Here is a 97,104-nt window from a genome sequence, read left to right as displayed (position 1 = left end):
GCGGCGCAGCTCCGCGAGCTCGGCGCGCAGCCCGCCGTCGCCGACCTCGCCCGCCGCGCGCAGCTCGGCGTCCTCGTCCTCGGCCAGCCGCACCCGGGTGCCCTGCTCCCGCAGCCGCGTCCGCAGCTTGGCCACCTCGTCGCGGCTCTGCTCCCCCGCCCGCTCGACGGCGGCGCGGGCCTCGTCCCGCTCACCGGTCAGGCGCCGGACGTCGGCCTCGAGACGCTCGACGCGGGCGAGCGCCGCGTCGCGCTCGGCGCGTGCCCGGGCCGCGTCCTGGCGCTCCCCCACGTCGCGGACCAGGCCGGACCCCTCCTCGCGGCCCTCGAGGACCGCGACGGCGGCCGCGTGCAACGGGTCCGGCGACGGGGGTCGCCAGCGGTCGGGGTGCTCCTCGGTCCACCACGCGACGACCCGCCCGGCGAAGCCCTCCGCGCCGCCGACCGCGGCGAGCAGCGGCCCCGCCCCGGCCCGGGCGCGCTTGGCGGGGGCGAACCGGGCGATCGCGCGCACCGGCGGCGGCAGCTCGGTCACCGGGATGGCCCCGACGGCGACGGACGCCAGCTCGGCCACCTTCGCGCGGACGGGCTCGGGCGCGCGCTCGAGGAGCCGGGCCCGGACGGCCGCGCGGGCCTCCTCGCCGGCCTCCCCGTCCTGGTCGTCGGTGAGCGCCGCGACCGGCGGTGCCGGGTCGTCGCCGCGCTCCTCCATGGCCGGTCAGGCTAGACCCGGGAGCCCGACCCGGCCGGGACTGTCGGGGGTCGCCCCTACCGTCCGCGGCGATGGACGCTCCCGCCCGTCCGGTCACCGGCCCGGACCCCCAGCTCTCGTTCGGCGAGCTCGGCACGCCGCTCTCGGCGGTCACGTTCGTGGTGCTCGACCTGGAGACCACGGGCGGCCCGCCGGACACCGACGCGATCACCGAGATCGGTGCGGTCAAGGTGCGCGGCGGCGAGGTGGTCGGCGAGTTCGCGACGCTGGTGGACCCGGGGACGTCGGTGCCCCCGCAGATCGTGTCGCTCACCGGCATCACGACGGCGATGGTCACCGGCGCGCCGCGGCTGCCCGCGGTGCTGGGCGCGCTGCTGGAGTTCTGCGCCGGCGCGGTGATCGTCGCCCACAACGCGCCGTTCGACGTCGGCCACCTGCGGGCGGCCTGCCGGCGCCACGGGCCGCCCTGGCCCCGACCGGCGGTGGTGTGCACCGCGCGGCTCGGGCGCCGCGTCCTGTCCCGCGAGGAGGCGCCCTCCTGCCGGCTCTCGGCCCTGGCCACGCTCTTCCGCGCGGGCACCCGGCCGGTCCACCGGGCCCTCGACGACGCCAAGGCCACCGTCGACGTGCTCCACGGCCTGATCGAGCGGGTCGGCGGGCGCGGGGTGTCGACGCTGGAGGACCTCCTGGCGCTGCAGGTCGAGGTCAGCCCGGCCCAGCGGGCCAAGCGCCACCTCGCGGACGCCGTGCCCGAGCAGCCCGGGGTCTACCTCTTCCGCGGCCCCGGCGACGAGGTGCTCTACGTCGGCACGAGCGGCGACCTGCGCCGCCGCGTGCGCTCCTACTTCACCGGCGGCGACAAGCGGGCGCGGATGAAGGAGATGATCGGGCTCGTCGAGCGGGTCGACTGGGTGGTCTGCGCCCACTCCCTCGAGGCCGAGGTGCGCGAGCTGCGCCTGCTCGCCGGGCACGCGCCGCGGTACAACCGCCGTTCCCGCTTCCCGCACCGCGGGTGGTGGGTCGCGCTGACCGACGAGCCGTTCCCGCGGCTGTCGGTGGTGCGCACGCCCCGCGCCGACGCGATCGGCCCGTTCACCCGGCGGCCCGACGCCGTCGACGCCGTCGCGGCGCTGCAGGACGCGGTGCCGCTGCGGCCGTGCACGCAGCGCATCCCCGCCCGGGGCGCGTCGGGCACGCCGTGTGCCCTGCACGAGATGGGCCGGTGCGCGGCCCCGTGCGCGGGCCACCTCGACGTCGAGACCTACCGGCCCGTCGTCGAGGACGCACGGGCCCTCGTGCGCGGCGCCGACGACGCCGGGCTGCGGCGCCTGTCCGCGACGGTGGGCGAGCTCGCCGCCGCGGAGCGGTTCGAGGACGCGGCCGCGCACCGCGACCGTCTCGCCGACCTGGCCGCGGCGCTCGGGCGGGTCCAGCGGCTCTCCGCCGTGGCCGCGGCGCCGGAGATGATCGCCGCCCGGCCGGACGGCGAGCGCGGCTGGGACCTCGCCGTGGTGCGCCACGGGCGGCTCGACGCCGACGGGCTCGCGCGCCGGGGCGTCGAGGCGATGCCCGTGGTCGAGGCGCTCGTCGCCTCCGCCGAGACCGTCCGGCCCGGCGAGGGGCCGCTGCGGGGCGCCCCGCCCGAGGAGGTCGCCGTCGTCACCCGCTGGCTCGAACGGCCGGGCACGCGGATGGTGCGCACCACCACGCCGTGGTCGATGCCCGCCGCCGGGGCCGGGGCGTGGGCAGGGTGGGTGGGCCGGGCACGGGAGGCGCGACGGGCGGATCCGCGCCCGGACGCCGCCGTCCCCGCCGTGCCCCGCGAGCCGCCCTAGACTCCCGGCCACCCGCCGATCGACCCGCCGAGCCGCGAGGAGGGCCCGTGATCACGGCCTTCGTGATGGTCCACGCCGACGCCGACCGCATCCCCGAGACCGCCCAGGCCATCGCGGACCTCGAGGGCGTCGCGGAGGTCTACTCCTGCGCCGGCGACGTCGACCTCGTCGCGATCGTCCGGGTGCGCGAGCACGACGAGCTCGCCGACGTCATCGCCGACCGGTTGAGCAAGGTGTCCGGCGTGCAGGACACCTCGACCCACATCGCGTTCCGCTCCTACTCATCGCGCGACGACGCGTCGGCGTTCTCGGTCGGGCTGGACTAGCCGCCGCGGACCTCGCGGGCCACCGCCGACCACCGGTCGAGCAGGGCGGCGGCCGCTCCGGAGTCCACGGCCTCGGTCGCGCGGCGCAGGCCGGCGTCGACGGCGGCGTGCAGGTCGGTCGCCGCGGTGCCGGTGACGGACTCGTCGTGGGCGGCGAGCGCGGCGCCGGCGTTGAGCAGCACGGCGTCGCGGACGGCGCCGGGCTCGCCGGCGAACACCGCCCGCGCCACGTCGGCGTTGTGCGCGGCGTCCCCGCCGCGCAGCGCGCCCGGGGCGGACACGGGCACGCCGAGCGCGGCCGGGTCGAGCGTCTCGACGCGGACGCCGGCCGGGCCCGCGTGCCAGACCGTCGTGGTCGTCGCGGTGGTGACCTCGTCCAGGCCGTCGTCGCCGCGGACCACCACGGCACGGTCGCCGCGGGCGGCGAGCACCTCGGCGAGGATCGGGGCGAAGCGGACGTCGGCGCACCCGATCAGCGCCGCGCCGGGGCGGGCGGGGTTGGTCAGCGGGCCGAGCAGGTTGAACGCCGTCGGCACCCCGAGCTGCCCGCGCACCGGGCCGGCGTGGCGCATCGCCGGGTGGAACACCTGGGCGAAGCAGAACCCGATGCCGACCTCGGCCACGCACCGGGCGACGGCCTCCGGACCGAGGTCGACCGGCACGCCGAGGGCCTCGAGGACGTCTACCGACCCGCTCTGCGACGACGCGGCCCGCCCGCCGTGCTTGACGACGCGCGCCCCGGCCGCGGCCATCACGACGGCCGCCATGGTGGAGATGTTGACCGTGTGCGCCTGGTCGCCCCCGGTGCCGACGATGTCGACGACCGGCCCCGGCACGTGCACCGGGCGGGCGTGGGCGAGCATCGCCGTGGCCAGCCCCGCGACCTCCGGCGCCGTCTCGCCCTTGGCCCGCAGCGCGACGACGAACCCGGCGACCTGGGCCGGCGACGCCTCCCCGGACATCACCTGGTCCATCGCCCACTCGGTGTCGTCCGCGGCGAGGTCCTGGCCGGCCAGCAGGCGCCCGATCAGGCCGGGCCAGCTCGGCGGGGTGCTCACCCGCGCACGGCGGGACGGGCCCGCTCGCGCAGCACCGACGCCACGGTCTCGGCCGCGGTCACCGGGTCCAGCGGCTGGACCAGCACGGCGTCGGCCTGCGACCACGTCGCGAGCCAGTGGTCGTCGCGCCGACGGACGGCGACGATCACCGGCGGTGGGTCGTCGCTCTCGTTCTTGAGCTGGCGGCACACGCCCATGCCGCCGGTGGGCTGCGCCTCGCCGTCGAGCACGGCGAGGTCGATCTCGCCCGCGTCCGCCGCGCCGAGGACCTCCCCCACGCTGGACGCCTCCACGAACCGCAGGCGCGGCAGGTCGGGCGCGGGACGGCGGCCCACGGCGGTGGCGATGGCCTCGCGCACCTCCGGGCGGTGGCTCATGACCACGACCGTCAGCGTCGGGCTCGGGGACGTCATGACCGCGGATGCTAGCGGTCACGCCCGACCGTCACGACCACCTGCCGTCCCGTCCCGACACGCCGTCGCGGACCGGTACGACGAGCCGACGTACGACGGTGGGTAGGAGAACCCGCAGGTGAGGGGCGGTGCAGGTCGGCACGGGTGCGGACCCCGTCCGCGGAGCCGGCCCGGCGGACGATCGCCACGCCTCGCCCCGACGGGCTGGTGTCGGCCGGAGGTGTCATCATGACGCCCGTGACGACCGCTCAGGGTGCGCCGGCGCCTTCCTTCAGCGCGAGGATTCACTCCCTCAACCGGCCGAACGTCGTGAGCGTGGGGACCATCATCTGGCTCTCCAGCGAGCTGATGTTCTTCGCCGGGCTGTTCGCCATGTACTTCGTCGCGCGCGCCAACGCCACGGAGTGGCCGCCGCCGCCCACCGAGCTCGACGTCCCGTACGCGCTGGTCAACACGATCATCCTGGTGGCCTCGTCGTTCACCTGCCAGTACGGCGTGTTCGCGGCCGAGCGCGGGGACGTCTTCGGCCTGCGCCGCTGGTACGCGGTCACGTTCGTCATGGGTCTGATCTTCGTGCTCGGCCAGGTGAACGAGTACCACACGCTGGTCACCGAGCACGCGACGACGATCTCGAGCAGCTCGTACGGCTCGGTCTTCTACATCACGACCGGGTTCCACGCGCTGCACGTCACCGGCGGCCTGATCGCGTTCGTCCTGCTGATAGCCCGGACGTTCCTGAGCCGGTTCACCCCGGCGCAGGCCACCGCGGCGATCGTCGTCTCGTACTACTGGCACTTCGTGGACGTGGTCTGGATCGGCCTGTTCGCCGTCATCTACTTCATCCGCTGACCCCGTGACCACCACACCGCAGGACCCGCTGGACCCCCGGCGAGGAGGAGAGCTCGAGGTTGGGCACCGCATGAGTGACGAGAAGCCCCGCACGCGCGCACGTCGCGGGTCGAAGATGCGCCGCCGCCTGTCGGGGCTGCTCGCCCTGGGCGTCGCCCTGGTCGCCGTGGGCGGTCTCTACACGGTGCTGACCCCGAAGCCGGACGTGGCGCAGGCCGCCGACCCCGCGATCGTGCGCGAGGGCCAGCAGCTCTACGACAATTCCTGCATCACCTGTCACGGCACGAACCTCCAGGGCGTCCAGGGACGTGGACCGAGTCTCATCGGTGTCGGGGAGGCGTCCGTGTACTACCAGGTGTCGACGGGCCGCATGCCCCTCGCCGCCCAGGGCGCGGCGGCCGAGCGCAAGCCCCCGCGCTTCGACGAGGCGCAGATCGACGCCCTCGGGGCGTTCGTCCAGTCCAACGGCGGTGGCCCGGTCGTCCCGGCCGTGGAGAACGGCGAGCAGCTGCGCGGCGAGGACGTCGGCCGCGGCGGCGAGCTGTTCCGCCTCAACTGCGCGTCGTGCCACAACTTCACCGGCCGCGGCGGCGCGCTCTCGCAGGGCAAGTTCGCCCCGGTGCTCGACCCCGCGTCCGAGACGCAGATCTACGCGGCGATGCTGTCCGGCCCGGCGAACATGCCCACGTTCGCGGACACGCAGCTCTCGCCCGAGGAGAAGCGGGACATCATCGGCTACATCAAGTCGGTGTCCAGCAACAACACCGGCGTCAACCCGGGCGGCAACGGCCTCGGCGGCTTCGGCCCGGTGCCCGAGGGCATCGTGGCGTTCTTCGTCGGCATCGCGGCCCTCATCGGTATCTCCCTCTGGATCGGATCCCGCCAGTGAGCACGCGCCCCGCTGACCACGGCGCCAACGCGCCCACCGAGCCCCACCCGTCCGACGCGACCCCGCGGATCCCGTCCGACGAGGAGCTCGCGCAGATGAGCACCGACGACCTCGTCGCCCTGGGCAACCGGATCGACGACATCGAGGTCGTGTCGGGCCGCGAGCGCTTCCCGGTGCCGGGCACCCGCGCCGAGAAGCGCGCGGTGCGCCAGGTCGCCGGCTGGTTCATCCTGGCCACGATCTCCGGCCTGCTGTTCCTCGTGGCCTTCATCTGGTGGCCGTGGGAGTACCGCTCGGCCACCGAGGAGGGCGCCTGGGTCTACGCGCTCTACACGCCGATCATCGGCGTGACCTTCGGGTTCGCCGTGTTCGCCGTCGGCATGGGCGTCATCGCCTACTCGAAGAAGCTCCTGCCCGAGGACCTGACGGTCCAGCAGCGCCACGACGGGCGCTCCTCGGAGGTCGACCGGCGCACGGCGGCGGCCCGGCTCATCCAGACCGGCCAGCAGTCGGGCATCGCGCGCCGCAAGCTCATCGTGCGCTCGGTGGGCGCCGCGGGCGGCGTCCTCGGCCTCGGTGTCCTCGTCGCCGCCTTCGGCGGGCTCGTCAAGAACCCGTGGAAGGAGGGCCCGGACTCGGCGCTGCTCAAGACCGAGTGGTTCTCCCCCGACGGCGAGCGGGTCTACCTGCGCAAGAACTCCGGGATCGTCGACGACGTCGTCCTGGTGCGCGCCGGCGACCTCGAGCCCGGCTCGATGGAGACGGTCTTCCCCTTCAAGGAGTCGCAGCGCTCGCACCCCGAGGAGCTGGCCGAGACCCTGCGGTCGTCGGACTCCCCCGTGATGCTGATCAACCTGCGCCCGAACGTCCCCGTCATCAAGCGGGCGGGCCAGGAGGACTTCAACTACGGCACGCTCTTCGCCTACAGCAAGATCTGCAGCCACATGGGCTGCCCGACCTCGCTGTACGAGGACCAGACGATGCGCATCCTCTGCCCGTGCCACCAGTCGCAGTTCCAGGCGAACGAGTTCGCCAAGCCGGTCTTCGGCCCGGCCGCCCGACCCCTGGCGCAACTGCCGATCGCGGCGGATGATCAGGGCTACCTGTACGCGCGCAGCGACTTCATCGAACCGGTGGGTCCGGCGTTCTGGGAGCGGAACTCATGAGTGCGATCACCACACCCACCCGCAAGGGCGGTGGCCTGGCGATGAAGCTCGCCGGCACCGCCGCCGACGAGGTCGACAGCCGCATCCACCCGGCAGGCGGCATCCGTCGGCAGATCAACAAGGTCTTCCCGACCCACTGGTCGTTCCTGCTCGGCGAGATCGCGATGTACAGCTTCATCGTGCTGCTGCTGTCGGGCACGTGGCTGGCGGTCTTCTACGACCCGTCGATGGCCGAGACCACCTACAACGGCACCTACCCGGGCCTGCAGGGCGTCACCGTCTCGAAGGCCTACGAGTCCACGGTCGCCATCTCGCTCGACGTGCGGGGCGGCCTGTTCATCCGCCAGGTGCACCACTGGGCGGCGCTGCTGTTCGTCGCGGCGATGATCGTCCACATGATGCGGACGTTCTTCACCGGAGCGTTCCGCCGCCCGCGTGAGACCAACTGGCTGCTCGGCGTCGTCCTGCTGCTCACGGGCATGATCGAGGGCTTCATCGGCTACTCGCTGCCCGACGACCTGCTATCCGGCACGGGCCTGCGCACCGGCCTCTCGGCGATCGTCCTGTCGATCCCCGTGATCGGCACCTGGCTGCACTGGGCGATCCTCGGCGGCGAATTCCCGGGCGACATCATCATCCCGCGCCTGTACATCGTCCACGTCTTCCTGCTGCCCGGGATCATCACCGCGGTGATCGCGATCCACGTGGCGCTGGTGTGGTTCCAGAAGCACACCCAGTTCCCCGGGCCGGGACGCACGGAGCGCAACGTCGTCGGCGTCCGCATCCTGCCGACGTTCGCGACGAAGGCCGGCGGCTTCACCGCCGTCGTCGTCGGCGCGACCGCGATCATGTCGGGCATGTTCCAGATCAACCCGATCTGGAAGCTCGGGCCCTACGACCCGACGCAGGTCTCCGCGGGCTCCCAGCCCGACTGGTACATGGCGGTGTTCGACGGCGCCGTGCGCCTGTGGCCGTCGTGGGAGATGTACCTGTTCGGCCGCTACACGATCCCGGCGATCTTCTTCCCGGCCGTGATCGGCATGGGCATCCTCACCACGCTGCTCGCGCTCTACCCGCTGATCGAGCGCAAGCTGACCGGCGACGAGGCCCACCACAACCTGCTGCAGCGCCCGCGCGACGTCCCCGTGCGCACCGCCACGGGCATGATGGCCATGGCGTTCTACTTCTGGCTGGTCCTGGCCTGCGGCAACGACATCTTCGCCTACACGTTCGACATCTCCCTGAACGTGATGACGTGGATCGGGCGCATCGGCCTGCTCGTCCTGCCGCCGCTCGTGTACTTCGCGACCTACCGCATCTGCCTGGGCCTCCAGCGCAGCGACCGCGAGGTGCTCGAGCACGGCATCGAGACCGGCCACATCAAGCGCCTGCCGCACGGCGAGTTCATCGAGGTCCACCAGCCGCTGGGCGGCATCGACGAGCACGGCCACCCCGTGCCGCTGGCCTACCAGGGCGCCAAGGTGCCCAAGCGCATGAACGATCTCGGCTCGGCGGGCAAGCCGGTCAAGGGCGGCTGGTTCCGTCCGGACCCGGCCGCGGAGCAGGAGGCCATCACCGGCGGCCCGCACGGCGGCGACCCGCTGGAGGTCGAGCCGGGCGAGCGCCGCGAGCTCGCCGGCCGTCCGGACGCCGGCCGTCCGCGCGACATCCAGGAGTAGGCACCAGCACGATCCGGCGACGGGCCGGGAGCGTCACCACGACGCTCCCGGCCCGTCGTCGTTCCTGCGTCCCTCAGGACCGGCACCGGTGGTGCGAGCAACGCGGCATTGCTGGCGTGTGGGGCCAGGATCGCCACATCCTCGGTGCGGCGACACGCCGGGGAAGGGTGCGGGAGCCGGCAGACGGGACGTGCGCGCGCGAGTGGAGATCACGAGCACGTGGTGCACCCTCGCCGCTCCCCCGACGTGGACGGCGTGCCCCTGATCTCCCGCAGCGCCCCCGAGGGTCGCGACTCCCGGCCCCGGCCCCCGGAGAACGAACGGCGCGTTCGCTGCATCGGAAGCAGCGAGAGCGCCGGTCGTTCGTCGGGACCGGGCAGGCGCCGCCGAGGGCCAGGGAGCCCGCCACCGCACGACGCGCGAACGGGGACTCCGGACGCGTAGACGCAGCGAACCGCCCGTTCGCTGCGTCAGACAGGGCCTGCGACGGGAGAAAAAACACCACGGCCCCGCTCCGGAGGCCGGAGCGGGGCCGTGAGGGCTCGGGACGGGCGGCTAGTGCGCCGAGGGGCCCGCGTGGTACTCGAACACGAGGCCGCAGATGGCGATCAGGAGCCCGATGCCGGCGAGGACGATCAGCCACCACTGCCACAGGGCGATGCCGAGGCCCGTCATGGCGGTGCCGCCGGCGACGGCGAGGGGCCAGTAGCTGCCCGGGCTGAAGAAGCCCAGGTCGCCGGCGCCGTCGGAGACCTCGGCCTCGGGGTTGTCCTCGGGACGCTCCTCGAGGCGCCGGGCCACGAAGCGGAAGTAGGTCCCGATGATGAGCGTGAGGCCGCCGGTCAGCGTCAGGGCGACGATGCCGACCTCCTCGCCGGAGAGGATGCCGTACACGATCGCGCAGACGAAGCAGAAGACCGTGAGGATCTCGAAGATGCGGGATTCGACTCTCACTGGGTCCTCGCTAGTTGAAGGCCTGGCGGGCCGTCGGGTTCGGGTCGAACACGCGCGTGGTGATCGACTGCGGGTTGCACAGCTCGCCGCAGTTCATCGCCGCCAGGGCGTCGTTGGTGGTGTAGCCCTGGCCGGTCTGCGGGTTGATCTGGGTCCGCAGCTGCAGGAACTGGTCGAACTGCGCCGGCGGCAGGGCACGGACCTCGAAGTTCATCATCGAGTGGTACGCGCCGCAGAACTCCGCGCAGCGGCCGACGAAGGCCCCGGGACGCTCGATGCGGTCGATGACCCAGGTGTTCTTCTGGTCGTTCGCCGCCGGGTCGGGGAAGACGTCGCGCTTGAACAGGAACTCCGGCACCCAGAACGAGTGGATGACGTCCTGCGACTGCTGCGTGAACGCGATCGGCCGGTCGGTGGGCAGCACCAGGATCGGCACCGACTGCGTGGTGCCGACGACGGAGGCGGGCAGGCCGTTCGGCCCCGGGGTCTGGGGGTAGGTGAACTCCCAGTTCCACTGGAACGCGGTGATGTTGACCTGCAGCTCGTTGCCGGCCGGGGCGCGGTCCACGACGTTCTGGACGACGACGGTGAAGTAGAAGAGGACCGCGACGATGATCAGCGGCAGCACCGTCAGGACCAGCTCGAGCGGCAGGTTGTACTGGAACTGCCGCGGCAGGTCCGAGGCGCCGGCCTTCTTGCGGTGGAACGCGACCGTCCAGGCGGTGGCCCCCCACACGAGCGCGCCGACGACGAGCGCGGCGACGGCGGCCCCGGTCCACAGGGTGCGCATCTGCGCAGCCTCGGGCGTGACCCCGACGGGCCAGCCGAAGCGCAGCACCTCGCCGACGGAGCAGCCGGAGGTGGTCACGGCGACGGCGGCGGTCGCGACGGCCAGGCCCACGACCCGCCGCACGCGACCGGTGCGGCTCCGGACCGGCGTCCCATCTCGGCGCACTGCTGGCTGCCTTCCTGCTCGGGCGGTGCTCACCGTCGGAGCAGGTCAACCGACCCGTCCGCCACGTGGTGAGCGGCCCGGCGGACCCGGGCCCCGACGTCGGTGCGGAGACTATCCGAGCGAGCCACTACGCGCTGTCGGAGGGGCGCGGCGGGTCGGCCGCGGGGCCCCCCGGGAGCGTCGGTCCGGGCCGTCATACTGGGTTCCCGGCGTGCCCGGCGCCGGACGAGCAGCGGAGGTGTCAGCGGACGCGTGTGCGGCCTGATGGGATTGATCACGCCCGGCGGTGAGGGCGCGTCGCGCGTCGACGCGGTGCGGGACAGCCTCGCCTGCATGCGCCACCGGGGGCCGGACGAGTCCGGCACGTGGCACGACGACGACGTGGTCCTCGGCTTCAACCGCCTCTCGATCATCGACGTCGAGGGGTCCCACCAGCCGCTGGACTACGCGAGCGACCGCTACCGCATCGTCTTCAACGGCGAGATCTACAACTACCTCGAGCTGCGCGAGGAGCTCGCGCGCGACCACGGGGCCGAGTTCGTCACCGACGGCGACACCGAGGCCATCGTCGCGGCGTACCACGTCTGGGGCGCCGACGCGGTCCGCCGGCTGCGCGGGATGTTCGCCTTCCTCATCTGGGACGCCCACGAGCGCGTGCTGTTCGGCGCCCGCGACCCGTTCGGCATCAAGCCGCTCTTCCTCGCCGCCGGCCCGCACGGGATCGCCTTCGCGAGCGAGAAGAAGAGCCTGCTCGAGCTCGCGACGGCCCTGGGCGAGCCCACCACCGCGCCCGACCCCACCGCGCTGCAGCACTACCTGCAGCTGCAGTACGTCCCGGAGCCGCTGACGCTGCACCGGTCGATCCGCCGCGTGGAGTCGGGCACGTGCTTCACCGTCTCGCCCGGCGAGCCCCTGGCCGCGGAGCGCTACTTCACCCCGCAGTTCGACGAGAAGCCGGTCGACGACGAGACGCGTCTCTACGGCGAGATCACCGAGGTGCTCCGCGACTCGGTGGCCAAGCACATGCGCGCCGACGTCACGGTCGGCGCGTTCCTGTCCGGCGGCATCGACTCGACGGTCATCGCGGCCCTCGCCCGCGAGCACAACCCGGACCTCATCACCTTCACCAGCGAGTTCGCCCGCGAGGGCTACTCCGAGGCCGACGTCGCCCGCGAGTCGGCCGAGGCCATCGGCGTGCGGCACGTCGTCCGCACCGTCGACGCGCAGGAGATGATGGACGTCCTGCCGCTGATCGTCTGGTACCTCGACGACCCGGTGGCCGACCCCGCCCTGGTACCGCTGTGGTTCGTGGCGCGGGAGGCGCGCAAGCACGTCAAGGTCGTGCTCTCCGGCGAGGGCGCCGACGAGCTCTTCGGCGGCTACACGATCTACAAGGAGCCGCTCTCCCTCGCGCCGTTCGAGAAGCTGCCCGGCGCCGTGCGCAAGCTCGCCGGGGTGCTCTCGACCCGGCTGCCCGACGGGGTGCGGGGCAAGGACCTGCTGCGCCGAGGCGCGCTGCCGCTCGAGGAGCGCTACTACGGCAACGCGCGGATCTTCCGCAACGACCAGCTCGCCGCCGTGCTGCGCGGCCACGACCCCGAGCTGTCGTACACCGACGTCACCGCCCCGATCTACGCGGACTCGGGCAGCTGGGACCCGGTGGCCCGCATGCAGCACGTCGACCTGTTCACGTGGCTGCGCGGCGACATCCTGGTGAAGGCCGACAAGATGACCATGGCCAACTCCCTCGAGCTGCGCGTGCCGTTCCTCGACCGCGAGGTCTTCGAGGTCGCGTCGCACCTGCCCACCGACCAGAAGGTCGCGCACGGCACCACCAAGTACGCGCTGCGCCGCGCCATCGAGGGCATCGTGCCGGCGCACGTGCTCCACCGCCGCAAGCTCGGCTTCCCGGTGCCGATCCGCTACTGGCTGGCCCACGACATGCTCGAGTGGGCCCGCGGGATCGTCCGCGACTCGCAGACCGACGCCATCATCGACAAGGCGGCGGTGCTGCGCCTCATCGACGAGCACCGCGTGGGTCCCGTCGACCACTCGCGGCGCATCTGGACGCTGCTGGTGTTCATGCTCTGGCACGGCATCTTCGTCGAGCAGCGCATCCGCCCGGAGATCCCGGAGCCGAACTACCCCGTCTACGCCTAGCGATGGATCTCGCTGCCCCGAGCGGTGCAGACTGACGCCTCCCGAGAGGGAGGGGTCCGGGTGTCGACGGCGGCGCTGCGCGAGGACCGCGTCCTCGTCGGACGCGACGACGAGACGGCGTGGCTGGCCCGCGGCTGGGCGCGCGCCCGGGACGGGCGGGCCACCCGCCTGCTGGTGACCGGTCCGGCGGGGATCGGCAAGTCGGCGCTGGTCGACGCGTTCGCCGACGGGCGGGACGGTGCCGTGGCGGCCCGCGTCGAGGCGGACGCCGACCCGGCGGCGGGCGCGTTCCTCGACCAGCTCGCCCGGGCGCTCGGGGCGGGCCCGGCCCCCTCCCCCGACGCGGCCCCGACACCGCTGCTCGAGGCCCTGGGGACCCTCCAGGACCGCGGGCCGGTCGTGCTCGTGCTGCACGACCTGCAGGACGTCGACGAGGCCTCGGCGGTCGTCCTCGCCCGCCTGGTGCGGCGGCTGCACCACGACCGGGTGCTCGTCGTCGCCACCGTGCGCGACACGCCGTCGGCGCGCTGGGCCCGGCTGTTCGCCGACGGGCCCGACGCCGGCACGCGCGAGCTGGGCGGCCTGGACGAGGCCGGCGTCCGCGCGCTCGTGCACGCCCGGCGTCCCGGGCGCTGGAGCGCCGCCGTCGTCGCGCGCCTCCACCGGGGCACCGCCGGGCACCCGCTGCACCTGGCGACGCTGCTGCAGGAGCTGCCCGAGGACGTCCTGCGCGGGACGAGCCCGCTGCCCGCCCCGCGTCGGCTGGTGGAGGAGGTCCGCGCGGTCGTCGCCGGGCTCGACGGCCCCGCCCGCGCCGTGCTGGCCGTCCTGGCCGTGCTCGACCAGGCGTCCGACGCGGCGCTCGTCGGGCGTCTGGCCGGGGTCGGCGTCGCGGAGCGGGACCGGGCCGTCGACGTCCTCGTGGCCGAAGGGCTCGTCGAGAGCCGCGCCGCCGGACCGCGCCCGCTGCTGCGGGTGCACCACCCGCTGGTGCGCGGCGCGGTCCACGACGGGCTATCCCCCGACGAGCGCCGCCGCCGGCACCTCGACGCCGCGGCGGCCCTGGGCGGCCGGGCGGCGCTGGAGCACCGGGTCGCCGCGGGTCATGGCGAGCCCGACGAGACGCTCGCGGCCGACCTGGAGACGTCGGCGGCCGCCGAGCCCACCGACCACCGCGACGCCGCCACCCGCCTGCTCGCGGCGGCGGACGTCAGCCCGACCGGGCCGGCGGCGGAACGGCGACTCCTCGCCGGGGCCCTGCGCCTCGTGGAGGCCTACGACACCGACCGGCTGGCCGCGCTCGCGCCGCGGATCCGCGAGGCCGGCCCCGGTCCGGAGCGGGCGGTCGTCCTCGGCTTCCTGCTCAGCGTCGAGAACCACCCGGATGCCGCCCTGCACCTGCAGCAGGCGCTCGACGACCCCGGCGCGCCGCCGGAGGTCCGCGCCCTGGCCGGGGTCCGGCTCGGGCTCGAGCACGTGTTCCGGGGCCGCGGCGCGGCCGCGGCGCGGGCGGCCGCGGCGGTCGACGACCTCACCACCAGCCCCACCCGCGCCGAGCAGGGCATCATGCTGCAGGCCCTGGGCCGGGCCCTCGAGCACGGTCCGGCGGCCGGCCTCGCGCTGCTCGACGACGTGGTCGCCCCGGCGCTGTCGGCGGAGCCGGTGGTGGCCGCGGGCATGCTGCACCTCGCCGCCGGCGACCCCGCCGCGGCGCGGGACAGCCTGACCGAGGGGATCGCCAGGGTCCGGCGCGGCGCGGCCTGCCTCGCGATCCACCGCGCCCACGTGCACCTCGCGGAGGCGTGCTTCCACACGGGCCGGTGGGACCGCGCCGAGGCCGAGGCCGAGATCGCGCTGGTCTGGTTCGCCGACGGGGACCGCACCTGGGCCGAGGCCACCGCCCACGCGGTGGCCGCCCTCGTGCCCGCCGCGCGCGGCGACGCCGACCGGGCCGGACGCCACCTCGCCGACGCACGCGCGGTCCTCGGGGTGACGTTCAGCCCCCAGGGCGCCGGCGCGGTCGCCCTGGCCGAGACGGTGCTCGCCCGCTCGCTCGGCGACCCGGCCCGGGCCCTGCGCGCGGTCGGCCGGCTCGCCGAGGCCGGCGGGCGCGGCGGCATGCTCTCCGGTCCCTGGGCCACGTGGCGCCTCCTGCACGTCGAGGCCCTGCTCGACACCGGGGACGAACGGGGCGCGCGGCGGCGGCTCCGGGACGCGCCCCGCACCGGCGCCCCGCTCGGGTTCGCCCTGGGCCGCCACCGCCTGCAGGGTCGCCTCGCCGAGGCCGCGGGCGACCCGGCCGGCGCCGCGTCGTCGTACCGCGCCGGTCTCGACCTCGCCGCCCGGCATCTCGACGACGTCGCGGACGCCTGCCCGCTCGCGCTCGCCGACCTGCACGCGGCGCTGGGCACGCTCCTCGGCGACACCGGCGACGGCCGGGCCCACCGGGACGCGGCACGCGGCACCTTCGTCGAGCTCGGGGCGCGGCCGCGGCTCGACCGTCTCGAGCTCGCCGGCGCCCGCGACGGCGGGCCGCCCGACCCGTCCCCGCTGACGCCCCGGGAACGGCAGGTCGCGGAGCTCGCCGCGCGGGGGCTGACCAGCCGGGAGGTCGCCGCGAGCCTGTGGGTCACCCCGAAGGCCGTCGACTTCCACCTCGGCAACGTCTACGCGAAGCTCGGCATCTCCTCCCGCCGCCAGCTGCGCGGCCGCACCTTCGCCTAGGCCACCCGGCGCAACCCTGGGAACTCCTACCAGGGTCCCGGGCCCTCCCCGCGGCGCACGGTGATCGACGTCGGAGACGCCGTCGGAGGAGGGACCGTGCGCAACAGCGTCGCCATGGGGTTCGCCCCGTGGATCGTCTTCTGGGTGGTCTCGTCGCCCAGCACCTGGAAGTGGGCGGCGCTCGCCGCGCTCGTCGTGGCGCTCGGTGTGGTGCTGCCCGACCTCGGCGCCCGCCGCGGCGTCTCGACGCTGGACGGCGCGAGCATCCTGTTCTTCTCGGTGATGTCGGTCCTCGCGCTCGTGCTCCCGCTCTCCGCGCTCGCCGGGCTCGAGCGCTACGCGCAGGCGATCTCGATGGCGCTGCTCGCCGTCGTGGCGGTGGGCGGCGTCCTGGTCGGCCGCCCGTTCACCGCGTACTACGCGCGCCGCGAGGTGCCGCGGGAGTACTGGGACACGCCGCGGTTCCGTCGGACCAACCTTGTGATCTCGCTCGTGTGGGGCGCCGCCTTCGCCGTGGTCGCGCTCGCCGGCGTCGCCGCCGTGCGGTTCGCCGTGGCGCCCGACCTGCTCCAGTGGATCGTCCCGATCGTCGCCCTCGTCGCGGCGCAGCGGTTCACCGAGGCCTACACCGCGTCCGGCGACGACGGCACCGACCCGGGCGCCGACCACAGCACCCCCACCGAGCACCCCGTCGAAAGGACCCCGTCGTGAACCCCGCCGCCCTCGGACCGCTGTTCCTGCCGCTGATCCTGCTGATCGCGTTCGCCGTCCACGTGGCCGTGATGCGCCGCCCGCGCACCCGGGAGCACGTGCTCACCGTCGCCTGCCTCTGGGGCCTGGGCCTGGGCGTGGGGGTCATGGAGCTGCTCGCCGGCCTGCCGCACCTGACGTCCCCGGCGTTCTCTGCGGTGCAGATCGGCTTCGCCCCGAGCGCCTTCCAGTGGGAGGTCGGCTGGGCCAACCTCACCTTCGCCGTACTGGGCTTCCTGAGCCTGCGCTTCCGCTCCACCGACTTCTGGCTCGCCACCGCGATCGGCTACCTCGTCTACTTCTGGGGCTGCGGCATCGGCCACATCCAGCAGTACGTCGTCGAGGGCAACACCGCGCCGTACAACTGGGGCCCGATCGTCCCCGTCGTCTTCCTCCTGCCGCTGGTGCTGCTGGTGCTGGTGGTCGCCCTGCGCCGGGCGCAGCGCCACGAGCACGGCGTCCACGAGCAGCCGCGGGAGACGGTGCCGGCGTGATCGCCCGCCCGGACGGACGTGCGCCGGGCAACGATCGGGCGCGGACGGCCGGTCCGATCGCCTAGGGTCGTGCGCTGGTCACGGGCCGTGCGGCACGCCGCCGCGCGGCCCGGCCGCACGCGTACCCGACGAGAGGCAGTCCATGGACGTACTGGGGATCGGCAACGCGATCGTCGACGTGCTCTTCCGTACCGACGACGACACCATCCGCGCGCACGAGCTGCCCAAGGGCGGCATGACGCTCATCGACGAGGCGCAGGCCGAGAAGCTCTACACCGAGGCCGGCGACACGACGGAGCGCTCGGGCGGCAGTGTCGCCAACGCGATCGCCATCGCCGCCGCCCTCGGGGCCGACGCCGGCTACGTCGGCAAGGTGTCCGACGACCGGCTCGGGACGGCGTTCACCGACTCGATCCGCTCGCACGGGGTGCACTTCACGACCCCGGCGCTCTCCGGCAGCCCCGCCACCGCGCGCTGCCTGGTGATGGTCACGCCCGACGGCGAGCGCACGATGTCGACGTTCCTCGGCGCGTGCACCGCGCTCGGGCCCGACGACATCGAGCAGGACGACGTCGCGGGCAGCAAGGTCAGCCTCATCGAGGGCTACCTCGCCGACACCGAGCACGCCCGCCGCACCATCGGCAAGATCGTCGACGCCGCGGCGAAGAGCGAGGCGCGCGTCGGGCTGACGCTCTCGGACGCCGGCTGCGTGGAGCGCCACCGCGAGTACTTCCGCGAGCTGGCCCGCGAGAACGTCGAGATCATCATCGCCGACGAGGACGAGGTCGCGGCGCTGGTGGGCGACGACGACGTCACCTCGCTGCTGCGCGGTCACGGCGGCAACTGCGAGCTCGTCGTCGTGACCCACGGGTCGCAGGGCTCGACGGTGTACGCGGCGGACGGGTCGACCGAGCAGGTGGGCATCCGCGAGGCCGACGAGCTGGTGGACACCACCGGCGCGGGCGACGCCTACGCCGGCGGCTTCCTCTACGGCTGGAGCCGCGGGCTCGACCACGCCACCTCCGGGCGCATCGGCGCGGTCGCGGCGTCGCACGTCGTGGCGCAGCTGGGCGCGCAGCCGCCGGACGGCCTGCGCGACAAGGTCGCGGCCGAGGTCCCGGGCCTTTAGCCGCAGCCTGCCGACGCACGACGGCCCCGGACCTCGACGAGGTCCGGGGCCGTGTGGTGTCAGCTCGGTGTCAGCTCGGTGTCAGCTCAGTTGAAGCTGTCGCCGCAGGCGCACGACCCGCCGGCGTTGGGGTTGTCGATCGTGAAGCCCTGCTTCTCGATGGTGTCGACGAAGTCGATCACGGCACCCTGGAGGTACGGGGCGCTCATGCGGTCGACCGCGACGGTGAGCCCGTTGAAGTCGCGCTCGAGGTCGCCGTCGAGGCTGCGGTCGTCGAAGAAGAGCTGGTAGCGCAGGCCCGCGCAGCCACCGGGCTGCACGGCGATGCGCAGGGACATGTCGTTGCGGCCCTCCTGGTCGAGCAGGGCCTTCGCCTTCCCGGCCGCCTGGTCGGTCAGCTCGACACCGTGCGGCTTGACCTCGGCCTCGGTCGGCGCGGCAGGGTTCTCGACGGTCATGGTTCTCCCTTGAGCTCCCGGGACGCTGTGCACTCACGCGGCACAACTCGTCGCGGTGCCGTGTATTCCCTCGGGACCGGTGTACCCGCTCCCGCGGCGTGACTCCATGCTCGCACATCGGGACCGGTGCCTCACGCGTGCGCGCGATCACCCCTGCCGGCGTGCTGCCCCTGATGCTCCGTCTCCCGGCGGGCGCGCCCCCCAGTGCTGCGCCACGCCCGCGGCCAGGTCGGCCAGGCGCGCCGCGGGCTCGGCCAGCGCCGCCTCGACCGACCCGGCGTCCGCCGCCACCGAGTACGTCCCCTCCAGCCCCGCCTCGAGCGCCTGGTTCCCGCCGAGGTGCACCTGCCCGGCCAGCGCGATGCACGGCACGCCGTGCTCCCGCGCGCGGGCGGCCACGACCGAGACGAGCTTGCCGTGCAGCGACTGCCCGTCGAGCGCGCCCTCCCCCGTGACGACCAGGTGCGCGCGCCCGATGGCCTCGTCCAGGCCGGCGATGTCGCGGACCAGCTCGCCGCCGGGCACCCGCCGCGCCCCGGGCGCCGCGATGGCCGCGCCCAGCCCGCCGGCGGCCCCGGCGCCGGGGCGCGACGCGAGGTCCGGCTGCCCGCACGCCTCCCCCAGCACCGCGCCCCACGTCGTGAGGGCGGTGTCGAGGGCCGCGACGGTCTCCTCGTCGGCGCCCTTCTGCGGGCCGAACACCGCCGCCGCGCCCTCCGGGCCGGTCAGGACGTGGTCCACGTCGGCCGCGACGACGAGCTCGACCCCGGCGAGTCGCGCCAGCACGTCGTCCAGGCCGTCGAGCCGGGCGACGGCGGCGAGCGGACCCCCGCCGTCCGCGAGCGCGGCGCCGTCGGCGTCCCGCGGGACGGCGCCGAGCGCGGCGAGCATCCCGGCGCCCCCGTCGGTGCAGGCCGACCCGCCCAGCCCGACGACGATCGAGCGCGGCCCCGCGGCGGCGGCCGCCGCGACCAGCTCCCCGACGCCCCGGCTGGTCGCCGTCGCGGCCGTCGCCGGGGTGCGCCCACCGACCAGGTGCAGCCCGCACGCCGACGCCGACTCGACGTACGCGGTGCTGGTGGTCGAGCTCCGCTCCCCTATCGGCGTGCTCCGTTGATCTCTGTCTCCCGGCCCGTCCAGCTCGAGCCACGTCGCCGTCGTCCGCTCCCCCAGCGGCCCGGTAACCTCGACGTCGTGGCGTGTGCCGCCGCGGGCTGTGTGCAGGACCTCGACGAAACCGGTCCCCCCGTCGGCCAGGGGCAGCAGCACCGTCGTGTCGTCGGGCACCGACCGCCGCCAGCCCTCGGCGATGGCGGTCGCGGCCTCGGCGGCGGTGAGGCTGCCGCCGAAGGAGTCGGGGGCGAGCAGGACGCGCATGCGGATCACCGTAGGGGCATGACGGCGTGTCCTATTCTGTCCTCGTGAACTTCCTGCGCCGTGGCTCCGCGTCCGCCCCCGAGCAGTCGAGCGAGGACGCCCCGGCCGAGGAGGTCCGCGAGACCGTGGTGGTCGGCGAGCACAAGACCGGCGGCAAGGGCCGACCGACGCCGTCGCGCCGCGACGCGCAGGGCAAGCGCCGGGGCCCGGTGGCCCCCGCGCCGAAGACGCAGCGCGAGGCCATGAAGCGCGCGAAGGCGCTCCGCGGCACCAAGGAGGACCGCCGCAAGGCCGCCGACGACCGCCGGCGCCGGATGGCGGCCGGCGACGACGCGGTGCTGCTGCCCCGCGACCGCGGCCCGGCCCGCGCCTACGCGCGCGACCTCGTCGACGCGCGGCGCAACCTCATGGGACTGTTCATGCCCCTGGCGATCCTGATCTTCATCACGGTGATCGTGCCGGTGCCGCAGGTGCAGACGTTCGGCAGCCTGATCTGCCTCGTCATGCTCGTGATGATGGCGCTGGAGGGCCTGCTGCTCGGGCGCTACGTCGTCACCCGCGTGCGGGCGAGGTTCCCGGACCAGCAGGTCGGCGCCCTGTCCTACGGCTGGTACGCGTTCACCCGCGCCACCCAGATCCGCCGCCTGCGCGTGCCCAAGCCGCGGGTCGCGCGCGGCACGCAGGTCGCCTGATCGCCCGCACGCTCGTCCTCGGCGGGACGCGCTCGGGCAAGTCCGCGTACGCCGAGGGGATGCTCGACGCCGCCGCCCCGGCGCTCTACGTGGCCACCGCCCGGGGCGTCGACCCGGCCGCCGACCCCGAGTGGGCCGATCGCGTCGCCGCCCACCGCGACCGCCGCCCCGCGGGCTGGCGCACGGTCGAGGACGCCGACCTGCCCGCGCTGCTCGCGTCGACGCCGGCCGAGCCGGTGCTGGTCGACGACCTCGCGACCTGGGTGACCGGCCTCCTCGACGACGCCGGCTGGGCCCGCGACGCCCCGTCGGTCGCGGCCGGGCGGGCGGCGCTGGTGGCGGCGGTCTCGGGGTTCGAGGGCACGCTCGTGCTCGTGTCGGCCGAGGTGGGCCTCGGCGTGGTGCCGTCGACGAGCGCGGGGCGCCGCTTCCGCGACGAGCTCGGTGCGCTGAACCAGGCGCTGGCGGCCGTGTGCGACGAGGTGTGGCTGCTGGTGGCCGGGCTGCCGCTGCGCCTGCGCTGAGCGTGCCCGGCTACCGTCACGGCAAGCGTTGATCGAGGAGGAGACCGTGCACCCCGTGGCCGAGGGCAGCGAGCGGGCCGGCGTCGCCCCGCCCGACGAGACGGCCCGGCGCGAGGCGCACGACGTGCTGCCCGGCGGCAGCTTCGGCCGTCTCGAGGAGGTCGCGGCCTGGCTCGCGGCCTGTCAGGGCCGCGCGCCGGCCCGGGCGCCGCGCCGGGTGCGGGCGGTACTGTTCGCCGCCGACCACGCGATCGCGGAGGCCGGCGTCTCGGCGCACGAGCCGGCGGAGACCGCGGCGCGCGTCGCCGCCGTGCGGGACGGCCGGGCGGCGGTGTGCCGGTTCGCCGAGGCGGCGGGCGCGGGGCTGCGGGTGGTCGACGTCGGGCTCGCCGCGCCCCTGCCGGGCGAGGCCCGCGACGACCGGGCCGTCGTCCGTACCGCCGGGCGCCTCGACGTGGCGGACGTCCTCACGGCCGACCAGGCCGCCGCCGCCCTGCGGGCCGGCCGGGAGGTCGCCGACGAGGAGGTCGACGAGGGGGCGGACCTGCTCGTCGTCGGCGAGGTGGGCGTCGGCGTCAGCACCCCGGCCGCGGTGCTCGCGGCGGCGATGACCGGACGCGAACCCGTCGCCGTGGTGGGCCGGGGCAGCGGGATCGACGACCGCCGCTGGATGGTCAAGGCCGCGGCGGTGCGCGACGCCCTGTGGCGCACCCGGTCGGCGGGGCGCGACCCGCAGGCCCTGCTGCGCATCGCGGGCGGTGCCGACCTCGCCGCGCTGACCGGCTTCCTTGCCCGGGCCGCGCGGCGCCGCACGCCCGTGGTGCTCGACGGTGCGGCCACCGCCGTGGCCGCGCTGCTCGCCGACACCGACGCCCCCGGCGCGCGGGCCTGGTGGGTCGCGGGCACCCGCTGCACCGAGCCGTCCCAGGCCCTGGCCCTCGACGTCCTCGGGCTCGAACCGCTGCTGGACCTGCAGATGCGGGCCGGTCAGGGCACCGGCGCGCTCGCCGCCGTCGGGCTGCTGCGGGCGGCGACGGCCGTCACGGGCTGAGCCGTGGCTCGGGAGGCCGGCCCGGTGCGCGGCGGCGCGGCGCTGGCCGTCGCGATGTTCACGGTCGTGCCGCTGCGGGCCCCGCGGATCGACCGGGCCGCCGCGGGCGTGGCGATCGCCGTGGTGCCGCTGGTCGGCGTGGTGCTGGGCGGCGTCCTCGGCGCCGCGGCCGCCGGGCTCGTCGCGCTCGGCGCACCCGGCCTGCTGGCGGGCCTCGTCGCCGTCGGTCTCGGCGCGGCGGCCACCCGCGGCCTGCACCTCGACGGCCTCGCCGACCTCGCCGACGGCCTGGGCAGCCACGGCGACCCCGCCCGCACGCTCGCGGTGATGCGCGACCCGGGCGTGGGCGCGTTCGCCGTGGTCTGGCTGGTCGTGGTGCTCGGGATCCAGGCCTCGGCGCTCGGGGCGCTGGCGGACCGGGGTGTCGTCCCGGCCGTGGCCGGCGGGGCGCTGGCCCTGGGGCTCGGGCGGGCGTCGTTCGCGTGGGTGGCCCGGCGCGGGGTGCCGGCGGCGTCGTCCGCGGGGCTCGGCGCGCTCGTCGCCGGCACCCAGGCGGCGTGGGTGGCGCCGGCCTGGTGCGTGGTGCTCGCCGCGGCGGCGTTCCCGCTGCTCGGGGTGGGTGCGCCCGTGGCGGCGGTCGTCGCCGCGGCCGTCGTGGTGCTCGTCGCCGCCCATGCCCGCCGGCGCCTGGGCGGCGTCTCGGGGGACGTGTTCGGCGCCTGCGCCGAGCTCGCGATCACCGTCGCCCTGGCCGCCCTCACCCTCGCTTAGCGGTTAGCGAGGTCAGTGCAGGCGGGTCATCCAACCGCGGGTGTCGGGCGCCGCGCCGCGCTGGATGGCCGTCAGGCGCTCGCGGAGGCGCTGGGTGACCGGGCCGGGCTTCCCGTCGCCGATGTCGTACGCGCCGCCCTCGTGCTTGACGGTGCCGACGGGCGTGATCACCGCCGCGGTGCCGCAGGCGAACACCTCGGTGAGGTGACCGGCCGCTACCTCCTTCTCCATCTCGTCGGTGGAGATGCGGCGCTCGGTGACGGTCGCACCGTCCTCGGCCGCGAGCTCGAGCAGCGACCGGCGGGTGACGCCGGGCAGCAGCGAGCCCGACAGCTCCGGGGTGACGACCTCGACGGCCCCCGAGGACTCGGTGAACACGAAGAAGAGGTTCATGCCCCCCATCTCCTCGATCCACCGGTGCTCGAGCGCGTCGAGCCACACCACCTGGTCGCAACCCTGGGCCGAGGCCTGGGCCTGCGCGGCCAGGGAGGCCGCGTAATTGCCGCCGCACTTGGCCTCGCCGGTGCCGCCGGGCACAGCGCGCACGTAGTCGGTGGACAGCCACACGGTCACCGGGGCCAGCCCGCGCGGGAAGTACGCGCCGGCCGGCGAGGCGATGAGCAGGTAGAGGTACTCCTCGCTGGGCCGCACGCCCAGCCCGGACGACGAGCCGATCATGAAGGGCCGCAGGTAGAGCGAGTCCTCGCCGCCGGCGGCCGGCACCCAGCGCTCGTCGACCGCCAGCAGCTCGCGCAGCGAGTCGATGAACAGCTCGCGCGGCAGCGGCGGCATGGCCAGGCGCTCGGCCGAGCGGCCCATGCGGTCGGCGTTGGCCTCGGGGCGGAAGGCGTGCACCGAGTCGTCGGCCCAGCGGTAGGCCTTGAGGCCCTCGAAGATCGTCTGGCTGTAGTGCAGGACGACGGCCGCCGGGTCCATCGAGAGCGGCGCGTAGGGCACCACCGCGGCGTCGTGCCAGCCCCGCGGGGCGTCCCAGGAGATCGACACCATGTGATCGGTGAAGTACTTCCCGAACCCGGGCGCGGCGAGTACCTCCGCCACACGCTCCGCGGTCGCCGGGGCGGGGTGCGGGGTGCGGGCGAAGGTCGTACTCATGCGGCCAGACTAGTCCGCCGGGGCAAGGCCCGACCCGGCCCGCACGACCTGGCCGACGACGCGGCCGTCCCGCACGACCCACGCCGCCGGCGCGTCGCCCAGGGCCTCGCGCGCGGCCGCCACGGTCTCCCCCGCGCCGACCACCGGGGGCCGCGGCCGGGCGTGGGCGCGGACCGGCGCGTCGTCGTGGGCGCCGTCGAGGTCGCCGGGGGCCAGCGACCCGAGGATCTCCGACGGCGCGGCCGTCGGGGCGTCGCGCACCGTGACCGGCACCGGCCCCGCGGCGCCCTCGACGACGCCGCGGGCCCGCCCGACCGTCCACGCGGCGGGGACCACCGGCAGCGGCTCCACCGGCAGCTCGTCGACCAGCGGCGCGGGGGCGTCGGGCCCCGGCTCGGTGAGGAACCCGAGGCGGCGCAGCCAGCCGTCGTCGAAGTACTTCGACAGGTACGCGCGGCCGGAGTCCGGCGCGATGACGACGACGACGTCGTCGGGCCCGAGGTCGCGGGACACGCGCAGGGCGCCGGCCACCGCCGTCGCCGACGACCCGCCGAGCAGCAGCCCCTCCTCGCGGGCCAGGCGGCGGGCGGTGAGCATCGTCGTGCGGTCGTCGACGCGCACGACCTCGTCGGCCACCGTGCGGTCCCAGTTCTCGGGCCAGGTGTCGGTGACGGTGTCGGGGTGGCGGTAGTGCCCGATGGCCTCGACGTAGTACGGGCTGCCGTCCCCGCCGCCGTAGGCCGAGTTCTCCGGGTCGACGCCGACCACCCGCACCGGGCCCTTCTCCTTGAGCGCCGCGCCGGTGCCCGAGAGCGTGCCGCCGGTGCCGATGCCGGCGACGAGGCACGTCACCGCGCCCGCGGTCTGCTCCCAGATCTCCGGCGCGGTGGTGTCGCGGTGGGCCCGGGGGTTGGCGGGGTTGCCGTACTGGTCGGCGAGCCAGCCGCCGGGGATCTCCGCGGCCACCCGGGCCGCGAGATTGATCACGTGACGGGGGTCGTCGCCCGGGATCCCGCCCGGCGTCAGGCGCACCTCGGCCCCGTACGCCCGCAGCGCGGCGATCTTCTCCGCCGCCGTGGTGTCCGGGACGACGATCACCGTGCGGTAACCCAGCACGCCGCCGACCAGGGCGAGGCCGATGCCGGTGTTGCCCGACGTCCCCTCGACGATGACGCCGCCGGGGCGCAGCGCACCGGAGCGCTCGGCGGCGCGGACCATCCACAGCGCCGCGCGGTCCTTGACGCTGCCGCCGGCGTTCTGCCACTCGGCCTTCACGTAGATCCGCGGCGCCAGACCCTCGGCGACCCGGCGCAGCCGGATCAGCGGGGTGGCGCCGACGGCGTCGAGCACCGACTCGTGCACGGGTCCGGACACCCCTGCTGTCTACCGCGTCCCACCGTCGGCCGCCTCCGGCCGGCGGGGACGACTCCCCCCGACGACCCAACGTGAGCATCGATCCGGCATCGGCGTGGTGTGGGTCACCCGGCCGGGGTTACCCGGCCCGTGGCGGCACCGTCCGGGCCGCCCGACCCCGAGAGAGAGGACCCGCCATGAAGGCCGTGGCCTACATCGAACCCATGAAGGTCGAGGTGCAGGACGTCGAGTACCCGGGGCTCGAGCTCAAGGACGGACCCGGGGTGAACCCCGCCAACGTCGGGCGCAAGACCCCGCACGGCGTGATCCTCAAGCTCGTCGCCACCAACATCTGCGGCTCCGACCAGCACATGGTGCGCGGACGCACCACCGCTCCCCCGGGCCTCATCCTCGGGCACGAGATCACCGGCGAGGTCGTCGAGGTCGGCCGTGACGTCGAGTTCATCAAGGAGGGCGACCTGGTGTCCGCGCCCTTCAACATCGCGTGCGGCCGCTGCCGCATGTGCAAGGAGGGCCACACCGGCGTCTGCCTCAACGTCAACCCGGACCGGCCCGGCTCGGCCTACGGCTACGTCGACATGGGCGGCTGGCAGGGCGGCCAGGCCGAGTACGTCATGGTCCCCTACGCGGACTGGAACCTGCTGAAGTTCCCGGACCGCGACCAGGCGATGGAGAAGATCCTCGACCTGACGATGCTCTCGGACATCTTCCCGACCGGCTACCACGGCTGCGTGACCGCCGGGGTCACCACGGGGTCGACGGTCTACGTCGCGGGTGCCGGCCCGGTGGGGCTCGCCGCCGCCGCATCGGCCCAGCTCCTCGGCGCGGCCGCGGTGATCGTCGGCGACATGAACGCCGAGCGGCTCCAGCACGCCCGCGACGCCATCGGCGCCGAGACGGTCGACCTCACCGAGGAGGGGTCGCTGCCCGACAAGATCGAGCAGATCGTCGGCGAGCCGGTGGTGGACGCGGCCGTCGACGCCGTGGGCTTCGAGGCCCGCGGGCACGGCAGGGACGCCGGCGAGGCGCCCGCCACCGTGCTCAACTCGATCATGGAGGTGACCCGGGCGGCCGGGAAGCTCGGCATCCCCGGCCTCTACGTGACCGGGGATCCGGGCGCGGCGGACGAGGCCGCCAAGGAGGGCAGCCTGTCGATCCGCATCGGACTGGGCTGGGCCAAGTCGCACTCGTTCACCACCGGCCAGTGCCCGGTCATGCGCTACCACCGGCAGCTGATGAACGCGATCCTGCGGGACAAGGTGCAGATCGCGAAGGCGGTCAACGCCTCCGTCATCTCCCTCGACGACGCGCCGCAGGGCTACGCCCAGTTCGACTCCGGCGTCGCCAAGAAGTTCGTCATCGACCCGCACGGCATGATCGCCGCCTGATCTCCCCGCGGGCACGCGTCCCGGCCGGGGCGCGTGCCCGCGCGCGGGCCGGGGCACGATGGGCCGGTGACGTTCCCGGGCTTCGGCGAGGCGGTCGTCGACTTCTACGAGGGCCTCGAGGCCGACAACTCGAAGGCCTACTGGACCGACAACAAGGCGGTCTACGAGGAGCAGGTGCGGGCGCCGATGCTCGCGCTGCTCGCCGACCTCGAGTCGGAGTTCGGCTCCGGCAAGGTCTTCCGCCCGTACCGCGACGTCCGCTTCTCGGCGGACAAGACGCCGTACAAGGTCCAGTGCGGCGCCACGGCGGGCGGCCGGTACGTGCAGGTGTCGGCCGACGGGCTCATGGTCGCCGGCGGCTACTACCGCATGACGTCGGCCCAGGTGGCCCGCTACCGCGCGGCGGTGGACGACGAGCGCCACGGCCCGCGGCTGGTGACGATCGTCGACGCGCTGCGCGCCGAGGGCTTCACGGTGAACGGGGAGCAGCTCAAGTCGCGGCCGCGGGGCGTCGACCCCGACCACCCGCGGCTGGACCTGCTGCGGCACAAGAGCCTGTTCGCGTCGTACCGCTGGCCCCCGTCCGAGGAGCTGCACACCCCGGCGCTCGCCGACCGCGTCGCCACCACCTGGCGGCGCCTCGACCCGCTCGGCGCCTGGCTCGACGAGCACGTGGGCGTCGACCTCGACGACAGCCCCGACCGCCCGGGCCGCCGCCGCTGACCCCGACGTGGGCGGAGGTCAGGGAGCCAGGTCGATCGCCGCGCGGAAGGAGCCGTCCATGTGGAAGGGCACCGACTCGTGCTGGTGGACGATCGCCCAGGTCGCCCCGGTGCGCCGCAGCGCGTAGGTCGAGCGGAACCAGAGCGTGAACGGCTCGGCGCCCGCCGGGGTGCCGGTCAGGCTCGTGAGCCCGTGGACGACGGCGAGGTCGCCGTCGACGAGCACGGCCGGGTCGCGGAAGGCCAGCGTCACCGGCCCGTCGAACGTCGCCAGCCACGCCCGCAGGCCGGCCGCCGCCTCCTCCACCGGCAGGTTCGGCCGCCGCAGCGGCGGCGCCAGGTCGTAGCGCGCCGCGTCCTCCCCGAACACGGCGATGGCGCGCTCCGCGTCACCGGCCCGCAGGGCGGCCTGGTGCTCGCGGAGCACGTCGAGGACCGCGGTCTCGTCGTTCGTCGTCGTCGTGGTGGTCATGGGTGCACTCCCGTCGGTGACCGGATCGGACACCGGGGTGTCGAGACCGGGCCGCCCGTCTCGACACCCGCACGGACGAGCCGTGACGATCCCTGCGGGAGGCCGCCGTGAAGTACCTGGTGATGATCCACAGCAACGCCCGGTTCCAGGAGCGCTGGGAGGGGCTCAGCGACGCCGAGCGCGCCGACTTCGGCCACGCGCACCTCCGGTTGCGCGACGAGCTGGCCGCGTCCGGCGAGCTGGTCGCCGCAGAGGCGCTCGCCGACCCCGGCCTGGCCCGCCGCGTGACCCGCACGGACGGGCGGACCGCACCGGTCGCGCCCGGCGGCGACGGCCCCTTCGCGGAGACGAAGGAGCACCTCGCGGGCTTCCTGCTGGTCGACGTCGTCGGCGAGGAGCGCGCGATCGAGATCGCCGGCCGGGTCCCGGACGCCGTGTGGGGCCTGGTGGAGGTGCGCCCGGTGCTCGACATGAGCCAGTGGGACGGATGAGCGGGGTCGAGCCCGTCGAGACGGCGCTGCGGGAGCTGGCGCCCGCGGTGCTCGGGGTGCTCGTCCGCCGCCACCGCGACTTCGACGCGTGCGAGGACGCGCTGCAGGACGCGCTGCTCGCCGCGTCCCGGTCGTGGCCGGTCGACGGCCGCCCCGCCAACCCGACCGGCTGGCTGGTGACGACGGCGACGCGGCGGTTGGTCGAGACGTGGCGCCGCGACGCCGCGCGGCGCCGCCGGGAGTCCGACGACGCGGCGCGGGCGGTCCCGCCCGGCGACCCGGCGCCGGGCCGCGACGACACGCTCGCCCTGCTCGTCCTGTGCTGCCACCCCGCGCTGACGCCGCCGGCCCAGGTCGCCCTGACGCTGCGCGCGGTCGGCGGCCTGACGACCGCGGAGATCGCCCGCGGGCTGCTCGTCCCCGAGGCGACGGTGGCCCAGCGGATCAGCCGGGCGAAGGCCCGGATCGCGGCCGCCGGGGCGCGGTTCGCCGAGCCCTCCCCCGCCGAGCGGGAGGCGCGCCTGCCGGCCGTCCTCGAGATCCTCTACCGGATCTACACGGAGGGCCACACGGCGAGCGCCGGCGAGGACCTGCAGCGCCCGGACCTCGGCGCGGAGGCGATCCGCCTGGCACGCCAGCTCCACGGCGGGTGGCCCGGCCACGGCGAGGTGACCGGGCTGCTCGCCCTCGTGCTCCTCACCGACGCCCGCCGCCCGGCGCGGGTCCGGGCCGACGGCGCGCTGGTCCCGCTCGCCGAGCAGGACCGGCGCCGGTGGGACCGGGCGGCGATCGCCGAGGGCGTCGCGCTGCTCGAGGGCGTGCTCCCCGTCGCCGAGCCCGGACCCTTCCAGGTGCAGGCCGCCATCGCCGCCGTGCACGACGAGGCCCCGACGGCCGAAGAGACCGACTGGCACCAGATCCTCGGGCTGTACGGGGTGCTGGAGGTGCTCGCGCCCTCGCCGGTGGTGACCCTCAACCGGATCGTCGCGCTGGCGATGGTCGAGGGCCCCCGGGCCGGCCTGGAGCGTCTCGACGACCTGGCGCCCCGGCTCGAGGGCCACCACCGCGTCGACGCCGTCCGCGCCCACCTGCTCGAGCGCGTCGGCGAGCGCGCGGCCGCCGTCGCGGCCTACCGGCGTGCCGCCCAGCGGACCCTCAGCGGCCCCGAGCAGCGCTACCTGGCCCGCCGCGCCGCCGCCCTGGCGTGATCCCACGCCTCACCGCCCCCTCGCGTCGCCGTCCCTACCGTGACCGCCGTGCGGACGGGGACGCGGGCCGCCGCGGGGGCGGTTGTGCTGCTGGTGGCGGCCCTGCTCGCCGGGCTCGTGTGGTGGGCGGTGGCGCAGCGGGTCCCCCGCGCGCTCTGGGACGCCGTCGACCCGCCGCCGCCGGAGGCGTGCTCGGTGGCCGACCCGACGACGTCGGGCTGCCTGACGCCCACCGCCCGGCGGCTGCACGACGCCGCCGTGGCCCGCTTCGGCGAGCCCGGCCGCGACGCGCCGGTCCGCGCGGTCACCTGCTGGTCGGAGCACGCCTGGAACCCGTCGAGCGACCACCCGCAGGGCCGGGCCTGCGACTTCTTCCCCGGCGCGTTCGGCGAGTTCGCGGCCGGTGACGACCTCGCCAACGGCTGGGCGGTGGCGCAGTGGCTGCGCGACGACGCCGCCGAGCTGGGCGTCCGCTACGTCATCTGGCAGGGCCGCATCTGGTACCGCGGCGGCGGCGACGCGGGCGACGGCTGGGGCCGGCCCTACGGCGGCGGCGGGGTCTACGACCCGCAGGACGCCACCGGCGGCCACTTCGACCACGTCCACGTCAGCGTCCTCCCCCGTTCGTGAGTAGTTGGGACCCGTATAGGGGCCCCAACTGCTCACGTGGGGATCGGCTCGTGGGGCCAGTCGCGGAGGTTGACCTGGTCGCAGGTGAGGGCGAAGGCATCGATCTCCTCGGGCGGGGCGCCCCGGGTGAAGAGATCGACCAGGCCCCGGAAGTAGTGCTCCCGCGGCGCCCCGGGCACGAAGAGGATGAGGAAGCGGGCGAGCTCGTCGCCCACGGCGTGGAAGCCGTGCACGCCGTTGACGGGCACGTGGGCGAAGTCGCCGCTGCCGAGCACCTGCCAGCCCGTGCCGCTCATCACCCCGAGCCGTCCCGAGATCACCCAGAACGCCTCGGTGAAGCCCGTGTGGTAGTGCGGGATCGCGCCCCAGCGCCCGGGCACGGCCGCGCTCTCGAACAGCCCGTAGCCGCCGCCCACGGCGTCCGACGGCGCGGTGAACACCGCCGGCCCGGCCTGCTCCACGTCGGCGCGGAAGCGGTAGGTGCCCGGGTCGGCGTCGGGGACCTCGGTGGGGAAGCTCATCGGACGTGCGACGGGACGAACGGCGGGCTGACGACCTCGCAGGCCAGGGCCCGCCCGCGGACGTCGATCGCGAGGACGTCGCCCTCCTCGACGCCGGCGGCGGTGTCGAGCAGGGCCAGGGCGATGCCGGTCCGCAGCGTCGGGGAGAAGGTCCCCGACGTGGTCTCGCCGACCGGCTCCTCACCCCGCCGGACAGTCATGTGCCCGCGCGGGACGCCGCGACCGGTGGCCTTCAGCCCCCACGACCGGCGCCGCGGCCCGGCCTCGCGCTCGGCGAGCAGGGCCTCGCGGCCCCAGAACCCCGGCTTCTTCCAGGCCACCGCGAACCCGCACCGCGCCTGCAGCGGGGTGATGTCCGGGCCCAGGTCCTGGCCGTGCAGCGGCAGCCCGGCCTCGGTGCGCAGGGTGTCCCGGGCGCCGAGCCCGGCCGGCAGCCCGCCCTGCTCGGCCACCACCGCGGCCAGCGCGTCCCACAGCTCGCCGGCGCCGTCGGCGGGCGCGATGAGCTCGTAGCCGCGCTCGCCGGTGTAGCCGGTGCGGCACACGCGCACGAACCGCCCCTGCCACTCCGCGTCGACGAAGGCCATGTAGTCGAGCGGGTCGGGGTCGGTGAGCAGCCCCAGCTCGGCCAGCACCGCCGGCGACGACGGGCCCTGCACGGCGAGCACCACGTGGGCGTCGTGCTCGTCGTCGACGGCGATCCCGTCCGGCGCGACCGCCGCGAGCCGCCGCCCGACGCCGGCGGAGTTCGCGGCGTTGGGGACGGCGAACACCTCGTCGGGGCCGACGAGGTAGAGGATCAGGTCGTCGACGACGCCGCCGTCCTCGGCGCAGCACAGCGTGTACTGCGCCTTGCCGGGCACGATGCGCTCGAGCGAGTTGGTCAGGCAGCGGTCGACGAACGCCGCCGCCCCCGGGCCGTGGACCCGCACCTTGCCCAGGTGGCTGACGTCGAACAGCCCGACGGCCTCGCGGGTCGCGGTGTGCTCGGCCACGGTCCCCGAGTACTGGACGGGCATCTCCCACCCGCCGAACGGCGCGAACGAGGCCCCGAGCGCGACGTGGTGGTCGTGCAGCGGGCTGCGTCTGGTCTCGCTGACGGTCATCGGATCACGCAGCGGAGCGGAGCTGGTTCAGTGGCTGCCACCCGCGGCACCGTAGTGGAGGGCCGCCGGTCCTAGCATGTGATCGACACCGTTGACAGGGAGAGGCACGACGTGACCAGCAGCCCCGACCTCGAGCTCCTCGGCGCCGAGCCGGGGCCCGACGCCCTCGCCGACGCCGACGCCCTCGTCGTCGGCGTCCGTCCCGGGGAGGACGGCGCGGACCCCGTCCTCGCCGGCGCCACCTCCCCGCTCGGCGACCTCGCCGCCGACCTGCCGGGCCTCGTCGCCCTGCTGGGCGGCACGGGCAAGGCCGAGGAGGTCACCCGGGTCCCGACGCGCGGCGGGCTGGGCACGCCGCTGGTGGTCGCGGTGGGGCTCGGGACGGAGCCGGCGGCCCCCGCCGGCGAGGCACCCGACGTCGCCGAGCAGGTGCGCCGCGCGGCCGGCGCCGCGGCGCGCGCCCTGCACGGCAAGGCCGCGCGCGTCGTCACCACGCTGTCGTCGCTCGACCTCGCGGCCGCGGTGGAGGGCACCCTGCTCGGGGACTACGCCTTCACCGAGTACAAGAAGGAGCCGGAGACCGCGCCGACCGAGCTGCGCCGCCTCGGGCTCGTCGCCGACGGCGACCGGGCGGCCGCCGACCGCGCGGCCACCGTCGCGCGGTGGGTCGCGGCGGCGCGCGACCTCGTCAACACCCCGCCCAACGACCTCTACCCCGACGCCTTCGCGCAGCGGGCGCGCGCGCTGGCCGAGGGCGCGGGCGTGGCGGTGGAGGTCCTCGACGAGCACCAGCTCGCCGAGGGCGGCTACGGCGGCGTGCTCGGCGTCGGCGGCGGGTCGTCCCGGCCGCCGCGGCTCGTGCGGCTGACCTACACGCCCGCGAACCCCGTCAAGAAGGTCGCGCTCGTCGGCAAGGGCATCACCTTCGACACCGGCGGCATCTCGATCAAGCCGGCCGCGAACATGGACCACATGACCTCGGACATGTCCGGGGCCGCGGGCGTCGTCGCCGCCACCTGCCTGGCCGCCGAGCTCGGGCTCGACGTCGAGGTCGTCGCCACCGTGCCGATGGCGGAGAACATGCCGTCGGGGACGGCGTACCGGCCCGGGGACGTCCTGGCGATGTACGGCGGCACGACGGTCGAGGTGCTCAACACCGACGCCGAGGGCCGGCTGGTGCTCGGCGACGCGATCGCCCGCGCCTGCGAGGACGCGCCGGACTACCTGCTCGAGACCTCCACCCTCACCGGCGCCCAGCTCGTCGCCCTGGGCTCCCGGACGCCGGGCGTCATGGGCGCCGACGAGTTCCGCGACCGGGTCGCGGCGCGGGCGGTGGCCGCCGGCGACGGCGGCTGGGCGATGCCGCTGCCCGAGGAGCTGCGCGCCGACCTCGACTCGCGCGTCGCCGACCTCGCCAACGTCACCAACCACCGTTTCGGCGGGATGCTCGTCGGCGGCATCTTCCTGCGGGAGTTCGTCGCCGACGACGTCCCGTGGGTGCACCTCGACATCGCCGGGCCCGCCTTCAACACCGGCGGCCCGCACGGCTACACCCCGAAGGGCGGCACCGGCGTCCCGGTGCGGACGATCGCGGCCGTGCTCGACGACATCGCCCGCCACGGCTGATCGACGGACACGCGGGATGGTCAGGGGTGGAAGGATGAACCCCGACATCGCCGGGAACGGGTCCACCGACCCGACCCCGGGCACCGCACGCCACACGCCGACGCGGGAGAAGCAGCAGTGAGCGACACGTACGACGTCATCATCCTCGGGGCCGGGTCGGGCGGTTACGCCTGTGCGTTCCGGGCCGCGGAGCTCGGCCTGTCGGTCGCGCTCGTGGAGAAGGACAAGGTCGGCGGCACCTGCCTGCACCGCGGCTGCATCCCGACCAAGGCGCTGCTGCACGCCGCCGAGGTGGCCGACTCGGCCCGCGAGGGCGAGCAGTTCGGCGTCAAGAGCTCGCTGTCGGGCATCGACATGAGCGGCGTCAACTCCTACAAGGACAACGTCGTCTCCCGCCTCTACAAGGGCCTGCAGGGCCTGGTGAAGGCGAACAAGGTCACGCTGATCGAGGGCGCCGGCAAGCTCGTCGGGCAGGACACCGTCGAGGTCGACGGCCAGCGCTACCAGGGCCGCAACATCGTGCTGGCGTCCGGCTCGTACTCCAAGACGCTGCCCGGCCTCGAGCTCGGCGGCCGCGTGCTCACCTCCACGGAGGCGATCAACCTCGACTACGTGCCCGAGCGCGTCGTCGTCCTCGGCGGTGGCGTCATCGGCGTCGAGTTCGCGAGCGTGTGGAAGAGCTTCGGCGCCGAGGTGACCATCGTCGAGGCGCTGCCCCACCTCGTGCCCAACGAGGACGAGTTCCTCTCCAAGCAGCTCGAGCGCCAGTTCCGCCGGCGCAAGATCGCGTTCAAGACCGGCACGAAGTTCACCGGTGTCTCCCAGAGCGCCGACGCCGTGACGATCTCGCTCGAGAACGGCGAGGAGATCGAGGCCGACCTCCTGCTCGTCGCCGTGGGCCGCGGCCCCAACACCGCCGACCTCGGCTACGAGGAGAACGGCGTGGCGCTGGACCGCGGCTTCGTGCCGACCAGCGAGCGCCTGCACACCGGCGTCGGCAACATCTACGCGGTCGGCGACATCGTGCCCGGCCTCCAGCTCGCCCACCGCGGCTTCCAGCAGGGCATCTTCGTCGCCGAGGAGATCGCCGGGCTGAACCCGCCGGTGATCGACGAGAAGGGCATCCCGCGCGTCACCTACTGCGAGCCCGAGGTCGCGTCGGTCGGTCTCACCGAGGCGCAGGCCAAGGAGGCGTACGGCGAGGTGCAGACCTTCACCTACGACCTCGCCGGCAACGGCAAGTCGCAGATCCTCAAGACCGCCGGCGCCATCAAGCTCGTCAAGGGCGGCACCGGGGACGACGCGCCCGTCGTCGGCGTCCACATGATCGGCTCGCGCATGGGCGAGCAGGTCGGCGAGGCGCAGCTGATCTACAACTGGGAGGCCCTGCCCGCCGAGGTGGCCAACCTGGTCCACGCCCACCCCACGCAGAACGAGGCCCTCGGGGAGGCGCACCTCGCGCTCGCCGGCAAGCCCCTGCACAGCCACAGCTGACCCGAGACAGAGCGACGAGGAGTACCAGCACGATGGCCTACACCGTCCAGATGCCTGCTCTCGGGGAGAGCGTCACCGAGGGCACGGTGACGCGGTGGCTCAAGCAGGAGGGCGACCACGTCGACGTGGACGAGCCCCTGCTCGAGGTCTCGACCGACAAGGTCGACACCGAGATCCCCTCGCCCCAGGCGGGCGTCCTGCAGCGGATCGTGGCGCAGGAGGACGACACCGTCGAGGTCGGCGGTGACCTCGCCGTCATCGGCGAGGAGGGCGAGTCCGCGGGCGGCGGCGGCGGTGAGGCCCAGGCCGAGCCCCAGCAGCAGGCGCCGGAGCCGGAGCCGTCGCAGCTCGAGCCCGAGCCGGAGCCGGAGCCGGAGCCGGAGCCGCAGCAGCCGGCGCAGCCCGCGGCGGCCTCCTCGGGTGGTTCGTCGGGCGGCGGGTCGGGCACGACCGTGGAGATGCCGGCGCTGGGCGAGTCGGTCACCGAGGGCACGGTGACGCGCTGGCTCAAGCAGGTCGGCGACACCGTCGAGGTCGACGAGCCGCTGCTCGAGGTGTCCACCGACAAGGTCGACACCGAGATCCCCTCGCCCGTCGCCGGCACGGTCCTCGAGCTCAAGGCCGGCGAGGACGACACCGTGGAGGTCGGGGGCGCGCTCGCCGTCATCGGCGACGCGTCGCAGGCGTCGGGCGGCGGGTCGGCGGCCCCGGCCCAGGAGCAGCCGGCCCAGCCGTCCCAGCCGTCCCAGCCGTCCCAGCCCCAGCAGGACCCGCGCCCGGAGCCGGAGCAGCCGAACGAGCCGGAGCCGGCGGCGGCCTCGAGCGGCGCACAGGCCGCGTCGGGCGCCGACGACTACGTCTCGCACGAGACCGAGCGGTCGACCGGCCCGTCGGGCCCCGCGAACGCCGGCGGGCTGCAGCCGCGGGAGCAGGCCTCGCAGTCCAACGGCTCCTCGGCGCCCTCCTCCGCGCCGTCCACCGAGGCCGGCTCGCCGTACGTCACGCCGCTGGTGCGCAAGCTCGCCGCCGAGCGCGGCGTCGACCTGTCGTCGCTGGCCGGCACCGGCGTCGGCGGGCGCATCCGCAAGCAGGACGTCGTCAAGGCGGCCGACGAGCAGGACGCCTCCGCGGCGTCCGCCGCGTCCGACGCCCCGACCCAGGCGGCTCCCGCCGGCGGCTCGGGCGGGGGCGCGGTGCACGGCGGCGAGGTGCAGAAGCCGGCCCAGCCGTCGGCGTCCGGGGCCCGCGGCTCGTCCGGCGCGCCGGCGCCGGACACCTCGGGGCTGCGCGGCACCACGCAGAAGCTCTCCCGGCGCCGGGCGACGATCGCCAAGCGCATGGTCGAGTCGCTGCAAATCTCCGCCCAGCTCACGACGGTGGTCGAGGCGGACGTCACGCGGATCGCGCGGCTGCGCGACCGCGCGAAGGCCGACTTCCAGGCGCGCGAGGGCGTCAAGCTCTCGTTCCTGCCGTTCATGGCCCTGGCGACGGTCGAGGCGCTCAAGGCGCACCCGAACGTCAACGCCATGATCGACACCGAGAAGGGCGAGGTGACCTACCACGGCGCCGAGCACCTCGGGATCGCCGTCGACTCCCCGGCCGGGCTGATCGTGCCGGTGATCCACGACGCCGGGGACCTCAACCTCGCCGGGCTGGCCCGCAAGATCGCCGACGTGGCCGACCGCACGCGGGCGAACAAGATCACGCCGGACGAGCTCTCGGGTGGCACGTTCACGATCACCAACACCGGCTCGCGGGGCGCGCTGATCGACACGCCGATCATCAACCAGCCCCAGGTCGGCATCCTGGGCACGGGCGCGGTCGTCAAGAAGCCGGTCGTGCTCCAGGACGACTCCGGCGGCGACGTCATCGCGGTGCGGTCGATGGCCTACCTGTGCCTGTCGTACGACCATCGGATCGTCGACGGCGCCGACGCGGCCCGGTTCCTCACGACGGTCAAGGACCGCCTCGAGGGCGGCGCGTTCGAGGGCGAGCTGGGCCTCTAGCCCGCCCGGACGCGGGTGCTCGGCCGCCCGCGCACACCTCCGAGAAACGAACGGCGCCCTCGCTGCTTCCGAAGCAGCGAGGGCGCCGTTCGTTCGTCCGGGGCGGGGCACGAGGTCCAGGGCGACCCCGGGTCGCGAGCAGGCGGACACTCCGCGACGATCACCCCATGCGCGTCGTCATCGCCGGGTCCTCCGGCCTCATCGGCACCGCCCTGGTCCCGCGGCTGCGGGAGGCCGGGCACGACGTCGTGCGCCTGGTGCGGCGGACCCCGCAGGCGCCCGACGAGCGCGGCTGGGACCCCGCGGCCGGCCACATCGCGCCGGACGCGCTCGAGGGCGCCGACGCCGTCGTCAACCTGTGCGGCGCCGGCATCGGCGACCAGCGCTGGACGGGGGCGCGCAAGCAGGAGCTGCGCGACAGCCGCATGATCCCCACCGACGTCATCGCCCGGGCGGTGGCCGAGCACGGGATCGGCACGCTGGTCAACGGCTCGGCGGTCGGCTGGTACGGCGACACCGGGGCGATGGCCGTCGACGAGTCCGGCCGGCGCGGCACCGGCTTTCTCGCCGACCTCTGCCGTGACTGGGAGGCCGCCACGGCGCCGGCGTCCGAGGCCGGCGCGCGGGTCGTGCTCGTGCGCACCGGGCTCGTCCTCTCACCGTCCGGCGGGCTGATGGGGCGCATCAAGCCGCTGTTCAAGGCCGGGCTGGGCGGCCGGCTGGGCTCGGGCAGCCAGTACTGGCCGTGGATCTCCCTCGACGACGAGGTCGGCGCCATCGTCTACGCCCTCGAGCACGACTCCGTCTCGGGGCCGATGAACGCGACCGGGCCCGACCCGGTCAGCAACGACGAGTTCACCCGGGTCCTGGCCGGCCAGCTCCACCGCCCGGCGCCGTGGGCCGTACCCGGGTTCGCGATGCGCGCAGTGCTCGGCGAGTTCGCCGACGAGGGCGTGCTGGTCAGCCAGCGGGTGCTGCCCGGGGTGCTCGAGCGCGAGGGCTTCACGTTCCGCCACGCCACGCTGTCCGAGGCGCTGGCCGCGGTGCTCGACGGATGAGCTCCCTCCCCGACGCCGTCGACGTCGTCGTGGTCGGTGCCGGGCTCGCGGGGCTGCGCGCGGCGCGCACGGTCGCGCGCGCCGGGCGCTCGGTGGTGGTGTGCGAGGCGGGTGACGGCGTCGGGGGCCGGGTGCGCACCGACGTCGTCGACGGCTTCCTCGTCGACCGCGGCTTCCAGATCCTCAACACCTCGTACCCGGCCCTGAAGGCGTCGGTCGACCTCGAGGCCCTCGACCTGCGCCGCTTCGTCCCCGGCGCCGCGGTCCGCGACGCCGACGGGCGCCTGCACCGGCTCGCCGACCCCCGCCGCGTCCCGTCGTGGGCGCCCCGCACCGCACTCGACGGGCTGCTGGGCCTCCAGGACAAGGCCCGGATCGCCGCGCTCGCGGTGCGCTCGCTCGTCGTCCCCCCGTCGCGGCAGGCCACCGCACCCGAGCGCACCACCGCCGAGGAGCTCGCCCGCTGGGGCCTCGGCGGGACGCCGACCGACACGTTCCTTCGGCCGTTCCTCAGCGGCGTGCTGGGCGACCGTGACCTCGAGACCTCGTCACGGGTGTTCTCGCTGTTCTGGCGCAGCTTCGCCCTCGGCGACCTGACCGTGCCCTCGCGCGGGATCGGCGCGGTGCCCCAGCAGCTCGCGGCGCGCCTGCCCGCCGGCACGGTCCTGACCGGCACGCCGGTCGAGCGCGTGGCGCCGGGACGGGTCGACACCCCGCGGGGCACGGTCCGCGCGGGTGCGGTGATCGTCGCGACCGAGGGCACGGCCGCCGCCGAGCTCCTGGACGGGCGGATCCCCTCGCCGCGGACGTTCGCGCTGACCACGCACTACCACGTGACGGCCGAGCCCCCGACGGGCCAGGCGCTGCTGCACCTCGACGGCGCGGGCGGCCCGATCGTCAACACCCTCGTGCTCACCGCGGCCGCACCGTCCTACTCGCCCGACCACCGCCACGTCGTGCAGAGCACCGTCCTCGGCCCCGATCCGCTGCCCGACGCCGACCTGCGCCGCGAGCTGGCGCGGGTGTGGGGCACGCCGGCCGGGTCGTGGGACGAGCTGGCGACGGTCCGCGTCCCGCGCGCGCTGCCCGCGACCGTGCCCCCCACCCCGGAGGGCCTGCGCCACCCGGTGGACCTCGGCGACGGGCTGTTCGTCGCCGGCGACCACCGCGACACCCCGTCCACCCAGGGCGCGCTGGTCAGCGGGCGGCGGACGGCACAGGAGGCGCTGCGGTTCCTGGGACCGGGGTAGCGTCGAGGACGTGAGCCGCTCCAGCCGCGCGTCCGCCGAGCCCGTCGAGGTGCACGAGCTCGGGACAGTCGACTACCAGCAGGCCTGGGACCGGCAGCGGGCGCACGCCGAGGCCCGCGTCGCGGGCACCGGGCCGGACGTGCTGATGCTGCTCGAGCACCCCTCGGTGTACACCGCCGGGCGCCGCACGCTGCCCGAGGAGCGGCCCGCCGACGGCACACCGGTGATCGACGTCGACCGCGGCGGCAAGATCACGTGGCACGGGCCGGGCCAGCTCGTCGGCTACCCCATCATCGGGCTCGCCGAGCCGGTGGACGTGGTGGCGCACGTCCGGCGCCTCGAGCAGGCACTGATCGCGGTGTGCGACGGCTACGGGCTGCCGGTCGGGCGCGTCGACGGCCGCAGCGGGGTGTGGCTGCCCGCCGACGACCGCGGCCCCGCCCGCAAGATCGCCGCGATCGGCGTGCGCGTGGCGCGCGGGGTGACCCTGCACGGCTTCGCGCTCAACGCCGACCCGGACCTCGCCGCGTTCGGGGCGATCGTGCCGTGCGGCATCCGCGACGCCGGCGTCACGAGCCTGACCGCCGAGCTCGGCCGCCACGTCACCGTCGACGAGGTCCGCGACACCACCCGCGACGCCGTGCTCGCCGCCCTCGACGGCACGCTCGCGCTGACCGACCGGACGCTCGCGGTGGCGGACGACGCCCCGCAGGACGTCATCGTCGGCGGGCTGACGGTCCGGGTGGGCGCCGCGCGCTGACGCCCTTGACACGTCCGGCGGCGGTCGGGAGTGTCCCCGGTCACAGGACCGGGAGGAGATCCCCGTGGACGTGTCCGTCGCCTTCCCCACCGCCCTGAGCTCGCCGGACGACATCGCGCTGGCCGAGGAGCTCGGCTACGCGCGGGCGTGGGTGTACGACACCCCGCAGCAGAGCCCTGACGTGTGGATGACGCTGGCGCTCGCCGCCGAGCGCACCGAGCGGATCGGTCTCGGCCCGGGCGTCCTCGTCCCGACGCTGCGCCACCCGATGACCAACGCCGCGGCCACGGCCACCCTCGCGGCGCTCGCGCCGGGCCGGGTCGCCGTCGCGTTCGGCACCGGGTTCACCGGCCGCCGCGCCATGGGCTACCGGGCGATCTCCTGGTCGTTCATGGACGCCTACATCCGCGCCTACCGCGCCCTGCTGGCCGGCGAGGTCGTCGAGTGGGAGGGCGCGCAGATGCAGATGCTCCACCCGGAGGGCCACGCACCGGCCCGCCCGGTGGAGGTCCCGATCCTCGTCGGCGCCCTCGGACCCAAGGGCGACGCGGTGGCCCGCGAGCTCGGTGACGGCCTGTTCGTGACGCTGGCCCAGCCGGGCTTCATGACCAGCTACTCCTGGGTGCCCTACCTGGCCTGGGGCACGGTCCTCGACGACGGCGAGGCGCCGGACTCCGGGCACGCGCAGGAGGCGGCGGGCCCGGGCTGGGCGCTGGCCTACCACGGCGCCTACGAGTTCGGCGGACCCGACGCCGTGCGGGACCTGCCGGGCGGGCCGGAGTGGATGGACGTCGTCGAGCGCACCCCCGAGAGCCGCCGACACCTCGCCGTGCACGTCGGGCACTGCGTGCACCTCAACGACGCCGACCGGGCCGCCTGGGACGCCGGCGGGCACGCGATGCTGCGCGAGGCGACGCTGTCGGGCACGCGTGGCGAGGTGCGCGAGCGGCTCGACCAGCTCGGCGAGCAGGGGGTCACCGAGATCGTCTTCCAGCCCTGCGGATCGGACACCCGCCGCGAGCTGGAGCGCTTCCTCGACGCGACGGCGTGACGACGTGACCCCTCAGGCCGCGCGCACCTGCGGCGAGATCTCGGCGGCGACGAGGTCGATCTGGTCGAGGTCGGAGAGGTCGAGCACCTGGAGGTAGACGCGGTCGAGGCCCGCGCGCTCCGCGAGCGTCCCGAGCTTGTCGACCACCTCCGCGGGCGTGCCCGCCAGGCCGTTGGCGCGCAGCTCGGCGGGGTCGCGGCCGATCGCGTCGGCGCGTCGGGCGACCTCGGCCTCGTCACGCCCCGTGCAGAGCACCTGCGCGGTGGAGCGGCCCAGCGTCTTCGGGTCGCGGCCCTGGTCGAGGCACGCGGCGTCGACGCGCTCCTGACCGGCGACGATCTCGTCGAGCCCGGCGAACGGCATGTTGAACTCGGTGCCGTACGTCGCGGCGAGGGCCGGCGTGCGGTGCGGGCCGTTGCCGCCGACGATGATCGGCGGGTGCGGGGTCTGCAGCGGCTTGGGCAGGCCCGGGCTGTCGGTGAACTCGTAGTGCTCGCCGTGGTGGGTGTACGGGACCCCGACGGGCGTGCGCCAGGCCCCGGTGAGGATCTCCAGCTGCTCGGCGAGCATCGAGAACCGCTCTCCCACCGGCGGGAAGGGGATCCCGTAGGCGCGGTGCTCGGCCTCGTACCAGCCCGTGCCGAGCCCCAGCTCGATGCGCCCGCCCGACATCTGGTCGACCTGGGCCACCATCACCCCGAGCGGGCCGGGAAGGCGGAACGTCGCGGCCGTCATCAGCGTGCCCAGGCGGATGGTGCGCGTCTCGCGCGCCAGGGCCGCGAGCGTGACCCAGGCGTCGGTGGGCCCGGGCAGGCCGTTGGCCTCCCCCATGGCCAGGAAGTGGTCCGAGCGGAAGAAACCGTCGAACCCGGCGTCCTCGGACGCCCGGGCAACGCGGAGCAGGTCGTCGTAGGCGGCGCCCTGCTGCGGCTCGGTGAAGATCCGAAGGTCCACACGATCAGGGTAGTCACCCGATCAACGTCCGAACCGTCCCCCGGGTCACTTCCCGGCCGGACATCAGCGGCGTGCGGCGTAGGGTCGGGGCCGTGACGGTTGCTCCACGCCAGGACCTCGGTGAGGGACGGAAGATGTTGCGGCTCGAGGTCCGCAACTCCCAGACGCCCATCGAGCGCAAGCCGGAGTGGATCCGCACGCGCGTGGCCACCGGCCCGAACTTCACCGAGCTCAAGGGCCTGGTGAAGGGCTCCGGCCTGGCCACGGTGTGCGAGGAGGCCGGCTGCCCGAACATCTTCGAGTGCTGGGAGGACCGCGAGGCCACCTTCCTCATCGGGGGCGAGCAGTGCACGCGCCGCTGCGACTTCTGCCAGATCGACACGGGCAAGCCCTCCCCGCTGGACCGGACGGAGCCGCGCAAGGTCGCGGAGTCGGTCCGCCAGATGGGGCTGCGCTACTCGACGATCACCGGCGTCGCGCGTGACGACCTCGACGACGGCGGCTCGTGGCTCTACGCCGAGACCGTCCGCCAGGTGCACGAGCTCAACCCGGGCACCGGCGTCGAACTGCTCATCCCGGACTTCGACGGCCGCGCCGACCAGCTGGGGCCGGTGTTCGACGCCGCCCCCGAGGTGCTCGCCCACAACCTCGAGACGGTGCCGCGCATCTTCCGCCGCATCCGGCCGGGGTTCCGCTACGAGCGCTCCCTCGACGTCATCCGCCAGGCCCGCGCCGCCGGCCTGGTCACCAAGTCCAACCTCATCCTCGGCATGGGCGAGACCCCCGAGGAGGTCACCGCGGCGATGCAGGACCTCGTCGACGCGGGCTGCGAGCTGCTGACGCTCACGCAGTACCTGCGCCCGAGCCTGCGCCACCACCCCGTGGAGCGATGGGTCAAGCCCGAGGAGTTCGTCGAGCACCGCGACGCCGCGCTCGCCATGGGCTTCCCCGGCGTCATGGCCGGACCGCTGGTGCGCTCGTCGTACCGGGCGGGCCGTCTCTACGCGCAGGCCGTGCTCGCCCGCGGCGAGGAGCTGCCCGAGGGCATGGCCGAGCTCGCGCAGGAAGGCCCGGCCCGCCAGGAGGTCGGCGAGGTGCTCGCCCGCACGAAGGGCTCCGCGGCTCGGGCGTGACGTCCCCGTAGGGCAGAATGGGACGCATGGCGAAGCAGGGCTCCGGCGCGGCGAGCAAGGAAGAGAAGAAGGCCGCGAAGCAGGCCGCGAAGGCCGCGCGCAAGGAGCGGTTCAGCCAGATCTGGCAGGCGTTCCAGATGCAGCGCCGCGAGGACAAGCTGCTCCTGCCGCTGATGATCGGCGCGGTGCTGGGCACCGGGCTGGTGCTCTTCGGAGTCGGGCTGCTCTTCGGCCAGCAGTGGTTCCTGCTGCCCACCGGCATCCTGCTGGGCATCCTGCTGGCGGTCATCATCTTCGGCCGCCGCGTGCAGCGGAACGTCTACACCAAGGCCAACGGCCAGCCCGGCGCCGCCGGGTGGGCGCTCGACACCATGCGCGGGCAGTGGCGCGTCACCCAGGCCGTCGCGGGCACCACCCAGCTCGACGCCGTCCACCGCGTGATCGGGCGCCCGGGCGTCATCCTCGTCGCCGAGGGCGCGCCGCACCGCACCAAGAACCTCGTCGCCCAGGAGAAGAAGCGCGTCTCGCGCATCATCGGGCAGGTCCCGATCTACGAGATCTCCGTCGGCGACGAGGAGGGCCAGGTGCCGCTGGCCAAGCTCCAGCGCCACGTCACCAAGCTGCCGCGCAACATCGACAAGGGCCAGATGGACAACGTCGAGAAGCGCCTCGCGGCCCTGGCCAACCGCGGCGGGCCGGCCGTGCCCAAGGGCCCGGTGCCGAAGAACGCCCAGCAGATGAAGGGCATGCAGCGCACCGCGCGACGCCGATAGCCGGTCGCTAGCGCGTCATCACCACGACCGTGCGGCTCGCGCGGTCCTGCACGCCGCGCGCGTCCCGGTCGACGATCAGCGCCGGGATGACGAAGAACACCGAGAACGTGCGGACGAGCGTCCACAGCAGGCCGACGCCCGCGCGCTCCGGACGGTCGAGCCGCACGACGCGCATCCCCAGCAGCGCCATCGCCGGCGTCGCCCCGACCACCGCGACCGGGACGACCATGATGATCGCCCAGGTCAGCAGGCTCCAGTTCTGCGGCGGCACCGGGAACGTGAAGAGCAGGGCGAGCAGCCCGGCGAGCAGGGCGTCGAGGGCGAACTGCCCGCCGCGGCGGGCGAGCGTCGCCACCGACCCGCGCCCGGTCTCGGGCAGGCCGAAGCGCTCGCCGGGGTAGGTCGACGCCGGCTCCTCGGAGACCTCACGGGCCGCCGGGGACGGGCGCGCCGGCGCGACCGGCGCCCTGTCCCGGCCCTCGAGCCATTCACGAAACCAGGCCACCGTGTCAGGCTACGGGCGCGTGGCGGGAGACGGAGCGGAGCGGAGCTCGACCCTCGGACGGGTCGGCGCTGCGTGGCGGTCCGGCCACCCAGCGCTCGTTAACTGCTGTGAAACATGCTGGTGACGGACGAGCAACAGCACCCGCTTAGCGTCGGGATCACCTGGACCGGTCACGGTCGACGCCCCCGATCAGTGGGTACGGTGCGATCCGCTGACCGTTCGACCCCCGTCGTCCCCGGCAAGCGTGTGAAGGAGCCACCCAGGGTGTTCAACAATCAGGACGAGGTCTTCAAGTACATCTCCGACGAGGGGGTGAAGTACGTCGACGTCCGCTTCTGCGACCTGCCGGGGCAGATGCAGCACTTCACCGTGCCGGCGTCGGAGTTCGACGAGGACGTCTTCACCGCCGGGCTGGCCTTCGACGGCTCGTCGATCACCGGGTTCCAGAGCATCAACGAGTCGGACATGACGCTGCTGCCCGACGTGGCGACGTCGCGCATCGACCCGTTCCGGGCCCAGAAGACGCTCAACGTCAACTTCTTCGTGCACGACCCGCTGACGCTCGAGGCCTACAGCCGCGACCCGCGCAACGTCGCCCGCAAGGCCGAGAAGTTCCTCTCGACCGTCGACGTCGCGGACACCTGCTTCTTCGGCCCCGAGGCCGAGTTCTACATCTTCGACTCGATCCGCTACGACTCGAAGGCGAACGGCACCTTCTACGAGGTCGACTCGATCGAGGGCGCCTGGAACGCGGGCCGCGACGAGGTCGGCGGCAACAAGGGCAACAAGATCGCCTTCAAGGGCGGCTACTTCCCGGTCGAGCCCACCGACCAGAGCTCCGACCTGCGCGCCGCGATCGGCACCAACCTCATGAACGCCGGCTTCGAGCTCGAGAAGCTGCACCACGAGGTCGGCACCGGCGGCCAGGCCGAGATCAACTACAAGTTCAACACCCTGCTGCACGCCGCGGACGACCTGCAGCTGTTCAAGTACATCGTCAAGAACACCGCCTGGCAGGCCGGCAAGACCGTGACCTTCATGCCGAAGCCGCTCGCGGGCGACAACGGCTCGGGCATGCACTGCCACCAGTCGCTGTTCAAGGGCGGCGAGCCGCTGTTCTACGACGCCAACGGCTACGCGGGCCTGTCGGACATGGGCCGCCACTACATCGGCGGCATCCTGCACCACGCGCCCTCGCTGGTCGCGTTCACCAACGCCACGGCGAACTCGTACCACCGCCTGGTGCCCGGCTTCGAGGCCCCGATCAACCTGGTCTACTCGAACCGCAACCGCTCGGCGTGCGTCCGCATCCCGATCACCGGCGACAACCCGAAGGCCAAGCGCCTCGAGTTCCGCTGCCCCGACTCGTCGGGCAACCCGTACCTGTCCTTCGCCGCCATGATGATGGCCGGCCTGGACGGCATCCGGAACAAGATCGAGCCGCCGACGCCGGTCGACAAGGACCTCTACGAGCTGCCGCCCGAGGAGGCCGCCAACATCGCGCAGGTCCCGGCCAGCCTGGACGCCGCGGTGAACAACCTCGAGGCCGACCACGACTACCTGCTCGAGGGCGGGGTGTTCACCTCGGACCTCATCGAGAAGTGGATCGAGCTCAAGCGCGACGACGTGACCGGCCTGCGCCTGCGGCCGCACCCGTACGAGTTCGAGCTGTACTACAACTGCTGATCAGCGGTCGCGAACGGCCCGGTGCCCCGCGGGGTGCCGGGCCGTCGTGCGTCTAGAACCGCTCCTTCGGCGGGACGTTCGAGCGGACCCGCAACATCGCCACGGTGACGACCACCGACCCGATCGCGCCGAGCACGAAGAGCACGATCCCGATCTCCGGGCTGACGGTGAACACCAGGGCGAGGCCGACGAGCAGCACCACGGCACTGATCACCCAGCCGGTGACGCAGCCGCGGATCGTGGTGAGACCGAGCGCCGAGAACATGCCTCCATGCTTCCACGTGCTCACGGTGACCGGCGGTCCGGCACGTCCTCGCGCGGGGAGAGGGCGGCGGCGACGACGTACTGGTAGACGTAGCGGATCTCCTCGCCGCGCCGGACGGGCAGGCACACCCACCCCACCCACTCCCCCGTCGTCGTGCGCCGCCACGCCAGCAGCTCGCCGGGCACGCGGCTCTGCAGGTCGACGCCCTCGGGCATCGGCCGCACGGGCCGCTCCGGGGGCCGCGGGTAGGCGATCGCGAGATCGACCCACACCGGCTTGATCTCGTCGCGCTGCAGCGCGCCGGACCGGTCGTTGCGGCGCTGCGCCGGTCCCCGAGCATCGAACACGTGTTCGATGGTCGGTGATCCGCGGCCGGAACGCCACCCACACGGCCGCGTGTCACCCCGCGCGTTCGCACGACGCTCCGGCGGTGTCGGGGACCGGTGCGATGGTGCGACCATGACGGGAACGAGCACCGGGGAGGAGGAGCCGTGGCCGCACCCGAACAGGAGCACGTCGACCCGTTCGCGCACGACGGACCCTGGACCGAGGCGGACGTCCTGGCCCTCCCGGTGGACCGCCACGTCGAGCTGCTCGACGGGAGTCTCCTCGTGAGCCCCACCGGCTCGCACCGGCACCAGTGGCTCTCCAGCCGGCTGTGGGCCGCCCTGAACGCCGCCGCCCCGCGTGGGATGCGGGCGCTCGAAGCCGTGAACGTCCGGGTCGGGCAGGACCGCCTCCTCATCCCGGACCTGGCCGTGGTCGAGGAGCCGGACATGGCGGCGCTCGTCGCCGACGCGTCGGCGGTCCGGCTCGTCGTCGAGATCGTGAGCCCGGGCAACGCGTTCACGGACCGAGCCGTGAAGCCGCAGCTCTACGCCCAGGCGGGCGTCCCGGTGTACCTCCGCATCGAGTTCGTGGACGACGAACCGGTCGGCCATCTGCACGAACTCGTCGACGGCACCTACCGCGAGATCGCCCGCGACTCGACGGTCACGCTCGCCGGACCGTTCCCGGTGACGCTGGACCTCGGCACGCTGGCCCGCTGACGGCCCGATGTCCTCTCAGTCGACGAGGTAGAAGACCCGGTCGACGACGGCGCGGGCGCGGCGGGTGACGCGGCGGTACTCGTCGAGGAACTCGCCGGGGTCGGCGTCGGGGTCGTGGCCGAGCGCCGCGGCGACGGCGGCGAGGTCGCGCCCCGAGTGCGGCACCTCGTCGGTGGGCCGCCCGCGCACGAGGGTCGCCGCCGCGCGGGCGTGGGTGGCTGTCGTCCAGCCGGTGGCGAGCGCCTCGGCGTCGGCCTCCTCGACGAGCCCGGCCTTCGCGGCCGCCTCGAGCGCGTCCAGCGTCGAGGGCGTGCGCAGCGACGGCACCGCACCGGCGTGCTGGAGCTGCAGCAGCTGCACGGTCCACTCCACGTCGGAGAGCCCGCCGGTGCCGAGCTTGGTGTGCAGGGCCTTGTCGGCGCGGCGGGGCAGGCGCTCGTTGTCGACGCGCGCCTTGATCCGCCGGATCTCGACGGCCTTCTCGTCGGGCAGCCCGTCCGCCGGGTAGCGGTACGGGTCGATCGCCTCGACGAACGCGGCGCCGAGCGCCTCGTCGCCCGCGACCGGGCGGGCGCGCAGCAGGGCCTGGTACTCCCAGGTGTCGGCGAGCCGGGCGTAGTACTGGCGGTAGGAGTCGAGCGTCCGCACCAGCGGCCCGCCGCGGCCCTCGGGGCGCAGCTTGGTGTCGACCTCCAGCGGCGGGTCCGGACTCGGCGCCCCCAGGGCCCCGACCGCGGCCTCGGCGACCGCCTTCGCGTAGCGGACGGCCTCGGCGTCCTCGACGCCCTCGGCCGGCTCGCACACGAACAGCACGTCGGCGTCCGAGGAGTAGCCCAGCTCGCCCCCGCCGAGGCGGCCCATGCCGATGACGGCGATGCGCGCCGGGCGGTCGCCGTCCCCGACCTGGCCGCGCTCGGCCGCGGCCAGCGCGGCCTGGAGCACGGCCACCCAGATGCTCGACAGCGCCGTGCAGACGGCGGGGACGTCGAGCAGGCCGAGGAGGTCGGCGCACGCCACGCGGACCAGCTCGATGCGCCGCATCGACCGGCCGACCTGCCCGGCCGACGCGGGGTCGGTGTGGCGCCCCACCGCCGCGCGCAGCGACTGGGCGACCTCCTCGGGCCGGCGGGCCACGAGCTCGGCGTGCGGGCCGTCGCCGGCGAGCAGGCGCAGGACCTCCGGCGTGCGCGGCATCATCTCGGCCACCCACCGCGAGGTGCCCAGCACCCGCATCAGCCGCTCCGCGGCGACGCCCTCGTCGCGCAGGTAGCCCAGGAACCAGGGGGTGTCGGCGAGCGCCTCGGACACCTTGCGGTACGCGAGCAGCCCGTGGTCGGGGTCGGCGGTGTGCCCGAGCTCGTCGAGCAGCACCGGCAGCAGCGCCCGCTGGATGCGGCTCGCGCGGCTGACGCCGCTGGTCAGGGCCTGCAGGTGGCCCAGCGCCCCCTGCGGCGACGTCCAGCCCAGCGCCTTGAGCCGGCGCATCGCGGACTCCGAGGTGAGCACCAGGTCCTCGCCGGGCACGCGCGCCACCGACTCGAGCAGCGGGCGGTAGAAGAGCTTCTCGTGCAGGCGGCGCACCCGCACCGTGTGCCGCGAGCGCTCGTGCTGCAGGACGCCGACCGCGTCGCGGGACCCGTCGGGGCGCAGCTTGGCCGCGCGGGCGAGCCAGCGCAGGCCGGCGGTGTCGTCGTCGGACGGGAAGAGGTGGGTGCGGCGCATCTTCTGCAGCTGCACGCGGTGCTCGAGCATCCGCAGGAACCGGTACGACGCGGCGAGGTTGGCGGCGTCGTCGCGGCCGACGTAGCCGCCCTCGGCCAGCGCGGCCAGGGCCTCGAGGGTGTTCTGGCTGCGGATCGACTCGTCGCCGCGACCGTGCACCATCTGCAGCATCTGGACGGCGAACTCGGCGTCGCGCAGCCCGCCGCGCCCGAGCTTGATCTCGCGGTCGGCGTGGTCGGCGCGGATGTGCTCCTCCACGCGGCGGCGCATGGCGCGGACGTCGGCGACGAAGTCGTCGCGGTCGGCGGCGCTCCAGACCATCGGGTCGACGGTCTCGCAGTACCGCCGCGCCAGCTCCTCGTCGCCCGCGACCGGGCGGGCCTTGAGCAGCGCCTGGAACTCCCAGGTCTTCGCCCAGCGGCGGTAGTACGACTCGTGCCCCTCGAGGGTGCGCACCAGCGCGCCCTGCCGGCCCTCGGGCCGCAGGTTGGCGTCGACCTCGAGGAACGCCTCCGTGGCGATCCGCATCATCGTCGACGCGAGCCGGGTGGCGACGTCGGTGGGTCCCTCGTGCACGAAGACCACGTCGATGTCGCTGACGTAGTTGAGCTCGCGGCCGCCGCACTTGCCCATGCCGATCACGGCGAGCCGGCACGGGAGCGGGTCGTCGGGCTCGCGGCCGTCCCGGCCGCCCAGCGCGGCGGCGATCGTCGCGTCAGCGACGGCGAGCGAGGCCCGCAGGCCGGCGGCGGCGAGGTCGGCGAGCTGCGCGGCGACGACCTCGACGGGCAGCACCGGCAGCTCCGGCTCGCACACGGCCTGCAGGTCGGCGGCCGCCAGCGCGAGCACCTCGTCGCGGTAGGCCAGCCGCAGCACCCCGACACCGGCGGGCTCGAGGACCGTCGCGCGGGGCTCGTGGGCCGACGCGCCCACGGCGGCCAGCAGCGTCGCCGTCCGCTCGTCGAGGTCGGGCAGCTGCGAGGCGTCGTAGGTGCGCCCGGGCGTGCGCACGGTGCGCAGGGTGCGCCAGCGGTCGGGGTGGGCGACGAGGTGGTCGCCCAGCGCGGTCGACCCGCCGAGCACGCCGAACAGCCGCCCCCGCAGGCCCTGGTCGCTGCCCAGCGCCGCCACCAGCGCCGGCCACTCCTCCTCGCCCAGCGCCTCGCGCACCCGCTCGACGGCCAGCAGCGCCAGGTCCGGGTCGGCGCTGCGGGCCAGGGCCCAGACGACGTTCTCGGAGCCCGGCCGCGGCGCGTCACCGTCCCACCAGCCGAGCGCGGCGAGCCGCGGCCCCGCGTCCGGGTCGGTGAGCCCGAGCCGTGCCGGCGCCCGCCCCGTCCGGTCGGGCCGCCGGTGCGTCGTCGCGGGCTCGGTCATGCCCCGAGGATTCCAGCTCACCCGGGACCCGGCGCGTCTGCTGACAGGATCGGGGGCATGCAGCGCTTCGAGTACAAGGTCGTCCAGCTCCGCGAGAGCCTCATGGGCGGCAAGCTGTCCGACGACAAGCTCGAGAAGGTCCTCAACGCCGAGGCCGCCGACGGCTGGCAGCTCCGGACCATCACGAGCGCGGACGTGAAGGGGCGGATCGGGCCGGGCGGTGTCGACGGCCTGCTCGTCACCTTCGAACGGCCGGTGTGACCTACAGCGTCGGCAGGTAGGTCGCCAGCTCGTAGGGCGTCACGTTGCGCCGGTAGGCGTCCCACTCCGAGCGCTTGTTGCGCAGGAAGAAGTCGAAGACGTGCTCGCCGAGGATCTCGGCCATGAGCTCCGAGCGCTCCATGGCGGCCAGCGCGCCGTCGAGGTTCTGCGGCAGCGTCTCGTAGCCCATCGCCCGGCGCTCGCCCTCCGAGAGCATCCAGACGTTGTCCTCGGCGGGCGGCGGCAGCTCGTAGCCCTCGGCCACGCCCTGCAGGCCGGCGCCGAGGATCGCGGCGTAGGCCAGGTACGGGTTGGCCGCGGTGTCGATGGTGCGGACCTCGATGCGCCGCGAGGACGCCTTGCCCGGCGAGTACATCGGCACCCGCACGAGCGCCGAGCGGTTCGCGTGGCCCCAGCACACCGTCGTCGGCGCCTCGCCGCCGACGATGAGGCGCTTGTAGGAGTTGACGAACTGGTTGGTCACCGCGGAGAGCTCGCGGGCGTGGCGCAGGACGCCGGCCACGAACGCCTTGCCCGTCTTCGACAGCTCGTAGGGCTCCGAGGCGTCGTGGAAGGCGTTCTGGTCACCCTCGAACAGGCTGACGTGCGTGTGCATCGCCGAGCCGGCGTGCTCGGTGAAGGGCTTCGGCATGAAAGATGCGTGCACCCCCTGGGTGATCGCGACCTCCTTGACGATGTACCGGAAGGTCATGATGTTGTCCGCCATCGTCAGGGCGTCGGCGTAGCGCAGGTCGATCTCCTGCTGGCCGGGGCCGCCCTCGTGGTGGCTGAACTCCACCGAGATGCCCATGGCCTCGAGCGACTCGATCGCCCGGCGGCGGAAGTGCGGCGCGGTGTTGTGGCTGGCCTGGTCGAAGTAGCCGCCGGTGTCCGCCGGGATCGGGGGCGTGCCGTCGCCGGGCAGGTCCCGCAGCAGGTAGAACTCGATCTCCGGGTGGACGTAGCAGGTGAACCCCGCCTCGGCGGCCCGGGAGAGCGCGCGGCGCAGCACGTGGCGCGGGTCGGCCCAGGACGGCGAGCCGTCGGGCATGGTGATGTCGCAGAACATGCGCGCCGAGTAGTGCCCGCCGCCCGCGGTCTCCCACGGCAGCACCTGGAACGTCGACGGGTCCGGCTTGGCGACCATGTCGGACTCGTAGACCCGCGCGAAGCCCTCGATCGCCGAGCCGTCGAACCCGATGCCCTCGGCGAAAGCGCCCTCGAGCTCGGCCGGCGCCACGGCGACCGACTTCAGGTACCCGAGCACGTCGGTGAACCACAGCCGCACGAAACGGATGTCGCGTTCCTCGAGCGTCCGCAGGACGAACTCCTGCTGGCGATCCATGGGCGGAACCCTAGGTGCGCGTTCAGGTGCCCGAAAGACGGGGCTGTGTCACGTCCGGGGTGTCAGGTCGCCGGGCAGGTGGCGCCGGGCGGGGCCGGCGTGTTGTCGATCAGGTAGCGCGTGGCGATGTCGTCGACGCACGTCGAGTTCTGGAACACCGCGGTGTGCTCGTCGCCGATCTTGGTCAGCAGCGAGCCGTTCAGGGCCCGCGCCAGCTCGACGCCGGCCTGGTACGGCGTCGCCGGGTCGCCCGTGGTCGACACGACCAGCGGCGGCGCGAGCCCGGGCACCTGCGGGACGTGCGGCTGGCTCGTCGGCGGCACCGGCCAGAACGCGCAGCTGTCGCGGGCCCCCGAGACGCCGCGGCCGCTGTCGAGGAACGGCGCGGCCTGGTTGTAGGCCTCGGCGCGGGCGAGCGACTGTGCCGGGTCGGTGATCCGCGGGTCGTCGACGCAGCGGATCGCCTCGAACGCGTCCTGGGAGGAGGCGTAGCTGCCGTCGGGATTGCGCTCGTAGTACTCGTCGGCGAGCGTCATCAGCCCGGTGCCGTTGCCGGCCCGCAGGTCGGAGAGTGCGCGCGTCAGACGCGGCCAGTAGGCCTCGACGTAGAGCGCGTTGATCGTGCCCTGCTGGGCGTCGCCGTAGGACATCACCCGCCCGTCGGGCAGGGGCAGCGGCCGCGCGATCAGGGGTCGGGTCAGGTCCTGGTAGGCGCGGGTGGTCTGCGCGGGGTCCTGGCCCAGCGGGCAGTTCGGCCGGGTGGTGCAGTTGCGGGCGAACGCGTCGAAGGCCCCCTGGAAGCCCCGGCCCTGGTCGACGAGCTCGGCCGTCGGGTCCTGGTCGGGGTCGAGGGCGCCGTCGAGGATCATCGCCCGCACGTTGCGCGGGAACTCCTCGGCGTACGTCGAGCCGATCCGCGTGCCGTAGGAGTAGCCCAGGTAGGTCAGCCGCGGGTCGCCGAGCACGGCGCGCAGCACGTCCATGTCCTTGGCGACGTCGCGGGTGCCGACGTTGGCGAGGACGTCGAGCCCGCTGCGCTGGGCGCAGAGGTCGACGACCTGGCGCTCCTCGCCCTCGGTGGACGCGACGCCCGCGGGCGAGGGGTCGGTGTCGTCGTCGCGGCGGTCGGCGTCGCGCTCGGGACCGTTGAGGCAGCGGATGGCGGGCTCGCTCGCGCCGACGCCGCGGGGGTCGAACCCGACGATGTCGAAGCGGCGCCCGACGTCGGTCGAGGCGAGCGACGACGAGAGGTAGGCGGCGGTCTGGATGCCCGAGGCGCCCGGCCCGCCGGGGTTGATCACCAGTGACCCGATCCGCTCGGGCGAGGCCGGCGCGGCGTGGCGCAGCACGGCGATCGCGGCGGTGCGGCCGTGCGGCGCGGCGTAGTCGAGCGGCACCTGCATGCGCGCGCACTGCAGGGCGGGGTCGGCGTAGATCTGGCGGTCCTCGTCGGTGGCGGCCAGCGGCGCGCACGGGCCCCAGGTCAGCTGCTGGCCGTAGAACGCCTCCAGCCCCGGAGGTGCGCTGCCCGCGGGGTCCGGCACGGCCGTGCCCGGCACGACCTGCGCACACGCTCCGAGCAGGAGGGCCGCGAGCCCGGCGACCGCAGCGATCAGGACCGACCGGGGCCTCGGGGTGGCGCGCACGGCGTCACCCTGCCACGCGCGTCGTGATCGGCCGGTGACGGGCACCGGGAGCGCCGTCCTTGCCACGGCGGGCGCCCGCGGCCGACGCTGGTCCTCCCTCCCCGACCCCGAGGAGAGCGATGGCCGTCACCGCCGAGGTCGACGTCGCGGCGATGTTGCGCGACCCCCACGACACCTACGCCCGGCTCCGCGAGCTGGGGTCCGTCGTCCACGTGCCGGCCCTCCAGCGCCACCTCGTCGTCGGGTTCGCCGCGTGCCGCGCCGTCGAGGCCGACCAGGCCACGTACTCCGCCGACGTCGGCGGCTCCGGCGCGACGATGGCGCGGGCGCTCGGCGCGACGCCCATGCTGCGCCGGGACGACCCGCGGCACGCGCAGGAGCGCGCGCCGATCAACCCGGGTCTGCGGGCGAGGAGCGTCCGCGCGTCCTGGGCGCCGCGCTTCGAGCACAACGCCCGGCTCCAGCTCGAGGTCCTGCGCGGGCACGGACCGGAGCGGGCCGAGCTGGACCGCGACTACGCGGCCCCGGTCGCCGCGCGGAACCTCGTCGACCTGCTGGGGCTGCGCGAGGCGACCCCGGAGCAGATGGAGCGCTGGTCCCACGCCTTCATCGCGGGCGTCGGGAACCTGGGCGACGACGCGACGATCTGGGCGCGGTGCGACGACGCGCAGCGGGAGGTCGACGACCACCTCGACGCGCTGCTCCCCCACCTGCGGCGCCACCCGGACGCCTCGATGACCTCCGCGCTGGTCAACTCCGGCCTCGACGAGGCGGCGGTGCGGGCCAACGTCAAGCTGACGATCTCCGGTGGCCTGAACGAGCCGCAGCACATGGTCACCAACACGGTGTGGGCGCTGAGCCGGCACCCCGACCAGCGCGACCGCGTCCTCGCCGACCCCGCGCTCTGGCCGGTGGTGTTCGACGAGGCGCTGCGGTGGCTCTCGCCGATCGGGATGTACCCGCGCGAGACGACCCGGGCGACCGTGCTCGACGGCGTGGAGCTGCCCGGCGGGGCGGCCCTCGGCGTCGTGATCGGCGCGGCCAACCGCGACCCCGCCGCGTTCGGTCACCCCGACCGCTTCGACATCTCCCGCCCGGAGCGGGCGCACCTGGGGTTCGGCAGCGGGGTCCACCTCTGCCCGGGGCACTGGGCCGCCCGCATCGCGATCGGGGAGATCGCGGTCCCGCTCCTCTACGCCGCATTGCCCGGGCTGCGGACCGATCCGCGCCGCGACGAGGCCTGGTCCGGCTGGGTGTTCCGGGGACTGACGACCCTTCCGGTGACGTGGGATCCGGCCTGAGCCGCTCCCCGCTGTGAGGCTGGTCCCAGCCAGCGGCACCGGCGCGCGGGCGGTGACACCGTGGCGCTACTCCCACCCCGACGACCCGGGGACCCACCGCATCCGGCGGGCCTCGAGGCAAGGACGGACGACGATGACGTCACCGCAGGGCACCCCCACACGCAAGCGCACCCGCGTGCACCACCTCCAGGAGATGAAGGCCCGCGGCGAACGCTGGCCGATGCTCACGGCCTACGACGTGAACACCGCCCGGATCGTCGACGAGGCGGGCGTGCCCGTCCTGCTGGTCGGCGACTCCGCCGGCAACACCGTCCTGGGCTACGACACCACGGTCCCGGTGACCACCGAGGAGCTGTTGATCCTCACCCGCGCCGTCGTCCGCGGCGCCCCGCACGCGCTCGTCGTCGCCGACCTGCCCTTCGGCAGCTACCAGGTCTCGGTCGAGCAGGCGGTGACCACCGCCGTCGAGTTCATGAAGGTGGGTGGTGCGCACGCGGTGAAGCTCGAGGGCGGCGCGCACTACGCCGACCGCATCCGCGCGATCGTCGACGCCGGCATCCCGGTGATGGCCCACCTCGGCTTCACCCCGCAGAGCGAGCACGCCCTCGGCGGCTACCGCGTCCAGGGCCGCGGGGACGACGCCGCCGAAAAGCTCCTCGCCGACGCGCGCGCGGTCACCGAGGCGGGGGCGTTCGCCGTCGTGCTCGAGATGGTGCCCGCGCACGTCGCCAAGCGGGTCACCGCGGACATCCCGGTGCCGACCGTCGGGATCGGCGCGGGCCCGGAGTGCGACGCGCAGGTCCTCGTGTGGACCGACATGGTCGGCCTGTCCGACCCCGCGCGCCGGACCCCGCGCTTCGTCAAGCGGTACGCCGAGATGGGCGCGGTGCTGGCCGAGGCCGCCGGCACCTACGCCCGCGAGGTCCGCGAGGGCACCTTCCCCGGCCCGGAACACAGCTTCGACTGACCGCCTCCGGCCACCAACCGGGCCACCGCGGCCGGGTCCTCGAGCGTCATGAGGTGCCCGACGCCGGGCAGGGCGACCAGCTCGGCGCCGGGGATCCACGCGGCGAGCATCCGGGTGGTCTCCTCGTGCGCCTTCGTGGCGCCCGCCTCGCCGTAGGCCAGCGTCGTCGGCGCGGTGACGCGGGCGGCGGTCTCCTCGTCGATCGCCCACTCCTGCGCGGCGACGACCTCGTCGCCGAGGAAGAAGCGGGAGTCGCGCAGCAGGCGCTCCAGCCCGTCGGCGCCGAACCGTTCCCGGACGAGGTCCGCCCAGCCCGGGCCGCCCACGCCGGTCATGAACGCGTCGGTGGCGCCCCGGAAGTCGCCGGCGTGGGCGGCACCCAACGCCGGGCCGACCGCGGTGCGGACGAGTTCCTCGGCCGACGGCCCGGCCGGGCTGGGCGCGGGCTCGATGAGGACCAGGCGCTCGACGGCGTCGGGCGCGTCGATCGCGGCCTGCAGGGCCACGCTGCCGCTCGAGGAGTGCCCGACCCAGACGGCGCGCTCGATCCCCAGCTCCCGCAGGAACCGTCGGGCGAGCCGGGCGATGTCGGCGACGGTGAGGTGTCCCTCGGGCGTCGAGCTGCCGCCGTACCCGGGACGGTGGAGCTCGACGAGCCGGACGCCGTCGAGGGCCGGCTCGTCGAAGACCGGGGCGAACCACTCGCCGAAGCCGCCGGCGTGCAGGAGCAGGACGGGCGTGCCCGTGCCGCGCTCGCGGTACGCCAGGCGGACCTCGCCGAGGTCGACGGTGCCGGTGGTGATCTCGTGGGTGTTCGTCATGGCGTCGAGCCTGGGGTCGGGGCGCGCACGGCGACTCCGTGTGCCGCACGGATCCAGCGGCGTCAGGGCGTGAGCCGGCTCCGCAGCTCGCCCCGGCCGGACGCGCCGGTCTTGGCCAGCAGGTTCCCGACGTGCGTCTCCACCGTCCGGCGCGACAGCTGCAGGCGGGCGGCGATCTCCGGGTTGGCCAGCCCGTCGCCGACGAGGCGCAGCACCTCCATCTCGCGGCCGGTCACGCCGAGCGCGCGCAGGTCGGCGGGGACGTCGGTCAGGTCGCGCTGCGGACGCGGGACCGGCGCGCCCAGCGCGCGCAGCCGCTCGCGGCACCAGCGGGTGAGGCGCACCTCGGCGGTGCCCGCGGACCAGGCCAGGACCTCGTGGAGAACCGGGACCGGGTCCCCGAGGACCGTGTGCTCCAGCAGGAAGCAGCGCATGAGGTGGCGGAAGAAGGGCCGGTGGCGCAGGAGCTCGTCGGCCGCCGCGAGGTCCGGGCCGGGATCGTCCCCGCGCCCGGCGGCGGCCACGGCGTCGCAGAGGTGCAGGGCCCCGCGGTTGAGCGACTGGACGAGGACGTCCGAGTCGCGCAGCTCCTCGCGCGGGCCGGGGTCGCCGGGGTCGACCGCGGTCCGCAGCACCGCCCGCTCGCCCCACGACGGCGTCGGGTTCGCGCCCTCGGCCCGGCGCAGCAGGTCGACCGCCTCGTCGTAGGCGGGCAGCGCGGCCGGCAGGTCGCCGGCGAGCCAACGGTCGTGGGCGGTCGCGAGCGCGCGGGCGCTCGCGGTGTGTACCGGGTTCGCCGACAACGACGCCGCCTCGGTGAGCAGGGCGTCGACCTCGCTCGTCCGGTCGGCGAACACCCGGCCGCGCGCCACGAAACCCAGCGACTGGCCCCGCAGCCCGCGCAGCCCGAGCCGCCCGGCCCGCTCCGCGCACGCCTGCGCCGGCACCGCCGCGGCGACGGGGCCCAACCGGCCGTTGTCGACGGCGACCGCCTGCACCTCGAGCATCGTCGCCGTCCCGAGCATGCCGGCGTCGCGGGCCACCTCCGCGGCCCGGTGCAGGGGCTCGCCGTCGCCCACGCCGAAGAGGTGGGCGACGCCGAGCTCGGAGAGGGCGCGGACGCGGTAGGCCGTGAGGCCGTGCCGCTCGGCCAGGTCGGCCGCCCGGCGGAACGCGGCCGCCGACCGCTCCGGGTCGCCGCGCCGGTGGGCCCGCCCGATGACCTCCAGCGCCTCGCAGGCGGCCTCCGGGACGCCGGCGTCGGCGGCGTCGGCGGCGGGCGCGGCGAGGCGCAGCGCCTCGGCGGCCTGGCCGCGGCCCAGCGCGACGTGCGCGGCGAGCGCCCGAACGCGCGGGTCGTCCTCGTCGCCGGCCCGCGCCAGCAGGCGCTGGGCCTCCTCGAACCGCTCGGACGCCACGCACGCCCGGGCCAGCGCGAGCGCCAGCGCCGGGGTGTCGGCGCGGGCGAGCAGGTGCTCGCCGACCGCCAGCGCCTCGTCGGTGCGGGCCGAGAGGGCGAGCACCTCGACGCGCTCGACGGCGACCGGCAGGCGGTGGGCCTCCCCCGCCAGCGCCGTCGCCTGCTCGAGCACCGCCAGCGCCGCGGCGGGCGCCCCGGCCGCCCGGTGCTCGCGGGCGAGGCGCAGCAGGAGGGCGGCGGCACGGTCGGGGTCGACGCCGCGGGCGCGCAGCTCGGCGACGCGGGCGAGGACGGGACCGGCGAGGTCGCGGCCGGACGGGTCGTGGCGGTCGAGCGCGCGCGCGGCCCGGGCGGCGAGCACCGACCGCTCGGGGGCGGTGAGGGCGGCGAGCTCGGCGTCGTCGATGAGCGCGTGCCGCCAGCGCAGGGCCCCGTCCGGCCCGGCGACCAGCAGCCGGGCGTCGACCGCGCGGCGCAGCGAGGTGGCCGCCGCGGCGGCGTCGGTCCCCGCGGCGAGCGGCACCAGGTCCCACGGCAGGTCACGGCCGAGCAGGGCGGCGACGCGGACGACGTCGCGGTCGGCCGCGTCGAGGGCCGCGACCCGGCCGGCGACGGCGTCGGCGAAGGCCTCGGGCACCGGCGTCGGCAGCGGACCGGCGGCGCGCCACGTCCCGTCCCGCCGGGTGACCGCGCCGTCCTCGACCAGGCGGGCGCAGAGGTCCTCGACCAGCAGGGGCAGGCCGTCGGCTGCGGCGACGACGTGCGCGCGGACGTCGTCGGCGACGTCGCCACCGAGGACGCGGCCCGCCAGCGCCCCCGCGTCGTCGGCGTCGAGGCGGCCGAGCTCGACCACCGCGACCCGGGCCCGGCGCAGCGGGGCCAGGCCCTCGGGCGGCGCCTCGTCGGAGCGCACCGAGCCGACGACCGGCACGCCCGTGCCGTCGAGGCGCCCGGCCAGGTACTCGAGGACGGCGAGGGTGTCGCGGTCGGCCCAGTGCAGGTCGTCGAGCAGCACGACGACCCGCCCCTCCCCCGCGACGACGGCGAGGAGCTCCGCCAGGGCCTCCCCGAGGACGACGACGGGGTCGACGGGCGACGGGTCGCGAGCCCCGGCGGGCCACGTCGGGAGGACGCGGGCGAGCACGGCCCGGAACGGCGCGAGGCGGGGGTCGCCGGCCAGCGCCGGGTCGGCGGCACCGGCCAGCGCCTCGGCGACCGGGCGGAACGGCCCCGCGCCCGGCACGGCGTGGCCCCGCAGCACCCGCACCCCGGCCGCGCGGGCCCGGGCGGCGACCTCGTCGAGCAGGCGGGTCTTGCCGCTCCCGGCCTCGCCCGGCACGAGCACCAGACCCCCGGGGCCGGACAGGGCGGCCCCGACCAGCGCCGAGAGCTCCCGCTCGCGCCCGACGAGCGGCGCACCACCCGGCCTCGCCCGCACCCGCCCAGGGTGCTGACCCCGTGCCGGGCTCACAAGGCGTCGACCTCACCGAGCAGTGCGCTCAGTCGAGGTCGGTGATCTTGATGCCGGCGTGGACCTTGTAGCGCCGGTTGATCGCGATGAGGTTCGCCGTCAGGCACTCCACCTGGTAGGCGTTGCGCAGCCGGCCGCCGTAGACCCCGCGCACGCCCGGGATGGCGTCGGCGAGGGCACGGACGACGTCGGTGGCCTCGCGGTCGTCGCCGAGCACGAGCACGTCGCAGTCGACCTGCGGCTGCGACATGTCCGAGAGCAGCACCGCCGAGACGTTGTGGAACGCCGCGGTCACGCGGGTCTCGGGAAGGAGCTGCTCGGCCTGCTGCGCCGCGCTGCCCTCCTCGACCGGCAGCGGGTACGGGCCCTTCTTGTCGAACCCGATCGGGTTGACGCAGTCGATCAGGATCTTGCCCTTGAGCTCCTCACGCAGGCCCGTGAGCGTCTCGGCGTGCGACTCCCACGGGACCGCCGCCAGCACCACGTCGGCCTCGGTCGCGCAGTGCGCGTTGTGGCCGCCGATGATGTGGTCCACCCCGGTCGCGTCGCGGTACTCCTGCGCGGAGTTCTCGGCCCGCTCGGCGGCCCGCGAGCCGACGATCACGCGGATACCGGCGGCCGCCCAGCGCAGCGCCAGCCCCTTGCCCTGGTTGCCGGTGCCGCCGAGGACCCCGACGGTCAACGTCGTCGGGTCGATGGCCTCACCGGAGGACGGTGCACTCAACGGGTCGCTCCCTGGCGTGGACGTCGGATCGGACTGCCTTCTACCACGATCAGCGCCCGAGCAACCCGGCGAGCTCGGCGTGCAGGGCACGGACCGCGGTGTCGGCGGCGGGCACGGCCGCGCGGAACCCGTAGAAGCCGTGGACCAGTGCCGGGTGCTCGCGGCGGCGGGCGTCCACACCCGCGGCGGCCAGGGCGTCGGCGAAGGCGTGCCCGGCGTCACGCAGGGGGTCGAAGCCGGCGGTGGCGACGATCGTCGGCGGCAGCCCGGCCAGCGACGGCGCCCGCAGCGGCGAGAGCCGGACGTCGCCGCGGGGGTCGTGGCCGGCGAGGTAGAGCTTCGAGCACGCCTTCACGTCGGACGCGGTGAGCCAGTACCCCTCGGCGTTCTCGGTCACCGACGGGTAGCGGCCCTCGAAGTCCGGCGGCGGGTAGACCAGCAGCATCGCCGCCGGCGGACGGCCCTCGTCGCGCAGGGCCAGCGCGGCGACGGCGGCGAGGTTGGCCCCCGCGCTGTCGCCGACCAGGGCGCAGCGCGCGGGGTCGGTACCCGCCGGCGGGTCGGCGAGCAGCGCCCGGATCGCCGCCTGCGCGCCCTCGAGCGGCGCGGGGAACGGGTGCTCGGGCGCGAGGGGGTAGTCGACGGCGGCGACGACCGCGCCCACGTCGTCGGCGAGCCCGGCCGCGGCGGCGTCGTAGACGTCGCCCCCGCCCAGCACCCACCCGCCGCCGTGGAGGAAGACCACCAGGGCGTCGGACGTCGCCGAGGCCGGCCGGTGCAGGCGCACCGGGACGCCGCCGGCGTCGCGGACCTCGGGCGGGCGGGGCGGCGGGCCGCCCGCGTCCGCCATCTGGACGGCGAACCGGGCGCGGGGGCTGCTGACGTCCTCGGGCGATGCGTCCGCGAACATCGCCGGCGCGTCGGTCCAGCGGGCGAGCAGGTCGCGGATGCCGGCGTCGGGGCCGGTCGGGGCGCTCATCGGGCTCACCCTAAACTTCAGGTTCACCGTTCCGGGTCCTCCCGCCTGCGGGGTGATCCGGGGATGATGTCGCTCGACGTCGGGCACCCGCCGTTGCCGAATCGATACCGACGCGCGGGAACCCGACCCCGCCGCCGGGCGTCATCCCGGTGTCGATCCCCGCGACGCCCCGCGCGGCCCCCGACGTACCCCCGCTGGACCTCACGACCCCGAAGGACCGACGCACCCCGATGGCTCTCCCCTGGCCGCACAGCACCCCGACCCTGCCCCGTCCCGTCCCCGCGCCGGCTGCCGCCCGCACCACCGAGCGCACCGGCACGATCAACCGCCTCGGCGCCGCCGCGCGCCGCAGTCCGCGCCTGGCCGCGGTCGGCGCGTTCGCCACCAACCCGCTGACCGCCCTCGTCGTCATGCTGATCGGCCTGGCGCTGCTGTTCGTGCTGCCGCTGGTCGGGCTGCCCTTCGTGGCGGTCGTCGTCCTGCCGGCGGTCGTGTACCACCTGCGCCCCGAGCGCCGCACCGCGCTGCGCCGCCCGCTGGGCTGATCCCGGCCGGTCCTCGGCTACCGGGTCCCGCCACGACGGCCCCGTCCCCGCTCGCGGGGGCGGGGCCGTCGTCGTGCGCGCGCCGCGACGTCCGTCCCGAGTGAGGGGCACCCTCGCTCGGATAGATCAGCGAGGGGCGCCCCTCACCAGGAGCGTCAGCCGCCGTCGGCCGGGGTCGATGGCTCGGCGGCGCCGGACCCGGAGGACGGGGTCCCGGACGACGGCGTCCCCGAGGACGGGCTCTCGGAGGACGGCGTCTCCGACGACGGGGGCTCCGACGACGGCGCCTCCGACGACGGCGCCTGGGAGGTGGGCGTGCTGGGCGTCGGCGTGCCGGAGGTCGGCGTCCCGGACGTGCCGGACCCGGTCGACGGCTCCGTCGTCCCCGACGTCCCCGACGGCCGTCCGGTCGCGGTCCCCGACGAGGGCGCCGGCCGGTCGTCCCGCGCGGACGGGGTGAACACCGGTCCTGCGGCCGACACCGGCGGACCCGAGGGCGTCCCGGCCGGCCCGGCGGCGGCCGGCGGCGCCGGCGCGGCGGGCAGGGGCTGCTGGTCGGCGCGCAGGTCCAGGTCGGCGACGGTCGGGGTGATCGTCGTCGGCGAGGCCGTCAGACCGGCCGGGGCCCCCGCGGCCGCCCACGGCAGCGGGGTGTCGACCTCCGCGACCTCCCCGGGCAGGCCGACGGTCGTGGAGGACTGCGTGATCGTCTGGTAGACGGCCGTGGTCAGCGACGCCGCACCGACGAGGCCGACCCCGAGGCTCGCCGCGAACCGCGACCGGCGCCCGCGACGCTCGTCCCGCACGGTCGGCAGGGGGTCGCAGGGCGTCTCGGAGAGCGCGAGCGACCAGGGCACCGACCGAGGCAGCGACGAGGATCTGGTCGGCTCGAACAGGGGCTCGACAACGCCCTCGGCCACGGTGCTCCCTCCGCTGGTCGTCCGGCGCCCGCGTGCTCCGACGGCGCCTCACCGCCCCGGGACGGACGGTCCCGGGGCGGCGCCACCCGATCCAACGCGGCGGAGGTGTAGTGGTCGCTCGGACGTTCGGGCGGAGCCGGACAGGCCCGGACGGCCCAACCGGGGACGCCCGAGACACGGCCTGGAGCAGCGCGAACACCCGCATCGCGACGCGCGGGACCTCACCGACCGTGAGCGAGCATCACGACGCGTGAGTGACGCGGCGCTGCCCCGGTGGTCCGGTCGGCCCTACCATCGGCCCGCGTGACCGCCGAGCAGCTCCCCGACGCCCCCCGGGACGGGGACTCCCCGCCGACGACCGGGCGCCCGCTGCCCGCCGTGCCGCAGTCGGTGGTGTCGGCCTGGGACAACCTGTGGGACTGGGTGACCCAGGGCCACCTCGCCGACACCCGCCGGATGCCGCGACTGCCCGTACTGCTCGGCGACGGCTACACCGTGCACCGCTACGAGCCGACGGTCGGGACGGACCCGGCGCTCGCGCCGCTGCTGCTGGTCCCCCCGCTCGGGGCGCCCGACTTCGCGTTCGACCTGCGCCGCGGCGCCAGCCTCGTCGAGGACCTGCTGGCCACGGGCCGCGAGATCTACATCGTCACCTACGACCAGTCCGGTCCGGCCGCGGGCCGCCGGGGCCTCGAGCTGTGGGTTGACGAGATCGTCCCCGCCGCCCTGTACGCGGTCGCCGACCACCACGACGGCGTCGCCCCCCACCTGGCGGGCTGGAGCCTCGGCGGGCTGTTCGCCCTGCTCAGCGCCGCGAGCGGGGTGGCGGGCGCCCCGATCCGGTCGGTGACGGCGTTCGCCTCGCCCGTCGACGTGTCCGAGGTCCCGCTGGTGGCCCCGTTCCGGTCGGTCGCCGAGTACACCGGCGGGCGGATCTTCTCCGCCGCCTACCGGACGCTCGGGTCGTTCCCCGCGACGGTGGTCAAGTGGGCGTTCCAGCTCACGAGCGTCGAGCGCTACCTCACCAAGCCTGTCACACTGCTCACCCACCTCGACGACCGCCAGCTCCTCGAGCAGATCGAGGCGGTCGACCTCCTGATGGCCAGCATGACCGCCTACCCAGGCCGCGCCTTCGGGCAGATCTACCACCACGTCATCCGCTCGAACGACCTCGCGCAGGACGAGCTGCGCCTCGCCGGCCGCCCCGTGCGTCTGGCCGACGTGCACGTGCCGGTGCTGCTCGTCGCGGGGGCCGACGACGTCATCGCCCCGGTCGCGTCGGTCGAGCGGGCGACCGAGCTGCTCACCGGCAGCCCGGATCTGCGCTTCGTCGTGCGCCCGGGCGGCCACCTCGGCGTGCTGGCCGGACGCCGGGCACGCGAGCAGTCGTGGCGCGACATGGAGACGTTCCTCGCCGCGCACGACCGCGACGCCTGAACCACATCGATGTGGTCCACGGCGGGACCTGCCGGAGATCCGGCCCCGGCCCTCCCGTACGGTCGGGCCCGCTCCTGGCTCCCCGAGGAAGGACACCGATGGCCGAGACGCTCAAGGCACGCCTTCTCGACTCCGACCGCCGCGGTGCGGTGATCGAGGACCTGAACGCCCTCGTCGACGGCGAGGTCGCGAACAAGAGCGGTCTGTCCGGCGGCATCGTCAAGACCGGCTACGCCGCTCTCAAGAAGGTCAAGCCGGGCATCGTGCCCGAGGCCATCGACAAGATGCTCGACGAGTTCGTCGACCAGCTCGAGCCGTTCTGGACGACGTTCACCACCGAGGCCTCCGGCGACTTCGGCACGTTCCTGGGCACCCGCCCGCAGGAGGCCTCCGAGGCCCTCCTGGCCGTCACCGACCGCCGCGCCGAGCGCAGCAACCGCGCGGCGATCACCTCGATCTACGGCAAGCTGCGCCCGAAGGCGCAGGAGAACGTCATCGAGGCCCTCCCCGGGCTCGGTGCCGTCGTCGAGAAGCACGCCCGCGCCTGACCACGGCACGCTCGTCCGACGGCCCCGGCGCCGCCGATCTTCGTGATCGGCCCTGGCTCCGGGGCCGCCGCACGTGGTGGAGTGACCTGGTGCACATCCTCACCGTTCTCTACAACCACCCCGACGACCCCGCGGCGTTCGACAAGCACTACCAGGGGACCCACGCGCCGCTGGTGGACCCGATCCCGGGCGTGAAGTCGTTCACCTACCGACACTGCGCGTCGATGGACGAGAACCCGCCGCCCTACTACCTCATCGCCGAGGTCGCCTTCGACTCGCTCGAGGACCTGCAGGCCGGGATGGGCTCCGAGGCCGGCCAGAACGCCGTGAACGACGTCCCGAACTTCGCCCAGGCGGGCGTCACGATGTTCGTGGCCCACGACTGATCCTCCGCCGGGCCTTGACCTCGACGACGGTCGAGGTCACAGGCTCGGGGGTGTTACCCGACGCCACGGAGGTCAGCATGTCCACGCCCGCACCGTCGCGCTTCCAGGAGGCCTACCTCACCGGGGAGCCGCCGTGGATCATCGGCGAGCCGCAGCCCGCGATCGTCGCGGCCGAGGCCGAGGGCCTGCTGCGGGGTCGGGTGCTCGACCTCGGGTGCGGCACCGGCGAGCACACCGTCCTGCTCGCCGCCCGCGGCTACGACGTCGTGGGCGCCGACTCCGCCCCCGCCGCCCTGGAGCGTGCCCGCACCGTCGCGGCGGGCCGCGGCGTCGAGGCGACGTTCGTCGAGGCCGACGCGATGCACCCGACCGGGCTGCACGGGTTCGACACGGTGCTCGACAGCGCGCTGTTCCACATCTTCGACACCGACGACCAGGGCCGGTACGCCGACGCGCTGCGGGACGTCGTCGTCGACGGCGGGCGGGTCGTGCTGCTGGGGCTCGCGCCCAGCACGGCGTTCGGCCCCGAGGTCACCGACGACCAGATCCGCGCGGCGTTCAGCCGGCCGGGCTGGACGCTCGACGAGATCCGCGAGAGCACCTACCGCGGCCGGGTCCCCGACGACGACCAGGCCGCCCTGCTCGGCGTCCCCGTGGGTGGGCGCGTGGACCTGCCCGCGTGGCTGGCCGTGGCCCGGCGGGGCTGACCGGGGCTGACCGGGGCTGACCGGACTCAGGCGGCCAGGTGCTCCGGCGGCACCGTGCCCGCGAGCTCGGCGAGCATCGCGATGTTGAGCTCGAAGGCGTGGCACGCCTCGTCGGCGATCCGCGCCCGCTCGACGCCGTCCCACGCCTCGAGGCCCGCGGCGTCGAGCAGCGCACGGTAGTGCGCGCGGAACGGCGGGACGGGGCCGAGCGCGGCGAAGTCGTAGAAGCGCGCCCCGTCACCGGTGATCCCGTAGGTGCGCCGCAGCAGCCCGCGGACGGCCTGCCCGCCGGCGAGGTCGCCGAGGTAGCGCGTGTAGTGGTGGGCCACCCAGCCGCCGGGCCACTCGTCGACCATCGCCCGGATGCGGGCGGCGTAGCGGGCGGTGGCGGGCAGCGGCGCGAGGTCGTCGGCCCCGCGCGGGCCCCGGAGGAACGCGAGGTCGGCGGCGATCGCGTCCCGCCGGCGCAGGGCGTCGACCGCGAAGCCACCGACGACGGGGTGGTCGCCGAGACGGTCGGCGCCGTCCTCGAGCGCGCCGTAGACGTGCCGGTACTGCACGACGAGCGTCGCGTAGTCGTCGAGGGCGAGCCGGCCGCCGAGCAGGGCGTCCATGTAGCCGGAGTGGTGGGCCCGCTCGTGGGCGGCGGCCGTCGCCCGGCGGAGGACCTGGGAGAAGGGCTGGTGCTCGCTCACGGTGGGCCTCCGGTGTCGCAGGGCTACCGGGGACGACACTAGGGTCCGCGCACGGGTAAGGCTAGCCTCACCGGCCTCGGGCGTCGCTGTTCACCGCGCCGCCACGGGACCGGAACACGCCCGTGGTCAGCTGCGCCGCGTGGAGCGGATGACGGGTCCGGGGTCGGTGCTGGGCCGGCGATCGCTGTTGCGGACCGCGGGCATCGCGTCCGCGGCCGCCGCCGCGGCGGCGTGCAGCAGCGGTGCGACGTCCCGGGCCCCCGGACCGATCACGACGCTCCAGCCGCTGGCTCCGGGGGTCCCCTCGCCGGCCGGCGTGTACGTCCCCGCGCCGCCCACGGGGGTGCTGTGGGGCCGGCTGCCGACGCGCTCGACCCCGCCGGTGGCCGTCGTCGACTCGGGGGCCGTCGTCACGATCGACACGATCTCCCACGAGGGTGTGCTGGAGGACCAGGGCCAGGACCCGCTCGGCTACTTCACCGGCCTCGGGGTCGCGCCCGGCGACGTGCTGAGCGACGCCGTGGAGGTCGCACGGCGCACCCCGCACGACGGGCCCGGCCCGCACGTGGTGACCGGCCCGATCGCTGTGCGCGGGGCCGAGCCCGGCCACGTGCTCGCGATCGACGTGCTCGACCTGCAGCTGCGGGTGCCGTACGGCGTCGTGAGCAACCGGCACGGCAAGGGGGCGCTGCCCGGGGAGTACCCCGAGGCCTGGGAGTCCCGTGCCGACCTGCGGCGCTGGTTCAACGCCGGCGGCGAGATCAGCGTCTTCACCCCGGCGCGCCCCGGGCCGGGCGGGCTCGTCGGCGCCCTGCCGGCGGGGCAGGGTGAGGTCACGTTCCCGCTCGCCCCGTTCCTCGGGATCATGGGTGTCGCGCGGGACACCGACGCGCTCGTCGACTCCGTGCCGCCCACCGACGCCGGCGGCAACCTCGACATCAACGAGCTCGGTGTGGGCTCGCGGCTCTACCTGCCCGTCCGGGTGCCCGGCGCGATGGCCTTCGCCGGCGACCCACACATGGCGCAGGGCGACGGCGAGGTCGCGCTGACCGCCATGGAGGGCTCGTTGCGGGCGACCCTGCGCCTGACGAGCATCCCGCCCGGGGGGCCGGCACCGCGGGCGGCGTTCGCCGCGCCGTTCGCCGAGACACCCACGCACTGGCTGCCGATCGGGCTCTCCGACCCCGACGGCGCCGAGGGCGGCGGCAACCGCACCGAGCTCGACCTCGCGATGAAGGACGCGGTCCGCCGCGCGATGGCGTTCCTCGTGCAGGACCGCGGGATGGCCGAACCGGTCGCCTACGCCTACCTCAGCGCGGCCGCCGACTTCCAGGTCTCGCAGGTCGTCGACCGCACCACCGGCGTGCACGGCCTGATCCGCAAGGCCGACTTCGGCGTGGCCTGAGCGCGACGGGTCGGCGCCGGGGTGCGAGCAACGCGGCATTGCTGGCGTCCCGCGCCAGGATCGCCACATCCTCGCCGGGACGACACGCGGGGCGTGTCAGCCTGGCGCCCACGCTGACGTCCAACGCGCGGAAAGCCACCACGATCACGCTGGCGCCGTCGCGGCCCGCAGGACCAGGGCCGGCCGGAAGCCGAGGCGGGCGTAGAGCCGCTGCGGGGTGTCGGTGGGGTCGGCGCCGATGACGACCTCCTCCGCCCCGTCGGCCCGGGCGGCCGCGACGGCGGTCGCGATCAGGGCCCGCGCGTAGCCGCGCCCGCGGCGGTCGGCGCGGACGAAGAGGTCCTCGACGACACCGACGCCCCGCGCCCCGCCCCAGCTCGCGAAGAACCCGACCGGCCCGTCGCCCTCGTCCACCACGAACCACCGCACCGCGGGCCCCAGCGACCAGCGCTCGGCCACGATCGCGTCGGTGCGCTCCTCGCTGCGGGCCGGGCGACGGCCCCGCTCGTCCTCCTCGACGTGGTCGGCGCGGAACAGCGCACGCAGGGCGGGCCGGTCGGCCTCGACGGCCGGCCGGACGGGCCCGTCGGGCAAACCGGGGACGTCGACCCCGACCGGCAGGACCAGCTGGACGGCGTGGTCGACCGCCCACCCGCGCACCCGCAGCTCGGCCTCGACGAACGGCGGCGCGTCGGGGTCGAGCACGATCCGTGCGACGTCCTCGCCGGCGACCCCGGCGGCGGCCTCGAGCACCCCGTCCAGCTCCCGGGACGACGCCGGGCGCAGCCGGTGGAGGAACGTCGACGTGGGCAGGCCGTCGCGGTGCACGAGGACGGCGTCCCCGAGGTCGGTGACGGTCGCCCCCAGCGTCCAGTAGTCGGTCACGGCGTCGGCGATCACGGGGTCAGGATGGCCCACGCCGGCCAGCGGTTTCCCCACCGGCGAACACGACGCTTCGCGGCGGTCGGGCCGCTTCCTAGCGTCGGGACCATGCTCAGCCCGGAGAAGAACGAGCGCCTCACCCGCGTGGGTCCCGGGACCCCGATGGGCGAGCTGCTGCGCCGCTACTGGTGGCCGGTGGCCACGCACGACATGGCCACGCGGGTGCCGCGCCGGCGCCGCCTGCTCGGCGAGGACCTCGTCCTCTACCGCGACGGCAACGGCACCGTCGGGCTGCTCGCCGAGCAGTGCCCGCACCGGCGGGCGGCGCTCTGGCTGGGCTGCACGGAGTCGACGGGGCTGCGCTGCGGCTATCACGGCTGGCTGTTCGACGAGACCGGCGCGTGCCTCGAGCAGCCCGGCGAGCCCGCCGACTCGACGTTCAGGAACCGCATCCGGGCGACGTCGTACCCGGTGCAGGAGCTGGGCGGGCTGGTCTTCGCCTACCTCGGCCCGCTGCCGGCGCCGGAGCTGCCGCGCTACGACCTCTTCGTCTGGGACGACGCGTGGCGCGACATCGGGCACGCCGAGCTGCCGTGCAACTTCGTGCAGATCATGGAGAACTCCGTCGACCCGTACCACGTCGAGTGGCTGCACGGCCGGTACGGCTCATTCCTCAAGGAGCTCGACGGCGGGGCGCCGGTGCCGGTGGTGACCAAGAAACACGTCAAGGTCGCCTTCGAGGTGTTCGAGCACGGCATCCTCAAGCGCCGGGTGCTCGAGGGCCACACCGAGGACGACGACGACTGGAGGATCGGCCACCCGCTGGTCTTCCCGCACATGCTGCGCGTCGGCGCGGCCGGGCTCGCGACGTTCCAGATCCGCGTCCCGATCGACGACGAGAACACCTGGCACGTCTGGTACCAGACCTACCGACCCGAGGGCGGCGCGCCCGCGCAGACCGACGTCCCCGTCTACGAGGTGCCGCTGCGCGACGCCGACGGCGAGTGGCTGCGCGACTACGTCGACGGCCAGGACATCGTCGCCTGGATCACCCAGGGACGGATCTCCGACCGGTCGCTGGAGCACCTGGGCAAGTCGGACCTGGGGGTCATCCTGCTGCGCAAGCTCTACGCCGAGCAGATGGCCGTCGTCGCCGGCGGCGGCGACCCCCTGGGCACGCGGCGCGACCCCCACGACGTCATCGACCTGCCGATGGAGCGCGACAAGTTCGGCTCGGCGGTCGAGTTCCGGCAGGTGTGGATGCGGGAGAGCTCGGTGCGCTACTCCCCCATCCGCGCCGAGGTCCTCGAGCTCTTCGGCGACCCGGTGCCCACGTGGGCGTGAGCCACTGCGCGGTCTGCGGCGCGACGCTCGACGACGCCGGGTTCGTGCAGGAGTACTGGGTCGGCGACGATCGGCAGTTCCTCTGCTGGTGCGCCGCGTGCGGAGCGATGAGCACGGTCGTGCTCACCGCGGCGGTCGTCTCGCACGAGCCGGAGCACTGAGGGCTGTCGGGGGGCGGTCCTACTGTCCGGTCCATGCCGCTCTGGACCGACTTCGCCGCCGCCGCACCCCGCATCGCCGAGGTCTTCGTCCGCCGACATCGGGCCTGCGGCAACCTCTGCATGCTCGGCACGCTGCGTCCCGACGGCTTCCCGCGCATCAGCCCGATGGAACCGCGGTTCCTCGAGGGCGATCTGTGGATCGTCGGGATGCCGCACACGGCCAAGTTCGCCGACCTGTTCGCCGACCCGCGGTTCGCGCTGCACACCGCGACGGTCGACACCCAGGTCGGCGACGGCGACGCGAAGATCTGGGGCCGGGTCGAGGACGTCCGCGACGAGGCGCTCCACGAGCGCTTCGCGCAGTCCGTCTACGAAGAGATCGGGCTCGACCTGCGGGGCCAGAGCTTCGACCACTTCTTCCGCGTCGACGTCGTCGGGGCGGCGTCGATCGCCCTCGAGGACGGCCACCTCGACGTGACGACGTGGCGCGAGGGCGGCACCGAGACGGTCACGCGCAAGCACTGATCAGGTCGGGAACGTGAACTCGTACCCCTGGTCGTGGAGCCACGGGATGATCTCGCGGATCGCCGCGACCGTCTGCTCGCGCGGGCCGCCGCCGTCGTGGAAGAGGATCACCGCGCCGGGGTGCACCGAGCGCTGGACGCTCGCGACGATCGCGGCGACGCCCGGCTGGGTCCAGTCGAGGGTGTCGACCGACCATCCCAGCGGGCGCATGCCGGTCTGGGCCGCCACCTGGTCGAGCTGCAGCGACCACTTGCCCTCCGGGGCCCGGAAGTAGTCGACGTCCACCGGCGGGTTCACGACGGTCGCCAGCGAGCGGTGGCTGCGGCCGAGCTGCGTGCTGATCAGCGACGGGTCGTTCGCGCCGACGGTCGCGTCGTGGGTGAAGGTGTGGTCGCAGAGCCGGTGCCCGGCGGCCACGACGCGCTGCACCATCGCGGGCTCGGCGACAGCCTGCTCACCGATCATGCAGAAGGTCGCGCGGGCCTGGTTCTCGGCGAGGATGTCGAGGACCTCGGGGGTGTAGCTGCTCGGGCCGTCGTCGAAGGTCAGGGCGACGGTCGGGCGGTCGGTCGTCGTCGACGTCACCGACAGCCGCGACGACGTGATCGCCGGCCGCGCCTGGCCCGGGATCCCGCGCGCCGGGGCGTCCTCGGCGGTCCGGGCGGGCACGCCCGCCGGTCCGGACGACACGGCCGGCGAGGTTCCCGCCGCGACGACCGCGGGCGCGCCGACGTCGCTGAGCACGACGACGGTCACGCCGACCACCAGGCCGATCGTCGTCAGCAGGCCCGCCCACCGGTAGACGTAGGGCGGGCTGACGATCTGGCGCAGGATGACGCGCTGCCGAGAAGTGAACATATGCACCACGCGTCCCATCCGTCACAGGCGTTACAGCGGCTCACCATAGAGGGCCCGCCCCGCGGCCTGCGCGCGACCCTCTACCTCCGATCGAGTGATTGCCGCCGCCCGACCCGGTCGCGCTGTGCACGGAGCGAGAACGGTGTCCGACCGGTAGTCGCCGGGAAGCCCGCGCGGGTGAAGAAGCTGATCAATGATCCGGCCGACGTCGTCGACGAGGCCCTGGCCGGCGTCGCGCGCACCACCGAGGGCGCCGCCCTGGTCGAGGGCCACCGCGTGCTCGTGCGCGCCGACCGCGAGCGGGGTCGCGTCGCCGTGCTCTCGGGCGGCGGGTCCGGCCACGAACCGGCCTTCAGCGGGTACCTCGGCCCGGGCCACCTCGACGGGGCCGTCTGCGGGGAGGTCTTCGCCTCGCCGGGCGTCGACGCCGTCGTGGCCGCGATCCGCGCCGTCGACGACCCGACGCTGCTGGTCGTCATGAACTACACCGGCGACCGCCTCAACTTCGGGCTGGCCGCCCAGCTCGCCCGCGCCGAGGGCCGCGAGTGCACGATGATCACGGTCGCCGACGACGTCGCCCTCGACGCCGACGACGACGTCACCGCCGGGCGCCGCGGGCTCGCCGGCACCGTGCTCGTCACCAAGGTCGCGGGCGCGGCCGCCGCCGAGGGCAGCTCGCTGGAGCAGGTCACCGAGGCCGCGCAGGCCGCGGCGGCGGCGCTGGGGACGATGGGCCTCGCCCTCGCGCCGGCCACCGTCCCGGGTGGTGAGGCCGGCTTCTCCCTGGGCGAGGACGAGATCGAGATCGGGCTGGGGATCCACGGGGAGCCCGGCGTGCGACGGGAGTCGCTGCGCTCCGCCGACGAGCTGGTCGACGAGCTGGTGGGCACGATCTGCGACGACCGCGGCATCGGCGCCGGCGACCGGGTCGCCGTGCTGGTCAACGGCACCGGGGCGACGCCACCGATGGAGCTCTCGATCGTGCTGCGCCGGGTCGTCGAGGGCCTCGGCAAGCGCGACGTCACCGTCGAGCGGGCGTGGTCGGGGACGTTCCTCTCGTCGATCGACATGCCCGGCGTCTCGGTCGCGCTGCTGCCCCTCGACGACGACCGGCTGGCCCTGCTCGACGCGCCCGCCCGGTCGTCGGGATGGCCGTCGGGCTCGGGCGTTCTGTCCGGGCCGGCGTCCGCGCCCGTCCCGACGGTGGCGGTGCCGCAGGACGAGCAGGCCGCGTCCGGCGACGGGCAGGGCCAGCTCCGCACGACAGTCGAGGCCGTGTGCGCGGCCGTCGAGGACGCCGAGGGCCGGCTCACGGAGCTGGACTCCGCGACCGGCGACGGCGACCTCGGCACCTCACTCACCCGTGGAGCCGCGGCCGTCCGCGAGGGGCTCGACACGACCGACCTGGACGACCCGGTCGCGACCCTGCGGATGGTGGCCGCCGCAGTGCGGCGGGCGATCGGCGGGACGTCCGGCCCGCTGCTCGCGACGGCGCTGCTGCACGCCGCCGAGCACCTCGACGAGGGCGGCACCCGAGACGAAGCCCTGCGGGCGGCCGCGGACGGCATCGCCGACCTGGGCGGCGCCCGCCGCGGCGACCGGACCCTGCTCGACGCGCTCTACCCGGCGGCCGACGAGCTGGCGTCGTCCGGGTCGATGTCGTCGGCGGCGTCGGCCGCGGCCGACGGCGCCGAGGCCACGACGACCATGACCCCGCGCCGCGGCCGGTCGAGCTACCTCGGCGAGCGTGCCCACGGCCACCGCGACGCCGGCGCCGAGGCCGTCGTCGTCGTGCTGCGGGCCCTCGCGGACGCCGGCTAGGGACGCAGCTCGTAGACGTGGTTGACCTCCGTGGAGGTCGCGAGGCGGGCGGTGCCGAAGCCCGCCTCGCGGGCGATCTCGCAGGTGCGCGCCGGGCCGGCCTGGTTGCCGAGCCCGGCGGCGGGGTCCGCCGACAGGCCACTGGGCAGGCACACGAACATCGACGCGCCGAGCAGCAGCCGCCCGAGCGGGTTGAGCGCGTCGGGCACCCGGTCCCAGCTCATGGGCTCGACCAGCATGACCGCGCCGCCCTCGCCCACGGCGTCCCGGGCGGCGCGCAGCGCCCCGACGGGGTCGGGCATGTCGTGCAGGCAGTCGAAGAAGGTGATCAAGTCGTACTGCCCGGCCAGGTCGGTCGCCGGGGCGACCCGGAACGTCACGCGGTCCGCCACGCCGGCGGCCTCCGCCCGGCTCTGGGCCAGCTCCACGGATTGGGGGTGGTAGTCGAGCCCGACCATCCGGGACCGCGGATAGGCCTGCGCCATGATCACGGTGGAGGAGCCGAGGCCGCACCCGACGTCGGCGACCGACCCGCCGGCGCGCAGGCGCTCCTCGATGCCGTCCAGTGCCGGGATCCAGGACGTCGTGAGGTTGGCGAGGTAGCCCGGGCGGAAGAACCGCTCGGTGCCCACGAACATGTCCTCGTGCTGCTCGTGCCAGCCGATGCCCTCGCCGGTGCGGAACGCCTCGGTGAGCCGGTCGAGCATGCGCGTCGCGGCGGTGAGGTTCTGGAGGGCACCGGCGACGTAGGCCGGGCTCTCCGGGTTGGTGAAGATCTCGGTCTGCTCGGGCGAGAGGCGGTAGCGCGCGGACCGGGCCGAGCCGTCGGTGTCGCCGTCGTAGGTGACGTACCCGGCGGCCGCCATCGTCTCGAGCCATTCCCGCAGGTAGCGCTCCGACAGGCCGGTCCCGGCGGCGAGCTCCGCGGCGGTCGTCGCGTCGCGCCCCGCCATCGCGCTGAACAGGCCCAGACGGTCGCCGAGCAGGCCCAGGGGCACTACGAGCGCCGCACCGGCGTCGGTGATCACCTGCCCGACCAGCGCCTCCAACGTCGCCGGGTCGATCGTGGCCGTGGCCGCCGTCGGGGTCGAGGTCATCGTCGTGCTCCTTCCGCACTGGGCAGGCTCCAGTGCAGCGGCCCGCGGCGGGGCGCGGGTATACGGAGAAGTCCGTAGGCCGTGCGGAGTCAGACGGCGCTCTCGACGAGCTCCCGACCCTTGACCAGCCAGGCGAGGGCGAACGTGATCACCGCGACCGACTCGGGCCAGAGCAGGTAGCGCGTCGCCTCCTGGGTGGCGTCGTCGAGGGCGAAGAAGACGACGAGGGCCCAGACGATGCACACGACGACCACCACGCCGCAGATGCGGAAGAACCGCGCACGCCTGGGCGGCACGGTGTTCTGGGCGAGCGGGCGGTCGGGGTCGCGCGGGAACAGGAACAGGCAGAACACCGCCATGCCGGCGAAGAACAGCATCGCCGCGACGAGGTGGACGATCCCGACGGCGTGCTGGACCGGCGTCGGCGCGTCGGGGGTCGTGGGGCAGAGCCCGACCAGCACCGCGCAGACGCCGGCGACGTCGCTGACGCGGTTCTCCCACCGGCCGTAGCGGTAGGTGACGAGGAAGACGCCGAACGCCACGAGGGAGCCGACGAAGATGGTGCCGGCGTCCGTGTAGTAGTACGCCGACAGCGAGCTCTGCAGGGAGTCCCACAGCGTAGTGGTCGGTGGGAGGGTCCCGGTGAGCCGGCCCCAGCCGAAGTGGAAGAACACCAGCACGAACGGCAGCAGGATCCCGACGACGCCGACGAAGCGGCGCAGCAGCAGGTGGGAGCGGACGAACTCGTCGATCGCGGGCGGGTCCGCCGTCGCAGTCACGCCGGTGATCTTCCCCGATCAGGTGTCGGGATCACCGAAGGCGTGGCGGCGCACGAGGGTCTTGGCGACCTCGCTGTTCGGCGGCGCGTCGGCGGCCAGCGCGATGGCGACGTCCTTGGCCTCGTCCTTCTTCTTCTCGGCCGCCTCCTTGCCCGCGGAGCCCACCTGGATGCCGAAGTACGCGGCGGCCAGGGTGCTGATGGCGGTCGCGACCGACGACACCAGCGCGACACCGTCGGCGGCCGTCGGGTAGCGGATCGCGGCGATCAGGAAGATCACCACGATGGCGGCGATCGCGACCACGACGACGATCAACCCGTAGCGCCAGCGGGCGGTCGCGTCGGGGTCCGCTCCCTTCGACGCGCCCGGCTGGTCCGGTGTCGCCACGTGTCCTCCTCAGCGCCGTCCGCCCGACTCGGTCGCGGAGCGTAGAGGACCCTCCGCGATCGGCGTCACCCGCGCAGATGCGTGCGGAGCAGCGACGTCATCGCCTCGCGGTGGCGCCGGTCGGCGGCGTCGTCGTGGGTGGGGTTGTCGGGCACCGCGAAGCCGTGGGCGGCGGGATAGGTCTCGATGGTGGCCCGCACGCCCGCCGCGTCGAACGCCTCCCGCAGCCGGCGGTGCTGCTGCTCGTCGAACACGGGGTCGTCGGTGGCGGCCGCGACGTGCACCGCCGCCTGGATGCGCGGGGCGAGGAGGTGCGGGCTCGCCGGATCGTCGGCCGTGGCGAGGTTCCCGCCGTGGAAGGTGGCCGTCGCCGCGACCTGCTCGGGGTGGTGCCCGGCGGCGCGCAGCGCCATCCCGCCACCGAAGCAGTAGCCGACGGTGCCGAGCGCCGGGTGCGCCACCTCGGGTCGCGCGGCGAGCGCCGCCAGGTAGGCCGCCGCGTCGACGCCGGCCTTCTCCGGCGTCAGGGCCCGCGACAGGGCGCCGAGACGGGCGAACTCCTCGGGGTCGCCGAAGAGCGTCGAGGTGTCGAAGGGCGCGTAGGGCGTGCGGTAGTAGATGTCGGGGAGCAGGACGGCGAAGCCCTCGCCGGCGAGGCGGTCGGCCATCGCCGCGAACGTCTCGCGCACCCCACCGGCGTCGGGGTAGTAGAGGACGCCCGGCCACGGGCCCGCGTCCTCGGGTGTGTGCAGCGTGGCACGGCAGGTGCCGTCCGGGGTCTCGACGTCGACGGCGGTGCGCACCATGGGTCCTCCTCGGGCTCGACGCCCGATCGTGGAGCACCGGCGGCGATGGTGGGCGCGATCTCGCTGTGGGCGGACACCGCTGCTGGCCGGCGGTCATCGGGCAGCCCGGACGCATGAGCGAACCCCGGAAGGCCGCGACGGGCCCGACGCGGCGAGGCCGCGCCCGAGGCGGCTTCGCCCGGAGGTCAGGTGTTCGGGACGTCGTGTCGGGGCGCGCGCAGGTCGACGACACGCCGGTCTCACCACCCGGCACGCTGCCAGCTCCGACGATGGTGGAAGATGACCGTGGGTAGTCCGGCGATCGCGTGGTTCGCGCTCCGGGAGCGCCGGACTACCCCACTCGAGTGAACAAGTTCAAAGAGTCGGTAACGTCGGGTAGATCACAGTCGAGGCTCGTGGTGCGAACCACGTAAGAACTCCCACCACTCGGAGCACCCGACATGAGCCTTCTGGACCAGCCACCCGCCGGATCACCAGCCCCCGACGACCACGCCTCGGAGACCCACCCGAGCACCCCCCAGGATCCGGCCAGGACCACCCGACGCCGCCGCGCCTGGGTGATCTTCGCGATCGCCGCCGTCGCGGTGATCGCCTTCGTCGTGGGTCAGGGGACAGCCGCGACGTCGTCACCGGCGCCGACCCCGTCGTCCGCATCACCGGCCTTCTCGACGCCGTCGTCGGCTCAGATGCCGAACCTCGCGGGCATGACCGTCGACGCCGGGACCAGTCGGCTCAAGTCGTTGGTCGGGTCGTACAACGTGTACGTGGCCGACGGTGAGGCCAGCCGCTACAAGACGATCGTCAGCCAGAGTCCCGCGCCGGGGACGACGATCACCGCGGCCACTCGGATCGACTTCTACGTGACGCCGGCCTACACCCCGAGCTACTCGATGCCCAGCTACACCAGCCCGAGCTACAGCCCGCCGACGACCTCGTCCGAGCCGGCGGGCTTCGGCAGCGGCACCTGGGAGGTGGGCAACGGCGTCGGTGAGATCCCGCCTGGCACCTACCGTGCCGCCGCCGGCTCGTCCCGCTGCTACTACGAGCGTCTCAGCAGCCTCAGCGGCGAGTTCGAGGCGATCATCGCCAACGACGGGGAGTACGACGGGGGCCCGATGACGGTCACCATCAGCTCGTCCGACGCGGCGTTCAAGGTGTCCGGCGATTGCCGGTTCGTCCGCCGCTAGCCGGTGCCCGGACCCGCGCGCCCGCATTCGGGGAGCGGGTCCGGGCACGATCCGTTCGGCCGCGGGGGCGACCCGGGCAGACTCCGGACATGGCGACGGTCGAGGACGTCCGCCCGCTGGGCTCGAGCCTGGAGCGCTCGTACCCGGTCTAGGTCCGGGGCGCGCTGAGGTTCCGCGTCGGGCAGATCGTCTACGTCGCGTTCTCCCGCGCCGAGACGACGATGGGCTTCGCGTTCCCGAAGGAGGAGCGCGCGGCGCTCGTCGCGGCGGAGCCGGAGCGCTTCCGCCTGCCGCGGATGTCGGAGCTACGTTTCCACTGGGTGGAGTGCGTCCTCGCCACCCTGGAGCCCGCGGAGGCACGGGAGTTCGTCGTCGACGCCTGGCGGATGGTCGTGCCGCAGAAGCTCTCCCGCGCCTACGACCTGGCCCACCCCGACGGGCCGGGGTGAGACGACCCGAGGTGGGCGCCCGTCAGACCGGGTGGTCCGACAGCCCGGCGTAGTCGGGCAGCTCGGGTCCGTTGATCGCGCGCCCGATCAGCTCGGCGAACCACTCGGACTCGAAGTCCGGGGCCGGGCCGGCGTCCGGCCCGGGCGCCTGGAGGGTCTGGACGTGCAGCCGGCCGATCTCCTGGTTGGCCTCGACGAAGGGACGCATCCGCTCCTCGTAGCGGGCGAACCCGACCTCCGGGTCCCAGCCGGCCGCGGCCAGCTCGCCGGCCAGCAGGTAGGCCCCGACCAGGGCGATCCCGGTGCCCTGCCCGGACATCGGTGACGCGCTGCACGCGGCGTCGCCGAGCAGCGCCACCCGCCCGGTCGACCACCGGTCCATGACGACCTGGGCGACCTGGTCGAGGTAGAAGTCCGGGGCGTCGTCGAGGTGGGCGAGGATGCGCGGGGTCCACCAGCCCAGGTCGGCCGTCCGCTCGCGCAGCAGGCGCTTCTGCGCCTCGAGGTCGCGGTGGTCGACGTCGAACTCCGCGGCGGGGAAGGAGAACATCGCCATCGCGCGGGTGGCGTCCTGGATCGGCCGCAGGAGCGCGGAGCGTCCGGACGCCTTGTCCTGGAAGTCGAGCAGCCAGCGGTCCAGCCCGAACTCGTTCGGCACGCTGTAGAAGGCCAGCACGAGCCCGAGGTGGCGGACGAACTCCTCCCGCGGGCCGAACACCGTCGCCCGCAGCGCCGAGTGCAGGCCGTCCGCCCCGATGACGAGGTCGAACCGCTGTCGGTCACCGCCCGCGAAGGTCACGTCGACGCCGTCGACGTCCTGCGTGAGCTCGGCGATCCGGTCGCCGAAGACGTACGCGACGTCGTCGCGCGTGGCGTCGTGGAGCACCTGCGCGAGGTCGCCCCGGAGGATCTCGATCTCCGCGATGAAGCCGTCGCCCCCGTCGTCGTCCGCGCGGAACGTCTCCAGCACGGTGCCGTCGGCGTCCACGGTGTGCGCGCCGGCCGTCTCCGTGCGGGCCGCGCGCACCGCCGCGTCCAGCCCCATGCGCTCGATGACCTCGCGGGTCACCCCGCGGGCGTCCACGGCCTGACCGCCGGGGCGCAGGGCCGGGGCCCGCTCCACGACGGTGACGTCGGCTCCCCACCGGTGCAGCCAGTGGGCCACCGCCGGTCCCGCGATGCTCGCGCCCACCACCAGGACCCTGGGACCGGTCACCGCGCCACCCCCTGCTCGCCGTTCCGGATCACGGCCGAAATCGTAGGGGTGTTGAACACCGCGCGAGTCAGTCGGAGGCGATGCGACCTGCCGCCCCGTCCTGCACCCGGGCTACGAAGTCCGGAGGAAGGCTGCGGCGACTGCCGTTGGCGTACTCCCGCGCCGGCTGCCGAACAGCCTCCGAGAACCGCGCGTAGTGCACGAGTGACGGTCGGGGCAGCGCGTCGTCGAGTCCCGCGCGCAGCTCCGCGGCGAAGGGGTAGCGCCGCTGCACCTCGGGGTCCTCGAAGACCACGCTGCGCGCGGCGGGCAAGCCGCCTCGATCGAACAGGATCTGCGCACTGCGGTCGCTGGTGAGGAAGTCGACCAACGCCCGGGCGGCCCGAGGTCTCTCGCTCCGGCTGGAGACCGCCAGGTTCTGTCCGCCGAGGATCCCGGAGCCGTCGGGCAGGGTCGTCACGCCGATCTCCCGGTCGGGCTGGCCGGCCTCGCGGGTGGCCGACAGGGCCAGGAACGCCCGCGGCCAGTTCCGCATGAAGACCGCACCGCCGGATCGGAAGGCCTCGGTGCTCTCGTCCTCGGTCTGCCCCTCGAGCCCGAAGGACAGCACACCGAGCCGGTCGAAAGCGGTCTCGATCTGGTCGAGATGCGACCCGGCCGTCACCGCCCCACCGGCATCCACGATCTCGCCGCCGGCTCCCCGCACGAGCTCCAGAGCGTTCACCGTGAGGCCCTCGTAGTCGTCGAACTGGCCGACGTAGGCTGGCCCCCGGTAGCCGGTCCGGCGGATCTCCTCCACGTCGGACTGCAGGTCGTTCCAGGTGCGGGGAGGGTCGGCGTTGGGCCGGTTGAGCAGGCGCTGCAGGAGGTCCCGGCGGTAGTAGAGGAGGCCGAGGTCCGTGTTGAACGGAAGCGCCCAGAGACGACCGTCGGCGTCGCGGCAGCTGTCGAGGGGGCGCCCGAGGAAGTCGCCGGCCTCCACCGTGCGTTCGTCGATCGGTGCGAGGTAGCCGGCCTCGGCGAACTCGGCCGTCCACGTGACGTCCAGGTTGAACACGTCGACCCCGCCCCCGGCCTGGGCTCGCGCGACCATCTCGCTGCGCTGGGCGTCGGCGACCGGCGGGAGCTCGACGATCTGGACGGGATTGGCCTTGTGGATCACGTTCCACTCGCGGACCAGCTCGATCCGCTGCCGCCCGACGCTGTCGTCCCGGCCCGTGATCAGCACGAGGGGCCCTGGCTCGAGGCCGGCCTCGGGGGCGACGAACGGGACCGCCGCGGCGATCAGCAGGGCGACCAGCACCACGGCCATCCCCGTGATCAGCGCGTAGGACCGCCACGGCACCGCCCTCGGGAGGTCTCCATCCCCGCGATGCGGTTCGGCGTTGGTCATCGACCACTCCACACGGCGTCGACAGTGCTGTCGAGGACGGCACCCAGGCTGGCCGGATCGGCGTCGAGGCACTCGACCCTGCTGGACGTCGCGGTGAGGGCACTGAGCCCGGGACCGTTGCACCGGGTCTCTCCGAGGGTGACCACGGTCAGCCGCGCGCCCGCGGGCAACGACGCCGCGACCGCCTGGGGTGTCAGCCCGCTGTTCGTGTCCTCACCATCGGTGATCACCACGGCGCCCGACGTCAGGCTCGGATCCCCGCTCCCGACCGCGCCGAGACCGTCGAGCATCGTCCGGTAGAGCGGCGTGTTCCCGGCGGCTCGCGCCATGGCGAGGGACCGACGGAGCTGGTCGAGGCGCTCGGGTGTCGCCGTGTCGAGCGGGACGAGCTCCTGGTGGCCCGCGGGGTTCCCGCCCGGGAACACCCAGAGACCGACCTCGTCCCGAGGGCCGGCGAGCCGCACGGTGGACGAGACGGCGCTGCGGACGACGTCGAGCCGGGTGCCGGCGGATGTCGCCGCATCCATGGACCCGGACGTGTCCATGGCGATGAGGACCCGTCCGCGAGGACGCGCCGACCGGTACTGCTCCAGGGTGCCGGCGAGGACGTCCGCCGGCACACCCGCGAGGTCGAACTCGGAGGTCGGGTCGACGCCGTAGCGAGGGTCGATCAGTCCGCCCCGAGGCAGGGTCGCGGCGCCTGCCGGACGCAGTCCCTCCGCCACGAGCGCCGCCCGGCCCTCCCCGGAGCCGAGCCAGTCCTCGAAGTCCTTCGCGGCCGCGTCCTGTTCCCCGGTGCTGCTCGCCGTCGCCACTCCCGGGCGGGAGCTCGCGGTCCAGGACATCCGCACGATCTGGAAATCGAGTCCGCGGGTGTCGCTGGGGTAAGCGGCCTCCAGCCGGGTCTCCCGGGGCATCCCGCCCGGTAGCGAGTCAGGGCAGGCGCCACCCAGGGGGTCGCCCCGGTCGAGGCGGGCGATGTCCTGCTCCGTGGCGATGACGGCGGTTCGCGCGACAGGGGTTCCGGAGGTCGCGGCGCCGATCGAGGGGCTCGATCGCCGATAGGCACAGAGTTGCGCCGACGACGATCCCGTAGGGAACCCGCCTTGCGCCCGCGCACCCGCGAGCGCTCCCTCCACCTGACCGGGATCGAGCGCACCGGGCGCCCGCTGCCCGTAGAGCAGCGCCGTCATCAGCGCTCCGGCGCCGGCGGACTCCGGGTCCGGCCGAGCGACCAGCTCGCCGCCGAAGACCAGGGTCCGGAACACGTCGACCCATCGGTGGGCATCGATCTGGTCGGTGCCCACCGCGGACGACGGCGGGAGTCCGACCACGATCGGCGTCGTCGCGATCGTCCGGGGCGCCTCGGCGAGGGCCGACCCCTCGTGCGCGACCGGCGCCATTTCGGCGCTCGTCGAGGTGAACCAGAGGTCGGGCTGCGGGCCGAGGTCCACCAGCCCGGTCGCCGGGTCCCACCACCCTTCGGGGTTGGTCGCGTGGGCCGCCACCGTGCCCGAGTCCAGCGCGAACACGCCGACCTCGGTCACCGGGCAGCCGTGGTTCCGGCCCGCGCTGTAGGCCTCGTACCGGCGTGCGAGATCCCGGGCCGTGACGTCGTTGTCGGACGCGGTGACGAGGCGCAGCTCCTGCGGCTCTGAACAACCGCCGACCGCGATCCGGAGCTGTCCGGCGAGGTCCAGGCCCGGAGCGCCGAGCAGGATGCCGAGTGCGACCACGATGGCCGCCGGAACGAGCACGCGCCGGCGCGCCACCCAGGCGAGGACGCGGCGGAGCGTCCCGGTCACTCGTGGGACGACGCGCAACAGGACCCCGCGGGCCCAGGCCGCGGTGGCGGCTGTCGAGAGCACCGCGCCCGCGACCAGCAGCGTCCAGTCCCAGAACGTCTCGGGAGGGGTCGGCGCGAGGGCGACGAGGATGATGCCGCCGACACCGAGGAGGAACAGCACCAGGAGGACGAACCCGACCAGCCAACGCGGATGGTTCTCGTGCCCGCCCCGTCCCCGCCCGTCAGCCACCCGATCCCCCGCCACCGTCCGTGCCCGCCCGTCTCGGCAGCGCCGGATTGCCATCGACCAGGTTGTGGCGCCTGTTACAACGGTCGCTCGGAGAGACTAGTGCGATCAGGGGTCGTCTCTGCAGCGTTCGGTGCCGGACGAGGCACGAGCCACGACGAGCCCCTGACGCCGCGTGCCGACTCGGTGGGGGCGGACGAGTCGGCCTGTAAGCCGGATCCTGTGCCCACGGCCCTCGCGGGCCCGTGGGTGGCGACCATCCATCTCGGCCCGCCGTCGCCGGCGGGCTCCAGCGGTCTACCCGCAGGTCTCGGGCGGGCAGCCCTCGGACGACCTGCGCGGCCGGTCCTCGCGGACCGACCTTCTTGACCTTGCTCCGGGTGGGGTTTACCGAGCCGTCCTGGTCACCCAGGACGCTGGTGGTCTCTTACACCACCGTTTCACCCTCACCACCGGCCCGGAGGCCGATGGCGGTCTGTTTTCTGTGGCACTGTCCCGCGGGTCACCCCGGGTTGCTGTTGGCAACCACCCTGCCCTGTGGAGTCCGGACTTTCCTCGACGGGGATCACCCGCCGCGGTCGCCCGGCCGACTCGTCCGCGGGGCCGATGCTACCGACCCGTGTCCCCAGGACACGGGTCGGCACGACCGTTAGCGTCGCGCATCGTGTCGGACCCGTCGGTGCTCCAGATCGTGCTGCTCGCCGTGCTGGGGCTCGTCGCCGGTGCGGTGAACGCGGTCGCCGGGGGCGGGTCGCTGATCGTCTTCCCCGCGCTGCTCGCGACGGGCCTGCCGCCGCTGCCGGCGAACGTCACCAACTCGGTCGCGCAGTGGCCCGGCTACGCCGGTTCGACGGTCAACGCCCGCGGTGACCTGCGGGGCCAGCGACGACGGGCGATCACCACGAGCATCGTGGCCGCGCTCGGCTCGGCGGTGGGCTGCGCGCTGCTGCTGATCCTGCCGCAGTCGGTGTTCGACGCCGTCGTGCCCGTGCTCGTGCTGCTCGCGAGCCTCACGCTCGGGGCGCAGCCCTGGATCAAGCGCTGGACCGGCAGCACGGAGCGGACCGCCGACAACCCGAAGGTCCTGATCCCGACGATCTTCCTCGCCGCGGTCTACGGCGGCTACTTCGGCGGCGCGCTGGGCGTCGTGCTCATCGCCGTGCTCTCCCTGCTCGCCCACGACACCCTGCAGCGGCTCAACGCGATCAAGGTGCTGCTCTCGCTGGTGACCAGCACGGTCACGGTGATCCTCTTCGCGCTGTTCGCGCCCGTCGACTGGTTCGCCGTGCTCCTCCTCGCCCCGACGACGCTGATCGGCGGCTACCTCGGCATGACCGTCGCCAAGAAGATGCCCGACGGCGTCCTGCGCTGGAGCGTCGTGGTGCTCGGGGTCGCGGTGGCGATCTACCTCTTCCTGCGGTGACGGTCCTCGCGGTCGCGCTGCTCGGGGTCGTCCTCGTCGGCGCCGTCACGCGGCCACGCGGCCTCCCCGAGGCGTCGGCCGCGATCCCGGCGGCCGTGGTGGTGCTCGCCGTCGGGCTGCTCTCCCCGCAGCGCGCGTGGGCCGAGGTGGCCGAGCTCGGCCCGACCGTCGGCTTCCTCGCCGCCGTGCTGGTGCTCGCCCACCTCGCCGACGCCGAGGGCGTCTTCCGCTGGGCCGGCGGCGAGCTCGCGCGTCACTCGCGAGGGCGACCGCAACGGCTGTTCCTGCTGGTCCTCCTCACGGCCGCGGTGACGACGGCGGTGCTGAGCCTCGACGCCACGGTGGTGCTACTGACCCCGGTGGTCCTCGACACCGCCCGCCGGCTGGGCGCCCGCCCCGCCCCGCACGCCTTCGCCTGCGCCCACCTGGCCAACAGCGGCTCGCTGCTGCTGCCGGTCGCCAACCTCACCAACCTGCTCGCGCTGAAGGCCACCGGGCTGACGTTCCTCGGCTTCGCCGGGCTGATGCTGCTGCCGCAGCTGGCCGTCCTGGTCGTCGAGTACGTCGGGCTGCGGCTGGTCTTCCGCACCGATCTCGCGGCGCCGGCCGAGGAGCCGCCGGCGCCCGAGGAACCCCCGCTCCCCCGCTTCGCCGTCGCGGTCCTCGCGCTGACGCTGGCGGGATTCGCCGCGTCCTCCCCGCTGGGGATCGAGCCGGTGTGGGTGGCGGTCGCCGGGGCGCTCGTGCTGGCGGCGCGGACCGTCGCCACCCGCCGCACCCGCGTCCTCGACGTGCTGCTCGCCGCCTCGCCCCTCTTCTGCCTGTTCGTCCTGGCCCTGGGGGTCGTGGTGGCGGCGGTGACCGATCGCGGCCTCGGCGACCTCGTCGCCGGCCTGCTGCCGGCGGGCACCTCGTTCCCCGCCCTCCTCGGGCTGGCGGCCATCGCGGCGGTGCTGGCCAACGTCGTCAACAACCTGCCCGCGACGCTCGTCCTGCTCGCCGCGCTCGGGCCGACGCCGGCGACCGGCGCGGTGCTCGCGGTGCTCATCGGCGTCAACATCGGCCCCAACCTGACGCCCGTCGGCTCGCTGGCGACGCTGCTCTGGCGCCGGGTCCTCGCCGCGCGCGAGACCCCGGCCCCGCTGGGGACGTTCACGGTGGCGGGGCTCGCGACGGTGCCGCTGGGGGTCGTCAGCGCGGTGGCGGCGCTGTGGCTGACCCTGACGCTGACGGGCTGACCGCCATCGTCTCGGTGCCCAGCGCGCCGAGCAGGTCCAGGCGGCTGCGGGCGTCGGAGCCGGGCGCGGGGGTGAAGACCAGCAGGCGCAGGTCGTCCTCGGCGGTGGTGAGGGTGTCGCAGTCCAGCTCGACCGCGCCGACCTCGGGGTGCTCGACCGTCTTGTGGCTCTGGTGGTGGCCCGCGATCACCCCGGAGTCCCACATCGCGGCGAACTCCGTGCTCACCGCGGTGAGGTCCTCGACGAGCCGGGCGAGCTCCGGGTCGTGGGGGTAGCGGCTCGTGCTGCCGCGCAGGTCGGCGACGAGCGAGCGGGCCAGGGCGTCGAGCTCGTCGCGGGTGTGACGGACGCGATCGCCCGGCTCGCCCTCGACGAACAGGCGCCACAGGGTGTTGCGCCGCCGCTCGGACAGCGCACTCGGGTCGCCCATCAGCGCCGCGTACAGCGGGTTCCAGGCGATCAGCGTCCAGGTCGCGTCGAGGACGCCGACGGGGTCGTGCACCGCGTCCAGGATCTTGCGCACGCCGGCCGGGATACGACGCGAGATCCGGCCGCGGTCGGGGGCGTGGCCGGCGAGGCGGAACAGGTGGGCCTGCTCGGCGTCGGAGAGCCGCAGCGCCCGGGCCAGCGACGCGCAGACCTGCGCCGACGGCGTCCGGGTGCGGCCCTGCTCGAGGCGCACCACGTAGTCGATCGAGATGCCCGCCAGCAGCGCGAGCTCCTCGCGGCGCAGCCCCGGCGCCCGCCGCGGCGCGTTGACGGACATGCCGACGTCGTCGGGACGGGTGCGGTCGCGCCACGTCCGCAGGGCGGCCGCCAGCTCACCGGTGCTCACGGCGTCCATCATCCGCCGCGCCACCGGGACGTGGGGGGTACGCGCTGTACCAGGACGATCCCTCGCTCCCCCGCCCCCGACGCGGCGGGCACGGTGGAGCCATGACCACGACCGGGCTCACCGACCGCCTGACCCTCGCCGACGACCTCGTCCTCACCCGCATGGGCTACGGCACCATGCAGCTCGCCGGCCCCGGCGTCATGGGACCGCCGCGCGACCGCGACGAGGCCGTCGCCGTGCTGCGCGAGGCCGTCGAGCGCGGCGTCACGCACATCGACACCTCCGACTTCTACGGCCCGTTCGTCGTCAACGAGATCGTCCGCGAGGCCCTGCACCCCTACCCCGCCGACCTGCGGATCGTCACCAAGGTCGGGTGCCGCCGCGGCGAGGACGGCTCCTGGAACCTCGACACGTCGCCCGACGAGGTGGTGCGCGAGGTCCACGAGAACCTCGACCGGCTCGGGCTCGAGGCCCTCGACGTCGTCAACCTGCGGGTCTCCGACGACCACTCCGAGTCCCTCGGCGAGGCCTTCCGCACCCTCGCCGACCTGCGCGAGCAGGGGCTGGTGCGCCACCTCGGCGTCAGCAACGTCTCGGCCGCACAGCTCGCCGAGGCCCGGGAGATCGCCCCGGTGGTCTGCGTGCAGAACCACTACAACCTCGTGCACCGCACCGACGACGACCTCGTCGACCACTGCGCCGCCGAGGGCATCGCCTACACGTCGTTCTTCCCGCTCGGCGGGTTCAGCCCGCTGCAGTCCGACACGCTCGGGCGGGTGGCCGAGCGCGTCGGGGCGACCCCGCAGCAGACGGCGCTGGCCTGGCTGCTGCAGCGCTCCCCCACGATGCTGCTCATCCCCGGCACGTCGTCGCGGGCGCACCTGCGGGAGAACCTCGCCGCGGCCGACCTCGCGCTGCCGGCCGACGCCGTCGCCGAGCTGGACGCGATCTGAGGGGTCGCGTTGCGCGGGCGGCCCGGACCTCGGCACGCTACGGCGCGTGACGTCACTCGAGGCCGAGGCCCGCGCCCGCGTGCGTGAGCAGGCGCTCGGCATCGCCGCGGGCTGGTCCCCGCCCGACGCGCCGCCGACCTGGGCGCTGACCGCCGAGCTGTTCCGGACGATCGCCGGCGAGCCCGACCTGCTCGGGCTCGCCGCGGCCGTCCCGCTCGATCGGCTGCCGCCCCTGCTGCTCAGCGCCGCCGTCCGTGCCCTCGTCGACCGGGTGCGGCCCGAGCCGCTCGCGGGCTACTTCCCGACGCCCGGGTCCGGCCAGCCCGTCCTCGACGACGGGTTCCGGCCGGCGCTGGCGGCGTTCGCCCGCGAGCACGCGGGTGAGCTGGGCCAGCTCTGCGCCGAGCACCGCTACCAGATGAACGAGGTGGCCCGCAGCGCCGACGTCGTCGCCGTGCTGGGCCACCTCGGGGTCGACGCCGACCGCCCTCTCGCCCTGGTCGACCTCGGCACCGGCGCCGGGCTCGGGCTGCACCTCGACCGCTACCGCTACGACTTCCGGGGACGCACGCTCGGTGACGACCACAACCCGCTGACCATCGCCCCCGAGCTCCGCGGCCGGCCGGCCCCGCTGCCCGCCCGGATGCCGATGATCACGACGCGGGTCGGCGTCGACGTCGAGCCCCTCGACCTCGACGACGCGCGCATCCGCGACTGGCTCGCCGCCTGCATCCCGCCCGAGGCCTCGGCGGTCGACCGCTTCGCCGCGGCCACCGCCGTCGCCCGGGAACACCCCGCGACGACGGTGCGCGCCGACGTCGTCGACGACCTGGCCGCCGTCTGCGCCGACGTCCCCGCCGACGCGCTGCTCGTCCTCGTCGACACCTACGTCCACGTCTTCCTCACCGACGACCGGCGCGCCCGCTTCCGCCGGCTCCTGACCACCCTCGGCCGCGACGTCGTGTGGATCTCGGTCGACCCGCTCGTCCCGCTCGGGCCCCAGGGCCGCGAGAGCACCCAGGGCCTCCCGGTCCCGTCGCGCGCCCTGGAGGCCACCCGGGCCGGGGTCACCGGCGTGGTCGGGCACCTGACCGTCCGCGCGGACGGGACCGCCGACGGCGAGGTGCTCGGCCTGGCCCACCCCGGCGGCGCCTGGCTCGAGTGGTTCTGAGCGGGCGTCAGGCCAGGTAGGACGTGTCGTTCACCAGGCGCACCGAGGCGCCGCCGTCGGGCCAGAACTCGACGATCGACAGGCACGCCAGGTCGAGGTGCAGGCGATAGAGCATCGCGGGGCCGGCGTCGAGGGCCCGGCGCAGGATCAGCTTGATCGGCGTCACGTGGCTGACGAGCACCACCGTCTGCCCCGGCCAGCGGCGCAGCACGTCGTCGAGTGCCGCGTTCACGCGTCCCGCCACGAGGTCGAAGCTCTCGCCCCGCGGCGGGGCCACCGAGCTGTCGGCGAGCCAGGCGCGGTGCACCTCCGGGTCCTGGGCCGCCGCCTCGGAGAAGGTCAGGCCCTCCCAGGTGCCGAAGTCGGTCTCGGTGAAGCGCTCGTCGACGGTGACCCCGAGGCCCAGCACCCCGGCGACCGGCTCGGCGGTCTGCCGGGCCCGCAGCAGCGGAGAGCTGATCACCGCGCGGATGTGGCCGTCGGTGGTGACGGTGCGGGCCGCGAGCGCCGTCGCCGCCGCGGCGGCCTGCTCGAGCCCGTCGGGCGTGAGCTCGGGGTCGCCGCGCCCGGAGTAGCGGCGCTGGACCGACAGCGGGCTCTGCCCGTGGCGCAGCAGCAGGACCCGGGTCGGCGGGGTGCTCCCGCGCCCGGTCCACGCGCCGGCGGTGCTCACGCGTTCGTCCCCTTCCCCGTGCGCACCACGATCGCCCCGCACTGCTCGCACCGCACGACGTCGTCGGGCGCGGCGGCCGCGATGTCGCGCAGCTCCGAGCGGTCCATCTCCATCCGGCACGCCCCGCAGCGGTTGCCGACCAGCTCGCCGGCGCCCGTCCCGGTGCGCTGGCGCAGCTGGTCGTAGAGCCCGACGAGGTCCCCGGGCAGCTCGGCGGCGACCTGCTCGCGCTCGGCGCCGCGGCGCTGCTCGAGTACGTCGAGGTCGCCCAGCACACCGTCGCGGCGCTCGACGGCGTCGGCCAGCGTCGTCTCGGCGGTCTCGAGCTCACCCTGCTCGTGGGCCAGGTCGGTCTCCGCGGCGTCGAGGCGCTCCATGACCTCGAGCTGCTCGTCCTCGAGGACCCCGCGGCGGCGCGCGAGCGTCTCGAGCTCGTGGGAGAGGTCGGTCATCTGCTTGGCCGACACGCTCCCGGAGTCCATCAGCCCGCGGTCGCGCTCCTCGCGGGTGCGGACCTGCGTGACCTCCTGCTCGAGCTTTGCCACCTCCCGGCCGAGGTCGCTGACCGAGGTCTTCGCGCGCACCACCGCGTCGCGGTGGGTGCGCACCGTGCCCTCGGCCGCCTCGACCGCGGCCTGCTCCGGCAGCGAGCCGCGGCGGTACCGGGCCCGCGCGAGCTCGGCGTCCAGCGCGGCGAGGTCGAGCAGGCGGCGCTGCGCGGTGGGGTCGGCCTTCACGAGATCACGGCTCCTGGTGCGGCGGGTTCCCGAGAGGCGTGGCCGAGGCTCCACGCGTCGGTGCGGGCGGTCGAGACGGTGATCTCCACGTCCGGCGCCGCGGCCGCGAGGACGGCCGCGGCCTGGGCGCACCACGGGTGCTCGGAGGCCCAGTGGGCGACGTCGACGAGCGCGGGGGCGCCGGGTTCGGCGAGGTGGTCGGTGGCGGGGTGGTGGCGCAGGTCGGCGGTCACGTAGACGTCGACGCCGGCCGCGCGGGCCAGGTGGAGCATCGAGTCGCCCGCCCCGCCCGAGACGGCGACGCGCCGGATCTGCCGCTGCGGGTCGCCGCCGGCGCGTACGCCCCACGCGGTCGGTGGGAGGGCGTCGGCCACGCGGCGCGTGAAGGCGGCGAGGGTCTCGGGCTCGGGCAGCGTGCCGATGCGGCCGATGCCGACCGTCCCGTCCTCCTGGGGCGCGAGGGGCCGCTCGACGGTGACGCCCAGCGCCTCGGCCAGCGCGTCGGAGACGCCGGGGTTCGCCGCGTCGGCGTTGGTGTGGGCGCTGAACAAGGCGGTGCCGGCGCGGATGAGGCGGTGGACCGCCGAGCCCTTCGGCGCCGTGGTCGGCACGCCGTGCACCCCGCGCAGCAGCAGCGGGTGGTGGGTGACCAGCAGCTGCGCGCCCGTCGCGACCGCCTCGTCGATCACCTCGGGCAGCGGGTCGACGGCGACCAGCACCCTCGTGACGGGCTCGGCCGGATCGCCGACGGCGAGCCCCACCGCGTCCCAGTCCTGGGCCAGCGCCGGGGGGTACGCGGCCTCCAGCGCGGCGACGGCGTCGGCGACGGTGACCATGGACGTCCATTCTGCCCACCGCCGCCGTGGCGCCACGGTGCGGGCGTTCATCATGGTGGGCGTGCACGTCGTCTTCGTCTGCTCGGGCAACATCTGCCGCTCGCCGGTCGCCGAGAAGGTCTTCCGCGCCCGGTTGGCCGAGGCCGGGCTGGAGGACGCCGTCGAGGTCTCCAGTGCCGGGGTGGGGGCGTGGCACGCCGGCGAGCCGATGGACCGGCGCGCGGCGGCGACGCTGCGCGAGCGGGGCTACGACACCACCCACACCGCGCGCCGGATCGACGGCGAGCAGCTGGGCGCGGACCTGGTCGTGGCGGCGACGGAGGACCACGTCCGCGACCTCGTCGCCGCCGGTGCCGACCCCGAGCGCGTGGTGCTCCTCCGGGCGTTCGACCCCGCGGCGCCCGCCGGGGCCGAGGTCCCCGACCCGTACTACGGCGGCCCGGACGGCTTCGACGAGGTGATCGAGATGGTCGAGGCCGCGATGCCCGGGCTGGTCGACCGGGTCCGGCGGTGACGGTCGACGACCTGCTGGCCGCGAGCGGCCGCGGCGTCTCGATGACGATCCTCGACGACGGCACCGACGTCGTCGTCAAGGGCGGCGAGCCCTCGGCCGTCGCGGCCGAGGCGGCCGGGCTGCGCTGGCTCGCGGAACCGGGCGCGGTCCGCGTCCCCGAGGTGCTCGGCGAGGCCGAGGGCCGGATGGTGTCGACGCGGGTGCCGTCGGGCCGGGCGGACGCCGCCGCGGCCGAGCGGTTCGGGCGCGGGCTCGCCGCGATGCACGCCGCGGGGGCGCCCGCGTTCGGGTCCCCGCCGCCCGGCGGCCCGGTCGAGGCGTGGATCGGCGACGCGCGGATGGTCAACGCGACCGGCGAGCGCTGGCCGGCCTGGTACGCCGAGCACCGCGTCCTGCCCTACGCCCGGCGGGCCCGGGACCAGGGCACCTTCACCGCCGACGACGTGGCCCTGGTGGAGCGCGCCTGCGCCCGGTTCGACGCCGTCGCCGGCCCGGACGAGCCGCCGGCCCGCCTGCACGGCGACCTGTGGAGCGGCAACGTCCTGTGGTCCGGCGGCGAGGGCTGGGTGATCGACCCGGCTGCGCACGGCGGGCACCGCGAGACCGACCTGGCCATGCTCGCGCTCTTCGGCGCCCCACAACTGGACACGATCGTCGCCGCCTACGACGAGGCCGCACCGTTGGCCGACGGCCGGCGCGACCGCGTCGGGCTCCACCAGCTCTTCCCGCTGCTCGTGCACACCGTGCTGTTCGGGGGCGGCTACGGCGCGCGGGCGCTCACGGTGTGCGAGCGTCTCGCGACGTAACCTGGCGCCGTGCGGTTCCTGCTGCGGCCCGGGTGGATCGCGCTGACGCTCGCCGTCGTGGCCTTCGCGTTCGCGTGCGCCTACCTGCTCGCGCCCTGGCAGTTCCACCGCAGCGACGAGCGCGACGGCACCAACGCGGCGCTGCAACGGGCGGTGACGACGGCGCCGGTGCCGCGCGGCCGGCTGGTCCCGCCCGGCACCGAGCCGGCCGCCGACATCGCGTGGCGGCAGGTCACCGTCACCGGCACCTACCGGCCCGAGGGCGAGGTGCTCGTGCGGCTGCGCAGCATCGAGGGCTCCCCCGCCACCGAGGTCATGACCCCGCTCGCGACCACCACCGGGGAGACCGTGCTCGTCGACCGCGGCTACGTCCGCTCCGGCGACACCGGGGGGCTGCCGCCGATCGCGCCCGCCCCCGGCGGCACGGTGACGCTCACCGGCTACCAGCGCCTCGACGAGGGCGCGCCCGACCGGCCCGCCATCGTCGCCGACGGGCACCGACAGGTCTACGCGGCCGACGCCCCGACGATCGCCGCCGCCGGCGGGGTGGCCGTCAGCCCGGGCTACGTGCAACTGCTGCCGAACCAGCCGGGCGTGCTCACCGCCGTCCCGCTGCCCCCGCCGGACCCGAACCCGTCGTACTCCTACGCCTGGCAGTGGCTGATCTTCGGGCTGATGGCGATCGGGGCGTGGATCTACTTCGCGCGCCTGGAGTGGCGCCGCGCCCACGGCCTCGAGCCCCACCGCGAGCGCGACGACCAGGACCCCCGCGACGCCGCCGACGGCACCCCGTGGGACGCGCGCACCAGCACCGAGGCGAAGCTCGCCGATCGCTACGGGCGGCGCTGAGCGCTCGCCGCGAGCACCGCGAGGGACGCCGTCGCGAGCCCGACGGCGCGGGAGAGGCGCACGGCGCGGGGCAGGTCGGCGACGGTGGGCGCGCGGCCGTCGCCGAGGACGGGACGGTCCTGCACTCCGTACGGGTAGACGGTCCGCCCGCCGAGGCGCAGGCCCAGCGCGCCCGCGAAGGATGCCTCGACCGGCCCGGCGTTGGGGCTCGGGTGCGCGGGGGCGTCGCGACGCCAGGCCCGCCACGCCGCCGCGGGCCGGCCGCCGACCGCCGGCGCGCACAGCCCCGTGACCAGCACCGACACGCGCCCGGCCACCACGCCGGCCACGTCGTCGGCGCGGGCGGAGGCCCAGCCGAAGCGCTCGTGCCGCGGCGAGCGGTGGCCCACCATCGCGTCGAGGGTGTTCACCGCGCGGTGCCCGAGGAGCCCCGGCATCCCGGCCGCCGCGCCCCACACCAGCGGCGCGACCACCGCGTCGGCGGTGTTCTCGGCGACAGACTCCAGCGCTGCCCGCGCGAGCCCGTCGGCGTCGAGGGCGGACGGGTCGCGCCCGCAGAGGTGGGGCAGGCGCTCCCGCGCGGCGGCGACGTCGCCGGCGTCGAGCGAGGCGGCCATCGCCGCGCCCTCCCCCGCCAGCGACGTCCCGCCGAGGACGGTCCACGTGGCCAGCGCCGTCAGCACGGCGTGCGCCGCGGGGTGCCGGACGCGCTCGGCCGCGGCCCCCAGCACGACGGCTCCGCCGACCAGCACGGCGGCGTACGCGACGCCGGGCGCGCGACGGTCCGCCCACCAGCACCGTTCGAGCCACGCCGCGGCCGACCCGAACGCCGCCACGGGGTGGCCGCGGCGCGGGTCGCCGAGCAGGGCGTCGGCGAGCACCCCGAGCGCGAGCCCGGCCGCCCGCGAGCCGTTCCGGCGAGGGGCGCCCCTCGCCCGTCTACCCGAGCGAGGGTGCCCCTCGCTCGGGACAGGGCGTGGCGGCACGCCGCCGACGATCTCACTGCGGCGGCAGCACGTGCTCCCCGGACTTGTCGGTCGAGAGCGACAGCGAGGAGACGTAGCCGCCCTTCGGGCTGGCGAGCATGTCCGGACGCTCGAAGCGCTGCCCCGAGACCTGGTCGAGGTAGGGCGTCCCGGACGGGTTGCCGTCGTCGTCGAGGTAGGGCTCGTCGATGCCGTCGTCGGTGCGCCGCAGGTAGAAGCGCCCGCGGGTGAGGACGGCGATCAGCGGGGTCAGCACCACCGCGACGACGATCGCCACGAGCGTCGAGTACGACGACAGGAACTCCCCGAGCAGCCCGAAGTACGCCGCGATCGAGAGCAGCGACGCCGCGAGGAACGACACGACGCCGACGGGGTTCCAGGGGTGCAGCATCCCGCGGCGGAACTCCGGGCGCTTCGGCGACAGCTTCAGCAGGTACTTGTTGATCGCGATGTCGGTGGCGACGGTGACCACCCAGGCGATGGCGCAGTTCGAGTAGAAGCCCAGCAGGTTGTTGAGGAAGCTGAACATGTCCGCCTCCATGAGGATCAGCGCGATCCCCAGGTTGACGAACAGGAACGTGATCCGGCCCGGGTAGGTCTTCGTGACGCGGGTGAACGCGTTGGTCCAGGCCAGGGAGCCGGAGTACGCGTTCGTCACGTTGATCTTGACCTGGCTGAGCACCACGAGCAGCAGCGCGAGGGTCACCACGAGCCAGGTCGGGAAGAGCGCGCCGAGGGCGGCGTTGAACTGCTCGATCGGCTCGACGGCGGCCTCGGCGCCCACCCGGGCGAGGATGTACACGGCGAGGAAGACGCCGATGATCTGCTTGACCGCGCCGAAGAACACCCAGCCCGGCCCGCCGAGCACGACCGCGGTCCACCACTGGCGCGAGTTCTCGGCGGTCTTGGGCGGCATGAAGCGCAGGTAGTCGATCTGCTCGCCGATCTGCGCCATGAGCGCGAGCGCGACGCCCGCGCCGAGCATGATCGAGGCAGGGTTGACCGCCGCGCCGTCCGTGCCCGGGTGCGCGAGGAAGCGTCCGATCGACCCCGGGTCGGCGGCGACGAGGAACACCAGCGGCACCACGATGAGCACGACCCAGAGCGGGTTGGTCCAGGTCTGGAGCTTGGTCAGCGCCTTCATCCCGTAGATGACGAGCGGGATGATGATCAGTGTGGAGATCAGGTAGCCAAGCCACAGCGGGATCGACAGCGCGAACCGCAGCCCCTGGGCCATGATCGAGCCCTCGAGCGCGAAGAAGATGAAGGTGAAGCTCGCGAAGATCACCGCGGTGATCACCGAGCCGTAGTAGCCGAAGCCCGAGCCGCGCGTGATGAGGTCGAGGTCGAGGTTGTAGCGCGCGCCGTAGTAGGCCAGCGGGAAGGCGCTGACGAAGATGATCAGCGCCGCGACGCCGATGCCCCACAGCGCGTTGCCCGTCCCGTGCTGCAGGCCGATGCCGGCGCCGATCGAGAAGTCGGCCATGTAGGCCATGCCGCCCAGGGCCGACCCGCCGACGACGAACGGCGTCCAGCGCCGGTAGCTGCGGGGGGCGAACCGCAGCGTGTAGTCCTCGAGGCTCTCGCGGGTGGCGGTGTCCCCGGGTGGCGCGGCGGCGTTCGTCGCGGGCTCGGTGGTCAAGGCGGCTCCCGGGGCGTGGGGTGCGTGTGTGGTCGTCGGGAACGCTGCGGCATCGCTGTGACGTCGGTATGACGCGGCCGCTACGACACCGGGACGCGTGCTTGGGTGGTCGCCGTGCGATTCACCGAGGACCTGTGGGACGCCGGCGCCGACGTCTACGCGCGGATCCGCGAGCACCCGTTCCTGGCCGGGCTCGCCGACGGGACGCTGCCGCACGCGGCGTTCCGCCACTTCGTCGTGCAGGACGCCCACTACCTGCGCGGCTACGCCCGCGCGCTCGCCCTGCTGGGCGCCCGGGCGCCCGGCGAGGCCGAGACGGTGATGTTCGCCCAGCACGCGGCCGGCGCGATCGCCGCCGAGCAGGACATGCACGCCGGGCTGGCCGACGCCCTGGGGCTGAGCGCCGCCGAGGCCGCCGCCGTCCCCGTCGCCCCCACGACGACCGCGTACACCAGCTACCTGCTGGCCACCTGTCACGGCGGCTCGTTCGCCGAGGGCCTCGGCGCCGTCCTGCCGTGCTACTGGATCTACGCCGAGGTCGGCGAGGCCCTCGTCGCCGCGTCCTCCCCCGACCCCCTCTACGCCCGCTGGATCGCGATGTACGGCGGGGAGGAGTTCCGCGCGGTCGTCGACGCCGTCCTCGCCCTCACCGACCGCGTCGGACCGACCCTCTCCGAGCCCGAGCGCGAGCGGGTCCAGGAGCACTTCGTGACGACGTGCCGCTACGAGTGGATGTTCTGGGACGCCGCGTGGCGCCAGGAGACGTGGCCGGTCTGAGCTAGGACCCCGGGCGCCGCAGCACGAACCGCGTCTCGACGACGTGGTGCGCGGTGCCCATCGGCACGGGCGCCGGCTGCGGGCCCGCGAACCCGACGAGCTCCCAGCCCTGCTGCCCCAGCCGGTTGAGCTGCTCGGCGTACACCCGCGCCCACGCGACCCGGTAGGGGCGGAACTCCTCGAGGATCAGCTCGCCCGCCGGCCCGATCGCGTAGATCTGCCACTCGGCGGTCTCGCCCCGGTCGGCCCCCGCGTCCTCGGCACCGACCGCCGAGATCTCGAGCGTCGCGTACTCCCAGACCGGCACGTCCCGACCCTAGATCAGGACGCGCGCCGTCCGGTGCCGCGGCGGGCCCGTGAGGGCGCCAGGGCCGCCTGCCGCGCGGCCTCCGAGGACCGGGCCGTGCGCGCCGCGGCCGCCCGCGCCGCCCGGCCCGAGCGCCCGGCCG

Annotated in this window: 94 protein-coding genes, 1 other RNA gene and 1 pseudogene; 54 read left to right on the top strand and 42 right to left on the bottom strand. The window is 74.9% G+C overall.

The annotated features are described in order from the left end of the window. Positions 1-711 (bottom strand): annotated as a pseudogene (locus ABD994_RS14970) (NYN domain-containing protein); the annotation flags it as partial. A gap of 71 nt (positions 712-782) precedes the next feature. On the opposite strand from ABD994_RS14970, the gene ABD994_RS14965 reads away from it, so the two are divergent. Together ABD994_RS14965 and ABD994_RS14960 are read left to right on the top strand one after the other, a co-directional pair. Further along, a complete protein-coding gene (locus ABD994_RS14965) occupies positions 783-2,546 on the top strand; it encodes a DEDD exonuclease domain-containing protein (RefSeq protein ID WP_345416006.1) in 1,764 nt (587 codons plus the stop codon). Positions 2,547-2,593: 47 nt separating this feature from the next. Beyond that, a complete protein-coding gene (locus ABD994_RS14960; protein WP_345416002.1) occupies positions 2,594-2,872 on the top strand; it encodes an Lrp/AsnC family transcriptional regulator in 279 nt (92 codons plus the stop codon). Here ABD994_RS14960 and trpD read toward each other — a convergent pair. Beyond that, a complete protein-coding gene (gene trpD, locus ABD994_RS14955; RefSeq protein WP_345415995.1) occupies positions 2,869-3,930 on the bottom strand; it encodes an anthranilate phosphoribosyltransferase in 1,062 nt (353 codons plus the stop codon). The two genes, ABD994_RS14960 and trpD, sit on opposite strands and share 4 nt — an antisense overlap. After that, positions 3,927-4,343 carry a response regulator gene (locus tag ABD994_RS14950; RefSeq protein ID WP_345415992.1) on the bottom strand — a complete coding sequence of 139 codons (417 nt, stop codon included), beginning with the start codon at positions 4,341-4,343 and terminating at the stop codon, positions 3,927-3,929. Before ABD994_RS14950 ends, trpD begins: the two co-directional genes overlap by 4 nt. A gap of 228 nt (positions 4,344-4,571) precedes the next feature. On the opposite strand from ABD994_RS14950, the gene ctaE reads away from it, so the two are divergent. The 4 genes from ctaE to qcrB all read left to right on the top strand — a co-directional run bounded on the left by ctaE (position 4,572) and on the right by qcrB (position 8,926). Further along, positions 4,572-5,192 carry an aa3-type cytochrome oxidase subunit III gene (gene ctaE / locus ABD994_RS14945; protein WP_345415989.1) on the top strand — a complete coding sequence of 207 codons (621 nt, stop codon included), beginning with the start codon at positions 4,572-4,574 and terminating at the stop codon, positions 5,190-5,192. A gap of 70 nt (positions 5,193-5,262) precedes the next feature. Beyond that, positions 5,263-6,081 (top strand): cytochrome bc1 complex diheme cytochrome c subunit, encoded by an 819-nt coding sequence (gene qcrC / locus ABD994_RS14940; protein ID WP_345415986.1) that lies wholly within the window; start codon positions 5,263-5,265, stop codon positions 6,079-6,081. A 68-nt stretch (positions 6,082-6,149) separates the two neighbouring features. Next, complete coding sequence (gene qcrA / locus ABD994_RS14935; protein ID WP_345416027.1) at positions 6,150-7,247, top strand: cytochrome bc1 complex Rieske iron-sulfur subunit; 1,098 nt, start codon at positions 6,150-6,152, stop codon at positions 7,245-7,247. After that, complete coding sequence (qcrB, locus tag ABD994_RS14930) at positions 7,244-8,926, top strand: cytochrome bc1 complex cytochrome b subunit (RefSeq protein WP_345415983.1); 1,683 nt, start codon at positions 7,244-7,246, stop codon at positions 8,924-8,926. Before qcrA ends, qcrB begins: the two co-directional genes overlap by 4 nt. A gap of 555 nt (positions 8,927-9,481) precedes the next feature. Here the strand turns inward: qcrB and ABD994_RS14925 are convergent. After that, a complete protein-coding gene (locus ABD994_RS14925; RefSeq protein WP_345415980.1) occupies positions 9,482-9,880 on the bottom strand; it encodes a cytochrome c oxidase subunit 4 in 399 nt (132 codons plus the stop codon). A gap of 10 nt (positions 9,881-9,890) precedes the next feature. Then, positions 9,891-10,793 carry an aa3-type cytochrome oxidase subunit II gene (ctaC, locus tag ABD994_RS14920; RefSeq protein WP_345415977.1) on the bottom strand — a complete coding sequence of 301 codons (903 nt, stop codon included), beginning with the start codon at positions 10,791-10,793 and terminating at the stop codon, positions 9,891-9,893. A 294-nt stretch (positions 10,794-11,087) separates the two neighbouring features. Between ctaC and asnB the strand changes: the two genes are divergently transcribed. The 5 genes from asnB to ABD994_RS14895 all read left to right on the top strand — a co-directional run bounded on the left by asnB (position 11,088) and on the right by ABD994_RS14895 (position 18,092). Beyond that, complete coding sequence (gene asnB / locus ABD994_RS14915) at positions 11,088-12,995, top strand: asparagine synthase (glutamine-hydrolyzing) (RefSeq protein WP_345415974.1); 1,908 nt, start codon at positions 11,088-11,090, stop codon at positions 12,993-12,995. Between the two features lie 60 nt (positions 12,996-13,055). Further along, entirely contained in the window at positions 13,056-15,719 is a 2,664-nt protein-coding gene (locus ABD994_RS14910; RefSeq protein ID WP_345415971.1) for an ATP-binding protein, read from the top strand. Positions 15,720-15,815: 96 nt separating this feature from the next. Further along, positions 15,816-16,430, top strand: a complete 615-nt coding sequence (locus ABD994_RS14905) for a hypothetical protein (RefSeq protein ID WP_345415968.1) — start codon at positions 15,816-15,818, stop codon at positions 16,428-16,430. Further along, a complete protein-coding gene (locus ABD994_RS14900) occupies positions 16,427-16,963 on the top strand; it encodes a DUF6790 family protein (protein WP_345415965.1) in 537 nt (178 codons plus the stop codon). The genes ABD994_RS14905 and ABD994_RS14900 overlap by 4 nt, the downstream gene beginning before the upstream one ends. 142 nt (positions 16,964-17,105) lie before the next feature. Next, positions 17,106-18,092 (top strand): adenosine kinase, encoded by a 987-nt coding sequence (locus tag ABD994_RS14895; protein ID WP_345415962.1) that lies wholly within the window; start codon positions 17,106-17,108, stop codon positions 18,090-18,092. Between the two features lie 86 nt (positions 18,093-18,178). On the opposite strand, the gene ABD994_RS14890 is transcribed toward ABD994_RS14895, so the two are convergent. Together ABD994_RS14890 and ABD994_RS14885 are read right to left on the bottom strand one after the other, a co-directional pair. Next, the gene (locus ABD994_RS14890; protein ID WP_345415959.1) at positions 18,179-18,550 is read right to left on the bottom strand and encodes a HesB/IscA family protein; all 372 of its coding nucleotides are present in this window, start codon (positions 18,548-18,550) and stop codon (positions 18,179-18,181) included. A gap of 147 nt (positions 18,551-18,697) precedes the next feature. Beyond that, positions 18,698-19,927, bottom strand: a complete 1,230-nt coding sequence (locus tag ABD994_RS14885) for a glycerate kinase family protein (RefSeq protein WP_345415956.1) — start codon at positions 19,925-19,927, stop codon at positions 18,698-18,700. Positions 19,928-19,971: 44 nt separating this feature from the next. Between ABD994_RS14885 and ABD994_RS14880 the strand changes: the two genes are divergently transcribed. Genes ABD994_RS14880 through ABD994_RS14865 form a run of 4 tightly spaced genes read left to right on the top strand, consistent with a single transcriptional unit; the run spans position 19,972 to position 22,965 of the window. After that, the gene (locus ABD994_RS14880; protein ID WP_425550063.1) at positions 19,972-20,619 is read left to right on the top strand and encodes a DUF3043 domain-containing protein; all 648 of its coding nucleotides are present in this window, start codon (positions 19,972-19,974) and stop codon (positions 20,617-20,619) included. A 59-nt stretch (positions 20,620-20,678) separates the two neighbouring features. After that, complete coding sequence (locus ABD994_RS14875) at positions 20,679-21,143, top strand: bifunctional adenosylcobinamide kinase/adenosylcobinamide-phosphate guanylyltransferase (RefSeq protein ID WP_425550062.1); 465 nt, start codon at positions 20,679-20,681, stop codon at positions 21,141-21,143. 46 nt (positions 21,144-21,189) lie between these two features. Continuing rightward, complete coding sequence (locus ABD994_RS14870; RefSeq protein ID WP_345415950.1) at positions 21,190-22,194, top strand: nicotinate-nucleotide--dimethylbenzimidazole phosphoribosyltransferase; 1,005 nt, start codon at positions 21,190-21,192, stop codon at positions 22,192-22,194. A 3-nt stretch (positions 22,195-22,197) separates the two neighbouring features. Then, complete coding sequence (locus ABD994_RS14865) at positions 22,198-22,965, top strand: adenosylcobinamide-GDP ribazoletransferase (RefSeq protein ID WP_345415946.1); 768 nt, start codon at positions 22,198-22,200, stop codon at positions 22,963-22,965. A 12-nt stretch (positions 22,966-22,977) separates the two neighbouring features. Here the strand turns inward: ABD994_RS14865 and ABD994_RS14860 are convergent, their stop codons facing one another. Both ABD994_RS14860 and ABD994_RS14855 read right to left on the bottom strand, forming a co-directional pair. Beyond that, complete coding sequence (locus ABD994_RS14860) at positions 22,978-24,078, bottom strand: branched-chain amino acid aminotransferase (protein ID WP_345415943.1); 1,101 nt, start codon at positions 24,076-24,078, stop codon at positions 22,978-22,980. A gap of 9 nt (positions 24,079-24,087) precedes the next feature. Continuing rightward, positions 24,088-25,452, bottom strand: coding sequence for a PLP-dependent cysteine synthase family protein (locus tag ABD994_RS14855; protein WP_345415940.1), 1,365 nt, complete (start codon positions 25,450-25,452; stop codon positions 24,088-24,090). 176 nt (positions 25,453-25,628) lie between these two features. Between ABD994_RS14855 and fdhA the strand changes: the two genes are divergently transcribed. Both fdhA and ABD994_RS14845 read left to right on the top strand, forming a co-directional pair. Beyond that, positions 25,629-26,840 (top strand): formaldehyde dehydrogenase, glutathione-independent, encoded by a 1,212-nt coding sequence (gene fdhA, locus ABD994_RS14850; protein ID WP_345415937.1) that lies wholly within the window; start codon positions 25,629-25,631, stop codon positions 26,838-26,840. 66 nt (positions 26,841-26,906) lie between these two features. Then, the gene (locus tag ABD994_RS14845; RefSeq protein WP_345415934.1) at positions 26,907-27,563 is read left to right on the top strand and encodes a DUF2461 domain-containing protein; all 657 of its coding nucleotides are present in this window, start codon (positions 26,907-26,909) and stop codon (positions 27,561-27,563) included. An 18-nt stretch (positions 27,564-27,581) separates the two neighbouring features. Here the strand turns inward: ABD994_RS14845 and ABD994_RS14840 are convergent, their stop codons facing one another. Continuing rightward, a complete protein-coding gene (locus tag ABD994_RS14840; protein ID WP_345415931.1) occupies positions 27,582-28,034 on the bottom strand; it encodes a YybH family protein in 453 nt (150 codons plus the stop codon). 107 nt (positions 28,035-28,141) lie between these two features. Here ABD994_RS14840 and ABD994_RS14835 point away from each other — a divergent pair, with 107 nt between their 5' ends. From ABD994_RS14835 to ABD994_RS14825, 3 genes are read left to right on the top strand one after another with little or no spacing between them, the layout of a single operon-like run. Continuing rightward, entirely contained in the window at positions 28,142-28,525 is a 384-nt protein-coding gene (locus ABD994_RS14835; protein WP_345415928.1) for a YciI family protein, read from the top strand. Further along, complete coding sequence (locus tag ABD994_RS14830) at positions 28,522-29,733, top strand: RNA polymerase sigma factor (protein WP_345415925.1); 1,212 nt, start codon at positions 28,522-28,524, stop codon at positions 29,731-29,733. The genes ABD994_RS14835 and ABD994_RS14830 overlap by 4 nt, the downstream gene beginning before the upstream one ends. A 48-nt stretch (positions 29,734-29,781) precedes the next feature. Beyond that, positions 29,782-30,363, top strand: coding sequence for a VldE C-terminal domain-containing protein (locus tag ABD994_RS14825; protein WP_345415922.1), 582 nt, complete (start codon positions 29,782-29,784; stop codon positions 30,361-30,363). Between the two features lie 32 nt (positions 30,364-30,395). Here ABD994_RS14825 and ABD994_RS14820 read toward each other — a convergent pair whose 3' ends face one another. Both ABD994_RS14820 and gcvT read right to left on the bottom strand, forming a co-directional pair. Beyond that, entirely contained in the window at positions 30,396-30,884 is a 489-nt protein-coding gene (locus ABD994_RS14820) for a cupin domain-containing protein (RefSeq protein ID WP_345415919.1), read from the bottom strand. After that, positions 30,881-31,990: a glycine cleavage system aminomethyltransferase GcvT gene (gcvT, locus tag ABD994_RS14815; protein WP_345415916.1), complete on the bottom strand. Its 1,110-nt coding sequence runs from the start codon at positions 31,988-31,990 to the stop codon at positions 30,881-30,883. The genes ABD994_RS14820 and gcvT overlap by 4 nt, the downstream gene beginning before the upstream one ends. A 111-nt stretch (positions 31,991-32,101) precedes the next feature. Here gcvT and ABD994_RS14810 point away from each other — a divergent pair, with 111 nt between their 5' ends. The 7 genes from ABD994_RS14810 (at position 32,102) to ABD994_RS14780 (ending at position 41,235) form a co-directional block, all read left to right on the top strand. Next, positions 32,102-33,616 (top strand): leucyl aminopeptidase, encoded by a 1,515-nt coding sequence (locus ABD994_RS14810; RefSeq protein WP_345415913.1) that lies wholly within the window; start codon positions 32,102-32,104, stop codon positions 33,614-33,616. Positions 33,617-33,733: 117 nt separating this feature from the next. After that, positions 33,734-35,110, top strand: coding sequence for a dihydrolipoyl dehydrogenase (gene lpdA / locus ABD994_RS14805; RefSeq protein ID WP_345415911.1), 1,377 nt, complete (start codon positions 33,734-33,736; stop codon positions 35,108-35,110). A gap of 32 nt (positions 35,111-35,142) precedes the next feature. After that, a complete protein-coding gene (gene sucB / locus ABD994_RS14800; protein WP_345415909.1) occupies positions 35,143-37,116 on the top strand; it encodes a 2-oxoglutarate dehydrogenase, E2 component, dihydrolipoamide succinyltransferase in 1,974 nt (657 codons plus the stop codon). Between the two features lie 167 nt (positions 37,117-37,283). Further along, on the top strand, positions 37,284-38,174 hold the full coding sequence (locus ABD994_RS14795) for a TIGR01777 family oxidoreductase (protein ID WP_345415907.1): 891 nt from the start codon (positions 37,284-37,286) through the stop codon (positions 38,172-38,174). After that, positions 38,171-39,424, top strand: coding sequence for an NAD(P)/FAD-dependent oxidoreductase (locus tag ABD994_RS14790; protein ID WP_345415905.1), 1,254 nt, complete (start codon positions 38,171-38,173; stop codon positions 39,422-39,424). Before ABD994_RS14795 ends, ABD994_RS14790 begins: the two co-directional genes overlap by 4 nt. Positions 39,425-39,434: 10 nt before the next feature. Beyond that, complete coding sequence (gene lipB, locus ABD994_RS14785) at positions 39,435-40,184, top strand: lipoyl(octanoyl) transferase LipB (protein WP_345415903.1); 750 nt, start codon at positions 39,435-39,437, stop codon at positions 40,182-40,184. Between the two features lie 64 nt (positions 40,185-40,248). Beyond that, a complete protein-coding gene (locus tag ABD994_RS14780; protein ID WP_345415900.1) occupies positions 40,249-41,235 on the top strand; it encodes an LLM class flavin-dependent oxidoreductase in 987 nt (328 codons plus the stop codon). 12 nt (positions 41,236-41,247) lie between these two features. Here the strand turns inward: ABD994_RS14780 and ABD994_RS14775 are convergent, their stop codons facing one another. Further along, positions 41,248-42,189 carry an LLM class F420-dependent oxidoreductase gene (locus ABD994_RS14775; protein WP_345415897.1) on the bottom strand — a complete coding sequence of 314 codons (942 nt, stop codon included), beginning with the start codon at positions 42,187-42,189 and terminating at the stop codon, positions 41,248-41,250. 134 nt (positions 42,190-42,323) lie between these two features. Here ABD994_RS14775 and lipA point away from each other — a divergent pair, with 134 nt between their 5' ends. Both lipA and ABD994_RS14765 read left to right on the top strand, forming a co-directional pair. Next, a complete protein-coding gene (lipA, locus tag ABD994_RS14770) occupies positions 42,324-43,322 on the top strand; it encodes a lipoyl synthase (RefSeq protein ID WP_345416021.1) in 999 nt (332 codons plus the stop codon). 26 nt (positions 43,323-43,348) lie between these two features. Beyond that, positions 43,349-44,095, top strand: coding sequence for a DUF4191 domain-containing protein (locus ABD994_RS14765; RefSeq protein WP_345415894.1), 747 nt, complete (start codon positions 43,349-43,351; stop codon positions 44,093-44,095). A gap of 7 nt (positions 44,096-44,102) precedes the next feature. Here the strand turns inward: ABD994_RS14765 and ABD994_RS14760 are convergent, their stop codons facing one another. After that, positions 44,103-44,600, bottom strand: a complete 498-nt coding sequence (locus ABD994_RS14760; RefSeq protein WP_345415891.1) for an RDD family protein — start codon at positions 44,598-44,600, stop codon at positions 44,103-44,105. 264 nt (positions 44,601-44,864) lie between these two features. On the opposite strand from ABD994_RS14760, the gene glnA (ABD994_RS14755) reads away from it, so the two are divergent. Next, positions 44,865-46,286, top strand: coding sequence for a type I glutamate--ammonia ligase (gene glnA / locus ABD994_RS14755; protein ID WP_345415888.1), 1,422 nt, complete (start codon positions 44,865-44,867; stop codon positions 46,284-46,286). 52 nt (positions 46,287-46,338) lie between these two features. Here the strand turns inward: glnA (ABD994_RS14755) and ABD994_RS14750 are convergent, their stop codons facing one another. Then, a complete protein-coding gene (locus ABD994_RS14750) occupies positions 46,339-46,551 on the bottom strand; it encodes a hypothetical protein (RefSeq protein ID WP_345415885.1) in 213 nt (70 codons plus the stop codon). Positions 46,552-46,571: 20 nt separating this feature from the next. Further along, positions 46,572-46,898, bottom strand: coding sequence for a hypothetical protein (locus ABD994_RS14745; protein ID WP_345415882.1), 327 nt, complete (start codon positions 46,896-46,898; stop codon positions 46,572-46,574). Positions 46,899-47,042: 144 nt separating this feature from the next. Between ABD994_RS14745 and ABD994_RS14740 the strand changes: the two genes are divergently transcribed. Then, the gene (locus ABD994_RS14740; protein WP_345415879.1) at positions 47,043-47,600 is read left to right on the top strand and encodes a Uma2 family endonuclease; all 558 of its coding nucleotides are present in this window, start codon (positions 47,043-47,045) and stop codon (positions 47,598-47,600) included. Between the two features lie 15 nt (positions 47,601-47,615). On the opposite strand, the gene ABD994_RS14735 is transcribed toward ABD994_RS14740, so the two are convergent. Next, positions 47,616-50,699, bottom strand: coding sequence for a bifunctional [glutamine synthetase] adenylyltransferase/[glutamine synthetase]-adenylyl-L-tyrosine phosphorylase (locus ABD994_RS14735; RefSeq protein WP_345415876.1), 3,084 nt, complete (start codon positions 50,697-50,699; stop codon positions 47,616-47,618). Between the two features lie 57 nt (positions 50,700-50,756). Here ABD994_RS14735 and ABD994_RS14730 point away from each other — a divergent pair, with 57 nt between their 5' ends. Then, a complete protein-coding gene (locus tag ABD994_RS14730; RefSeq protein ID WP_345415873.1) occupies positions 50,757-50,960 on the top strand; it encodes a DUF4177 domain-containing protein in 204 nt (67 codons plus the stop codon). 1 nt (position 50,961) lies between these two features. Here ABD994_RS14730 and glnA (ABD994_RS14725) read toward each other — a convergent pair whose 3' ends face one another. Together glnA (ABD994_RS14725) and ABD994_RS14720 are read right to left on the bottom strand one after the other, a co-directional pair. Then, positions 50,962-52,305 (bottom strand): type I glutamate--ammonia ligase, encoded by a 1,344-nt coding sequence (gene glnA, locus ABD994_RS14725; RefSeq protein WP_345415870.1) that lies wholly within the window; start codon positions 52,303-52,305, stop codon positions 50,962-50,964. Between the two features lie 62 nt (positions 52,306-52,367). Then, positions 52,368-53,951, bottom strand: coding sequence for an alpha/beta hydrolase (locus tag ABD994_RS14720; RefSeq protein WP_345415867.1), 1,584 nt, complete (start codon positions 53,949-53,951; stop codon positions 52,368-52,370). A gap of 119 nt (positions 53,952-54,070) precedes the next feature. Here ABD994_RS14720 and ABD994_RS14715 point away from each other — a divergent pair, with 119 nt between their 5' ends. Together ABD994_RS14715 and panB are read left to right on the top strand one after the other, a co-directional pair. Further along, positions 54,071-55,252: a cytochrome P450 gene (locus tag ABD994_RS14715; RefSeq protein WP_345415864.1), complete on the top strand. Its 1,182-nt coding sequence runs from the start codon at positions 54,071-54,073 to the stop codon at positions 55,250-55,252. A gap of 133 nt (positions 55,253-55,385) precedes the next feature. Beyond that, positions 55,386-56,219: a 3-methyl-2-oxobutanoate hydroxymethyltransferase gene (gene panB / locus ABD994_RS14710; protein WP_345415860.1), complete on the top strand. Its 834-nt coding sequence runs from the start codon at positions 55,386-55,388 to the stop codon at positions 56,217-56,219. Here the strand turns inward: panB and ABD994_RS14705 are convergent. The 4 genes from ABD994_RS14705 to ABD994_RS14690 all read right to left on the bottom strand — a co-directional run bounded on the left by ABD994_RS14705 (position 56,162) and on the right by ABD994_RS14690 (position 61,634). Continuing rightward, positions 56,162-57,040: an alpha/beta fold hydrolase gene (locus ABD994_RS14705; RefSeq protein ID WP_345415857.1), complete on the bottom strand. Its 879-nt coding sequence runs from the start codon at positions 57,038-57,040 to the stop codon at positions 56,162-56,164. The two genes, panB and ABD994_RS14705, sit on opposite strands and share 58 nt — an antisense overlap. A gap of 62 nt (positions 57,041-57,102) precedes the next feature. Continuing rightward, the gene (locus tag ABD994_RS14700; protein ID WP_345415854.1) at positions 57,103-59,898 is read right to left on the bottom strand and encodes an ATP-binding protein; all 2,796 of its coding nucleotides are present in this window, start codon (positions 59,896-59,898) and stop codon (positions 57,103-57,105) included. Between the two features lie 61 nt (positions 59,899-59,959). Then, entirely contained in the window at positions 59,960-60,655 is a 696-nt protein-coding gene (npdG, locus tag ABD994_RS14695; RefSeq protein WP_345415851.1) for an NADPH-dependent F420 reductase, read from the bottom strand. A gap of 49 nt (positions 60,656-60,704) precedes the next feature. After that, positions 60,705-61,634 carry an alpha/beta hydrolase fold domain-containing protein gene (locus ABD994_RS14690; RefSeq protein WP_345415848.1) on the bottom strand — a complete coding sequence of 310 codons (930 nt, stop codon included), beginning with the start codon at positions 61,632-61,634 and terminating at the stop codon, positions 60,705-60,707. 230 nt (positions 61,635-61,864) lie between these two features. Between ABD994_RS14690 and ABD994_RS14685 the strand changes: the two genes are divergently transcribed. After that, positions 61,865-62,179 (top strand): hypothetical protein, encoded by a 315-nt coding sequence (locus ABD994_RS14685; RefSeq protein WP_345415845.1) that lies wholly within the window; start codon positions 61,865-61,867, stop codon positions 62,177-62,179. A 155-nt stretch (positions 62,180-62,334) separates the two neighbouring features. On the opposite strand, the gene ABD994_RS14680 is transcribed toward ABD994_RS14685, so the two are convergent. Next, the gene (locus tag ABD994_RS14680; RefSeq protein ID WP_345415842.1) at positions 62,335-63,036 is read right to left on the bottom strand and encodes a hypothetical protein; all 702 of its coding nucleotides are present in this window, start codon (positions 63,034-63,036) and stop codon (positions 62,335-62,337) included. Positions 63,037-63,402: 366 nt separating this feature from the next. On the opposite strand from ABD994_RS14680, the gene ABD994_RS14675 reads away from it, so the two are divergent. From ABD994_RS14675 to ABD994_RS14660, 4 genes are all read left to right on the top strand, one after another. Further along, positions 63,403-64,536, top strand: coding sequence for an alpha/beta fold hydrolase (locus ABD994_RS14675; RefSeq protein WP_345415839.1), 1,134 nt, complete (start codon positions 63,403-63,405; stop codon positions 64,534-64,536). A 98-nt stretch (positions 64,537-64,634) separates the two neighbouring features. Continuing rightward, positions 64,635-65,084 carry a DUF6918 family protein gene (locus tag ABD994_RS14670; protein WP_345415835.1) on the top strand — a complete coding sequence of 150 codons (450 nt, stop codon included), beginning with the start codon at positions 64,635-64,637 and terminating at the stop codon, positions 65,082-65,084. 89 nt (positions 65,085-65,173) lie between these two features. Beyond that, positions 65,174-65,470: an EthD family reductase gene (locus ABD994_RS14665; protein ID WP_345415832.1), complete on the top strand. Its 297-nt coding sequence runs from the start codon at positions 65,174-65,176 to the stop codon at positions 65,468-65,470. Between the two features lie 77 nt (positions 65,471-65,547). Then, positions 65,548-66,177, top strand: coding sequence for a class I SAM-dependent methyltransferase (locus ABD994_RS14660; protein ID WP_345415828.1), 630 nt, complete (start codon positions 65,548-65,550; stop codon positions 66,175-66,177). 26 nt (positions 66,178-66,203) lie between these two features. Here ABD994_RS14660 and ABD994_RS14655 read toward each other — a convergent pair whose 3' ends face one another. Next, entirely contained in the window at positions 66,204-66,872 is a 669-nt protein-coding gene (locus ABD994_RS14655; RefSeq protein WP_345415826.1) for a biliverdin-producing heme oxygenase, read from the bottom strand. A 148-nt stretch (positions 66,873-67,020) separates the two neighbouring features. Between ABD994_RS14655 and ABD994_RS14650 the strand changes: the two genes are divergently transcribed. After that, on the top strand, positions 67,021-68,277 hold the full coding sequence (locus tag ABD994_RS14650) for an acetamidase/formamidase family protein (protein WP_345415823.1): 1,257 nt from the start codon (positions 67,021-67,023) through the stop codon (positions 68,275-68,277). Between the two features lie 144 nt (positions 68,278-68,421). On the opposite strand, the gene ABD994_RS14645 is transcribed toward ABD994_RS14650, so the two are convergent. Then, on the bottom strand, positions 68,422-69,177 hold the full coding sequence (locus ABD994_RS14645) for a GNAT family N-acetyltransferase (RefSeq protein WP_345415820.1): 756 nt from the start codon (positions 69,175-69,177) through the stop codon (positions 68,422-68,424). 90 nt (positions 69,178-69,267) lie between these two features. Here ABD994_RS14645 and ABD994_RS14640 point away from each other — a divergent pair, with 90 nt between their 5' ends. Genes ABD994_RS14640 through ABD994_RS14630 form a run of 3 tightly spaced genes read left to right on the top strand, consistent with a single transcriptional unit; the run spans position 69,268 to position 71,189 of the window. Further along, on the top strand, positions 69,268-70,503 hold the full coding sequence (locus ABD994_RS14640; protein WP_345415817.1) for a Rieske 2Fe-2S domain-containing protein: 1,236 nt from the start codon (positions 69,268-69,270) through the stop codon (positions 70,501-70,503). Further along, entirely contained in the window at positions 70,494-70,664 is a 171-nt protein-coding gene (locus ABD994_RS14635) for a hypothetical protein (RefSeq protein WP_345415814.1), read from the top strand. Before ABD994_RS14640 ends, ABD994_RS14635 begins: the two co-directional genes overlap by 10 nt. A 33-nt stretch (positions 70,665-70,697) precedes the next feature. Beyond that, positions 70,698-71,189, top strand: a complete 492-nt coding sequence (locus ABD994_RS14630) for a pyridoxamine 5'-phosphate oxidase family protein (protein WP_345415811.1) — start codon at positions 70,698-70,700, stop codon at positions 71,187-71,189. Here the strand turns inward: ABD994_RS14630 and ABD994_RS14625 are convergent, their stop codons facing one another. Then, positions 71,190-72,047 carry a polysaccharide deacetylase family protein gene (locus ABD994_RS14625; RefSeq protein ID WP_345416018.1) on the bottom strand — a complete coding sequence of 286 codons (858 nt, stop codon included), beginning with the start codon at positions 72,045-72,047 and terminating at the stop codon, positions 71,190-71,192. It lies immediately after the preceding gene. Positions 72,048-72,224: 177 nt separating this feature from the next. Here ABD994_RS14625 and ABD994_RS14620 point away from each other — a divergent pair, with 177 nt between their 5' ends. Next, the gene (locus tag ABD994_RS14620) at positions 72,225-73,868 is read left to right on the top strand and encodes a dihydroxyacetone kinase family protein (protein ID WP_345415808.1); all 1,644 of its coding nucleotides are present in this window, start codon (positions 72,225-72,227) and stop codon (positions 73,866-73,868) included. On the opposite strand, the gene ABD994_RS14615 is transcribed toward ABD994_RS14620, so the two are convergent. From ABD994_RS14615 to ABD994_RS14600, 4 genes are all read right to left on the bottom strand, one after another. Further along, entirely contained in the window at positions 73,865-74,965 is a 1,101-nt protein-coding gene (locus ABD994_RS14615; protein WP_345415805.1) for a class I SAM-dependent methyltransferase, read from the bottom strand. The genes ABD994_RS14620 and ABD994_RS14615 overlap by 4 nt on opposite strands. A gap of 89 nt (positions 74,966-75,054) precedes the next feature. Next, positions 75,055-75,744 carry a DUF998 domain-containing protein gene (locus ABD994_RS14610; protein ID WP_345415802.1) on the bottom strand — a complete coding sequence of 230 codons (690 nt, stop codon included), beginning with the start codon at positions 75,742-75,744 and terminating at the stop codon, positions 75,055-75,057. Positions 75,745-75,762: 18 nt separating this feature from the next. Beyond that, entirely contained in the window at positions 75,763-76,131 is a 369-nt protein-coding gene (locus ABD994_RS14605; RefSeq protein ID WP_345415799.1) for a hypothetical protein, read from the bottom strand. Positions 76,132-76,196: 65 nt separating this feature from the next. After that, on the bottom strand, positions 76,197-76,937 hold the full coding sequence (locus ABD994_RS14600; protein ID WP_345415796.1) for a dienelactone hydrolase family protein: 741 nt from the start codon (positions 76,935-76,937) through the stop codon (positions 76,197-76,199). A 440-nt stretch (positions 76,938-77,377) separates the two neighbouring features. Here ABD994_RS14600 and ABD994_RS14595 point away from each other — a divergent pair, with 440 nt between their 5' ends. Next, complete coding sequence (locus tag ABD994_RS14595; RefSeq protein ID WP_345415793.1) at positions 77,378-78,124, top strand: PASTA domain-containing protein; 747 nt, start codon at positions 77,378-77,380, stop codon at positions 78,122-78,124. 164 nt (positions 78,125-78,288) lie between these two features. Then, positions 78,289-78,573, top strand: a complete 285-nt coding sequence (locus tag ABD994_RS14590) for an MmcQ/YjbR family DNA-binding protein (RefSeq protein WP_345416015.1) — start codon at positions 78,289-78,291, stop codon at positions 78,571-78,573. Between the two features lie 22 nt (positions 78,574-78,595). Here ABD994_RS14590 and ABD994_RS14585 read toward each other — a convergent pair whose 3' ends face one another. The 4 genes from ABD994_RS14585 to rnpB all read right to left on the bottom strand — a co-directional run bounded on the left by ABD994_RS14585 (position 78,596) and on the right by rnpB (position 83,809). Beyond that, positions 78,596-79,789, bottom strand: a complete 1,194-nt coding sequence (locus ABD994_RS14585) for an FAD-dependent monooxygenase (RefSeq protein WP_345415790.1) — start codon at positions 79,787-79,789, stop codon at positions 78,596-78,598. A gap of 67 nt (positions 79,790-79,856) precedes the next feature. Continuing rightward, positions 79,857-81,182, bottom strand: coding sequence for an extracellular solute-binding protein (locus tag ABD994_RS14580; RefSeq protein ID WP_345415787.1), 1,326 nt, complete (start codon positions 81,180-81,182; stop codon positions 79,857-79,859). Then, a complete protein-coding gene (locus tag ABD994_RS14575; RefSeq protein ID WP_345415784.1) occupies positions 81,179-83,218 on the bottom strand; it encodes a vWA domain-containing protein in 2,040 nt (679 codons plus the stop codon). Before ABD994_RS14575 ends, ABD994_RS14580 begins: the two co-directional genes overlap by 4 nt. Positions 83,219-83,408: 190 nt before the next feature. Then, an RNA gene (gene rnpB / locus ABD994_RS14570) (RNase P RNA component class A) lies at positions 83,409-83,809 on the bottom strand. A 70-nt stretch (positions 83,810-83,879) separates the two neighbouring features. Between rnpB and ABD994_RS14565 the strand changes: the two genes are divergently transcribed. Both ABD994_RS14565 and ABD994_RS14560 read left to right on the top strand, forming a co-directional pair. After that, complete coding sequence (locus ABD994_RS14565; protein ID WP_345415781.1) at positions 83,880-84,638, top strand: sulfite exporter TauE/SafE family protein; 759 nt, start codon at positions 83,880-83,882, stop codon at positions 84,636-84,638. After that, entirely contained in the window at positions 84,635-85,876 is a 1,242-nt protein-coding gene (locus ABD994_RS14560) for an SLC13 family permease (RefSeq protein ID WP_345415777.1), read from the top strand. Before ABD994_RS14565 ends, ABD994_RS14560 begins: the two co-directional genes overlap by 4 nt. Here ABD994_RS14560 and ABD994_RS14555 read toward each other — a convergent pair. Further along, positions 85,830-86,711, bottom strand: a complete 882-nt coding sequence (locus tag ABD994_RS14555; protein WP_345415774.1) for a helix-turn-helix transcriptional regulator — start codon at positions 86,709-86,711, stop codon at positions 85,830-85,832. The genes ABD994_RS14560 and ABD994_RS14555 overlap by 47 nt on opposite strands. Positions 86,712-86,812: 101 nt before the next feature. Here ABD994_RS14555 and ABD994_RS14550 point away from each other — a divergent pair, with 101 nt between their 5' ends. Together ABD994_RS14550 and ABD994_RS14545 are read left to right on the top strand one after the other, a co-directional pair. Next, complete coding sequence (locus ABD994_RS14550; protein ID WP_345415771.1) at positions 86,813-87,664, top strand: oxidoreductase; 852 nt, start codon at positions 86,813-86,815, stop codon at positions 87,662-87,664. 46 nt (positions 87,665-87,710) lie between these two features. Beyond that, positions 87,711-88,835, top strand: a complete 1,125-nt coding sequence (locus tag ABD994_RS14545) for a DUF2332 domain-containing protein (protein ID WP_345415768.1) — start codon at positions 87,711-87,713, stop codon at positions 88,833-88,835. A gap of 7 nt (positions 88,836-88,842) precedes the next feature. On the opposite strand, the gene ABD994_RS14540 is transcribed toward ABD994_RS14545, so the two are convergent. The 3 genes from ABD994_RS14540 to ABD994_RS14530 are packed head-to-tail and all read right to left on the bottom strand — an operon-like array spanning position 88,843 to position 91,081. Then, the gene (locus ABD994_RS14540; protein ID WP_345415765.1) at positions 88,843-89,508 is read right to left on the bottom strand and encodes a histidine phosphatase family protein; all 666 of its coding nucleotides are present in this window, start codon (positions 89,506-89,508) and stop codon (positions 88,843-88,845) included. Beyond that, on the bottom strand, positions 89,505-90,245 hold the full coding sequence (locus tag ABD994_RS14535; protein ID WP_345415762.1) for a zinc ribbon domain-containing protein: 741 nt from the start codon (positions 90,243-90,245) through the stop codon (positions 89,505-89,507). Before ABD994_RS14535 ends, ABD994_RS14540 begins: the two co-directional genes overlap by 4 nt. Beyond that, positions 90,242-91,081: a Nif3-like dinuclear metal center hexameric protein gene (locus ABD994_RS14530; RefSeq protein ID WP_345415759.1), complete on the bottom strand. Its 840-nt coding sequence runs from the start codon at positions 91,079-91,081 to the stop codon at positions 90,242-90,244. The genes ABD994_RS14535 and ABD994_RS14530 overlap by 4 nt, the downstream gene beginning before the upstream one ends. 52 nt (positions 91,082-91,133) lie before the next feature. On the opposite strand from ABD994_RS14530, the gene ABD994_RS14525 reads away from it, so the two are divergent. The 3 genes from ABD994_RS14525 to ABD994_RS14515 are packed head-to-tail and all read left to right on the top strand — an operon-like array spanning position 91,134 to position 93,250. Beyond that, positions 91,134-91,595 (top strand): low molecular weight protein-tyrosine-phosphatase, encoded by a 462-nt coding sequence (locus tag ABD994_RS14525; RefSeq protein WP_345416012.1) that lies wholly within the window; start codon positions 91,134-91,136, stop codon positions 91,593-91,595. A 41-nt stretch (positions 91,596-91,636) separates the two neighbouring features. Next, positions 91,637-92,401 carry a fructosamine kinase family protein gene (locus ABD994_RS14520; protein WP_345416009.1) on the top strand — a complete coding sequence of 255 codons (765 nt, stop codon included), beginning with the start codon at positions 91,637-91,639 and terminating at the stop codon, positions 92,399-92,401. A gap of 9 nt (positions 92,402-92,410) precedes the next feature. Continuing rightward, entirely contained in the window at positions 92,411-93,250 is an 840-nt protein-coding gene (locus tag ABD994_RS14515) for an SURF1 family cytochrome oxidase biogenesis protein (RefSeq protein WP_345415756.1), read from the top strand. On the opposite strand, the gene ABD994_RS14510 is transcribed toward ABD994_RS14515, so the two are convergent. Further along, positions 93,235-94,131: a cobalamin biosynthesis protein gene (locus ABD994_RS14510; RefSeq protein WP_425550061.1), complete on the bottom strand. Its 897-nt coding sequence runs from the start codon at positions 94,129-94,131 to the stop codon at positions 93,235-93,237. The two genes, ABD994_RS14515 and ABD994_RS14510, sit on opposite strands and share 16 nt — an antisense overlap. A gap of 118 nt (positions 94,132-94,249) precedes the next feature. Beyond that, on the bottom strand, positions 94,250-95,878 hold the full coding sequence (locus ABD994_RS14505) for a purine-cytosine permease family protein (RefSeq protein WP_345415753.1): 1,629 nt from the start codon (positions 95,876-95,878) through the stop codon (positions 94,250-94,252). 114 nt (positions 95,879-95,992) lie between these two features. Between ABD994_RS14505 and tenA the strand changes: the two genes are divergently transcribed. Then, positions 95,993-96,655, top strand: a complete 663-nt coding sequence (gene tenA / locus ABD994_RS14500; RefSeq protein ID WP_345415750.1) for a thiaminase II — start codon at positions 95,993-95,995, stop codon at positions 96,653-96,655. A 1-nt stretch (position 96,656) separates the two neighbouring features. Here the strand turns inward: tenA and ABD994_RS14495 are convergent, their stop codons facing one another. Beyond that, positions 96,657-96,962, bottom strand: coding sequence for a hypothetical protein (locus ABD994_RS14495; RefSeq protein ID WP_345415747.1), 306 nt, complete (start codon positions 96,960-96,962; stop codon positions 96,657-96,659). Positions 96,963-97,104: the final 142 nt, after the last annotated feature.

Source organism: Actinomycetospora chlora, from assembly GCF_039542135.1.
Classification (GTDB): Bacteria; Actinomycetota; Actinomycetes; order Mycobacteriales; family Pseudonocardiaceae; genus Actinomycetospora; species Actinomycetospora chlora.
Note: the sequence above shows the minus strand (reverse complement) of the source record. Positions and strands in the feature narration are given on the sequence as shown.

Bases quoted from the DNA above. Each gene is read 5' to 3' on its own strand.
- qcrB (WP_345415983.1), top strand. From the start codon at position 7,244: ATGAGTGCGATCACCACACCCACCCGCAAGGGCGGTGGCCTGGCGATG.
- ABD994_RS14580 (WP_345415787.1), bottom strand. From the start codon at position 81,182: ATGACCAACGCCGAACCGCATCGCGGGGATGGAGACCTCCCGAGGGCG.
- ABD994_RS14690 (WP_345415848.1), bottom strand. From the start codon at position 61,634: ATGAGCGCCCCGACCGGCCCCGACGCCGGCATCCGCGACCTGCTCGCC.
- panB (WP_345415860.1), top strand. From the start codon at position 55,386: ATGACGTCACCGCAGGGCACCCCCACACGCAAGCGCACCCGCGTGCAC.
- ABD994_RS14890 (WP_345415959.1), bottom strand. From the start codon at position 18,550: ATGACCGTCGAGAACCCTGCCGCGCCGACCGAGGCCGAGGTCAAGCCG.
- ABD994_RS14840 (WP_345415931.1), bottom strand. From the start codon at position 28,034: ATGACCACCACGACGACGACGAACGACGAGACCGCGGTCCTCGACGTG.
- ABD994_RS14550 (WP_345415771.1), top strand. From the start codon at position 86,813: ATGACCACGACCGGGCTCACCGACCGCCTGACCCTCGCCGACGACCTC.
- ABD994_RS14950 (WP_345415992.1), bottom strand. From the start codon at position 4,343: ATGACGTCCCCGAGCCCGACGCTGACGGTCGTGGTCATGAGCCACCGC.
- ABD994_RS14530 (WP_345415759.1), bottom strand. From the start codon at position 91,081: ATGGTCACCGTCGCCGACGCCGTCGCCGCGCTGGAGGCCGCGTACCCC.
- ABD994_RS14600 (WP_345415796.1), bottom strand. From the start codon at position 76,937: ATGGTGCGCACCGCCGTCGACGTCGAGACCCCGGACGGCACCTGCCGT.
- ABD994_RS14670 (WP_345415835.1), top strand. From the start codon at position 64,635: ATGGCCGAGACGCTCAAGGCACGCCTTCTCGACTCCGACCGCCGCGGT.
- ABD994_RS14965 (WP_345416006.1), top strand. From the start codon at position 783: ATGGACGCTCCCGCCCGTCCGGTCACCGGCCCGGACCCCCAGCTCTCG.
- ABD994_RS14830 (WP_345415925.1), top strand. From the start codon at position 28,522: ATGAGCGGGGTCGAGCCCGTCGAGACGGCGCTGCGGGAGCTGGCGCCC.
- ABD994_RS14650 (WP_345415823.1), top strand. From the start codon at position 67,021: ATGACGGGTCCGGGGTCGGTGCTGGGCCGGCGATCGCTGTTGCGGACC.
- ABD994_RS14790 (WP_345415905.1), top strand. From the start codon at position 38,171: ATGAGCTCCCTCCCCGACGCCGTCGACGTCGTCGTGGTCGGTGCCGGG.
- ABD994_RS14640 (WP_345415817.1), top strand. From the start codon at position 69,268: ATGCTCAGCCCGGAGAAGAACGAGCGCCTCACCCGCGTGGGTCCCGGG.
- ABD994_RS14730 (WP_345415873.1), top strand. From the start codon at position 50,757: ATGCAGCGCTTCGAGTACAAGGTCGTCCAGCTCCGCGAGAGCCTCATG.
- gcvT (WP_345415916.1), bottom strand. From the start codon at position 31,990: ATGACCGTCAGCGAGACCAGACGCAGCCCGCTGCACGACCACCACGTC.
- ABD994_RS14765 (WP_345415894.1), top strand. From the start codon at position 43,349: ATGGCGAAGCAGGGCTCCGGCGCGGCGAGCAAGGAAGAGAAGAAGGCC.
- sucB (WP_345415909.1), top strand. From the start codon at position 35,143: ATGGCCTACACCGTCCAGATGCCTGCTCTCGGGGAGAGCGTCACCGAG.
- ABD994_RS14895 (WP_345415962.1), top strand. From the start codon at position 17,106: ATGGACGTACTGGGGATCGGCAACGCGATCGTCGACGTGCTCTTCCGT.
- qcrC (WP_345415986.1), top strand. From the start codon at position 5,263: ATGAGTGACGAGAAGCCCCGCACGCGCGCACGTCGCGGGTCGAAGATG.
- ABD994_RS14525 (WP_345416012.1), top strand. From the start codon at position 91,134: ATGGTGGGCGTGCACGTCGTCTTCGTCTGCTCGGGCAACATCTGCCGC.
- ABD994_RS14615 (WP_345415805.1), bottom strand. From the start codon at position 74,965: ATGACCTCGACCCCGACGGCGGCCACGGCCACGATCGACCCGGCGACG.
- ABD994_RS14520 (WP_345416009.1), top strand. From the start codon at position 91,637: ATGACGATCCTCGACGACGGCACCGACGTCGTCGTCAAGGGCGGCGAG.
- fdhA (WP_345415937.1), top strand. From the start codon at position 25,629: ATGAAGGCCGTGGCCTACATCGAACCCATGAAGGTCGAGGTGCAGGAC.
- ABD994_RS14630 (WP_345415811.1), top strand. From the start codon at position 70,698: ATGCCGCTCTGGACCGACTTCGCCGCCGCCGCACCCCGCATCGCCGAG.
- ABD994_RS14705 (WP_345415857.1), bottom strand. From the start codon at position 57,040: ATGACGAACACCCACGAGATCACCACCGGCACCGTCGACCTCGGCGAG.
- ctaE (WP_345415989.1), top strand. From the start codon at position 4,572: ATGACGCCCGTGACGACCGCTCAGGGTGCGCCGGCGCCTTCCTTCAGC.
- ABD994_RS14685 (WP_345415845.1), top strand. From the start codon at position 61,865: ATGGCTCTCCCCTGGCCGCACAGCACCCCGACCCTGCCCCGTCCCGTC.
- ABD994_RS14820 (WP_345415919.1), bottom strand. From the start codon at position 30,884: ATGAGCTTCCCCACCGAGGTCCCCGACGCCGACCCGGGCACCTACCGC.
- ABD994_RS14715 (WP_345415864.1), top strand. From the start codon at position 54,071: ATGGCCGTCACCGCCGAGGTCGACGTCGCGGCGATGTTGCGCGACCCC.
- ABD994_RS14660 (WP_345415828.1), top strand. From the start codon at position 65,548: ATGTCCACGCCCGCACCGTCGCGCTTCCAGGAGGCCTACCTCACCGGG.
- lipA (WP_345416021.1), top strand. From the start codon at position 42,324: ATGTTGCGGCTCGAGGTCCGCAACTCCCAGACGCCCATCGAGCGCAAG.
- ABD994_RS14595 (WP_345415793.1), top strand. From the start codon at position 77,378: ATGAGCCTTCTGGACCAGCCACCCGCCGGATCACCAGCCCCCGACGAC.
- ABD994_RS14750 (WP_345415885.1), bottom strand. From the start codon at position 46,551: ATGTTCTCGGCGCTCGGTCTCACCACGATCCGCGGCTGCGTCACCGGC.
- ABD994_RS14625 (WP_345416018.1), bottom strand. From the start codon at position 72,047: ATGTTCACTTCTCGGCAGCGCGTCATCCTGCGCCAGATCGTCAGCCCG.
- ABD994_RS14885 (WP_345415956.1), bottom strand. From the start codon at position 19,927: ATGCGCGTCCTGCTCGCCCCCGACTCCTTCGGCGGCAGCCTCACCGCC.
- glnA (WP_345415870.1), bottom strand. From the start codon at position 52,305: ATGGATCGCCAGCAGGAGTTCGTCCTGCGGACGCTCGAGGAACGCGAC.
- ABD994_RS14735 (WP_345415876.1), bottom strand. From the start codon at position 50,699: ATGACCGAGCCCGCGACGACGCACCGGCGGCCCGACCGGACGGGGCGG.
- ABD994_RS14860 (WP_345415943.1), bottom strand. From the start codon at position 24,078: ATGAGTACGACCTTCGCCCGCACCCCGCACCCCGCCCCGGCGACCGCG.
- ABD994_RS14795 (WP_345415907.1), top strand. From the start codon at position 37,284: ATGCGCGTCGTCATCGCCGGGTCCTCCGGCCTCATCGGCACCGCCCTG.
- ABD994_RS14875 (WP_425550062.1), top strand. From the start codon at position 20,679: ATGCTCGACGCCGCCGCCCCGGCGCTCTACGTGGCCACCGCCCGGGGC.